Annotated in this window: 127 protein-coding genes, 2 pseudogenes, 4 riboswitches and 1 other annotated feature (2 of these 134 cut by a window edge); of the genes and pseudogenes, 96 read left to right on the forward strand and 33 right to left on the reverse strand. The window is 44.6% G+C overall.

Annotation, left to right across the window (positions count from 1 at the left end):
- On the reverse strand, nt 1-31 hold the 5' portion of the coding sequence (locus CW370_RS01920; protein ID WP_024571375.1) for an ABC transporter ATP-binding protein. The gene continues 722 nt to the left of window position 1, outside the view; only the first 31 of its 753 coding nucleotides appear in the window; it begins with the start codon at nt 29-31; its stop codon lies beyond the left edge, outside the window.
- Nucleotides 32-150: 119 nt separating this feature from the next.
- A pseudogene (locus tag CW370_RS01925) lies at nt 151-1,123 on the reverse strand (DMT family transporter).
- A gap of 126 nt (nt 1,124-1,249) precedes the next feature.
- Between CW370_RS01925 and CW370_RS01930 the strand changes: the two are divergent.
- The 13 genes from CW370_RS01930 to CW370_RS01990 all read left to right on the forward strand — a co-directional run bounded on the left by CW370_RS01930 (nt 1,250) and on the right by CW370_RS01990 (nt 16,333).
- Nucleotides 1,250-1,747, forward strand: a complete 498-nt coding sequence (locus tag CW370_RS01930; RefSeq protein WP_024571374.1) for a cupin domain-containing protein — start codon at nt 1,250-1,252, stop codon at nt 1,745-1,747.
- Nucleotides 1,748-2,135: 388 nt separating this feature from the next.
- Nucleotides 2,136-2,558, forward strand: a complete 423-nt coding sequence (locus tag CW370_RS01935) for a DUF1641 domain-containing protein (protein ID WP_003220510.1) — start codon at nt 2,136-2,138, stop codon at nt 2,556-2,558.
- 39 nt (nt 2,559-2,597) lie between these two features.
- Nucleotides 2,598-3,776 (forward strand): NAD(P)/FAD-dependent oxidoreductase, encoded by a 1,179-nt coding sequence (locus CW370_RS01940; protein ID WP_003232765.1) that lies wholly within the window; start codon nt 2,598-2,600, stop codon nt 3,774-3,776.
- A 196-nt stretch (nt 3,777-3,972) separates the two neighbouring features.
- The gene (gene uxaC, locus CW370_RS01945) at nt 3,973-5,394 is read left to right on the forward strand and encodes a glucuronate isomerase (protein ID WP_024571372.1); all 1,422 of its coding nucleotides are present in this window, start codon (nt 3,973-3,975) and stop codon (nt 5,392-5,394) included.
- A gap of 67 nt (nt 5,395-5,461) precedes the next feature.
- A complete protein-coding gene (locus CW370_RS01950) occupies nt 5,462-6,841 on the forward strand; it encodes an MFS transporter (protein ID WP_024571371.1) in 1,380 nt (459 codons plus the stop codon).
- Nucleotides 6,842-6,945: 104 nt separating this feature from the next.
- Nucleotides 6,946-7,959, forward strand: a complete 1,014-nt coding sequence (allD, locus tag CW370_RS01955) for an ureidoglycolate dehydrogenase (protein WP_024571370.1) — start codon at nt 6,946-6,948, stop codon at nt 7,957-7,959.
- A gap of 5 nt (nt 7,960-7,964) precedes the next feature.
- Nucleotides 7,965-8,984 (forward strand): zinc-binding alcohol dehydrogenase family protein, encoded by a 1,020-nt coding sequence (locus tag CW370_RS01960; protein WP_024571369.1) that lies wholly within the window; start codon nt 7,965-7,967, stop codon nt 8,982-8,984.
- A 24-nt stretch (nt 8,985-9,008) separates the two neighbouring features.
- Nucleotides 9,009-10,088, forward strand: coding sequence for a mannonate dehydratase (gene uxuA, locus CW370_RS01965; protein WP_029946348.1), 1,080 nt, complete (start codon nt 9,009-9,011; stop codon nt 10,086-10,088).
- Nucleotides 10,085-10,921 (forward strand): SDR family oxidoreductase, encoded by an 837-nt coding sequence (locus CW370_RS01970; protein ID WP_029946347.1) that lies wholly within the window; start codon nt 10,085-10,087, stop codon nt 10,919-10,921. Before uxuA ends, CW370_RS01970 begins: the two co-directional genes overlap by 4 nt.
- 47 nt (nt 10,922-10,968) lie before the next feature.
- Complete coding sequence (locus CW370_RS01975; RefSeq protein ID WP_029946346.1) at nt 10,969-12,237, forward strand: MFS transporter; 1,269 nt, start codon at nt 10,969-10,971, stop codon at nt 12,235-12,237.
- Nucleotides 12,238-12,324: 87 nt separating this feature from the next.
- On the forward strand, nt 12,325-13,326 hold the full coding sequence (locus CW370_RS01980) for a LacI family DNA-binding transcriptional regulator (RefSeq protein WP_015383414.1): 1,002 nt from the start codon (nt 12,325-12,327) through the stop codon (nt 13,324-13,326).
- 74 nt (nt 13,327-13,400) lie between these two features.
- Nucleotides 13,401-14,843, forward strand: a complete 1,443-nt coding sequence (locus tag CW370_RS01985) for a tagaturonate reductase (protein ID WP_029946344.1) — start codon at nt 13,401-13,403, stop codon at nt 14,841-14,843.
- Complete coding sequence (locus CW370_RS01990) at nt 14,840-16,333, forward strand: UxaA family hydrolase (RefSeq protein WP_029946343.1); 1,494 nt, start codon at nt 14,840-14,842, stop codon at nt 16,331-16,333. The genes CW370_RS01985 and CW370_RS01990 overlap by 4 nt, the downstream gene beginning before the upstream one ends.
- Before the next feature lie 40 nt (nt 16,334-16,373).
- Here CW370_RS01990 and CW370_RS01995 read toward each other — a convergent pair whose 3' ends face one another.
- Together CW370_RS01995 and CW370_RS02000 are read right to left on the reverse strand one after the other, a co-directional pair.
- Entirely contained in the window at nt 16,374-17,138 is a 765-nt protein-coding gene (locus CW370_RS01995) for a sulfite exporter TauE/SafE family protein (RefSeq protein WP_014476525.1), read from the reverse strand.
- Nucleotides 17,139-17,362: 224 nt separating this feature from the next.
- A complete protein-coding gene (locus tag CW370_RS02000) occupies nt 17,363-17,827 on the reverse strand; it encodes a DinB family protein (RefSeq protein ID WP_014479541.1) in 465 nt (154 codons plus the stop codon).
- Between the two features lie 148 nt (nt 17,828-17,975).
- Between CW370_RS02000 and yjoB the strand changes: the two genes are divergently transcribed.
- From yjoB to phrA, 3 genes are all read left to right on the forward strand, one after another.
- The gene (gene yjoB, locus CW370_RS02005; RefSeq protein ID WP_003245490.1) at nt 17,976-19,247 is read left to right on the forward strand and encodes an ATPase YjoB; all 1,272 of its coding nucleotides are present in this window, start codon (nt 17,976-17,978) and stop codon (nt 19,245-19,247) included.
- Between the two features lie 145 nt (nt 19,248-19,392).
- Complete coding sequence (gene rapA / locus CW370_RS02010) at nt 19,393-20,529, forward strand: response regulator aspartate phosphatase RapA (RefSeq protein WP_101169463.1); 1,137 nt, start codon at nt 19,393-19,395, stop codon at nt 20,527-20,529.
- Nucleotides 20,519-20,653 (forward strand): phosphatase RapA inhibitor PhrA, encoded by a 135-nt coding sequence (gene phrA, locus CW370_RS02015; protein ID WP_003245487.1) that lies wholly within the window; start codon nt 20,519-20,521, stop codon nt 20,651-20,653. The genes rapA and phrA overlap by 11 nt, the downstream gene beginning before the upstream one ends.
- A gap of 29 nt (nt 20,654-20,682) precedes the next feature.
- On the opposite strand, the gene CW370_RS02020 is transcribed toward phrA, so the two are convergent.
- Nucleotides 20,683-20,940, reverse strand: coding sequence for a YciI family protein (locus CW370_RS02020; protein ID WP_024572656.1), 258 nt, complete (start codon nt 20,938-20,940; stop codon nt 20,683-20,685).
- 120 nt (nt 20,941-21,060) lie between these two features.
- Between CW370_RS02020 and CW370_RS02025 the strand changes: the two genes are divergently transcribed.
- Nucleotides 21,061-22,014, forward strand: coding sequence for an N-acetylmuramoyl-L-alanine amidase (locus tag CW370_RS02025; RefSeq protein WP_029946413.1), 954 nt, complete (start codon nt 21,061-21,063; stop codon nt 22,012-22,014).
- A gap of 39 nt (nt 22,015-22,053) precedes the next feature.
- On the opposite strand, the gene CW370_RS02030 is transcribed toward CW370_RS02025, so the two are convergent.
- The gene (locus CW370_RS02030; RefSeq protein WP_014476529.1) at nt 22,054-22,431 is read right to left on the reverse strand and encodes a PH domain-containing protein; all 378 of its coding nucleotides are present in this window, start codon (nt 22,429-22,431) and stop codon (nt 22,054-22,056) included.
- A gap of 104 nt (nt 22,432-22,535) precedes the next feature.
- Here CW370_RS02030 and CW370_RS02035 point away from each other — a divergent pair, with 104 nt between their 5' ends.
- Nucleotides 22,536-23,138: a poly-gamma-glutamate hydrolase family protein gene (locus tag CW370_RS02035; RefSeq protein ID WP_015252289.1), complete on the forward strand. Its 603-nt coding sequence runs from the start codon at nt 22,536-22,538 to the stop codon at nt 23,136-23,138.
- 75 nt (nt 23,139-23,213) lie between these two features.
- Nucleotides 23,214-24,050, forward strand: coding sequence for a manganese catalase family protein (locus tag CW370_RS02040; protein WP_024572597.1), 837 nt, complete (start codon nt 23,214-23,216; stop codon nt 24,048-24,050).
- A 43-nt stretch (nt 24,051-24,093) separates the two neighbouring features.
- On the opposite strand, the gene CW370_RS02045 is transcribed toward CW370_RS02040, so the two are convergent.
- A complete protein-coding gene (locus tag CW370_RS02045; protein WP_024572596.1) occupies nt 24,094-24,690 on the reverse strand; it encodes an ImmA/IrrE family metallo-endopeptidase in 597 nt (198 codons plus the stop codon).
- Between the two features lie 162 nt (nt 24,691-24,852).
- The gene (gene xre / locus CW370_RS02050) at nt 24,853-25,194 is read right to left on the reverse strand and encodes an HTH-type transcriptional regulator Xre (RefSeq protein ID WP_003232719.1); all 342 of its coding nucleotides are present in this window, start codon (nt 25,192-25,194) and stop codon (nt 24,853-24,855) included.
- A gap of 178 nt (nt 25,195-25,372) precedes the next feature.
- On the opposite strand from xre, the gene CW370_RS02055 reads away from it, so the two are divergent.
- The 37 genes from CW370_RS02055 to CW370_RS02235 all read left to right on the forward strand — a co-directional run bounded on the left by CW370_RS02055 (nt 25,373) and on the right by CW370_RS02235 (nt 53,234).
- On the forward strand, nt 25,373-25,552 hold the full coding sequence (locus CW370_RS02055) for a hypothetical protein (protein WP_019712457.1): 180 nt from the start codon (nt 25,373-25,375) through the stop codon (nt 25,550-25,552).
- Nucleotides 25,539-26,375 (forward strand): phage-like element PBSX protein XkdB, encoded by an 837-nt coding sequence (locus CW370_RS02060; RefSeq protein WP_003245799.1) that lies wholly within the window; start codon nt 25,539-25,541, stop codon nt 26,373-26,375. The genes CW370_RS02055 and CW370_RS02060 overlap by 14 nt, the downstream gene beginning before the upstream one ends.
- On the forward strand, nt 26,275-27,075 hold the full coding sequence (locus tag CW370_RS02065) for an ATP-binding protein (RefSeq protein WP_080009791.1): 801 nt from the start codon (nt 26,275-26,277) through the stop codon (nt 27,073-27,075). Before CW370_RS02060 ends, CW370_RS02065 begins: the two co-directional genes overlap by 101 nt.
- Nucleotides 27,075-27,242, forward strand: a complete 168-nt coding sequence (locus CW370_RS02070) for a hypothetical protein (protein ID WP_003245588.1) — start codon at nt 27,075-27,077, stop codon at nt 27,240-27,242. Before CW370_RS02065 ends, CW370_RS02070 begins: the two co-directional genes overlap by 1 nt.
- A gap of 84 nt (nt 27,243-27,326) precedes the next feature.
- Complete coding sequence (gene xkdD / locus CW370_RS02075; RefSeq protein WP_021479479.1) at nt 27,327-27,677, forward strand: phage-like element PBSX protein XkdD; 351 nt, start codon at nt 27,327-27,329, stop codon at nt 27,675-27,677.
- Nucleotides 27,674-27,880, forward strand: a complete 207-nt coding sequence (xtrA, locus tag CW370_RS02080) for a phage-like element PBSX protein XtrA (RefSeq protein ID WP_003244900.1) — start codon at nt 27,674-27,676, stop codon at nt 27,878-27,880. The genes xkdD and xtrA overlap by 4 nt, the downstream gene beginning before the upstream one ends.
- A gap of 115 nt (nt 27,881-27,995) precedes the next feature.
- Nucleotides 27,996-28,505 (forward strand): sigma-70 family RNA polymerase sigma factor, encoded by a 510-nt coding sequence (locus tag CW370_RS02085; RefSeq protein WP_024572595.1) that lies wholly within the window; start codon nt 27,996-27,998, stop codon nt 28,503-28,505.
- Between the two features lie 114 nt (nt 28,506-28,619).
- Nucleotides 28,620-29,417: a phage terminase small subunit gene (xtmA, locus tag CW370_RS02090; RefSeq protein WP_015383428.1), complete on the forward strand. Its 798-nt coding sequence runs from the start codon at nt 28,620-28,622 to the stop codon at nt 29,415-29,417.
- The gene (locus CW370_RS02095; protein WP_024572594.1) at nt 29,414-30,715 is read left to right on the forward strand and encodes a PBSX family phage terminase large subunit; all 1,302 of its coding nucleotides are present in this window, start codon (nt 29,414-29,416) and stop codon (nt 30,713-30,715) included. The genes xtmA and CW370_RS02095 overlap by 4 nt, the downstream gene beginning before the upstream one ends.
- A 3-nt stretch (nt 30,716-30,718) precedes the next feature.
- Nucleotides 30,719-32,206 carry a phage portal protein gene (locus CW370_RS02100; RefSeq protein ID WP_024572593.1) on the forward strand — a complete coding sequence of 496 codons (1,488 nt, stop codon included), beginning with the start codon at nt 30,719-30,721 and terminating at the stop codon, nt 32,204-32,206.
- A gap of 19 nt (nt 32,207-32,225) precedes the next feature.
- Nucleotides 32,226-33,053: an XkdF-like putative serine protease domain-containing protein gene (locus tag CW370_RS02105; RefSeq protein WP_024572592.1), complete on the forward strand. Its 828-nt coding sequence runs from the start codon at nt 32,226-32,228 to the stop codon at nt 33,051-33,053.
- A gap of 25 nt (nt 33,054-33,078) precedes the next feature.
- Nucleotides 33,079-34,014, forward strand: a complete 936-nt coding sequence (locus CW370_RS02110; protein ID WP_024572591.1) for a phage major capsid protein — start codon at nt 33,079-33,081, stop codon at nt 34,012-34,014.
- A 21-nt stretch (nt 34,015-34,035) separates the two neighbouring features.
- On the forward strand, nt 34,036-34,419 hold the full coding sequence (gene yqbG / locus CW370_RS02115; protein WP_029946530.1) for a protein YqbG: 384 nt from the start codon (nt 34,036-34,038) through the stop codon (nt 34,417-34,419).
- Nucleotides 34,416-34,772, forward strand: a complete 357-nt coding sequence (locus tag CW370_RS02120) for a YqbH/XkdH family protein (protein WP_024572796.1) — start codon at nt 34,416-34,418, stop codon at nt 34,770-34,772. Before yqbG ends, CW370_RS02120 begins: the two co-directional genes overlap by 4 nt.
- On the forward strand, nt 34,769-35,254 hold the full coding sequence (locus CW370_RS02125) for an HK97 gp10 family phage protein (RefSeq protein WP_024572797.1): 486 nt from the start codon (nt 34,769-34,771) through the stop codon (nt 35,252-35,254). Before CW370_RS02120 ends, CW370_RS02125 begins: the two co-directional genes overlap by 4 nt.
- Nucleotides 35,255-35,266: 12 nt before the next feature.
- Nucleotides 35,267-35,707: a hypothetical protein gene (locus CW370_RS02130; protein ID WP_024572798.1), complete on the forward strand. Its 441-nt coding sequence runs from the start codon at nt 35,267-35,269 to the stop codon at nt 35,705-35,707.
- Nucleotides 35,708-35,710: 3 nt separating this feature from the next.
- Nucleotides 35,711-35,929 (forward strand): hypothetical protein, encoded by a 219-nt coding sequence (locus tag CW370_RS02135; protein WP_003232679.1) that lies wholly within the window; start codon nt 35,711-35,713, stop codon nt 35,927-35,929.
- Entirely contained in the window at nt 35,926-37,326 is a 1,401-nt protein-coding gene (locus CW370_RS02140) for a phage tail sheath family protein (RefSeq protein WP_003245369.1), read from the forward strand. Before CW370_RS02135 ends, CW370_RS02140 begins: the two co-directional genes overlap by 4 nt.
- Nucleotide 37,327: 1 nt before the next feature.
- On the forward strand, nt 37,328-37,771 hold the full coding sequence (locus CW370_RS02145) for a phage tail tube protein (RefSeq protein ID WP_003232677.1): 444 nt from the start codon (nt 37,328-37,330) through the stop codon (nt 37,769-37,771).
- A 90-nt stretch (nt 37,772-37,861) separates the two neighbouring features.
- Nucleotides 37,862-38,308 (forward strand): phage tail assembly chaperone, encoded by a 447-nt coding sequence (locus tag CW370_RS02150; RefSeq protein ID WP_015715734.1) that lies wholly within the window; start codon nt 37,862-37,864, stop codon nt 38,306-38,308.
- 41 nt (nt 38,309-38,349) lie between these two features.
- Nucleotides 38,350-38,487 (forward strand): hypothetical protein, encoded by a 138-nt coding sequence (locus CW370_RS02155; protein ID WP_072566146.1) that lies wholly within the window; start codon nt 38,350-38,352, stop codon nt 38,485-38,487.
- A gap of 10 nt (nt 38,488-38,497) precedes the next feature.
- Nucleotides 38,498-42,796, forward strand: a complete 4,299-nt coding sequence (locus CW370_RS02160) for a transglycosylase SLT domain-containing protein (RefSeq protein WP_101169464.1) — start codon at nt 38,498-38,500, stop codon at nt 42,794-42,796.
- The gene (locus CW370_RS02165; RefSeq protein WP_024572673.1) at nt 42,789-43,448 is read left to right on the forward strand and encodes a LysM peptidoglycan-binding domain-containing protein; all 660 of its coding nucleotides are present in this window, start codon (nt 42,789-42,791) and stop codon (nt 43,446-43,448) included. The genes CW370_RS02160 and CW370_RS02165 overlap by 8 nt, the downstream gene beginning before the upstream one ends.
- A 15-nt stretch (nt 43,449-43,463) precedes the next feature.
- A complete protein-coding gene (locus tag CW370_RS02170; protein WP_003245730.1) occupies nt 43,464-44,441 on the forward strand; it encodes a phage-like element PBSX protein XkdQ in 978 nt (325 codons plus the stop codon).
- Nucleotides 44,441-44,707: a DUF2577 family protein gene (locus CW370_RS02175; protein WP_003244812.1), complete on the forward strand. Its 267-nt coding sequence runs from the start codon at nt 44,441-44,443 to the stop codon at nt 44,705-44,707. Before CW370_RS02170 ends, CW370_RS02175 begins: the two co-directional genes overlap by 1 nt.
- Nucleotides 44,708-44,764: 57 nt before the next feature.
- Entirely contained in the window at nt 44,765-45,190 is a 426-nt protein-coding gene (locus tag CW370_RS02180) for a DUF2634 domain-containing protein (RefSeq protein WP_024573154.1), read from the forward strand.
- Nucleotides 45,183-46,229: a baseplate J/gp47 family protein gene (locus CW370_RS02185; protein WP_024573155.1), complete on the forward strand. Its 1,047-nt coding sequence runs from the start codon at nt 45,183-45,185 to the stop codon at nt 46,227-46,229. Before CW370_RS02180 ends, CW370_RS02185 begins: the two co-directional genes overlap by 8 nt.
- On the forward strand, nt 46,213-46,791 hold the full coding sequence (locus tag CW370_RS02190; RefSeq protein WP_024573156.1) for a YmfQ family protein: 579 nt from the start codon (nt 46,213-46,215) through the stop codon (nt 46,789-46,791). The genes CW370_RS02185 and CW370_RS02190 overlap by 17 nt, the downstream gene beginning before the upstream one ends.
- Nucleotides 46,788-47,060, forward strand: coding sequence for a hypothetical protein (locus CW370_RS02195; protein ID WP_015715738.1), 273 nt, complete (start codon nt 46,788-46,790; stop codon nt 47,058-47,060). Before CW370_RS02190 ends, CW370_RS02195 begins: the two co-directional genes overlap by 4 nt.
- Before the next feature lie 2 nt (nt 47,061-47,062).
- Nucleotides 47,063-49,174: a terminase gene (locus tag CW370_RS21795; RefSeq protein WP_024573157.1), complete on the forward strand. Its 2,112-nt coding sequence runs from the start codon at nt 47,063-47,065 to the stop codon at nt 49,172-49,174.
- An 11-nt stretch (nt 49,175-49,185) separates the two neighbouring features.
- Nucleotides 49,186-49,515 carry an XkdW family protein gene (locus CW370_RS02205; protein WP_024573158.1) on the forward strand — a complete coding sequence of 110 codons (330 nt, stop codon included), beginning with the start codon at nt 49,186-49,188 and terminating at the stop codon, nt 49,513-49,515.
- The gene (locus CW370_RS02210) at nt 49,512-49,676 is read left to right on the forward strand and encodes an XkdX family protein (protein WP_024573159.1); all 165 of its coding nucleotides are present in this window, start codon (nt 49,512-49,514) and stop codon (nt 49,674-49,676) included. Before CW370_RS02205 ends, CW370_RS02210 begins: the two co-directional genes overlap by 4 nt.
- Before the next feature lie 43 nt (nt 49,677-49,719).
- Nucleotides 49,720-50,559, forward strand: a complete 840-nt coding sequence (gene xepA / locus CW370_RS02215) for a phage-like element PBSX protein XepA (protein WP_024573160.1) — start codon at nt 49,720-49,722, stop codon at nt 50,557-50,559.
- Between the two features lie 52 nt (nt 50,560-50,611).
- Nucleotides 50,612-50,881, forward strand: a complete 270-nt coding sequence (locus CW370_RS02220) for a hemolysin XhlA family protein (protein ID WP_003232655.1) — start codon at nt 50,612-50,614, stop codon at nt 50,879-50,881.
- A 12-nt stretch (nt 50,882-50,893) separates the two neighbouring features.
- Nucleotides 50,894-51,157, forward strand: a complete 264-nt coding sequence (locus CW370_RS02225; RefSeq protein ID WP_003232653.1) for a phage holin — start codon at nt 50,894-50,896, stop codon at nt 51,155-51,157.
- A gap of 12 nt (nt 51,158-51,169) precedes the next feature.
- Nucleotides 51,170-52,066 (forward strand): N-acetylmuramoyl-L-alanine amidase, encoded by an 897-nt coding sequence (locus CW370_RS02230; protein WP_101169465.1) that lies wholly within the window; start codon nt 51,170-51,172, stop codon nt 52,064-52,066.
- Between the two features lie 76 nt (nt 52,067-52,142).
- Nucleotides 52,143-53,234, forward strand: coding sequence for an acyltransferase family protein (locus CW370_RS02235; protein ID WP_024571643.1), 1,092 nt, complete (start codon nt 52,143-52,145; stop codon nt 53,232-53,234).
- Here CW370_RS02235 and spoIISC read toward each other — a convergent pair.
- The 6 genes from spoIISC to steT form a co-directional block, all read right to left on the reverse strand.
- Complete coding sequence (spoIISC, locus tag CW370_RS21150; protein WP_131228329.1) at nt 53,231-53,383, reverse strand: three component toxin-antitoxin-antitoxin system antitoxin SpoIISC; 153 nt, start codon at nt 53,381-53,383, stop codon at nt 53,231-53,233. The two genes, CW370_RS02235 and spoIISC, sit on opposite strands and share 4 nt — an antisense overlap.
- A gap of 85 nt (nt 53,384-53,468) precedes the next feature.
- Nucleotides 53,469-53,639, reverse strand: coding sequence for a three component toxin-antitoxin-antitoxin system antitoxin SpoIISB (gene spoIISB, locus CW370_RS02240; protein WP_003232646.1), 171 nt, complete (start codon nt 53,637-53,639; stop codon nt 53,469-53,471).
- On the reverse strand, nt 53,639-54,385 hold the full coding sequence (gene spoIISA / locus CW370_RS02245) for a toxin-antitoxin-antitoxin system toxin SpoIISA (RefSeq protein WP_017695117.1): 747 nt from the start codon (nt 54,383-54,385) through the stop codon (nt 53,639-53,641). The genes spoIISB and spoIISA overlap by 1 nt, the downstream gene beginning before the upstream one ends.
- Nucleotides 54,386-54,494: 109 nt before the next feature.
- Nucleotides 54,495-55,496: an inorganic phosphate transporter gene (locus CW370_RS02250; protein ID WP_029946430.1), complete on the reverse strand. Its 1,002-nt coding sequence runs from the start codon at nt 55,494-55,496 to the stop codon at nt 54,495-54,497.
- A 12-nt stretch (nt 55,497-55,508) separates the two neighbouring features.
- A complete protein-coding gene (locus tag CW370_RS02255; RefSeq protein ID WP_003218470.1) occupies nt 55,509-56,126 on the reverse strand; it encodes a DUF47 domain-containing protein in 618 nt (205 codons plus the stop codon).
- Nucleotides 56,127-56,401: 275 nt separating this feature from the next.
- Nucleotides 56,402-57,718: a serine/threonine exchanger gene (gene steT, locus CW370_RS02260; protein WP_024573024.1), complete on the reverse strand. Its 1,317-nt coding sequence runs from the start codon at nt 57,716-57,718 to the stop codon at nt 56,402-56,404.
- A 387-nt stretch (nt 57,719-58,105) separates the two neighbouring features.
- Here steT and CW370_RS02265 point away from each other — a divergent pair, with 387 nt between their 5' ends.
- The 4 genes from CW370_RS02265 (at nt 58,106) to CW370_RS02275 (ending at nt 62,444) form a co-directional block, all read left to right on the forward strand.
- On the forward strand, nt 58,106-59,056 hold the full coding sequence (locus CW370_RS02265) for a ring-cleaving dioxygenase (protein WP_024573023.1): 951 nt from the start codon (nt 58,106-58,108) through the stop codon (nt 59,054-59,056).
- A 100-nt stretch (nt 59,057-59,156) separates the two neighbouring features.
- Nucleotides 59,157-59,303: a hypothetical protein gene (locus CW370_RS21155; RefSeq protein ID WP_122894618.1), complete on the forward strand. Its 147-nt coding sequence runs from the start codon at nt 59,157-59,159 to the stop codon at nt 59,301-59,303.
- Between the two features lie 7 nt (nt 59,304-59,310).
- The gene (locus tag CW370_RS02270) at nt 59,311-61,461 is read left to right on the forward strand and encodes a glycosyltransferase family 39 protein (RefSeq protein ID WP_029946431.1); all 2,151 of its coding nucleotides are present in this window, start codon (nt 59,311-59,313) and stop codon (nt 61,459-61,461) included.
- Nucleotides 61,462-61,472: 11 nt separating this feature from the next.
- A complete protein-coding gene (locus tag CW370_RS02275) occupies nt 61,473-62,444 on the forward strand; it encodes a glycosyltransferase family 2 protein (RefSeq protein WP_015715747.1) in 972 nt (323 codons plus the stop codon).
- 183 nt (nt 62,445-62,627) lie between these two features.
- On the opposite strand, the gene CW370_RS21400 is transcribed toward CW370_RS02275, so the two are convergent.
- Nucleotides 62,628-62,804: a hypothetical protein gene (locus CW370_RS21400; protein ID WP_032680700.1), complete on the reverse strand. Its 177-nt coding sequence runs from the start codon at nt 62,802-62,804 to the stop codon at nt 62,628-62,630.
- A 157-nt stretch (nt 62,805-62,961) separates the two neighbouring features.
- Nucleotides 62,962-64,320: a serine protease HtrA gene (gene htrA / locus CW370_RS02280; RefSeq protein ID WP_041344803.1), complete on the reverse strand. Its 1,359-nt coding sequence runs from the start codon at nt 64,318-64,320 to the stop codon at nt 62,962-62,964.
- 168 nt (nt 64,321-64,488) lie between these two features.
- Between htrA and proG the strand changes: the two genes are divergently transcribed.
- The 10 genes from proG to CW370_RS02330 all read left to right on the forward strand — a co-directional run bounded on the left by proG (nt 64,489) and on the right by CW370_RS02330 (nt 74,868).
- A complete protein-coding gene (gene proG, locus CW370_RS02285) occupies nt 64,489-65,307 on the forward strand; it encodes a pyrroline-5-carboxylate reductase ProG (RefSeq protein ID WP_029946432.1) in 819 nt (272 codons plus the stop codon).
- A 128-nt stretch (nt 65,308-65,435) separates the two neighbouring features.
- Complete coding sequence (gene dppA / locus CW370_RS02290; RefSeq protein WP_014479576.1) at nt 65,436-66,260, forward strand: D-aminopeptidase DppA; 825 nt, start codon at nt 65,436-65,438, stop codon at nt 66,258-66,260.
- Nucleotides 66,261-66,276: 16 nt separating this feature from the next.
- A complete protein-coding gene (dppB, locus tag CW370_RS02295) occupies nt 66,277-67,203 on the forward strand; it encodes a dipeptide ABC transporter permease DppB (RefSeq protein WP_003245446.1) in 927 nt (308 codons plus the stop codon).
- Between the two features lie 5 nt (nt 67,204-67,208).
- Nucleotides 67,209-68,171 (forward strand): dipeptide ABC transporter permease DppC, encoded by a 963-nt coding sequence (gene dppC / locus CW370_RS02300; protein ID WP_024572321.1) that lies wholly within the window; start codon nt 67,209-67,211, stop codon nt 68,169-68,171.
- A 4-nt stretch (nt 68,172-68,175) separates the two neighbouring features.
- The gene (gene dppD, locus CW370_RS02305; RefSeq protein WP_024572320.1) at nt 68,176-69,183 is read left to right on the forward strand and encodes a dipeptide ABC transporter ATP-binding subunit DppD; all 1,008 of its coding nucleotides are present in this window, start codon (nt 68,176-68,178) and stop codon (nt 69,181-69,183) included.
- 2 nt (nt 69,184-69,185) lie between these two features.
- Nucleotides 69,186-70,835, forward strand: a complete 1,650-nt coding sequence (gene dppE / locus CW370_RS02310; RefSeq protein WP_080263064.1) for a dipeptide ABC transporter substrate-binding protein DppE — start codon at nt 69,186-69,188, stop codon at nt 70,833-70,835.
- A gap of 87 nt (nt 70,836-70,922) precedes the next feature.
- On the forward strand, nt 70,923-71,882 hold the full coding sequence (locus tag CW370_RS02315) for a S66 peptidase family protein (protein WP_003232606.1): 960 nt from the start codon (nt 70,923-70,925) through the stop codon (nt 71,880-71,882).
- Complete coding sequence (gene ykfB, locus CW370_RS02320) at nt 71,879-72,979, forward strand: L-Ala-D/L-Glu epimerase (protein ID WP_029946644.1); 1,101 nt, start codon at nt 71,879-71,881, stop codon at nt 72,977-72,979. The genes CW370_RS02315 and ykfB overlap by 4 nt, the downstream gene beginning before the upstream one ends.
- Nucleotides 72,976-73,866: a gamma-D-glutamyl-L-lysine dipeptidyl-peptidase gene (gene eepC / locus CW370_RS02325; protein ID WP_024573562.1), complete on the forward strand. Its 891-nt coding sequence runs from the start codon at nt 72,976-72,978 to the stop codon at nt 73,864-73,866. The genes ykfB and eepC overlap by 4 nt, the downstream gene beginning before the upstream one ends.
- 12 nt (nt 73,867-73,878) lie before the next feature.
- A complete protein-coding gene (locus CW370_RS02330) occupies nt 73,879-74,868 on the forward strand; it encodes an ABC transporter ATP-binding protein (RefSeq protein ID WP_024573561.1) in 990 nt (329 codons plus the stop codon).
- A gap of 42 nt (nt 74,869-74,910) precedes the next feature.
- Here CW370_RS02330 and pgl read toward each other — a convergent pair whose 3' ends face one another.
- Both pgl and CW370_RS02340 read right to left on the reverse strand, forming a co-directional pair.
- Nucleotides 74,911-75,960 carry a 6-phosphogluconolactonase gene (gene pgl, locus CW370_RS02335; protein ID WP_024573560.1) on the reverse strand — a complete coding sequence of 350 codons (1,050 nt, stop codon included), beginning with the start codon at nt 75,958-75,960 and terminating at the stop codon, nt 74,911-74,913.
- 89 nt (nt 75,961-76,049) lie between these two features.
- Nucleotides 76,050-76,910 carry a dimethylarginine dimethylaminohydrolase family protein gene (locus tag CW370_RS02340; protein ID WP_024573559.1) on the reverse strand — a complete coding sequence of 287 codons (861 nt, stop codon included), beginning with the start codon at nt 76,908-76,910 and terminating at the stop codon, nt 76,050-76,052.
- 159 nt (nt 76,911-77,069) lie between these two features.
- Here CW370_RS02340 and CW370_RS02345 point away from each other — a divergent pair, with 159 nt between their 5' ends.
- Both CW370_RS02345 and hmpA read left to right on the forward strand, forming a co-directional pair.
- Nucleotides 77,070-77,588 carry an acyl-CoA thioesterase gene (locus CW370_RS02345; protein ID WP_003232595.1) on the forward strand — a complete coding sequence of 173 codons (519 nt, stop codon included), beginning with the start codon at nt 77,070-77,072 and terminating at the stop codon, nt 77,586-77,588.
- A gap of 225 nt (nt 77,589-77,813) precedes the next feature.
- Nucleotides 77,814-79,025, forward strand: a complete 1,212-nt coding sequence (gene hmpA, locus CW370_RS02350; RefSeq protein ID WP_324777674.1) for an NO-inducible flavohemoprotein — start codon at nt 77,814-77,816, stop codon at nt 79,023-79,025.
- Between the two features lie 76 nt (nt 79,026-79,101).
- Here hmpA and CW370_RS02355 read toward each other — a convergent pair whose 3' ends face one another.
- Nucleotides 79,102-79,326 (reverse strand): hypothetical protein, encoded by a 225-nt coding sequence (locus CW370_RS02355; protein WP_029946312.1) that lies wholly within the window; start codon nt 79,324-79,326, stop codon nt 79,102-79,104.
- A 148-nt stretch (nt 79,327-79,474) separates the two neighbouring features.
- On the opposite strand from CW370_RS02355, the gene CW370_RS02360 reads away from it, so the two are divergent.
- The 9 genes from CW370_RS02360 to CW370_RS02400 all read left to right on the forward strand — a co-directional run bounded on the left by CW370_RS02360 (nt 79,475) and on the right by CW370_RS02400 (nt 86,440).
- Complete coding sequence (locus CW370_RS02360; RefSeq protein ID WP_017695102.1) at nt 79,475-80,206, forward strand: DUF421 domain-containing protein; 732 nt, start codon at nt 79,475-79,477, stop codon at nt 80,204-80,206.
- Between the two features lie 90 nt (nt 80,207-80,296).
- Nucleotides 80,297-80,824 carry a DinB family protein gene (locus CW370_RS02365; protein ID WP_017695101.1) on the forward strand — a complete coding sequence of 176 codons (528 nt, stop codon included), beginning with the start codon at nt 80,297-80,299 and terminating at the stop codon, nt 80,822-80,824.
- Nucleotides 80,814-81,332 (forward strand): GNAT family N-acetyltransferase, encoded by a 519-nt coding sequence (locus CW370_RS02370; protein ID WP_101169466.1) that lies wholly within the window; start codon nt 80,814-80,816, stop codon nt 81,330-81,332. Before CW370_RS02365 ends, CW370_RS02370 begins: the two co-directional genes overlap by 11 nt.
- 32 nt (nt 81,333-81,364) lie before the next feature.
- A riboswitch (guanidine-I (ykkC/yxkD leader) is annotated at nt 81,365-81,476 on the forward strand.
- A gap of 77 nt (nt 81,477-81,553) precedes the next feature.
- The gene (gene ykkC / locus CW370_RS02375; protein WP_024572769.1) at nt 81,554-81,892 is read left to right on the forward strand and encodes a multidrug efflux SMR transporter subunit YkkC; all 339 of its coding nucleotides are present in this window, start codon (nt 81,554-81,556) and stop codon (nt 81,890-81,892) included.
- A complete protein-coding gene (gene ykkD, locus CW370_RS02380) occupies nt 81,892-82,209 on the forward strand; it encodes a multidrug efflux SMR transporter subunit YkkD (protein ID WP_014476583.1) in 318 nt (105 codons plus the stop codon). Before ykkC ends, ykkD begins: the two co-directional genes overlap by 1 nt.
- 70 nt (nt 82,210-82,279) lie before the next feature.
- Nucleotides 82,280-83,182 (forward strand): formyltetrahydrofolate deformylase, encoded by a 903-nt coding sequence (gene purU, locus CW370_RS02385; protein ID WP_014479590.1) that lies wholly within the window; start codon nt 82,280-82,282, stop codon nt 83,180-83,182.
- Nucleotides 83,183-83,269: 87 nt separating this feature from the next.
- Nucleotides 83,270-83,480, forward strand: a binding site (T-box leader).
- Between the two features lie 52 nt (nt 83,481-83,532).
- A complete protein-coding gene (gene proB, locus CW370_RS02390; RefSeq protein WP_024572768.1) occupies nt 83,533-84,630 on the forward strand; it encodes a glutamate 5-kinase in 1,098 nt (365 codons plus the stop codon).
- 11 nt (nt 84,631-84,641) lie between these two features.
- On the forward strand, nt 84,642-85,889 hold the full coding sequence (gene proA, locus CW370_RS02395; protein ID WP_017695097.1) for a glutamate-5-semialdehyde dehydrogenase: 1,248 nt from the start codon (nt 84,642-84,644) through the stop codon (nt 85,887-85,889).
- A gap of 125 nt (nt 85,890-86,014) precedes the next feature.
- A complete protein-coding gene (locus tag CW370_RS02400) occupies nt 86,015-86,440 on the forward strand; it encodes an organic hydroperoxide resistance protein (protein WP_024572767.1) in 426 nt (141 codons plus the stop codon).
- Between the two features lie 31 nt (nt 86,441-86,471).
- On the opposite strand, the gene ohrR is transcribed toward CW370_RS02400, so the two are convergent.
- Nucleotides 86,472-86,915, reverse strand: a complete 444-nt coding sequence (ohrR, locus tag CW370_RS02405) for an organic hydroperoxide resistance transcriptional regulator OhrR (protein WP_024572766.1) — start codon at nt 86,913-86,915, stop codon at nt 86,472-86,474.
- Between the two features lie 141 nt (nt 86,916-87,056).
- Here ohrR and CW370_RS02410 point away from each other — a divergent pair, with 141 nt between their 5' ends.
- Nucleotides 87,057-87,467, forward strand: coding sequence for an organic hydroperoxide resistance protein (locus CW370_RS02410; protein ID WP_003232570.1), 411 nt, complete (start codon nt 87,057-87,059; stop codon nt 87,465-87,467).
- 329 nt (nt 87,468-87,796) lie between these two features.
- Here the strand turns inward: CW370_RS02410 and guaD are convergent, their stop codons facing one another.
- From guaD to isp, 3 genes are all read right to left on the reverse strand, one after another.
- Nucleotides 87,797-88,267, reverse strand: a complete 471-nt coding sequence (gene guaD, locus CW370_RS02415; RefSeq protein WP_003245084.1) for a guanine deaminase — start codon at nt 88,265-88,267, stop codon at nt 87,797-87,799.
- Nucleotides 88,268-88,440: 173 nt separating this feature from the next.
- Nucleotides 88,441-90,729, reverse strand: a complete 2,289-nt coding sequence (gene metE / locus CW370_RS02420) for a 5-methyltetrahydropteroyltriglutamate--homocysteine S-methyltransferase (RefSeq protein ID WP_101169467.1) — start codon at nt 90,727-90,729, stop codon at nt 88,441-88,443.
- A gap of 127 nt (nt 90,730-90,856) precedes the next feature.
- Nucleotides 90,857-91,012, reverse strand: a riboswitch (SAM riboswitch).
- A gap of 132 nt (nt 91,013-91,144) precedes the next feature.
- Nucleotides 91,145-92,104: a serine protease Isp gene (isp, locus tag CW370_RS02425; RefSeq protein ID WP_029946400.1), complete on the reverse strand. Its 960-nt coding sequence runs from the start codon at nt 92,102-92,104 to the stop codon at nt 91,145-91,147.
- A 222-nt stretch (nt 92,105-92,326) separates the two neighbouring features.
- On the opposite strand from isp, the gene rsbRB reads away from it, so the two are divergent.
- Nucleotides 92,327-93,160, forward strand: a complete 834-nt coding sequence (rsbRB, locus tag CW370_RS02430; protein WP_003232560.1) for an RsbT co-antagonist RsbRB — start codon at nt 92,327-92,329, stop codon at nt 93,158-93,160.
- Nucleotides 93,161-93,190: 30 nt separating this feature from the next.
- On the opposite strand, the gene thiX is transcribed toward rsbRB, so the two are convergent.
- The 4 genes from thiX to thiU are packed head-to-tail and all read right to left on the reverse strand — an operon-like array spanning nt 93,191 to nt 96,763.
- Entirely contained in the window at nt 93,191-93,955 is a 765-nt protein-coding gene (gene thiX / locus CW370_RS02435) for an HMP/thiamine ABC transporter permease ThiX (RefSeq protein ID WP_024572085.1), read from the reverse strand.
- The gene (locus CW370_RS02440; RefSeq protein WP_101169468.1) at nt 93,930-95,573 is read right to left on the reverse strand and encodes an ABC transporter ATP-binding protein; all 1,644 of its coding nucleotides are present in this window, start codon (nt 95,571-95,573) and stop codon (nt 93,930-93,932) included. The genes thiX and CW370_RS02440 overlap by 26 nt, the downstream gene beginning before the upstream one ends.
- Nucleotides 95,560-96,159, reverse strand: coding sequence for an ECF transporter S component (locus CW370_RS02445; protein WP_003232554.1), 600 nt, complete (start codon nt 96,157-96,159; stop codon nt 95,560-95,562). Before CW370_RS02445 ends, CW370_RS02440 begins: the two co-directional genes overlap by 14 nt.
- A gap of 1 nt (nt 96,160) precedes the next feature.
- On the reverse strand, nt 96,161-96,763 hold the full coding sequence (gene thiU, locus CW370_RS02450) for an HMP/thiamine ABC transporter substrate-binding protein ThiU (RefSeq protein ID WP_014479602.1): 603 nt from the start codon (nt 96,761-96,763) through the stop codon (nt 96,161-96,163).
- Nucleotides 96,764-96,859: 96 nt separating this feature from the next.
- Nucleotides 96,860-96,972, reverse strand: a riboswitch (TPP riboswitch).
- Nucleotides 96,973-97,073: 101 nt separating this feature from the next.
- Here thiU and ykoG point away from each other — a divergent pair.
- The 7 genes from ykoG (at nt 97,074) to mgtE (ending at nt 102,489) form a co-directional block, all read left to right on the forward strand.
- Nucleotides 97,074-97,760 (forward strand): two-component system response regulator YkoG, encoded by a 687-nt coding sequence (gene ykoG / locus CW370_RS02455; protein WP_101169469.1) that lies wholly within the window; start codon nt 97,074-97,076, stop codon nt 97,758-97,760.
- Between the two features lie 3 nt (nt 97,761-97,763).
- A complete protein-coding gene (gene ykoH / locus CW370_RS02460) occupies nt 97,764-99,128 on the forward strand; it encodes a two-component system sensor histidine kinase YkoH (protein ID WP_101169470.1) in 1,365 nt (454 codons plus the stop codon).
- Nucleotides 99,125-99,805 (forward strand): PepSY domain-containing protein, encoded by a 681-nt coding sequence (locus CW370_RS02465; protein ID WP_101169471.1) that lies wholly within the window; start codon nt 99,125-99,127, stop codon nt 99,803-99,805. Before ykoH ends, CW370_RS02465 begins: the two co-directional genes overlap by 4 nt.
- 91 nt (nt 99,806-99,896) lie before the next feature.
- Entirely contained in the window at nt 99,897-100,409 is a 513-nt protein-coding gene (locus CW370_RS02470) for a PepSY domain-containing protein (RefSeq protein WP_101169472.1), read from the forward strand.
- Between the two features lie 82 nt (nt 100,410-100,491).
- Nucleotides 100,492-100,629, forward strand: coding sequence for a transcriptional regulator SplA domain-containing protein (locus tag CW370_RS02475; protein WP_003218541.1), 138 nt, complete (start codon nt 100,492-100,494; stop codon nt 100,627-100,629).
- Between the two features lie 107 nt (nt 100,630-100,736).
- Nucleotides 100,737-100,902, forward strand: a riboswitch (M-box (ykoK) riboswitch).
- 91 nt (nt 100,903-100,993) lie between these two features.
- A complete protein-coding gene (locus tag CW370_RS21690; protein ID WP_009967087.1) occupies nt 100,994-101,116 on the forward strand; it encodes a hypothetical protein in 123 nt (40 codons plus the stop codon).
- A gap of 17 nt (nt 101,117-101,133) precedes the next feature.
- Nucleotides 101,134-102,489 (forward strand): magnesium transporter, encoded by a 1,356-nt coding sequence (gene mgtE / locus CW370_RS02485; RefSeq protein ID WP_003232543.1) that lies wholly within the window; start codon nt 101,134-101,136, stop codon nt 102,487-102,489.
- 42 nt (nt 102,490-102,531) lie between these two features.
- Here the strand turns inward: mgtE and tnrA are convergent, their stop codons facing one another.
- Nucleotides 102,532-102,864 carry a MerR family transcriptional regulator TnrA gene (tnrA, locus tag CW370_RS02490; RefSeq protein ID WP_003232541.1) on the reverse strand — a complete coding sequence of 111 codons (333 nt, stop codon included), beginning with the start codon at nt 102,862-102,864 and terminating at the stop codon, nt 102,532-102,534.
- A 194-nt stretch (nt 102,865-103,058) separates the two neighbouring features.
- Here tnrA and CW370_RS02495 point away from each other — a divergent pair, with 194 nt between their 5' ends.
- From CW370_RS02495 to CW370_RS02505, 3 genes are all read left to right on the forward strand, one after another.
- Complete coding sequence (locus tag CW370_RS02495; protein WP_003232538.1) at nt 103,059-103,214, forward strand: hypothetical protein; 156 nt, start codon at nt 103,059-103,061, stop codon at nt 103,212-103,214.
- Between the two features lie 87 nt (nt 103,215-103,301).
- On the forward strand, nt 103,302-103,484 hold the full coding sequence (gene ykoL / locus CW370_RS02500) for a stress response protein YkoL (RefSeq protein ID WP_003245766.1): 183 nt from the start codon (nt 103,302-103,304) through the stop codon (nt 103,482-103,484).
- Nucleotides 103,485-103,616: 132 nt separating this feature from the next.
- Nucleotides 103,617-104,081: a MarR family winged helix-turn-helix transcriptional regulator gene (locus CW370_RS02505; RefSeq protein WP_003232536.1), complete on the forward strand. Its 465-nt coding sequence runs from the start codon at nt 103,617-103,619 to the stop codon at nt 104,079-104,081.
- A gap of 5 nt (nt 104,082-104,086) precedes the next feature.
- Here CW370_RS02505 and CW370_RS02510 read toward each other — a convergent pair.
- Nucleotides 104,087-105,216, reverse strand: a pseudogene (locus CW370_RS02510) (MGDG synthase family glycosyltransferase).
- A gap of 91 nt (nt 105,217-105,307) precedes the next feature.
- On the opposite strand from CW370_RS02510, the gene CW370_RS02515 reads away from it, so the two are divergent.
- On the forward strand, nt 105,308-105,859 hold the full coding sequence (locus CW370_RS02515; protein ID WP_024572091.1) for a YkoP family protein: 552 nt from the start codon (nt 105,308-105,310) through the stop codon (nt 105,857-105,859).
- Nucleotides 105,860-105,886: 27 nt separating this feature from the next.
- On the opposite strand, the gene CW370_RS02520 is transcribed toward CW370_RS02515, so the two are convergent.
- The gene (locus tag CW370_RS02520) at nt 105,887-106,699 is read right to left on the reverse strand and encodes a metallophosphoesterase (protein ID WP_015715771.1); all 813 of its coding nucleotides are present in this window, start codon (nt 106,697-106,699) and stop codon (nt 105,887-105,889) included.
- A 192-nt stretch (nt 106,700-106,891) separates the two neighbouring features.
- Here CW370_RS02520 and CW370_RS02525 point away from each other — a divergent pair, with 192 nt between their 5' ends.
- Nucleotides 106,892-108,586 (forward strand): DUF6044 family protein, encoded by a 1,695-nt coding sequence (locus CW370_RS02525; protein WP_029946398.1) that lies wholly within the window; start codon nt 106,892-106,894, stop codon nt 108,584-108,586.
- Between the two features lie 12 nt (nt 108,587-108,598).
- Complete coding sequence (locus CW370_RS02530; RefSeq protein ID WP_024572503.1) at nt 108,599-109,612, forward strand: glycosyltransferase family 2 protein; 1,014 nt, start codon at nt 108,599-108,601, stop codon at nt 109,610-109,612.
- Nucleotides 109,613-109,635: 23 nt separating this feature from the next.
- Here the strand turns inward: CW370_RS02530 and CW370_RS02535 are convergent, their stop codons facing one another.
- The 3 genes from CW370_RS02535 to CW370_RS02545 all read right to left on the reverse strand — a co-directional run.
- Complete coding sequence (locus CW370_RS02535) at nt 109,636-111,471, reverse strand: DNA ligase D (RefSeq protein ID WP_024572504.1); 1,836 nt, start codon at nt 111,469-111,471, stop codon at nt 109,636-109,638.
- 3 nt (nt 111,472-111,474) lie between these two features.
- Nucleotides 111,475-112,359: a non-homologous end joining protein Ku gene (gene ku / locus CW370_RS02540; RefSeq protein ID WP_024572505.1), complete on the reverse strand. Its 885-nt coding sequence runs from the start codon at nt 112,357-112,359 to the stop codon at nt 111,475-111,477.
- Between the two features lie 87 nt (nt 112,360-112,446).
- Nucleotides 112,447-112,825 carry the 3' end of an EAL domain-containing protein gene (locus CW370_RS02545; RefSeq protein WP_024572506.1) on the reverse strand. It continues 2,024 nt past the right edge of the window, so the window shows 379 of its 2,403 coding nt (coding positions 2,025-2,403); its start codon lies off the right edge, out of view; its stop codon occupies nt 112,447-112,449.

Consider the following 112,825-nt stretch of genomic DNA (forward strand, 5'->3'; position numbering starts at 1 on the left):
GTATGTTTTGTGTTTGATCGTTTGCTTCCATTACAATAATCACCTTTCAATATAAGTAGGCTGACATTATATTTAACTATAACGTGAAACAGATCCCTTTTGGTAGCACAAATAAAGGAGAACAGGCTTTCACCCATTCTCCTGCAGATGCTACGCAGTCAGATTTGACTGTGCTTTCTTTTTCGGTTTTTCTCGGCTGTGAAGCGAAGGTATGTAACATCATCCCTGCTATTATAATGAATAAACCGGCAAATGATAAAAGAGATGGGAAAACGCCTGACAGCAGAACAATTTCACCAAGCAGCGCGAAAATCACTTCACCGGATTGAGCGGCTTCAACAGCTGCGAGTTTTTGAGGATTGTCTCTTACCATATCAGTGGCCCAGAAAAATAAAACCGTCGCAATGATGCCTGAGCTGATGGCAACGATAAGGATTGAACGGTTTGACTTGCTGTGGAAGGCCATCTGACCACCAGCCGTAAGCTGCTAATATAAGCCAGAATGGAAGGCTTGCCAATGTCATTCCAAGCACGCGCTGAAATGTATCAAGCCGGCCTCCGTATTCTTCGAGCATTCTTCGGTTTCCTAACGGATAGGCAAAAGCCGCAATGACAACCGGCAGCACACTGAAAAGCAGCATCCTCCCAGAAAGCGCTTCTGCATGCTGAAGCTGAATCAGAGCCGCTCCAATCAGGATGATCATAGAAGTGCCAAGTGAAACCAGGGAATCTTTTGCCGAACGAGCTGCGGACCGCCCGGCATATCTTGTTTGACATAAAACAAAGGAGATAAGAGCACCCCAGCTACAATTGTAATTTGCCAGGTTCCGGCTATGAGCCACCCCGGACCGTATGCAGCCGCAAATGTAATCGGCGCGTAAAAAAGCACGAAGCCGACGAAGCTCCATTTGATCCAATAAAACGGCTTTTTCCTCATCTCTAGTAAGAGAGGCGTGAATGTCCCTCTCATGATGACAATCAAACATAAAAACGGCACCATAAAAATAAAGCGCAGCGAAGAGCTCCAAAGCCAGCTGCCTCCGGATAACTCCATCGCTCTGTTTAATATAAAGGTAACGGCGAAAAAGAGTGAAGCCAATATTCCAATAACGATAGCTTTCATGATATCCCTCATTCTGGCATTATTTTTTTATACTATTCGGTATCATGCAGATCAATGGAATCATGAGAAAAACATCATGTTTTGCGAACCGCAATGTGTGGAAGACAAAAAAGGGAGGTGAAATTGATGGAAAGAGAGACACAGACATACTTATTTTCGGATGACGGCAGGATTCCGAATCACCCTGATTTTCCGCTCGTGGTGTATCAAAACGCGCTTAAGGACACCGGACTGGCAGAGCGGATCGTCACCCGGCATGGCTGGTCAAACAGCTGGTCAGGGAGTGTTTTTCCATACCATCATTATCACAGCAATACGCATGAAGTCCTGATTGCCCTTAGGGGAGAAGCTGTGATTCAGTTTGGGGGAGAAAAAGGGGCTGCCATCCCTTTTAAATCAGGCGACGCAGTCGTGATTCCAGCCGGAGTCGGACATAAAAAGCTCAGCTCAAGCCCCGATTTTACTGTCCTTGGCGCCTATCCCGGAGGCGTTGAGTATGATATGAAGACGGGGAAGCCGAATGAGCGGGAGGAAGCGGTCAAACAGATTAAGCAGGCGGCGTTGCCGGCGAATGATCCGATCACAGGAAAAAGAGAGCCTCTATTGGAAATATGGGTAAAGTGAAGGGGAGAAATTGATGGATTGTCAATAACTAGTGCCGCAGAAACGTTATGACATGAGCTCCATATAAATTAATTTCATAATCGAAGCAATTCACGTTCAAATTTTGTTCAAAAAGTGTTATCATATAGAAGGTAATCGAATTGGAGTTTTTTGTGTTTGCTATTTTCAGAGAGAGTAAAGGATTTTGACTTATTCAATTGTTTATTTTTAGATAAAAATAATACTGAATATGGCAAGATGAAAAACTGGGTAGTAAACATTTATTTTTGTAAATGATTGTGCACGAATTCACAATCCTTATTCTTATGCCTTAAAAGCGTGAGACAGGGAGAGGCACTACCCTTTCCAAAAAAATCAGCAAACTGCTTATAGTAAAGGAGAATTGGATATGCCAGAAACAATCGATCAAACAAATGCGTCTGTCAGCCAAAGCCAGCAAGATCTTATTGATCAGCTATTAAAGCCAGAAGTTCAAGAATCATTGACTGTTTTAGTTGACCAGCTTCCGAAGCTGACTGAGTTAGTGAATATTTTAACGAAGTCTTATGATTTCGCTCAGTCTGTAGCGACTGACGAAGTGTTAAAGAGCGACACAGTCGGTGCGATCACTGAAATTCTCGAGCCTGTAAAAGAAACAGCGAAAGAAGTAGCTGCGACTGCGATTGAAGCAAAAGACCGCGCGGAAGCAAGCAACGAAACAATTGGACTTTTCGGCCTTCTTCGCATGCTGAAAGATCCTCAAGCTCAAAAGCTGTTCCGTTTTGCTAACAGCTACCTTGAAGTCATGAACGAACGCGAAAACCAAAAATAATCTCAGATTCAAATTGATATAAAGGACGGAGGATATACGATGTCAAAACATATTGTCATTCTAGGCGCTGGTTATGGCGGAGTTCTTTCTGCTCTAACAGTTCGCAAACATTACACAAAAGAACAAGCACGCGTGACAGTGGTAAACAAATACCCAACTCACCAAATCATTACGGAATTACACCGCCTTGCTGCAGGCAACGTGTCTGAAAAAGCGGTTGCAATGCCATTAGAAAAACTTTTCAAAGGCAAAGACATTGATCTTAAAATTGCGGAAGTAAGCTCTTTCTCTGTTGATAAAAAAGAAGTTGCGCTTGCTGACGGTTCTACATTAACTTACGATGCGCTTGTTGTAGGTCTCGGTTCTGTAACGGCTTACTTCGGCATCCCAGGTCTTGAAGAAAACAGCATGGTATTGAAATCTGCTGCTGATGCAAACAAAGTCTTCCAACATGTTGAAGATCGTGTGCGCGAGTACTCTAAAACGAAAAACGAAGCAGATGCAACAATCCTTATCGGCGGCGGCGGCTTAACAGGTGTTGAGCTTGTTGGTGAGCTTGCTGACATCATGCCGAACCTTGCGAAAAAATACGGCGTAGACCATAAAGAAATCAAATTGAAACTTGTTGAAGCAGGTCCGAAAATTCTTCCTGTTCTTCCGGATGATCTTATCGAGCGTGCGACTGCAAGCCTTGAAAAACGCGGCGTTGAGTTCTTAACAGGTCTTCCTGTTACAAATGTAGAAGGAAACGTAATTGATCTGAAAGACGGATCTAAAGTTGTTGCCAACACATTTGTTTGGACTGGCGGCGTACAAGGTAACCCATTAGTCGGTGAATCAGGTCTAGAAGTGAACCGCGGACGCGCGACTGTAAATGACTTCCTGCAATCTACATCTCATGAAGATGTATTCGTTGCTGGAGACAGCGCAGTTTATTTCGGTCCAGACGGCCGTCCATACCCGCCAACTGCACAAATCGCATGGCAAATGGGTGAGCTGATCGGTTACAACCTATTCGCTTACCTGGAAGGCAAAACGCTTGAAACATTCAAGCCAGTAAACTCTGGTACACTTGCAAGCCTTGGACGCAAAGACGCGGTTGCCATCATTGGTGCAAATTCTACACCGCTTAAAGGTCTTCCTGCTTCCTTGATGAAAGAAGCAAGTAACGTACGCTACTTAACACACATTAAAGGACTTTTCAGCCTGGCTTACTAATCCTTTTTATGAATCTGACATTGCCAAAAGCGCTCCTTTCTGAGTGCTTTCTGGCAATGTTTTTTTTTGTTTATATGCCAACGTTAACATTTCATTTTTAAAAAGAGATTGATCCCAGAGGAATATAAAGGTAAAATAGATACAAATCAAAATGTTAACGTTAACATTTTGAAATAGAATGAAAGACGGTGAGGACATGGACCCCTTCATGGGCGAAAACTTTTTATTGAAAAATGAAACCGCTGTCAGCCTCTATCACAATTATGCGAAAGACATGCCAATTATTGATTACCACTGCCACTTAAGTCCGAAAGAAATCTATGAAAATAAGACATTTCAAAACATCACGGAAGCCTGGCTGTATGGTGACCATTATAAATGGCGCATCATGAGAGCCAATGGAATTGAGGAGACATACATCACCGGAGATGCGCCTGATGAGGAGAAATTTATGGCTTGGGCGAAAACTGTACCGATGGCGATCGGTAATCCGCTCTACAACTGGACTCACTTAGAATTGCAGCGTTTTTTTGGCATTTATGAGATTTTAAACGAGAAGTCCGGGCCGGCTATATGGAAACGGACAAATGAACTGCTCAAAGGGGAAGGCTTCGGGGCAAGGGATTTAATCGTGAAATCAAATGTAAAGGTCGTGTGTACAACAGATGACCCTGTCGATTCTCTTGAATACCATTTATTGTTAAAAGAAGACAAAGACTTTCCTGTCAGCGTGCTGCCTGGATTTCGGCCGGATAAAGGACTTGAGATCAATCGTGAAGGCTTTCCTGAGTGGGTGCAGGCGCTTGAAGATGCCGCGGCCATATCCATTACAACCTATGATGCGTTTTTAAAGGCGTTGGAAAAACGAGTGCGATTCTTCCACTCAGCCGGCGGCAGAGTTTCTGATCACGCGATAGATTCAATGGTATTTGCCGAAACAACAAAAGAAGAAGCTGGACGGATTTTTTCTGACAGATTACAAGGAACAGAGATTTCTGCTGAAGATGAGAAGAAATTTAAGACATATACGCTTCAGTTTCTTTGCGGTTTGTATGCGGAGCTCGATTGGGCGATGCAGTTTCATATCAACGCTTTAAGAAACACGAATACAAAAATGATGAAGAGGCTCGGACCTGATACAGGCTATGATTCTATGAACGATGAAGAAATTGCGAAGCCTTTATACAAGCTGCTGAACTCAGTTGAGATGAAGAACCAGCTGCCGAAAACGATTTTATATTCACTGAATCCAAACGATAACTATGTCATCGCCAGCATGATCAACAGTTTTCAGGACGGTATTACCCCGGGAAAAATACAATTCGGCACAGCCTGGTGGTTTAACGATACTAAAGACGGGATGCTCGACCAAATGAAAGCGTTATCAAACGTTGGCCTTTTCAGCCGTTTTATCGGCATGCTCACCGATTCCAGAAGCTTTCTTTCGTATACGCGCCACGAATATTTCAGGCGGATCGTCTGCAATTTGATTGGAGAATGGGTGGAAAACGGCGAAGTGCCGCGCGATATGGAGCTTCTGGGAAGCATCGTTCAGGGGATTTGCTATGACAATGCGAAACACTACTTTCAATTTCAAGAAGAGAAAGCAAACGTGTAACAAAGTGTCCGCTCAGTATCGCTGAGCGGATCACTATCCGAAAATTCTTAAGACACAGAGGTGGAACATGCGAACTGAACTGGCAAATAAGGTTGTGTCGGTCGAAACGGAAAAAAGGCTTTCATTAAAAGAGAAAATTTCCTATGGTTTTGGTGATTTTGGCAACGGTTTTATGTTTGATCTCGGCCAGATTTATTTATTGAAGTATTTCACTGATGTAGCGGGAATCCCGGCTGCGATGGCCGGCGGCATTTTTTTAGTCAGTAAGCTGTTTGCGGCGATAACAGATCCAATTGTCGGCTCATCAATCGATTATCGCAAAAACATCGGCAAACAGGGGAAATTCAGGCCTTATCTATTAATTGGCAGCATCGTGCTAGCAGTGCTTACTGTTCTTATTTTTCTGTCTCCCAATGTATCAACGACAGGAAAACTGATTTATGCATATGCATCCTATATGATTTGGGGCATCGGCTATTCGTTTGTGAATATTCCGTACGGCTCATTAGGGGCAGCGATGACTCAAAATTCTGAGGACCGGACCTCCATTTCGACGTTCCGCCAAATCGGATCACTTGGCGCCTTGTTTATCACAAGTGTGGCCGTGATGCCGCTGCTCGTCAAGTTTGATAATCCGAAGGTCGGCTACCCGGTGGTCATGGGCTTGTTCGCCGCACTCGGTGTGATTTGGTTTTATATTTGCTATCGCAACTGCAAAGAGCGCATTGTCATATCGGAAGCACCCAAAGAAAAATTAACACTCTCATCTGTCGTCAAAACATTTATTACAAATAAACCGCTGTTAACCCTTGTCCTGATGACGATTTTTTCAATTTCCGCATACAACATTAAATCCGCCATGCTAGTCTATTTCGCACAATATAACCTGGGCAATGTTGAATTAATGGCTTATATGAACTTCATAATTATCGGTTCTTCCTTTTTGGGCGTCGTATTCCTTCCAAAGCTCGTCAAGATGTTTGGAAAGAAACGAACGGCAATGATCGGCTTCGGCATCAGTGTGGCCGCGGATCTGATCAACTTTATGCTTCCATCGAACGTTTATGTGTTTACAATTCTCGCCAGTATCGCCTTTATCGGAATCAGTATCCCAAATGGCATCACGTGGGCTCTTGTCTCCGATATTATCGACTATGGCGAATGGAAATCCGGTGAAAGGAAGGAAGCAACGACATATTCACTTTTCAATTTCTCAAGAAAGCTTGCTCAATCTTTGTCTGGTTTTCTCTCGGGGATCGGTTTGGGGATTATCGGCTATGTGCCGAATGCAGTCCAGACAGCACAGGCGCTGATTGGCATCAAAGCGCTGCTTCTTCTGTATCCGGCCATTGCTTTGGCATTAGCGATGATCATTATCGGCTTTCTTTATAAACTCACAGACCAGCAGCATGCTCAGATCGTTCAGGATCTTCATCAAAAGAGCTGACAATATAATATAAAGAATATTTAAAATAATTTGTAAATAAAATATGTTTGTAGGGGTTTCGCTAGGGAAGTGCCCAAAAAAATGAAAAGGAAGGAGGCACTTGGTTGAAAACGATAACAATTGCAGCTGAAGAAGCAAAGGGACTCGTTCGGAAAAAGCTGGCGGGTGCCGGTTTGAATGAACGAGATGCTGAAAAAGTAGCAGATGTTCTCGTGCACGCTGATTTGCGCAATGTACATTCGCATGGCGTGCTGCGCACAGAACACTATGTGAACAGGCTTTTAGCGGGAGGGATCAATCCTGAGGCACAGCCGGTTTTTAAAGAGACGGGGCCTGTGACCGGGGTGCTTGACGGAGACGATGGTTTCGGTCATGTGAATTGCGACATGGCGATGGACCATGCAATTGACATGGCGAAGAAAAACGGAGTCGGCATGGTCACGGCTGTAAACAGCAGCCATTGCGGAGCGCTAAGCTATATTGTGCAAAAAGCGGCTGACGAAAAGCTGATCGGAATGGCAATGGCGCATACAGACAGTATCGTTGTCCCGTTTGGGGGGAGGACTCCTTTTTTAGGGACAAATCCGATTGCTTACGGTGTTCCGGCTAAGCATAAAAAACCGTTTATTCTAGATATGGCGACATCCAAAGTGGCTTTTGGGAAGATTCTGCAGGCCCGTGAAGAGGGCAAAGACATTCCTGAAGGATGGGGAGTCGATGAAAACGGAGAAGCAGTAACTGATCCTGACAAGGTCGTCTCACTTTCAACATTCGGCGGCCCGAAAGGCTATGGACTATCGATTGTGGTGGATGTATTTTCTGGATTGCTGGCGGGCGCCGCCTTTGGCCCCCATATTGCCAAAATGTACAGCGGCCTAGATCAAAAAAGAAAGCTGGGGCATTACATTTCCGCGATCAATCCAGCCTTTTTTACTGACTTGGATACGTTTTTAGAGCAGATGGATGCCATGATCGATGAACTGCAGCAATCACCGCCGGCTGTTGGATTCGAAAGAGTGCATGTACCCGGCGAGATCGAGCAGCTGCATGAAGAAAGAAATAAGAAAAACGGAATTTCTATCGCCCGGAGCGTGTATGAATTCTTAAAAAGCAGGTGAGTAAAATGAAAGCGGTTCAAGTGCGAAAAGCGTATGATCTGGTGACAGCGGAGGTGAAGAAGCCAGTTCTTTCAAAGGATGATGAAGTGCTCGTGAAAGTCAAGCGAGTCGGCATTTGCGGGTCAGACATGCACATTTATCATGGAACGAATCCGCTTGCTACCCTCCCTAGAGTCATCGGACACGAGGTAACGGGACAAGTGGAGGAAGTTGGTGCGAAAGTTCAGAACCTAAAACCCGGTGACCATGTGGTGATTGAGCCGATTTCTTATTGCGGCACATGTTACGCCTGCCGCAAAGGGCGGCCGAATGTTTGCGTCAAGCTTTCTGTATTTGGCGTACATGAGGACGGAGGCATGCGGGAATATATTGTGCTTCCGGAAAGGCAGCTTCACGCGGTCTCAAAGGACTTGCCTTGGGAGGAAGCAGTCATGGCCGAGCCTTATACGATAGGCGCCCAGGCAGTGTGGAGAGGTCAGGTGGAAAAAGGTGATACCGTTCTGATCCAGGGAGCGGGGCCCATCGGAATCTGTGTGTTGAAAATGGCAAAGCTGGCGGGCGCTGCTGTCATGATGACTGACTTGAACAACGAGCGGCTGGCATTTGCGAAAGAAAACGGCGCCGATGCTGTTGTAAATGTCCAAGCAGAACATGTTGCCAAGCGGGTCCTTGAATGGACTGGGAATGAAGGAGCAAACGTGGTCATTGATGCTGTTTGCCTGCCGGAGACTTTTGCACTTTCAATTGAGGCTGTGTCACCGGCGGGACATGTGGTTGTGCTTGGATTTGATGAAAGAGAGGCTCAGATTTCTCAGCTGCCAATTACAAAAAAAGAAGTCACGATAACCGGATCGCGATTGCAGACCAATCAGTTTCCAAAAGTGGTAGAGCTTTTGAATGGAGGCCGGTTAGTGCATAACGGGCTGGTGACCCATACATTTTCAGTTGATGACGTTCATCATGCATTTCAGTTTATTAAGGAGCATCCAGATCAGGTGCGAAAAGCCGTCATCACGTTTGATTAAATGACTGAATCCGGAGGTGCGAGCATGAATATGACATTCCGATGGTATGGAAGAGGCAACGATACAGTCACACTTGAACACGTGAAGCAAATTCCCGGTGTCAAAGGCATCGTTTGGGCTCTCCATCAAAAGCCTGTCGGCGACGTGTGGGAAAAAGAAGAAATCAGAGCCGAGACCGAATATATTCAATCCTATGGTTTTCATGCTGAAGTTGTAGAAAGCGTGAATGTTCACGAAGCAATTAAACTTGGGAACGAAGAACGCGGCCGGTATATTGAAAACTACAAGCAAACGATCCGCAACCTTGCCGGATTTGGCGTGAAAGTGATCTGCTATAATTTTATGCCGGTTTTTGACTGGACACGCACGGACATGTTCCGGCCGCTAGAAGATGGATCGACCGCTCTGTTTTTTGAAAAGACCAAGGTGGAAAGCCTTGATCCTCAAGAGCTGATTCGGACGGTGGAGGATGCATCTGACATGACACTGCCGGGGTGGGAGCCCGAAAAATTGGCTCGGATCAAAGAGCTTTTTGCTGCCTACAGAACGGTCGATGAAGAAAAGCTATGGGACAATTTATCATTCTTTTTGCAGGAAATTCTTCCTGTTGCTGAGGCCTATGGTGTTCAAATGGCCATTCATCCGGATGACCCGCCGTGGCCGATTTTCGGACTGCCGCGCATTATCACAGGAGAGGCAAGCTATAAGAAACTGCGGGCGATATCAGATTCACCGTCTAATTGTATCACCCTTTGTACAGGTTCAATGGGAGCCAATCCCGCTAACGACATGGTGGAGATCGCTAAAACGTATGCCGGCATCGCTCCATTTTCACATATTCGCAATGTGAAAATTTATGAGAATGGCGATTTTATTGAAACATCTCATTTAACAAAGGATGGTTCGATCAACATTCAAGGCGTGATGGAAGAACTGCATAAGCAGGATTACGAAGGATATGTCAGACCGGATCATGGGCGCCATCTTTGGGGCGAGCAATGCCGCCCAGGATATGGCTTATACGATCGGGCACTTGGCATCATGTATTTGAACGGGCTGTGGGACGCCTATGAAGCAATGGCAAAAAAAGAGGTGGGCGTATGATCCCACTGCATGAGAACCTGGCAGGTAAAACGGCTGTCATCACTGGCGGCAGCGGCGTGCTTTGCTCTGCGATGGCACGGGAGCTAGCCCGTCATGGCATGAAGGTGGCGATATTGAATCGGACGGCTGAAAAAGGCCAAGCGGTCGAGAAGGAGATAACGGCGGCTGGCGGCACAGCGTGCGCTGTTGCTGCGGATGTGCTGGACAGGATGTCACTGGAGCGGGCAAAGGAAGACATCCTTGGCCAATTTGGCGCTGTTGATCTGTTAATTAACGGGGCTGGCGGCAATCATCCTGACGCGATAACCGATGTGGAGACATATGAAGAAGCGGGAGAAGGCCAATCCTTTTTTGATATGGATGAGAGGGGCTTTCTAACTGTATTCTCCACCAATTTCACCGGTGCGTTTCTGGCCTCTCAAGTGTTTGGAAAAGAGCTGCTTAAGGCTGATTCACCGGCGATTATCAATCTATCTTCGATGAGTGCTTATTCACCTATGACGAAGGTTCCGGCATACAGTGCCGCGAAAGCATCCATTAATAATTTTACGATGTGGATGGCTGTTCATTTTGCCGAAACCGGGCTGCGGGTCAATGCGATTGCCCCAGGCTTCTTTCTGACAAAACAAAATCATGATCTGCTGATCAACCAAGATGGAACGTTCACCAGCCGATCTCACAAAATTATTGCGGGAACACCGATGAAGCGCTTCGGAAAACCCGAGGATTTGCTCGGTACGCTTCTTTGGCTGGCGGATGAATCCTATTCGGGTTTTGTCACTGGGATCACCGTTCCTGTCGATGGAGGATTTATGGCTTATTCAGGTGTGTAACGAAAGCGGTGCAACAGAAACTGAACCAACATAGGGGTGAGGTTGAGATGTTTTCAAAAGATAAGCTTCCCGTTATCCTTTTTTTGTTCCTGGCAGGGGTGATTAATTACCTGGATCGCTCGGCGCTTTCCATTGCAGCTCCTTTTATTCAGGATGATCTCACATTGTCTGCCACGCAAATGGGCTTGATTTTCAGCAGTTTTTCGATTGGTTATGCGATTTTTAACTTTCTTGGGGGCGTGGCATCCGACCGCTATGGGGCAAAGCTGACCTTGTTTGTCGCGATGGTTGTTTGGTCGCTGTTTAGCGGAGCAGTCGCCCTCGCTTTTGGCTTTGTCAGCCTGCTGATTATACGCATTCTCTTCGGAATGGGAGAAGGCCCGCTTTCGGCGACCATCAACAAGATGGTGAACAACTGGTTCCCGCCGACCCAGCGGGCGTCTGTTATCGGTGTAACCAACAGCGGCACGCCGCTCGGGGGAGCCATTTCCGGCCCGATAGTCGGCATGATCGCAGTGGCGTTCAGCTGGAAGGTATCCTTCGTTCTCATTATGATTATTGGATTGATATGGGCAGTGCTCTGGTTCAAGTTTGTCAAAGAAAAGCCGCAAGAGACCATCAAGGAAGCACCGGCAATAAAAGCAGAAACGTCTCCCGGAGAAAAAATTCCGCTCACCTTTTACCTGAAGCAAAAAACGGTCCTGTTCACGGCGTTCGCTTTTTTCGCTTACAACTACATCCTCTTCTTCTTTTTGACGTGGTTTCCGAGCTATCTTGTCGACGAGCGGGGATTAAGTGTTGAATCGATGAGTGTCATCACGGTCATACCGTGGATTTTAGGATTTATCGGGCTGGCTGCAGGGGGATTTGTTTCTGACTATGTGTACAAAAAAACGGCCCGAAAAGGTGTGCTGTTCTCGCGCAAGGTTGTGCTTGTCACGTGTTTGTTTTCATCAGCTGTCCTGATTGGTTTTGCCGGGCTTGTGGCAACGACTGCGGGGGCTGTCACTCTTGTCGCTCTGTCAGTGTTCTTTCTTTATTTGACCGGTGCTATCTATTGGGCTGTCATTCAAGATGTGGTTGATCAAAACAATGTCGGTTCTGTTGGCGGCTTCATGCATTTCCTCGCCAACACGGCAGGAATTATCGGCCCGGCTTTAACCGGATTTATTGTTGACCAAACAGGCACGTTTTCTGGAGCATTTTTGCTTGCCGGAGGGCTGGCTGTCTTCGCTTCACTTGCTGTGATTCGTTTTGTCCGTCCAATCATCGGCAAGACAGCGGGAACAGAAGCGGAAAACCCTGTGTCTTATTAATCTGGAAATACAGTGGGAGAGGCGGTATGTTTGATGATACAATATACAGTAAATAATCGCAGCCGGTATGATAAGGAAGGGAATTAGATGGTAACCATAAAAGATATCGCAAAACTCGCAAACGTATCCCACACTACCGTTTCCAGAGCACTCAACAACAGCCCTTACATCAAAGAACATACGAAGAAAAAAATATTAGAGCTAGCAGAGCAGCTCAACTATACACCAAATGTAAATGCGAAAAGTCTGGCGATGCAAAAGTCGCATACGATCGGGCTTTTCTTTACAAGCATTACAAACGGAACCTCACACAGCTTCTTTGCAGACACAATTAAAGGCGTCAATCAAGCCATAAGTGAGGATTACAATCTGTATGTGCGCGGCATTGATGATCTGAAAAACTATGACTCCGTTACACCGATGAGATATGACGGCATCATTTTAATGAGCCAAAGTGACATTGATAATTCCTTTATTTACCATATTCGCGAAAAAAACATTCCGCTTGTCGTGCTGAATCGTGATATTGATGATCGCACCATCACGAATATTTTGTCCAATGACAAGGAAGGCTCTCAAGAAGCTGTAGAATACTTCATTCAGTCCGGACATCAAGACATCGCCATCATCGAGGGGATCGAAGGCTTTAAATCCTCTCAGCAGCGAAAGGAAGGCTACTTATCTGCACTGATTCAACATCATATTCCGATCAAGCATGAATACAGTGTCAAAGGACAGTACGATATGGAAAGCGGCTTTCAAGCGATGGAGCGGCTGCTGGCACTGCCGAATCCTCCAACCGCTGTTTTTTGTTCGAATGATGACATGGCAATCGGAGCGATGAATGCGATATTCGCAAAGGGCCTGCGCGTCCCTGATGATATTTCGGTGATCGGGTTTGATGATATTGGGTTTTCACAGTACATCACGCCAAGGCTTTCAACAGTAAAGCGCCCAGTGGAGAAAATCAGCGTGCTTGGCGCGCAAAAACTCTTGTCTCTGATCAGCAAGCCCGAAACAAAAGCAGAAAAAATCTTGGAAAACACAGAATTTATGGTGCGTGATTCAGTCAGACGATTGACGACGTGATGTCCCGTTTTTCAGCGGGCATTCTTTATACAGAAAAATGTTAACGTGTGCATAAAAAGAGGGAGGCAATAAGGGTGCAGAAGCTGAATAAAAATGTGTACGATCACTATACTCAGTATCCAGAAAAAATTCTCCAATTCGGAGAAGGAAACTTTCTTCGGGGATTTATCGATTGGCAGATTGATCAATTGAATCAACACACTGATTTTAATGGGAGTGTGGCGGTTGTTCAGCCAAGGGGTTCAGAAAAAATCAAACGATTAAATGAGCAAGATGGATTATATACGCTTTTTTTACAAGGAATGAAAGACGGAGAAGCGGTAAACGAGCATATGATTATCAACTCAATCAGCCGGGGAATTGACCTGTTTTCTGATTATGAAGCATACAAAGAATTGGCATCAAGCGAAGAGCTTCGGTTTATCATCTCCAACACCACTGAGGCTGGGATTGTATGTGATGAAAAAGATCGTTTAGAGGATAGGCCGCAAAAAACATTCCCTGGGAAATTAACTGCATTTCTCTACTTCCGCTATCAGGCTTTTAAAGGAGATCAGACAAAAGGGTGTGTCCTAATCCCATGTGAGCTGATTGAGAACAACGGTGAAAAGCTGAAGGAAACGGTTCTTCATTATGCAGGTCTGTGGAAGCTGGAGGAAGGATTTACACAGTGGATTCATGAGGCCAATACGTTTTGTAATAGTTTAGTAGACCGGATTGTTCCGGGTTTTCCCGTCGACAGCATTGATGAGATCACGGCAGATCTTGGCTATCAGGATGATTTGATAGTTGTGGGAGAGCAATATTATTTATGGGTTATCGAGGGGCCTGATTGGATTGGAAAAGAACTTCCCTTTGCGGCTGCAGGGCTGCATACAAAGATCGTCAGCGACCTCACCCCATACCGGACTAAAAAAGTAAGAATTTTAAATGGCGCTCATACAGCAATGACGCCAGTGGCTTTATTATACGGCTTGAAGACTGTTAGGGATGCAGTCGAGCATCCGGAAGTGGGGCGATTTATAAGAGAGCTGATTGATGACGAAATTCTTCCTGTTTTAAAAATGGAAGGTCTTTCTCAGTATGCTGACGATGTGCTGAACCGTTTTAAAAACCCGTATATTAAGCATTACCTGGAAAGCATTGCATTGAACTCCGTTTCCAAATTCAAAACGAGAAATCTGCCGACTCTTAAGGAATATGCTGAACAAAAGGGACAGCTTCCTGAACGCTTGGTGTTTTCTTTCAGCGCTCTTCTGTATTTTTATCATGATAATGAGACATTGCAGGATGATCCGGCAGTGCTTCAATTTTTCAAAGAGGTTTGGTGTCAGGAGGATGGCGACATGCTTCGGATTGCATCAAGAGTGTTAGGCGAACAGCGGCTGTGGGGGGCAGATCTCAATGAGATACCGAGGCTGACTGATAGAGTCGCTGTTTACTTGAATCATATTCATGAGCTGGGCATGCAGAGGGCTCTTGAACAATACTGCATACAAGGGGGAGAGGTACGTTGAAGTCGTTTATAAAGATTCATAAGCAAGATAATGTCCTTCTTGCTCTGCGGGATATCCAAAAGGGAGAGAGGCTGCATGCGGACGGCGTGTCGCTTGAAGTAAAGGATGATATAAAAAGAGGCCACAAGATTGCATTGCAGCCTATTAAAAAAAATGACAGCATCATCAAGTACGGGTTTCCAATCGGTCATGCATCACAAGATATATCGATCGGAGAGCATATTCATGTCCATAATACGAAAACAAACCTGTCTGATATCCAATCATACAGCTATACACCGAGATTTGATGAAAATCCGTATTCTAATGAGAACCGGACGTTTAAAGGTTTTAGAAGAGAAAACGGAGATGCGGGTGTACGGAATGAATTGTGGATTGTCCCAACTGTCGGCTGTGTCAATGGAATAGCAGAAAAAATGCTGCAGCGTTTTGTCAGAGAATCAGGGGATATCGCTCCATTTGATAACGTACTGGTGTTAAAGCATCAATACGGATGCTCGCAGCTTGGCGACGATCATGAAAATACGAAGCAAATCCTGCTGAATGCCATTCGCCATCCAAATGCCGGCGGCGTCTTGGTGTTAGGGCTTGGCTGTGAAAACAATGAGCTGGCAAGAATGAAGGAAGCACTGCAAGATGTGAACCTGGAGCGGGTGAAGTTTCTGGAATCCCAGTCGGTGACCGACGAAATGGAGGCAGGTGTTGCTTTGCTGAAGGAAATTCATGAAGCGGCCAAAGGAGATAAGAGAGAAGACATTCCGCTGTCTGAACTGAAGATCGGGCTGAAATGCGGAGGTTCGGACGGTTTTTCCGGCATAACCGCAAACCCGCTGCTTGGACGTTTTTCAGATTATCTCATTGCACAGGGAGGGAGTACTGTGCTGACGGAAGTACCGGAAATGTTCGGCGCAGAAACCATCCTGATGCAGCGGGCTGCCAATGAAGAAGTGTTTCATAAGATAGTCGATTTAATCAATGATTTCAAACAATACTTTATTAAACATGATCAGCCGGTGTACGAAAATCCTTCACCGGGCAACAAAGCGGGCGGCATTTCTACACTTGAGGATAAATCGCTGGGCTGTACGCAAAAAGCGGGGATTTCTCCTGTCACGGATGTCTTGAAATACGGGGAAGTGCTCAAGACAAAAGGACTGACGCTTTTGAGCGCACCGGGCAATGATTTGATCGCCTCCTCCGCATTGGCGGCTGCCGGCTGCCAAATTGTCCTCTTTACAACGGGAAGAGGCACGCCGTTTGGCACCTTTGTCCCGACGGTGAAAGTAGCGACAAACACCGAGCTGTATGAGGCGAAGCCGCATTGGATTGATTTTAACGCAGGCCTTTTAGCAGAGGATGATGTTCATGAGGAATATGTGCTGCGTGAGTTTATCCACTATATGATAGAGGTGGCAAGCGGCCAGCTTGTGAACCATGAAAAAAATGATTTCAGAGAACTCGCCATTTTTAAATCGGGTGTGACGCTATAATAAGAAAAGGCTATCCTTCAAGCGCGGATAGCCTTCTTCATTAAATCAATTTTAAACCGCTGACTAAAATAATGGACGCCATAATAAATTGCAGTGGACGCGGGGAGAATCGAGGCGAAAGATGGCTTCCGATCAGCACGCCGGGAATTGAACCAATGAGCAGATTAGCTGCCAGCATGTAATCCACGCTTCCGAAGCTTGCGTTCAAAATGCCTGCTGCCGTAACAAGAAGAAATGCATGCGCGATATCGGTTCCGACAATCTGTGACGCTTTCATGTTAAATAAGTAAATCATGGCGATTGCAAATAATGAGCCGGAACCGATTGATGTTAATCCGACGATAAACCCAAACACCACACCAATAAGAATTGTCAGCGCCCTCTTATTTTCAAGCGGCATCAGCTGCCAGCGGTTGGGGCGAAGTTTTCTATCCAAAAACAAACGAACGATGATTGAAATGGCAACCAGCGTTAACACATATCCTAGAGCATGCTTAATAATTTCTTCCTGATGCTGGTGAAAGGCGGGGAACAAATGCAAGATGCCAATGGCTAGCGAAGCACTCGGAATACTGCCGATGGCTAAGTATTTTACCAATTTAAAGTTAATCGTTTTCTGCCGCCAATGGGAGGCAACGCCAAACAGCTTTGTGATCGAGTTATATACAAGATCTGTACCGACCGCGATGGAAGGATTAATTCCAAGCACAATTAAAAGGGGAGTTAATAAGGCCGCTCCACCTACTCCCGTCAATCCGACTAAGGCTCCGACAAACAAACCCATCAATATGATGCTTACACTCATGATAAAGGCCTCCTGAAAACCCGACTATTTTTATCAGATTATATATGATTAGGACGCGTTAATCAATTAAATTTTTTGAATTTTTGCACGTCAGCTGCTTGAAATTTTGGTATGCTCAATATCTCTATTCATTTGCCCTATAATGAGTGTCTGGATGAAATCGAGAAGTACTAAAGGCGCAAAAAAAAGATACCTCTTAACAGGTATCTTTTTTCTTGTTTACGCTACATGCGCTGCTGATAGAAAGGAAGCTCAGTGTGGCCCATTTCCCGCACATACACGAACAGGTTGCCTTTATGGTGAATTTCATGCTCCATTGCAAGCTGAAGCAGCGCGCGGCCTGTGACTTTTCTGCCGAAAGCGGATGTCAGATCAATTTCTCTGTCCAGCTGCTCTTCAGTCAGCTGTTCAAGGATAGCGGCCGTTTTTTCTGTATATGTTTTTGCCAGAACATTGAGATCTGTTTCTGTTTCTTCCTGCTTGTTTTGAAATGGTGAGGCATTGCCTTCCTTAATGACATTTGCGAACAAGTGGAAAGACGTAAGAATGTGTTTGACCAGCTCTTCTGCTGACATTGATGTTTCTGCCGGTTTGTAGCTGTAATGGTCTTTGCTGATTTTTTCGGCAAGCTCATTGGTCACGTTTCGATGGGATAAAAAATGGCTGACAATTTGATTGGATTGGCTCATTATGATCTCCTCCATATGTAAAAATAAATGGTGCAATGAAATCCTATATCAACGGTTATGAATTCACAAGTAATATGCTGTGGGATGAAACAAAATGCTATGTCAATCGTATATATAACGTTCACAAAACATGAAATGGAGTATAAACATGACTAACATACCTTTCATTTATCAGTACGAAGAAAAAGAGAATGAAAGAGCTGCGGCGGGCTACGGCACTTTCGGTTACCTTATCACACGGATTGAAGAAACGCTTTATGATCAATACGGTGTATTCTATGAGCTCTATGCCAGTGATGATCCAAATACGGAATACTGGGAGCTTCTTGTAGAAGATGTCCGCAGCGGTTCATTGGAGCCTGAGCATGTGGCATATATATTTGAAAAGCTTGAAAAGAAAACCTTTGCTTACGATGAAGATGAGAAAGAACCGGATTATACCGTCCATAAGTCTATAAGAAACAGTGTATACGCGTATCCTGAAAAGGGAGTTGCTTTTGCCAGAATTCCATATTTTCAAGATGGGAGCATTATGAGTTTTGATTGTCTGTTTGCGGTTAACGATGAAAAGATGCGTGCATTTCTGGAGGGAGTCAGACCGCGTCTTTGGGAAAAAAGCAAGCGAAAAGTGACCGTGTTTACGGATGGAGATGGAGGGACTTCAAGAGAGCAGGAAGCCATTGTCAGAGAGGTTCAGCGGAGTCAAGTCATCATGAATCCGCTATTGAAAAAAGAGATATACAGATCAATTGATCAGTTTTTTCATAGTGATAAATCGTTTTATCAAACATATGACATCCCTTACAAGCGCGGTATTCTGTTATATGGACCTCCTGGAAACGGAAAGACGACGTTAGTGAAGTCGATCGCAGGCAGTATCGATGCACCTGTTGCTTATTGGCAAATTACTGAATTTACGTCGAGTGAGACAATAGAAGAAGTCTTTCAGGCAGCGAGACGCCTCGCTCCTGCAGTTCTGGTCATCGAGGATATAGATTCGATGCCGGAAGATGTGCGGTCCTTTTTTCTCAATACGCTGGACGGCGCGACATCAAAAGAGGGGCTATTTCTCATCGGTACGACAAACTATCCCGAAGAGATCGATCCAGGTTTGATGAATCGTGCAGGGCGATTTGACCGTGCCTATGAAATCGGGCTTCCGGATGAAGAGCTGCGGCTGGAATATATGAAAATGAGAGGCTTTGGCATCTTTTTGAGTGAAGGAGAAATAAAAAACGCCGCAAAACTTACAGAAGGCTTTTCCTTTGCACAGCTGGGAGAATTATATGTATCTTCAGCCCTTCAATGGCACCAAGAAGGGAATCACCATATTGAAACCATGGTGAAAGACATGACAGGAGAGCAAAGAAAAAGCCAGCGGGGAAGCTGGATGGAAAGAAACAAAGTCGGTTTTCACTAAAAGAAAGCACGGGTGTTTGAAAAACCCGTGCTTTTTTGTTGCGGTTAGCCGAAATTCGACAATTGCGGTTATTTTGCGTTCTTCTTTTTCTTGCAAATATGATAAAATATTACATATCTCGGGTAATTCAAAAAGGGGGGATTAATTGAGGATGAAGCAGACGATTCCGTCCTCTTATGTCGGGCTTAAAATTAATGAATGGTATACTCATATCCGGCAGTTCCACGTCGCTGAAGCCGAACGGGTCAAGCTCGAAGTAGAAAGAGAAATTGAGGATATGGAAGAAGACCAAGATTTGCTGCTGTATTATTCTTTAATGGAGTTCAGGCACCGTGTCATGCTGGATTACATTAAGCCTTTTGGAGAGGACACGTCGCAGCTAGAGTTTTCAGAATTATTAGAAGACATCGAAGGGAATCAGTACAAGCTGACAGGGCTTCTCGAATATTACTTTAACTTTTTTCGAGGAATGTATGAATTTAAGCAGAAGATGTTTGTCAGTGCCATGATGTATTATAAACGGGCAGAAAAGAATCTTGCCCTCGTCTCGGATGATATTGAGAAAGCAGAGTTTGCTTTTAAAATGGCTGAGATTTTTTACAATTTAAAACAAACCTATGTTTCGATGAGCTACACCGTTCAGGCATTAGAAACATACCAAATGTATGAAACGTACACCGTCCGCAGAATCCAATGTGAATTCGTTATTGCAGGTAATTATGATGATATGCAGTATCCAGAAAGAGCATTGCCCCACTTAGAACTGGCTTTAGATCTTGCAAAGAAAGAAGGCAATCCCCGCCTGATCAGTTCCGCCCTATATAATCTCGGAAACTGCTATGAGAAAATGGGTGAACTGCAAAAGGCAGCCGAATACTTTGAGAAATCTGTTTCTATTTGCAAGTCGGAAAAGTTCGATAATCTTCCGCATTCTATCTACTCTTTAACACAAGTTCTGTATAAACAAAAAAATGACGCCGAAGCGCAAAAAAAGTATCGTGAAGGATTGGAAATCGCCCGTCAATACAGTGATGAATTATTTGTGGAGCTTTTTCAATTTTTACATGCGTTATACGGAAAAAACATTGACACAGAATCGGTCTCACACACCTTTCAATTTCTTGAAGAACATATGCTGTATCCTTATATTGAAGAGCTGGCGCATGATGCTGCCCAATTCTATATAGAAAACGGACAGCCCGAAAAAGCACTTTCATTTTATGAGAAAATGGTGCACGCACAAAAACAAATCCAGAGAGGAGATTGTTTATATGAAATCTAAATGGATGTCAGGTTTGTTGCTCGTTGCGGTCGGGTTCAGCTTTACTCAGGTGATGGTTCATGCAGGTGAAACAGCAAACACAGAAGGGAAAACATTTCATATTGCGGCACGCAATCAAACATGATGCATAAAAAAGACCCTTAAGGGTCTTTTTTATTTCTTCAGCTTCCATTCTTTTATCGTCAGCTCAGAAGATCCACTTGCCACCAGCGGATCCGCATGCCCGATTTCCGCTGCCTCTTCCAGTGAACCTGCTTCGATGACATACGCTCCGCCTGTGGCGTCGCTGAATGGCCCAAACATTTTTAAACGCTTTTCTGCCTGTAAACGATCCAGAAATTCATAGTGCCCAGCCACATGCTCCTGATTAAATTTCTCCGTTCTCATTGTCAGCATTAAATATGTATACATATTCAGACCCTCCATGAACTTCAGTTTAACACATTTATCCATATTACGGTGATAGATGATATGAGCTTTTCGTCCTACGAATGCCACCTATTTATGAAAAAAGAAAAGGAGAGATGATAGGTGAGCATTCCAGTAAAGAAAAATTTGGTTTCTGAGGCGAAATACGCGTTGAAGTGTCCTAATGCAATGTCCGCTGAATACATTACCATTCACAACACGGCAAACGATGCGTCAGCGGCCAATGAAATCAGCTATATGATCGGGAACACAAGCTCGACAAGCTTTCATTTTGCAGTCGATGATAAAGAGGTGATTCAAGGTCTGCCGCTTAACCGAAACGCCTGGCACACAGGTGACGGCACAAACGGTCCGGGAAACCGCAAATCAATCGGCGTTGAGATTTGCTACAGCAAATCGGGAGGCCCGAAGTATGAGGCAGCTGAAGCCTTGGCGATTTCATTTGTTGCACAGCTGTTGAAGGAGCGCGGCTGGGGCATCGATCGGGTGAGAAAGCATCAGGACTGGAGCGGAAAGTATTGCCCGCACCGCATTTTATCAGAGGGGCGCTGGGATCAAGTGAAGGCGGCGATTGAAAAGGAATTAAACGGGAGCGTATCAGCGAAAAAAGCTGCAGTCTCTTCTTCGGCGTCTGAATATCATGTAAAAAAAGGCGACACACTGTCAGGGATTGCCGCATCACACGGGGCCAGTGTGAAAACGCTGCAAAGCATAAATCATATCACTGACCCGAACCACATCAAAATCGGACAGGTGATCAAACTGCCTCAGACGGCATCTGCTTCTAAAAGCCATGCCGCATCCTCATATCCGCTCCCATCCGGCGTGATCAAAGTGACAAGCCCGCTGACGAAAGGGACAAAAGTAAAGCAGGTGCAGACTGCTTTAGCCGCTCTTTATTTTTATCCTGATAAAGGAGCGAAAAATCACGGCGTTGACGGCGTTTATGGCCCGAAAACAGCAAATGCAGTGAAACGTTTTCAGTCTGTCAGCGGTTTAACGGCTGATGGGATTTACGGTCCGAAAACGAAAGCGAAGATGGAGGAAAAGCTGTAAATGAAAAGACGGAAGCTGTGAAGCTTCCGTCTTTTCGCCTTACATACAAACTGCGGCAAGCACCTTTTGAATATCATAAATGCTTTCATCTTTTTTAAACTGCTTTGAGACAGCGGGAAGTTCCGCGCCGGAGATCCAAATTTTCAGCTCTGAATCAAGGTCAAAGCGGCCGGCAGTTTCCACGCTGAATCTGGAAATGCTTTTGTACGGAATCGATTGAAATTCCGTTTTCTTGCCTGTGATTCCCTGTTTATCTACAAGGATAAGCCGCTTGTCAGTAAAGACAATCAAATCGCGAACCAGCTTAAACGCGGCTTCAACATTCTCACCCTCAAGTAAAATATGGGCAAGCTCTTCTTTCACAGCAGCCGTTGACAGTGTTGACGCATTGCCGAGTAATCCATCAATAAACCCCATCATATACCTCCTCTGCGTATTCTATCAAATCATACTATAAAAAAGGTTTTCATTCATAGATGAGTAGAGTAAACTGGTGCTGACTGGTAAAGGGGGCGTTCAAAATGGAAGATATGTATGACAGCTTTGCAGCCCTTTCTGCTTCTGAGTCGGAGTACCGGATTATTTATGAGGAGAAAAACGGAAGTGAGCTTATCGTCCTCGGTCCTCACGGCGGCAGAATTGAGCCTGGCGTCAGTGAACTGGTGCGGGCATTTTCGGATCGATGTTCCATCTATTTGTTTGAGGGTCTAAAGCAGCGAAACAACCGTTCCTTGCATCTCACTAGCATTCGTTTTGATGAGCCGCTGGCTTTAGAAAAAGTGAATGACCACCATTACGCATTAGCGTTTCACGGGTATTATGATCCGAAAATCCCGCATACATTGGTCGGGGGGGCGGATCGTAAAAAAGCCAAGCTCATTTGTGAGCGTCTGAATGAAGCGGGTTTTAGCGCCGAGCTCACTAATGAGAAAGACCGCCTGGCAGGTGTACACCCAAACAATATTGTCAATCGGACGAAAAGAGAAATGGGACTGCAATTGGAGGTAAGCACGGCACAGCGAAACGCGCTATTCCGCAATTTTGGGTGCCGTGATAAAAGCTACATACAAAACGATTTGTTTGATCGATATGTGGAAGCCGTCAAGCTTGGCTTTTATAAATAAAACTAGACGGGACCTGCACGGTCGGCCTATTCCTTCATACGCTGGGGTTGTGCGAAAGTGTAGGAGGAATGATTCATGTTTTATCATATAAAAGAGCTTCAATATCAAGCAAAGCCAGCTCATCCCGATCCGGTTTATGCGAAAAAACTTCAAGAGGTGCTCGGCGGCCAATTCGGTGAAATTAGCGTCATGATGCAGTATTTGTTTCAAGGGTTTAACTGCAGGGCGGATGCTAAGTATAAAGATTTGTTATATGATGTGGGGACCGAAGAGATTGGGCACGTAGAAATGCTGGCAACGATGATTTCCAGACTTCTGGACAATGCACCCGCGGATGTACAGGAGGATGCTTATAAAAGCAATCCCGCTATTGCAGCAGTCATGTCAGGGATGAATCCTCAGCACGCGATTGTGTCCGGATTGGGGGCGATGGCATCAGATAGTGAGGGCTATCCGTGGAATGCAAAATACATTATCTCAAGCGGAAACCTGCTGGCCGATTTTCGCGCTAACTTAAATGCGGAGGCCCAAGGACGCCTTCAGGTGACACGGCTTTATGCCATGACCGATGATCCAGGGGTAAGAGATATGCTGTCATTTTTGATTGCAAGGGATACCTATCATCAAAATATGTGGTACGCGGCCATTAAAGAGCTGGAGGAAAGAGAACGGGATATTGTCGTCCCGACGACGTTTCCGCGTGAGCTCGAAAAGCAGGAAGTCTCCTATGACCTGTTTAACTTTTCCAAGGGGGATGAAAGCTCACAAGGAAGATGGGCACATGGGGAAGCCTTTGACGGCCGGGGTGAATTCAGGTATATCCCGGCTCCGATTGCGTTCGCATCTGCGCCTCATCTTAAACCGGCGCCCATGTGGCTGCATAATACAGTTCCCCCAATGTCGAAATGTTAGGTTCTCTTCTGGGCTGAGGAATATATCCTCAGCCCTTATTTGATCAGATGTTTTTGCCAATATGATATAACGCTTTTTCCTCAGCGACCTGCAAGTGCTGCTGATCGCCTTCCTCGTACGCATGTGGCCGCTTGTGAGATAATAAATAAGCGAGCCGCTTCTGAAATTGAATACCTGCTTTACGCCGTTCAAACATGTCAAGCCTTTTATCAGCAAATTCCTTTGTTACCCGGAATACCGCCGAAATTGTGGCGAGTGCCTGGCTTCTCCATTGCGGCAGTTCCATCTGCAACAGCATAAAGGTTGGCACACAGAAGTGGTACATAAATTGATTTGCCTGGAATTCCTGAAGCTCTCTGAAGAGCTTGTTCATCTGAAAATGATTGCCTGCATGCTTTAACACGTGGCACAGCTCATGGCCAAAATCCTCCCATTGCTCTTCCCGTGACTTTTTTTGGTTCAATACGATACTGTACATGCCGTCGTATTTCACCATCATGCTCCCCATATCCTCAAAATGCACCCAAATATCCAGATCCTTTGCGATTTTCAGCATGTCAATGTGATGAGGGGATGTGATGCCCAGCCGGCCGTATAAATTTTTAACGTATTCCTCCAGATGTGATAAGTAATCGCCCAATTGAATACTCCCTTTCGAACATTTGTTCTGTTTTTAGCGAGAAAGAAAAGCCCGTATAGGACTGGAAAGTAGTGTAGAAATCTTTCCCTTTTCTTTAAAAAATAAACACTTTTTTCTTTATATCGGTCTACTTTTTATATGTTTTAGAGAACAGAGAACGATTTATTTATTTTTCGGTTTGCGGTTTTTCTCTTTTTCTTTTAAATAGTTGATAAATTCGATGGCCTGCTGTTTGCTTTCTGGGGAAAAATCCTGCATATCGCGGTATGCAAGCTGCAGGTCCGGATCTGAGAACATATCGTCATCGGATTTTTTGTCTTTTCCCGTTAATAAGTAATCAGTCGTTACTTGAAAGTAATCAGCCAGCTTTTGGAGTGTGTCGTAATCAGGTTCGCTTCGCCCATTTTCATAGTGGGAATATCGTGCCCGTGACACACCGATGTGTGATGCGATTTCTTCCTGTGTCCTTTTCCCTCTGAGACTCTTCAATCTGCCGCCTATCATACTATGACCTCTCTTTTTTAAACTCCCTAAGTTACTTATGATTATAGATACAATATGTATCAAAATAAAGTTATGATAAAAAAAGTATCAAAAATAACTTGATGATACATAATGTATCGTTTATACTTGGTAACAGCTGATACAAAATGTATCAAAAAAAGATCAGGAGAGTGATCACATGTATCCGATCCAAATCGTTTTTAGTGAAAGTCCCATAGATCAGCGCCATCTCGGACAATCCGGCGGCACCATTTCGTTTACCGCATGCGGCCTTCCGGTGTTTCACTTTGAAACGCAGGAACAGTTTCAAGCATACATGATGTTAAAAGGAGAAGCGGCGTCCAATGAAAAACGATAAAAGCTATCCTTTTCCGACGTATTCAGGGCTATTGAATTCAGAACATTATGACAAAATTGGCCCGGCGCTATGGCTGTTTCTCTGGTTTATCAGCTCAACAACAAAAGAAATCGAAAAAGACGGCGTAAGCTGGGGCATCGTACTCGGCCATAAGCCGTTAAAAGCGAGAGAAATGGCGGCAGTCTTCGGCGTAAGTGAAAAAACCGTCAGAAGATGGCTGGAGCTTCTCGAAAACCATGATTACATAAAGGCCGTCCGTGCGCCATACGGACTGATGATTTCGGTCAAGCATTCCAAAAAATTCAGCTTCAGATCGGACAATACTGTACACGGGAGTCTAAAAGAACGGCCATTTTCGCCGCAGACACCGGACACAAACGACCGTACAGATATAGATAAAACAAACAAATATACTGCTGCTGATGATGCAGTGGATCACATTGCGAAGCGGTTTACACAATTACGGTCGGCTCAAGAAGGACGCACCGTGTATCCTTCCTCAAGAGATTATCAAGCCATCGCCCGCATTGTTGCCATCGGCGTTCCTGTCACGCAAACAATCAAATGGCTTGAAGAATGCTTTCAGGCTTTTGAAAACCGGCGGACCGCCGCTTCTGAAACAATCAAGGCTTTTCGCTACTGCTCGAAATTCATTGAAGATCGATTTTTCGCGCAGCAAGCCAAAAAGAATGCCGCAATTCAGCATGAGAGGATGAAAAAACATGACAAAACGAACAATCGAACAGATTTTGGACGAGCTGAGAAGAGGGAGACGTCCATTACTGGCGGACAAACCGGCCGAATCAGACGCAAGCAGGTATGATTGCCTGCGCTGCAAGGATCAGGGAGGTTATCTCGTCAGGCAGAATGGCCTGGAAGTCTGGACGATGTGCAGCTGCATAGCAGAACGGAAAGTGAAGCGGCTGCTGGGTGCAAGTGAGATTACCCACGCTTTCAGACAACTCGGCTTCAAGGAATTCCGCACGGAGGGAAAGCCGCAGGCTATAAAAGACGCATTTGAGTGTACAAAAGAGTATGTTGCCGATTATGAACAAATCAAGGATTGCCGAAAAAACAGCATTGCCCTTTTAGGACAGCCCGGATCAGGGAAAACACACCTTTTGACTGCCGCTGCCAACGAATTAATGAGAACATGCTATGTGCCTGTCATTTATTTTCCGTTCGTGGAAGGCTTTACTGATCTGAAAAATGATTTTGCCCTATTAGAAGCGAAGCTGAACCGGATGAAGCAGGCGGATGTGCTGTTCATTGATGATCTGTTTAAACCGGTTAACGGCAAACCCCGCGCTACAGATTGGCAATTAGAGCAAATGTATTCGGTACTCAACTATCGCTACTTAAATCATAAACCGATTTTGCTTTCGAGCGAGCTGACAATTGAAGCACTTGTACGGGTCGATGAAGCGCTCGGCACGAGAATCTATGAGATGTGCAGTGACTATTTAGTGATTATCAAAGGAGCAGCCTACGAGCTTAACCATAGATTGGAGGGCGTCAGATAATGTGCAAGCTTTGTCAAACAAAGAAAGTCATTGTGGAACATACCGGTATTGGGGTCGTTTTTCATCCATGTCCGAACTGCCGGTCCGGCACTGACTTAACGCCTGTCATTCAAAAGCTGGAGCAAATGCTGACAGCGGGAAAAGCGAGGCTGAATATCTATGATTAAACAGCTGACTGCTCTAATCACTTTGCTGTTTCGGGCAAAGCGAACAGAAAAAAACATTGAACAATGGTATAAGGACGACGGGAAGTGAAAGTGTTGGCAAAGACAAAACAGGCAGAGAAAAGCCCTGCGCCGTGGCGTGCTGTCCCGTGCGGGGATACGAAACCGATCTATATTTATTCAGCTTACAGTGAAGAAGAAAAAGAAAGATTCCCATATTCAAACGGACGGCTGATTGCCGCTGTATTTGACCTTAGCTCTTATTCGCAAAAAAGCAATGCCGCTTTGATGGCCGCTGCGCCTGAATTGCTGGAAGCGTCTAAAGCAGCGCTTGATTTTCTGAAAGGGAATTCTGTTCATTCAAAGGAGCGCATCATTCAGCTATTAGAAAAAGCTGAAGCAAGCGCTGCACCGAAAAGGGGAGGAAATAAAACATGATTCATCCTAAAAAACTGCTGCATATCGATTCCGTCACGCTTAAGAGCCAGCTGGAGGACGGGAAAATCCGTGTCATTATTGTGGATGGCATCAAGCAAGAAGCATGGATCACAGAAGCGCCCGAGCATGGAAAAACGCTCGTCGAAACAAGAAAGGGCGACCTTGCCCGAGTGGAATTTGAAATCGGCTACAAATTAAATTAAAGCGAAAACAGAATACGTCCAAGACGGAAAGCCTGCGGACACTGATCAACTGCACAGCATTTGTGCGTTGATTGGTGTCCGTTTTTTATTTGCCAAAAATGAGGAGGATCATAGAATGCAAGACTTACTATTTGAATATAAACGAACGCTCAAACAAACAAGAAACCAATATAAACCGCTCGCTGAGGCAGATGAATCCGTGCTCTCAGCTGAAGAGCTGAAGGATAAAAAAATCATTAGAAATATGATTACTGATCTTGAATATGTAACAGAGTGGCTTGAAAAAGGAAGGCAGCCCGGCATCAGACGGGCGATTGACCGGCGTGATGCCTACCAGCGGCTGATGATCAAGGACCCGAGAATCATCGAATCATTTTCCAGCGCTATGATGTTTGAGCCGGACGGACAGGTATCAGAAGAGGACAGAGAGAGAATTCGAGAAGCATTAGCCCTGTTAACGGACAGAGAAAAGGAAATGTTTTTGCTGCATAAGGTAGAATGTTTTTCTTATGAACGGATCGCCGATCTTCTCGGCGTGAAAAAATCGACAGTGCAAACGACGATCAAACGTGCAATCGTAAAGATGCAAAGACAGCAGGAAGAAATGAATCGATCACTTGCATGAAAGCTTGTCATACGTTTGCCACCTATAAGTGAATAGCATGACACATAAGCGGCTGGCTGATCAGCCGCTTTTATGAATAAACAACCATGCTGGAGGTGGCGGTGATGCCGTAGCATGAAAACACAACAGCGCGAACAAGCATTAGCAATCTATCAACAACATCAAGGAAAGATCACAAATCGGGCGATTGCGGACACAATCGGTGTTTCCGCAAAAACAATCGGCATCTGGAAAAAACAAGACAAATGGAAAGAGGCCCTGTTTTCTGCGTCCAAAAACGAACAAAAACAGCGCCCTATAGACAACGATGAATTAAATGAACGCCAGCGGCTGTTTTGCCTGTATTACGTCAAAAGCTTCAATGCCACACAGTCAGCAATCAAAGCGGGCTATTCTCCGGACAGCGCTCATGTGACGGGCAGCCGGCTCTTAAAAAACGAAAAGGTCGCTGCTGAAATCAGACGCATAAAAAAAGAAATGGTCAATGAGATGTTTATTGAAGCGATGGATGTGCTGCAGGTTTATATCAAGATCGCGTTTGCGGATATTACGGACTATGTGACCTTTGGAAAAAAAGAGGTCCAGGCTGTCGGGAAATCGGGTCCGCTGTTTGATGAAGATGATAACCCGATTATGAAGGAAATCAGCTTTGTCGATGTCAAAGACTCCGGGCTCGTTGACGGCACCATTGTAACGGAAGCAAAGCTTGGCAAAGAAGGCATTGCCATCAAGCTTGCAGATAAAATGAAGGCGCTTGAGAAGCTATCCTTATATTTTGATTTGTTTCCAGATCAATTTAAACAAAAAATAGAAAATGAGAAATTGAAGCTTGCCAAACAAAAAGCGGAGAAAACAGATGACAGCCAAGAGCCGATTGAAATTATGATCAAACGAAAAGAGCGCAAGTCATGATTGTAAAAGAAATCAACCCACATTTCGAAGATTACGTGTTCAATTGGGAGCAGACGTACCAGTTTCTTGTCGGCGGCTACGGCTCATCCAAAAGCTATCATACCGCATTGAAAATCGTGCTAAAGCTGCTGAAGGAAAAACGGACGGCCCTTGTGATCCGGGAGGTGTTCGATACCCATCGGGATTCGACCTTCGCCTTGTTTCAAGAGGTGATCGAAGAGCTCGGTCTCACAAAGGCTGTGGCATCTCTTTCTTCCCCGCTGCAGCTGCGATTTCACAATGGCAGCCGGATCATGTTCAAAGGAATGGACAATCCGGCAAAATTAAAATCGGTTCATAACATTTCATTAATATGGATTGAAGAGTGCTCAGAGGTGAAGTATGAGGGGTTCAAGGAGTTAATCGGACGTCTTCGCCATCCTGAGCTGAAGCTTCATATGATCTGTACCACCAATCCCGTCGGCACCTCCAATTGGACGTATAGGCATTTTTTTCGGGATGAACGCAAGAAACGGTTTGTGCTGGATGACAGCGAACTTTACGAAAAGCGGACGATTGTAAAGGGAGATACGTATTACCATCATTCCACCGCTAACGACAATCTTTTTCTCCCGGAAAGCTATCTGAAACAGCTTGACGGACTCAAAGAGTATGATCCCGACCTGTACCGGATTGCCCGCAAAGGACGATTCGGCGTCAACGGGATCAGGGTGCTGCCGCAGTTCGAGGTACTCCCGCATGATCAAGTGAAAAAATGTATCGCAGCCATCAGCAAGCCAATCTTTCGTACAGGCATGGATTTTGGATTCGAGGAATCCTATAATGCCGTCGTCCGGCTTGCTGTAGATCCTGAAAAAAAATACCTCTACATTTATTGGGAGTATTATCAAAATAAAATGACAGATGATAGGACGGCTGAGGAGCTGCGTGAGTTTATTGAGACACAGGAATTGATCAAAGCCGACTCGGCTGAGCCGAAAAGCATCCAATATTTCCGCCAGCAGGGCTTTTGGATGGTTGGAGCCAGAAAGTTTCCCGGCTCCAGGCTTCAATATACCAAAAAGGTAAAACGGTTCAAAAAAATCTTCTGTTCGGACCGCTGTGAAAATGTCATCTATGAGCTCAAGACACTTACGTATGCCAAAGATAAAAACGGAGCTCTGATTGAGGATGAATTCACGATTGACCCGCATACGCTTTCTGCCATTTGGTATGCGCTTGATGATTATGAGGTTGCTGATATGAAAGAGACAGCACACAAACGAATCCGGCCGAACCGAGAAAGGAGGAGGTCATAAATCATGCACAATCAAACAGTCAGAGCAACTGTATTTAAAGCCAATGCCGCGGCTCCTCAGACAAAGCAAATCTATGAAGATGACTTTTCTGAGCTGTACGGAGAGGACATTATCGCTCCGCCCTACAATATCATCGAGCTCAAAACCATTGCCGAATACTCGACCATTCTTCAGCAATGCATTGATGCGTACAGAGTGAATATTACAGGCTTTGGATTCGATGTTGAGTACACATTTGATGTCAACGCAAGTGATGTCGATCAGGCAAAAAAGAAAAGAGCGGAAAAAGACTGGGCCAGACTCGAAGCCTTTTATAAATGTCTTCACTTTGATGAATCAGCTGAAATGATTTTAGGCTATGCCATCGAAGACAGAGAAAAAACAGGCAACGGATTTATGGAAGTGCTTCGCGACGGGGCGGGAAAACCTGCCGGCATCGAATATTTAGATGTGAAATATATGCGTGTATGCGGAGCTGGCGAGCCTGTTGAGGTCTCATTTATATATGAAGAAAACGGGAAAATGAAAAGGATCAAAAGGCAAAAACGCTTCCGAAAATATGTGCAGATGATCAATGGAAAGAAAGTATTTTTTAAAGAATACGGCGATCCGCGAAAAATGGATATGCGTACAGGTGAATATGTAAACACATTGGCAGAGAAGTATCAAGCAAATGAAGCCATTCACCTCAAAATCGGAAGCGGCGTATACGGTGTCCCCCGCTGGATCGGCAATATTGTCAATTTATACGGAGCCCGAAAAGCAGAAGAGCTCAATTTTATGTATTTTAAGCAGGGGCGTCACGTCCCCGCTGCGATTACAGTGGAAAACGGGATGCTGTCTGAAGCTTCTTACCGGGAACTGCAGGAATACATGAATGATCTTGAAGGCGTGGAAAACGCCCATAAATTTCTCCTGATCGAAGCGGAAGGAATCGCAAAAGAAAAGGATCTCCACGGAGGCGAGGATATTACGCCGGTTTCCGTGGAAATCAAATCCTTGGCGGAAATTCTCCAAAACGACGCCCTGTTTCTTGAATACGATGAAAAAAGCAGAAATAAGCTGCGTTCCGCGTTCCGTCTCCCGCCGCTGTATACAGGCGAGGCCCAGGAATATAACAGGGCGACAGCTGATACTGCTAGAAAAATTACGGAGGAGCAGGTCTTTCAGCCGGAGCGAAAAACGCTCGTAAATAAACTGAACACGCTGCTTTTGCCGGAGCTGAATATCCATGACGTCAGGCTGACATTAAAAGGACCGGACTTTCGTGATCCGCTTGAGATTGCGAAGGTGCTCGGTCCTTTTATTACAGCCGGAGCAGTCTCGCCGAATGATTTACGCGACCTTGCCGGACGGGTGCTTGGCAAAACACTTGAGGAGTGGCCGGAGGACATTTATAAACGGCCTGCAGGACAGGATGCGGAAAAGACAAACCTGGCTGCGCTCATGCAGGAGTTGAAAGAAAGCATCGAAGATATCAAAACGTCCTGAAGGGAGGTGAATCAAGCAGGTGGCGCGAGAATTAAGAAATGCCAAAATCAGCTTTGTCAGTTATGTGGACAAGGCGGCTAACCAGACAGAATTTTTCTTTACGAAGTCAGCCGAACCTCCGTCATTTGAAAAAAAGGTTCGGCTGTTTACAAAAAGTGAGCAGGATGAACAAAAGCTCGTGTACGGAATCGTGTATGAGCCTGATGTTCCTGATGCCCACGGCGATTTTATGACCGCCGAGGAAATTGAAAAAGCGGCGCACGGTTTTCTCGCGGAGGCACGGGAGATTGATATCAATCACAGCTTTGAGGGGGGAACCGGCGTCGTGGTCGAGTCCTATGTGGCGCCCGATGATTTTATGATCGGATCAAAGCGGATTACAAAGGGCTCATGGGTGCTCGTGACAAGAGCGTCTGACGAGGTGTGGGAACAGATTAAGGCTGGAATCATCACCGGCTACAGCATGGCTGGCACTGCAGATGTGTATGAAGAAGAACCGGTCGAAAAAGTAGGGTTCTTTAGTGTATTCAAGCAAATGCTTGCTGACAAAACAGGGAAGGAGACTGAAGAAATGAGAAAAGAAGACATGAGAGAATCATTCGAGCATGCGCTTTACCCTCTGCTCAAACGGCTTGAGCGGATTGAAAAAAACACAGACACGGAGGAAAAGCCGGAGCAGACGGGTGATGACGAGCGTCTGAAAAAGCTCGTTGAAGACATGCTTGCCCCGCTGATCGAACGCATCGAGGCTTTGGAAAAAGCGCGAGGCGCGTCTAAGCAGACAGCGGACGATACGGGCGGCAATACAGAGCAAGTCAAAAAATCAATATGGAGCGGACTGCTGTAAAACCAGTCAAGGAGGAGGAAATCAATTGAGAAATCAAGAGATCATTCGGAAAGCGGAAATGTCGCTTTCTGCTTTAAAAAGCGGCGGGCTTATGAACCCTTCGCAAGCATCGGCTTTTATCCGCATGGTGCAAAACACGCCGACCATTTTCAGTGAATCCCGCGTGATTCAAATGGAAAACGATTCGCAAAAATTTGAAAAAATCGGCTTCGGCCAGCGTATTCTGCGGGCTGCGCAAGAAGGAAAAGCATTGTCAAACGACGAGCTGACAGTTCCGACGACAAGCACGGTCCAGCTGAACACGAAGGAAGTCATTGCGGAAATCAACATTACGTATGACACACTTGAAAACAATATTGAAAAAGACGGCTTGCAGCAGACGATCATGCAAATTTTAGCAGAGCGCGCAGCAGTTGATATTGAAGAGCTGATCGTTAACGGCGATACAGCATCAGCTGATCCGTATCTGGCGCAGCTGGACGGCATCCGCAAACAGGCGGTTTCCCATATCGTTGACATGAACGGTGAAGAACTGTCCAGAGCGACATTCAAGAAAGGCTTAAAGGCAGTTCCGCCAAAATATTTGCGCATCCCTCAGGAATTCAGATTCTATACGTCTCACGGCCTAGAAGTTGAATGGAAGGACCGCGTGGCGGACCGCCAGACAAACCTTGGGGACCAGGCTGTTCAGGGCGGCTTGTCAACAGCATTCGGCGTACCGGTCAAAGGGGTATCCAATATTCAGCCATACACAGTCGGTGAGGGAGACGCGCAATATGACGCTTCTGATATCATTCTCACACATCCAAAAAATATCATTCTCGGCTTCTCCCGCAATATCCGAATTGAAGTCGACAAAGACATCCGCTCCCGTAAATTCATTATTGTCTTAACGGCCAAGCTGGACAGCAAGTTCGAGGAAGAGGATGCCTGCGCGAAATTAATTAACGTAAAAGAATAATAGAAACGAGGTGGTCAGCTCATGCTCATTGAACCGACTGACGTAGCCTCCTATTCGGTCTATGATCGGGTGAAAAACAGGCCGGAAGAGCTGCTGGCGCAGGATATCATCGAGGCGGAGGCAGAAGCGGCTCTCATCACAGGCCACCGCTTTGAAGACAGCTTGTATGATCCGCTGCCCGGTAAGGTGAAGTTGGCTTTGCTTAAGCTTGCCCAGTATTTTGCGCTTGTCAACAGCGATGAATCTGCCTCATCAAGCTATCAGTCTGAGAAAATGGGGGATTATTCCTACACGGTTTCCGGAGAAGGCGGGATTCAGCGGCCTGAGGTGTATCATTTGCTCGAAGAGTTTATCAAGCCGGGCTACGTCCCTGAATCCTCCAGACTGAAGGTGAGATCTTTATGAGCTACAAGCAGATGCTCATTCACCGTTGCGACATTTATCATGAAGCAGTGCAAGCGCCGTCTGCAGGCCGATTTGGGATTCCGGCAGACAGGCTGCAGCCGGTGATTTCATATCCGGAGACACCCGATGAACAAGATGTCCCTTGTTATTTTACCGAAAAAACGCAGCAGCTGATTCAGGAGGAGCCGGATCAAACTGTATATCATAGCTTTCTCGTCCATTTTCCGTTGTCAGCGGACATCCGCGTGAACGATAAAATCATTTGGGAGAATCATAAATATATACTAAAGCTGCCGAAAAGGATCAGACATCATCATTGGGAGGTCATCGCAGTCAGGGATGAAAGCTTATGAAAATAGCGGGATTGAAACAGCTGAACACGGCATTAAAAGAAGCGGCTTCAGGCGGTTTTTCCAGACAGGCGTCCCGGTGGCTTGAGGAGTGCGGGCAAGATTTTCTGGAGATCGTCCAATCTGAACTCATCAGCGCACAAACGATTGATACAGAAAAACTGCTCAGTTCCTTTGAGAAAGGCGCAGAGGACAATCTCTGGATTGTGCAAAGCGGCGGGCTTTCGCTTGAGGTGGGGACACAGCTTGATTACGCCTCATTTCTTAATGACGGCCATTGGACGTCAAAACAAGATGTGAGATGGGTGCCGGGGCGTTTTCAAGGCTCACGGTTTATTTATGATCCAGCGGCTTCAACGGGAATGGCGCTCAAGAGAAAATGGATACCGGGCACGAGCTACTGGGATCATGCACTGCTTTTATATGAACAGCTGTTTGAAAAATCGCTGGAAAGCAAACTGCGCCAGTGGCTGAAGAAGCTGTAAAGGAGGAGCAGGATGAACAGTGAAACAGGATCGATCATGGCGTTTTTGTACAGCCGGTGGTCTGTTCCCATTTATGAACGCGAGCTTCCTGATCACTTTCAGGTGCCGTCGTTATACGTCCCGCCACCATCTGTTTTCGAGGAAACAGATACGGTCTCCACATTTAAAAAAACCTACAGTCTCAATGTAAAACTGTTTCATCTGGACTCCGTTCAGGCGCTGGATGAAGCGGACAGGCTCGCGGATGCCATAAGAGAAGCGAGAAATATGATTCCGCTGCTGAGTGAATCCGGCGAGAAGACGGGGGATATGGTTCGCATCTCCCAAATCGAGACAAGGGTAGGAGACAGGGGCGAGGCGGCCATGGTGATCAGGTGGAGCAGCCGATATTATTATCACAAAATAGAACAGCCTGTCTTACAGGATATCGACATGAACAGCGGGGTGAAATAAACGGTGTCAAAGGACAAACAACAGAAGAAGGCTGTACATACAAAGAGCCGGGAAGCTCTATTTGATACAGCGGATTTGATTAAGCACGCGAAGGAACTGTTCGGCGTTAAGCCGGATATTCTTCAGGGGGCTTTATTTGGCGTGGATCAACCACGTATGACGAAATCAGAAGCCAACCAATTGATTCAAACATTTCTAACCAAGGAGGTCATGTCATCATGAATGGCGGAACATTTACAACAGGCAAAGAAAAAGAACGTGCAGGCATTTATTTTAACTTTAAAACGACGGCACAGGAGCGGGTATCACTCAGTGAACGGGGAACAGTCGCACTTCCGGTCGCATCAAGCTGGGGCGAAGCGAAAACGTTCGTCTCCATTTCCAGCGTTGAAGACCTGAACAAAAAAGTGGGTCTCAGCATTGATGACCCGTCTTTATTGCTGCTGCGTGAAGCGAAGAAAAATGCGAAAACGGTATTGATGTACCGTCTAACCGAAGGTGTCCGAGCGTCTGCTGATATTGCTGAAGGCGTCAAAGCAACTGCAGTATATGGCGGAACAAAAGGAAATGACATTATCATCCGCATCAATCAAAATGTGCTGGATGCTAATTCTTTCGATGTGACAACATATATGGACGAATCAGAGGTTGATAAACAGACTGTCAAAAAGGCTGAAGAATTAACAGCTAACGGCTATGTCACTTTTACCGGAACAGGCGATCTTTCTTCAACGATTCCTCTCACTGGATCAGAAGGAGACACTGCAGCTGAGACGCTGAATGCATCCGCGGGAATCCGTTTATCTGGCGGTACGGATAAAGCCCCTGTCAACTCTGACTATACAGATTTCTTAGCCGCGGCTGAAACGGAGAGCTTTGATGTGATTGCACTGCCTGTTGCAGAAGGTGACCAGTTGAAGGCGACGTTTGCTGCTTTCATTAAACGCCTTCGCGACGGCCAAGGACAAAAAGTGCAAGGCGTCACAGCCAATTATGCCGGTGATTATGAAGGCATCATCAACGTAACTGAGGGTGTGCTGCTTGAAGATGGCACGGAAGTTACACCGGACAAAGCAACAGCTTGGGTAGCTGGAGCGAGTGCAGGAGCAACCTTTAACCAATCACTCACATTTGTAGAGTACGAAGGCGCCGTTGATGTGTTACACCGCCTTGACCACGATACGATTGTTGAACGTCTGGGCAAAGGTGAATTTTTATTCACATTCGACGCCCGTGACAAATCCGTCAGCGTAGAAAAGGACATTAACTCACTCGTGACGTTCACAGCTGAGAAAAACAAGAAATTTGCGAAGAACAAAATCGTTCGTGTCCTGGATGCTGTGAATAATGATTTAACACGCGAGCTGAAAGCCTTAATTAAATCAAGAAAAGGCAGCGGAAGCGATATCCCGGCATCTGAAGACGGACTGCAGTATGTAAAAACGATGATCACGCAATACATGACAACACTTCAGGATGCAGGCGGCATCACTGGCTTTGATTCCGATGAAGATATCACAATTTCAATGAATGAAGATCGTGACGGCTTCTTGATTGACCTGGCTGTACAGCCTGTCGATGCAGCAGAAAAATTCTACTTTAATGTGGAGGTAAACTAATATGGCATTAAAAGCACAAAACACAATCTCAGGAAAAGAAGGCCGCTTATTTCTCGATGGTGAGGAAATGGCGCACATCAAAACATTTGAAGCAAACGTTGAGAAAAACAAATCCGAAGTCAACATTATGGGCCGCCGCATGACAGGCCATAAAACAACAGGGGCAAATGGAACAGGGACCGCAACGTTCTACAAAGTCACATCAAAATTCGTGCTATTGATGATGGACTATGTCAAAAAAGGCAGCGATCCTTATTTCACACTCCAAGCCGTGCTGGATGATCAATCCTCAGGCCGGGGCACAGAGCGAGTCACGCTGTACGACGTCAACTTTGACTCTGCCAAAATCGCAAGCCTTGATGTCGATTCAGAAGCGTTAGAGGAAGAAGTTCCATTTACATTCGAAGACTTCGACGTCCCTGAAAAGCTATCTGACACGTTTTAATCAAAGCTGAATCAGCACATACGCAGACCTTTCTCAGAAAGGTCTGTTTTTTAAAGATGAAACCAAACAATAGACAAGGGAGTTTTTTACATGAGCGAGAAGAACGAAAACGTATATGATCTTTCCTTTTTTATGCCGGGAAAAACAATTGAAGCTGAGGAAATCAAGGTGCCGATCTCAAAGCGTTTTGTTGATAAAAAAGGGAACATCGTACCATTTATTTTTAAAGCGATCACGACGGAGCGCATTGATGAATTGGAGAAAGAAACAACAACGTATAAAAATGTCAAAGGCAGAGGCCGTGTAAAAGATTTAGACAGCCAACGCTTTTATGCCCGAATCGCAGTTGAATCAACCGTTTATCCGGACTTCCGTTCAAAAGAGCTTCGAGAAGCTTACAAAACGGCTGACCCGGTAGAAGTTGCGAAACGCGTGCTCTCAGTTGGAGGCGAGTATGCGAACTGGTTAAACAAAGCGATTGAGATTAATGGATTTGAAGATGAATTAGAGGATCTGGAAGAAGAAGCAAAAAACTAATCAAGGATGGGCATAAAGAAGCCGTGTATCTCTACTATGCGATGCACGAGCTTCATTATTCTCCATCAGATTTATTAGAACTGTATGAAGCGCCTCGAAACTTCAAGGCGCTGTTGTATGGACTGATTGGATATAAGCTTGAATTAATGGAAAAAGAATCGAGGAAAGGAGGTACATAATATCGCTAAATTGACAGCTCGTTTTGACCTGGAAGATAAAGTTTCTAAAAAGTTAAAACGAATTCATAAAGGGTTTCAAATGGTCGAAAAAAAGGTGAAAACCATTAATCGACAAATCAAAATCAGTATTAAGGCAGAGGATCAAGCCTTTTACAGATTGAGAAAGATCAATGACTATATTGTTTTGAAATTCGCAAAATCACTTGAAGTTAAAGTGGTTCTTGATGATCAGGCTACTGCCGGACTTAATGTTATTGAGCATAAGCTGAAACGGCTCCCAATAGAAAGAAATATTACTGTAAGTCTAATTGAACATGTAACAGATGCTTATAAAAAAATAAGAAAAATGTTGAGCGGAAATCAGTTTTCAGTCGGTTTTTTCGTCAATGATCAAATCACCCCAGCTACAAAACGAATATTGGGATATTTGCAAAAGAACCTTAAAAATGGATATTCAGTTAAATTAAAAGTGATTGATGAAATAACAAAAACTGTTAATCGAATTACAGCCCTTTTAGGAGATTTTGAAAAAACATATATAGTTAAATTAAAAGTGATTGATGAAATAACAAAAACCGTTAATCGAATTACAGCACTTTTAAGAGATTTTGAAAAAACATATACAGTTAATATTATCGCTAAAGAAAAATTAGCTGCTGATAAGATCAACGAGAAGAAACCGGAAGAAAAAAAGAATTGGTTTATGCAAACATTAGAAGACTTCGGAACAGCTTTTAAAGATAAAGTGATAGAAACGATTCTTGACTCGTTATTTGAAAAAATTCCTGGATTGAAAAAAAATGATAATGAAGCAAATACTGCGCCTGGGAATACGCAGAGTAATGAGAAAGTTAATAAACGCAACACCGGGCAGAGATGCTGTTGCTGCTGCTGTGGGTGCGGAGGTAATAGCTCTGGAAGCAAAGTCAACAAAAGATATAAAAAAAGAAAAAGTCCGACAAGTGCAAGGACTAAAGGACGAACACTGAGAGTTCCAGGCGAGGTATTACGAAGACGTCAGAGCGGTACATCAGGAGAAAATGCCACAAGCGGAAGAAATTCTGGTTCTAAGTTCAGAAACTGGTTCGGAGGTATGAGGTCCGCTGCCACCGACTCATCAAAATGGGGGAAAGTTTTAACGCCTTTAAAAGGTTTGGGGAAATTTGCGAAAGGTATCCCTCTTTTGGGAACTGCATTAGCGGCAACCGACTTACTCGGGATGAACAAAGAAAATGCAGGTGAGAAAGTTGGTTCCTTTGCCGGGAATCTTGGCGGAGCTGCTGCAGGAGGAGCCGCGGGTGCAGCCATTGGTTCTGTCGTCCCCGTTGTTGGCACTGCTGTCGGCGGCGTTGTCGGTAGTATTGCAGGCGGCATCGGGGGTTCAGATTTAGGATCATCCATTGGCAAATGGTTTGATGATGGCGGCGCTTCTAAAGCATGGGATGGAATTCAGGACGGTGCAGGAAAAGCCGTTGATTGGATCGAGGATACTTGGTCTGATTTCTCAGATTGGTTTATGGATAATGTCTGGACCCCTGTTAGTGATTGGGCCGGCGATAAGATTGATAAGATCACTGACAAATTCGAGGATGCTAAGAAATGGCTGACTGATACCTGGAATGACGTATCATCCTGGTTTGTGGATAACGTGTGGACACCTATTTATAACACGGCAGTTCCGATTATAAATTTAGTAGTAGGTGCCTTTCTATTTGCTTGGGATGGTATCCAAGCACTCTGGAAGATTGTCTCAACTTGGTTCATGGATAATGTCTGGAATCCATTAGTTGACGGTGTCACCGATGCTGCTGATTGGATTTGGACAAAAATAAATGATGCTTGGACTTGGATCTCAGATACATGGTCCACTGTCTCAACCTGGTTCATGGATAATGTCTGGAATCCAATTAGTAACGCAGTGGCAACTGTGGCTGGCTGGATCCAAGCACATATTGATTATGCACGAATCTGGATCCAATTAAAATGGCTTCAGGTGGCAACTTGGTTTTATGACAACGTTTGGAATCCGATCAGTACCGCAGTTAGTAACGTAGCAAATTGGATTTGGACGAAGATCAACGAAGCATGGACATTTATTTCGGATTTATGGTCTACAGTCTCCACTTGGTTTATGGAAAATGTGTGGACGCCGGTAAGTGATGCTGTCACTAATGTGGCAAACTGGATCTGGACAAAGCTTAACGAAGCATGGACGTGGATATCTGATAAATGGAGTGCTGTTTCGGCTTGGTTCAGTGAAAATGTTTGGAATCCAATTGTTTCAAAAGTGGAGGATGCCAAAAAATCCATTTCGGAAAAATTTGAATCGGCAAAAACCGCAGTGACAGACGCATGGAAAGACGTTGAAACTTGGTTCCGTGAAAATGTTGGTGATCCATTAGGTGATATTGCTGACGGAATTAAGAGGAAGTTTGAAAAGACCTTCTGGTGGGTCATTAAGCTAAAAGGACTAGCTGACGCTGGAGGGGAGATCATAGGCAATATCATAGGGAGAGGCGAGGAAGCTACGGGATTGACAACAAAGAAATCCGGTAAGTCTTCATCTGGTAAAAATACTAGCGGTGGTGGAGGAATTGCTGGTCTTGTTCAGTCGCAATCATCAGGGCCAACAAGTGTTTTTCCTAAACAAAAAAGCGTCCTTGAAAGGAAAGCGACGGGCGGCTATATTACGAAACCAACCATTTCATGGATTGGTGAAGCGGGCAAGGAGTTTGTGATCCCTGTTGATAACAACAAGGGTCGCGGTAAAATGCTTCTTTCTCAGGCCGCTTCTAAACTAGGGATGAGCGTTGTTGATGACATGGCTTCTGCTTCATCTGCAGGTGGAGAAGCTGCTGTTTCTCCATTAGCCGGCGGATCAACAGTTTCTGCTACAGTATCTCCTACCGTTGACACCTCGAGCCTTAATGAACAGGCTGCTTCTTTTGGTCAAAAGTTCACGCAGGGCTTTGATCAAGGTATTGGGGATAATGTCGTTTCTATGGACGCTTGGAAACAGAAAAATGTTGGACAGCCTATGAAAAACTTGATCTCTTACTCTCCGAATTACGGAAAACAAGTGGTCAATGGTTATGCTAACGGCCAGAACAGTACGGCAACCGGAACAGATGGCTTCTTGCAGACGAAAGTCAAAACACCATTCCAGAACACTGTAAATAAATCCTCTTCATGGGGAACTGGTACGATCAAAGGGTTTGCTTCCGGTCAAAATAGTTCACAAACTGGCACTGATCAGTATGTAAATACTCATGTGAATAAGCCGTTTTTAAAGTCTAAAGAATCATCAAACGGTTGGGGAACCGGAATGATCGGGAATTTTGTTTCAGGCATGACTTCAAAAGCAAGTGAAGTTCATGAAGCTGCCAAGGAACTAGCAAAAAAAGTCGAGAAAGCTTTCCGTGAGGAGCTAGATATCCATTCACCTTCTCGTGTCATGATGAGCTTAGGGCGTTTTGCCTCCGTTGGTGTTGTAAAAGGTCTGGATTCTGTCGATGTGAAAAAATATGCTGAAAAGCAAGCTAGATCACTGGCAGCTGCTTATTCCGGAATGGGTGCAGTAGGTGGAAATGTGAAGCAGTGGCTTATGGCTGCAATGATGGCCACAAAAACACCATTAAGCTGGCTTCCGGGATTGATGACAATTGCAAAGTTTGAATCAGGAGGCAACCCTAACGCCATTAACCTGTGGGATAGTAACGCGAAGGCAGGCAATCCATCCCAAGGGCTCATGCAGACAGTACCAACCACTTTTAACGCACACAAAGCGCCAGGCATGGGTAACATTAGAAACCCGATTCATAACGCTGCTGCCGCAATCGGCTACATCAAAAGCAGATACGGCTCTATTGACAATGTGCCGGGTATTAAAAGCCTGAATCATGGCGGACCGTATGTCGGTTACGCGAACGGCGGGCTGATTACAAAAGAACAAATTGCCCGTGTCGGAGAAGGAAACAAGCGGGAATGGATCATTCCGGAGGAGCGAGGTATCCGCGGCCGCTACCTCCTTCAGAGAGCTGCGCAAGCTCTGGGAATGGAAGTGACAGATCCGTCTCAATCTCAGCAGTCTGAGCTTTCTTCAGGACAAGTTTCCGCTGTTACATCCGGTACACGGCAAACGATACAAACAGCCGGAACGAAAGAAATAAAGATTGAGTTTAACGGAGACCAGCACTTCCATAATGGACAGGACGCTGAAAGCCTTGCAGCGAAAATCAAGCAGGCGCTTATAGATGAACTACAAAAGGATATCAATATTGGAACGAAGGGAGTCGTTGCATTTGACTAAATCCGTATATGAATTTTGGATTTCACAAGGGAAGGACAAGTTGCGGCTCCCCGTTCTTCCCGACCAGCTGAATATTTCAAATACGGTTCAGAATGAGACGGTTAAAGTAGCCAAGTTCGGTGACCTTACATTTATTGACGAACAGGGAGCGAAAGAAATTTCGTTTTCTTCGTTTTTTCCGAAGAAATACAGTCCGATAGCTGAATATCAAAACTTCCCGTCGCCGGAAAATGCGATAACAAAAATTGAGAAATGGATGAAGGCAAAAAAACCGGTCCAGTTTTTGATTACGGGAACTAAAGTGAATCTGACTTGCAGCATTGAAGGTTTTTCCTATAGCGAAGGCCAGCAGGATATAGGTGATCGCACCTTTGATATTCAATTAAAAGAATACAAAACCGCTTCCCCGCGGAAAATCAAGCAGAAGAAAAAAACAAAGGCAAAACGTCCGTCGAAGTCTGCGCCGAAGACGTACACAGTGAAAAAGGGAGACACGCTATGGGATATTGCAGGCAGATTTTACGGGAACAGCACTCAATGGCGCAAAATTTGGAACGCCAATAAAACATCAATGATCAAACGAAGCAAACGGAACATCAGGCAGCCGGGTCACTGGATTTTTCCCGGCCAAAAATTAAAGATACCGCAATGAAACAGGTGATGTATGATGATAGAACTGTTCGTCATTAAAGACACAGAGTGGCTTGAGCTGGTTGCTGAAAGCGTATCGCTTGAGGGCCATCGTTATCAGGCGCCGCGCTCCATTGAAGCGACCATCGTCACCAAACAGGGCGACCAGACGTATTACAGTGTCTCAGAAGGAGATACGGTCTTGTTTAAATGGAAGGGAAAAGAGCTGTTTCGGGGCATTGTTTTTGCAAGAACCCCGGACGAGCATACGCTTGCCTTCAGCGCTTATGACATGCTTCAGTACCTGGTCAAAAACCAGGATATGTACGTGTTTTCCAATCAGCGGGCTGACCAGATCATCAGAAGGATTGCTAGTGACTTCCAGATACCGACAACCTCGATCGCAAACACAGGCCATACGATCAAAAGTCTTGTCATTAAAAATGATACGACATTGTATGACATCATATTAAAAGCGCTGAAACAGACGAAAAGCCAGACAGGACGACATTACCAGCTGTATTCGGAAAAAGGAAAGCTCGGTCTGCGCGCTTGGCCAGATCCGTCAGAGGTATGGGTGCTTGAAACGGGCGTCAATATCACGGGCTACCAATACAGCACTTCTATAAACGACACTGCTACTCGGGTGGTGCTTCGCCGGCAGAAGGACAATAAGACATATAAAGCCTCTGCCAAGGACAGTTCAGGCTTAAATAAATACGGTGTGCTTCAATATACGGAAACGGTCACAGATGACATCAACCAGGCACAGCTTCAGCAGCGGGCAGATGTACGTCTTGCTGAAAAAAAGGGCGTGAAAAAAGAACTGAAAAATATTCAGGCAGTGGGCATCCCGGAAGTGCAGAGCGGCTTGCCTGTATATATTTCGATTCCGGAGGCCGGCATCAAGAAAACCTATTGGGTAGATACGGACCGGCATGAATTTAAAGGAACGAAACATACGATGACTATCGATGTTGTCGAAAAGAATACGATGCCGGAAGGAGTTTCCTGATGAGATTAAGTGAGGCTATAAAACATTTGGCAGTCGGCGCAGTTGACGCTGAGTCTCCGGTAGAACTGCTCCCGGCTGAAGTCGTTTCGGTTTCTCCTGTGGAAATCAAATTAAAAGAAAACAGCAAACTGATCATACCGGAAGACGCCATCATTATCCCAAAACGAATGCAGTCCGGAGGAGACGATGCACTCGAACCGGGGGATCGCCTCATGACCGCGGCTCTGACTGGCGGGCAATCGTTTTTTATTTTAGATAAGGTATAGACAAAACCGCTTCAGTACGAAGGGGTTTTTATTTAGCATGTAAAAGGAGTGGGCATCATGGCCCTGACACCAGAAGTGGAGTTTGAAGATATTGAAGATGAGAGCGAAGTCATTGAAACCTCGCAAACGTACAAAATAGATTTTGAAAACGGAAGAATTACGAATGAGCTGATTACCGGGCTTGAAGCGATCAGGCAGTTCGTGTATATCGCCTTACAGACAGAACGCTATGCATATTCCATATACAGCCATAATGTCGGAAACGAGCTTCAGGACGTGCTGACAGATCATGAGACGACTGATGCGTATAAAAAGATGGAGATTCCGAGACTGATAGAAGAGGCGCTGGTTTATGATGACCGGATATCGGCTGTAACAGATTTTGAGATTGAAAAACAAGGCGACGCGTTTCATGTGTCCTTCGTGGTGGAGACGGATGAAGGAACGCTTGAGATTGAGGAGGTGATTGGCGAAGATGTTTGAAGATCAGACTTTTGAAGCGATTATGGAGCGTATGCTGAACAGCATTTCCGCAGATATTGACACAAGAGAAGGCAGCGTCATTTATAATGCATTAGCCCCGGCGGCGGCCGAGCTTGCGAAGTCTTATATATGGCTGGATACTGTGCTTGAGCTAGTTTTTTCTGATACCGCACAAGGCGAATTTTTAGACAGGCGTGCAGCGGAAGCGGGAATTGAACGGACAGCCGCGACAAAGGCGGTCAGAGCGGGAGAGTTTACATCTGGAGTTACTATTCCTGTCGGCTCCCGCTTTTACGTGGATAATCTTTATTTTCAATATACGGCAGACGGGACGCTCATCTGTGAAACACCTGGTGAAGCGGGAAACGCCAATCTGACCGGACGCAATTTACTGTCATTGGATACCATTCCCGGTTTAGAAACGGCCATTGTCAAAGAAATCCTGATTCCGGGGCGCGAGGAAGAGGGAGATGACAGCTTGCGAGAACGGTATTTTACAAGGGTTCGGCGTGAGGCCGTCAGTGCCAATAAAATGCATTATAAAGAGTGGGCTGAGGAAGTGGACGGTGTGGGAAAGGCAAAGATCTTCCCGCTTTGGAACGGTGAAGGCACGGTCAAAATTGTCGTCACCAATGCGAATCTTGAGCCCGCTTCTCCTATTTTAATTCAAAAAGTGAAAGATTATATCGACCCTGAACCAGGACAGGGAGAGGGACAGGCGCCAATCGGAGCCGTTGTCACGGTGGAAAGCGCGGTCTGGAAGGAAGTTGAGATTTCTGCCGAAGTGCTGCCTGAGATCAATCACTCAATTGATGAAGTGAAGTCGGAAATTGAGGAAGGCGTTTTAAACCTCTTTAAAAAAATGGCGTTTGAAGACAACGTTATCCGCCTTTCTCAAATTAACAATATCGTCTATAATTCACCATCAGTCAGTGACTACTCCAATATTCAAATCAACGGCACGTCTGAAAATCTGGTGCTGAGCAACGTGGAAATTCCTAAGCTTGGGCAGGTGAAGATTATTGAGCAAACAAGATGACATGACAGCTTATCTGCCGCCGTTTCTCACCAGCCTTAAAGAAATGGCTGAGCTGCTGAAAGCGGAAGCGCCTGAGTTTGATAAACAAAATGACAGCATATTTGATCTGACGGATCAGTTATTCGTACCGACGGCGACTTGGGGACTCAGCCGCTGGGAAAAAATTTTAAACGTCCCGCGGGAATCAGGCGACACTGATGAGATCAGACGATTGCGGCTCATTTCCAAAATGTCGAACATCCCGCCAATCACATACAGGGCCATTGAGCAGGCGGTAAACCGTTTCTTGAAAAAACCGTCTGCACAGGTCCGCCTGCTTCCCGGCGAATACCGATTTAACGTCGATATCAATGTTGATGACCTCCAGCACATGAATGAGCTGATCGAAGCCATAGAAAACATGAAACCCGCTCATTTGGCGTATACGCTCAGAGGCGGATTGAATGAGACGCTGCAAATCAAAGATACAGTCATCCTGAATCACCGCAGATACCGAACGGCCAGTGAACTCAAGGTCGGTTATTCTGTCACTCTTAACAACAATGAGGTGGTTTTAACTTGATTTCAACCATATACAGAGAACGTACAGCGGCTGATCTAAAAAGCAGAATCGATCACGTGCTGCTCAACGGCCAAAAAACAGAAATAGTAGAGCTCGCCATTGACGGTGCGACCGTCACCGTTCTGACAAAACGTGAGGAAGACATTAAGCATATCGAAACGGTACAAATTTTTGACGAGCTGGGCAACATCATCACAGAGAGAAAGACTGACCTGGACGTCAGCGAAAACAGAACACTTGATTTCAGATTTACTTTTGAGGTGGTGTAAACATGGCATACGAAGAAAAAACAGACTGGCTTCCGGACGACCCCATCAACGAAGATGACGTCAACCGCTGGGAAAAAGGCATAAAAGACGCCCACACAGACATGGCTGCCCACAAAAACGACATGAACAACCCCCACAACACAACAAAGGCGCAAATCGGGCTGGGGAATGTGGACAATGTGCAACAGGCGGCGAAGAAGGATTTTGACAAGCATGAGCAAGATCAGGTGCGGCATGTTACAGAGGAAGAGCGAGAGAAATGGAACAAAGGTCAATTATCTAAGATTACAAAAGATGATGGACAGCCTATGTTCAATATCACGAGTGATTTCCATACGGAACTGTTGAACTATCCTACATTGACTTATTTTTCTTATACTGGCATGCCTCTAAATTCACCAGGCGGCTCAGGAAGAGGATTTTGGACTTGCAGCGACAGCAAATTAAATGGTCATGTAATTGTGGTGACAAATGATAATAAAACTTTTCGTAAAACTCTCTTAAACGGTATCTGGTCAAATTGGGTTGAATTGGAGACGACAGAGGGCGCTCAAACAAAAGTGAACGCTCATGCAGACATTTCAGACATACATGTCACACAAGCAGAAAAAGACAAGTGGAATAACAGCCAGCTTTTTAAAATTACTGCAGACAACGGTCAAGGAAAACTATACTTAAGCGAAACAGATGATTTTCATAAAATTGTTCCACAGAACACTGGATTGGTTCATTTTGCTTCTGCACCAAATACACTAAACGGCCCCGGCACTTCAGTCAGGGGCATATGGACAATTAATGCGACTGGAAATTACGGGCAAATTATCGCTTTTGACAATACAAATAAAACGTATCGAAAGACGATCTCAGGAGGAGCCTGGTCAGATTGGGTTGAATTAGAGACAACTGCTGGGGCAGAGGAAAAGGTATCTAATCATGCTAAGGACTCAGCAATACACATTACATCTGTTGAGAGAAGTAAATGGAATGGAGCTCAGCTTACTAAAATAACAAGTGATATAGGAGGGGTGTCCATTGCAGCAAACGAAGGAGAGGACATTCTTCAAAAAATAATTGATCAAGGTAGAGGTATGGGCACATTTTATGCACATGGAAAAGCTGTAAACGCTCCATCCCCATTTTCAATAAGAGGAGTATTTCATTTGACTAGCCAATCAACTGAGGGGAAAGGTATGTTTGGTTGGGTCTTAGCTACCGATTACAGAAACAACGTTTTTACGAATTATTATGATGGAAGTACTGTTGCATGGCAAGGATGGAACAAGGTTGAAACTGAAACCAGCGCTCAGGCTAAAGCAGATAAAGCATTAGCTGATGCTAAAAACTATGTTGACTCTAATTATACGAATAATAAATTAACAGTTCTTACAGGATCCAATGCAATTCAAGACGCTAGAACAAGCGGTAATGAGTATCCAGCTGGGCTGACTTTTATGGATATAGGAGCAAATAATACAACAGGATACCCGCTTACCTATGGAATTGTAAAAAATGAAAAACACAGTAATTATAGATTTTCTCAATATTTTTATGGAACTGGAAATGAATCTAGCTCCTATTTTAACACAGGTTCTTGGATCCGCCATTGGTGGGCAGATTCAGGATGGACGGCATGGCAGAAAATTTCTGGATTTGCTCACGCGAATATTGGTACTACTGGAAAACAGTTGTTAATAAAAGGCGAGTCTCAAAAAGTTAATTATAATAGGAAAATAAAAGACAGCCATAATTGCTTCGACCCTACAAACAACCGTTTTATTGCACCAAATGACGGAATGTATTTAGTCAATGCTGGTATATATATAGAAAATTATCTAGAATATGCAAACTATGAAACTTCTATATATGTAAATGGGAGTAGATATAAAAACATCGCGCATTATAGAATAAGCCCTTCGAATCCCGAAGATAATACAAACATTAATATAGGTATATATGGTGCAGCAACAGTATCTGTCAACAAGGGAGACTATATTGAGATTTATTTATATGTCGGATATAACGGGCAGACACAACGCTATATCACAGATAGTTTAGGCTGGTATAACTATTTTGATATAACAGAAATTGGCGGCCGAAATTATCCTGCACGGTAGGAGGTGCAAAAATGATATTATACGACGCAATCATGTACAAATACCCTGACGCTGTGCCAAGAAAGGATTTTGAGCTGCGCAATGACGGCAATGGTTCTTACATTGAAAAATGGAACCTGCGCGCCCCAATCCCAACACAAAAAGAACTCGAAACCTGGTGGGAAGAGCTGCAAAAAAATCCGCCGTACGAGCCGCCTGATCAGGTGGAGCTTCTCGCTCAAGAATTGTCACAAGAAAAGCTGGCACGCAAGCAGCTTGAAGAGCTGAACAAAACTTTGGGAAGCGAGTTGTCAGATATAAAGCTATCATTACTTTCCTTGAAAGGAGATCTTGCCGAATGAATTATTGGGTGCTAGCCCTTTATTATGAGTGGGCGACAGCAGATATGGTAAAACAAGCATTAGCATATAAAGACTGTTCAATTGAGGATCTGGCAGAGGGTGTGAACAAAAAGATGATCACAGCTGACCAGTATAAAGAAATTACCGGTAAAGCCATGTAAGGCTTTTTTATTTTGCCTGTTTTTAGATCAAAGGAGGATGAAGATGGTGAAGTATCAATATGAATTTCCTCTCGATATGGCTGGAAAAGCCGGCGCTGTAAAGCCCTATCGAGGAGGAAAAAATGATTTTGTGACACCTGTTTCGAATTTGTCAGGCGTAGCGGAGATTTTAACAAATGCTGCTTTAAAGGCGACTGAGGCATACAGTCAGCTCGGGCAGGACAGGCTTGGCGCAGTTCTGATTTCGAAAGTGAAGGGCTGGGCGTATGCAGATCGTGAAGGTACGCTCTTTATAGAAGAAAGCGACAACAACAATGTTTGGACAACGACAGCAGCAGTTAATGTCGCAGCAGGCGTCCTGACAGCGACGGACTGGGTATATCTTTCTAAACGCTATTACCGTTTCCGCTATGTGAACGGGAATCTTCAGCAATCTGAGTTTGTATTATACCAATCAGTCGGTGCGGGTGAGATGGATGTGCGTGTCAATGAAAAAACGCCTTTACAGATTGACTTTGCGGAGAATCAAACACACGATGGACGGCTGAAAGTCGAGGCTCGCAAAACATTTGACTTTGTCTTTCATGAAAATGCAGAGTCCGCCGGCGAGGGGGCTGCTTTACCTGTTGACGGTGCCGCGCATTTACTCGTTGAAGTCTACGGCACAGCAGAAATGAGCGAAGTCAAATTTTGGGGCAAATCGGTGTCAGGACAGAAACTGCCGATCAGAGGCGTGAAAACTGATGATGCTACCACTGCCTCCAGTACATTAGGAAAAGCTGAGGCATGGGCCTTTGATATTAAAGGGTTTAAGGAGATCATCATGGAGATTATCAGTATCACCGGCGGTACTCTTTCGGTAAAAGGGACCGCGGTTTCATAATAGTCTCGGCCCTCGGAAGGGAGGTGATCTGCATGTGAAGGAGGAGTGAGAGATGCAGCAAGAGGCAGACGTGAATGTGTTTCAGCAGGATTTAGCAGACATGAAAGGCGAGCACAAAGCACTTGAGCAGAGGGTTTCCGCATTAGAACGCGTGTCTGACCGGCAAGACCAGCAAATCATGACGCTGAACGAAAAATTAAACAAAATTGAAGAAAACACCACGTGGATTAAACGCACCATCACAGGTGCCATCATTACAGCAGTGTCTACAGGCATCATTGGCGGAGCCATCGCCATTATGTACAGCCTGCTGCAGCATTAAAGGGGGATTTTTATGAACACGTTTGACAAGGGCACGGTCATCAGGACGGTGCTTCTTTTAATTGCTTTAATCAACCAGACCATGCTGATGCTCGGCAAATCACCATTGGACATTCAGGAGGAGCAGGTCAATCAGCTCGCTGACGCTCTTTATTCAGCCGGTTCCATCGCATTTACAATTGGAACGACACTTGCCGCTTGGTTTAAAAACAACTATGTAACAGAAAAAGGGAAAAAACAGCGCGACTTGTTAAGGGACAATAATCTGACGAAATAAGGAGAGATGAAAATGGTTAACATTATTCAAGACTTTATTCCGGTTGGCGCAAATAACCGTCCAGGCTACGCAATGACGCCGCTTTACATTACGGTGCACAACACAGCGAATACCGCAGTAGGAGCAGATGCTGCAGCGCATGCCCGCTATTTGAAAAATCCTGATACGACGACAAGCTGGCATTTTACAGTTGATGATACAGAAATTTATCAGCATCTGCCTTTAAATGAAAACGGCTGGCATGCGGGAGACGGAAATGGCAGCGGCAACCGGGCTTCTATTGGAATTGAAATTTGCGAAAATGCCGATGGCGATTTTGCAAAAGCAACAGCAAATGCCCAGTGGCTCATCAAAACATTAATGGCTCAACATAATATCAGTCTCGCCAATGTCGTCCCTCATAAGTATTGGTCAGGGAAGGAATGTCCGCGAAAATTGTTAGATACGTGGGATTCGTTCAAAGCAGGAATTGGGGGAGGCGGCAGCCAAACTTACGTCGTGAAACAGGGCGACACGCTTACATCCATAGCGAGAGCATTTGGTGTTACGGTTGCTCAGCTGCAAGAGTGGAACAATATCGAAGACCCGAATCTTATTCGCGTTGGTCAAGTATTAATTGTAAGTGCTCCATCGGCTGCTGAAAAACCCGAGCTCTATCCGCTCCCTGATGGTATCATTCAATTGACAACACCTTATACATCAGGAGAACACGTCTTTCAGGTGCAACGAGCACTTGCGGCTCTGTATTTTTACCCTGATAAAGGCGCTGTTAACAACGGAATTGACGGCGTTTACGGACCGAAAACAGCTGACGCAGTTGCCCGTTTTCAGTCTGTTAACGGTTTAACTGCTGACGGTATCTACGGGCCTCCGACTAGGGAGAAAATCCGTGCCTTATTAGTTATGTAGAAAGAAAACATTGACATCTTCAGCTAGTAAAACCATACTGAAAATGACGAATTTTGTATTTATGGGTGGTCTTACTGTGCAAAAAGATATTAAATTAAATAATGTCAAAGGTGTATTGATATTTCTGGTTGTATTTGCCCATTTGCTGGGTGTTAGTAAAAGCGGGCTGGAAAATATGATTGAATTCATTTATTCATTCCATATGCCTGCTTTTATTTTTTTAAATGGTTATTTTTCCAAAAGGCCATCAATCAAAAAAGTTATTAATCTCATTCTGTTATACGTTATTTTTCAAACCTTTTACTGTGTGTACCGTTACTACGCAGGTAACTTTTCTGTTATTCAATTTACTTACGGAAGACCGCATACTCATTTGTGGTATATTGTCAGTCTCTGCAGCTGGTATGCATTAGCTATCATTCTCAAGAAAATAAACGGCAGAAATGTCATAAAATCGACATTGTTGATTTTATTGCTGGTTGCAAGCTTTTTTTCCAGGTTTTACGCAGATGAGATAATAGAATTTATCAAAATATACTATAGCAATATGCATACACAAACGCTTTCTATATTAAGGACTTTTGTTTTTCTTCCATTTTTCTTGGCTGGTTTTTATTGTTCAAGTGGTCTGATGAGTAAAATATATAGTTTATTAGACAAATTTAAGTTTAAATTGTTTTCCACTTTAGCTGTCTCTGCATTGATATTCATCATATTAGACTTTCATCATGATAAATTTGATCAGCTGTTTTTTGGTTTTCTTGGCTATCAAAAATTCCATATAGAGAATCACAGTTATACTGCTATTGTATTCTTTCATTATTCTTTAGCAGTGTTAGGCATTTTCTTATTATTAAATGCAGTTGGTGCTGGCAAAAACAAATTAACCCAATGGGGAGAACACTCACTAGCGATCTTTTTATTTCATATGATCTTTGTCTTCCCGTTATTTACGCATAACAGCTGGTTAAATGAGCAAAACCCTGATACTCGATTAGTATTATGTTTTACGATGGCATTAGGAGTAACGTCTATTTTGGGATCGCGAGCATTTAACAGAATTGTGAAATATATAATCCATCCAATGAAGTATTTAGAAATCATGTACGCAAGGCTTTTTAATGAAACAGATAAAAATGATGAATATAAAAAGCGACATATTGTTTAATTGTCGCTTTTTTTTGTTCGTTTTTTTAGCTGTTTCATTACCATGGCACTGCGCTCCCTCACCCGAAGCGAGTACCCGGAAAGCCCAAACCTTCCGTAATCAACAAACTTCACACGCCTCACCAATTTTTTCACTGTATCACCTGACATTATCCTCTGTTTGTATTTATTATATGTCACCCTTTAAGAAAAGGAATAAGGACAAGAGCTGTTTTCCCTTGTCCTTTTAGTGTGATCATGCTTTTTTTCGTTTATACTCGTCAATCAGCCGTTCGTTTTCTTTGAAGATTCTTGCTGTATGCGGACTGACTTGATAGCTTGCGACACTGGTAGTTGAACGTTTTTTCAGGATTTTAAACGGCTTCGCCGCTCTGGGCTCGCATCTGTTTTGAAACGCACGTTCCATTATCCTTCACCTTCCTCCTCAATTGGCAGCACCAAATCATATATGCTCGTTAATGACGTAAATAGCAAATAATCAAATTCCGTGACAATGCTGTCAGACGTCAGCTTGATGACATAGTTCTGTGTCTCGATGGTAAAAGGGATGAGAACCACTTTTCCGTATTGGTCGTAATAAACATCCTTTCGATCGAGCCGTGTTTGTACATCTGCCGGATCATCCATATGCTCGGTTAACCGGTCTTTATCAGCCTGTGTCGAATAGTGGCAAAGAGAAGCCGTTAAGTTCATTTTATCAGCATAGGTTTTCAGCAGTTTATCAATACCTTCAGCATAAGCATCTATACTTCCATAATAAACATGGATCGGTTCGTTTTTCAATAGGTATTGGTATGTTTTCAGCCGATTGAGATACATGTGGAGCATTTCGTTGTTTTCTTCAAGAATTTCTCTTGTGTCTGTTTCAAGCTCGCTGCCGGCCAGTTTTTTGACGTATGCACTTAAGAAGATAAAAGCATCAATCAAAGCAAAACTGACTGCGACAATGAGATACCGTTTCCAGTGGGTAAATAGGGAAGTGGGCTCATATGTCCAGTATACCATAGCGCCCAGAACAAACAGCAAATACCAAGTTTTCCGGATGGCGGACATTTTTTCTTTGACCTTCGCTTCGAAACGCCACGTGGCATATACGTATAACCCCAGTCCGGCCACGATGCACCAGACCATGATCTGAAAGAATAAAACCATATTCGAATCCCTCACATCTGAAATAGGTTCTGCTTATTGTATTCGAGAGATCCGGATGGTTTTCCTGTTCCATCAAAAAAACCGCTCCTTTGACAGAAGCGGTGTGACATTAAAATATCATATTTAAAATAAAGTAGGCGATGGCACCAAGTGTCGCTGAAATCGGAAGCGTGATGACCCATGTAATGAGCATTCGCTTGGCCGTACCCCAGTTTACGCCTTTTACGCGGTGGGACGCACCGACGCCAAGAATTGATGAAGAAATGACGTGGGTTGTACTGACCGGCAAATGAATAAACGTGGCGCCGAAAATAATGGCTGCTCCGGTTAAGTCAGCGGAAACACCGTTTACCGGACGGATTTTCATGATCTTTCCGCCAACGGTTTTGATGATTTTCCAGCCGCCGATTGATGTTCCGAGACCCATGGCTGTCGCGCAGGCGAATTGCACCCAGGTAGGAATATCATTAGCAGAAGTATGTAAATTCGCTGTGATGAGAGCCATTGTGATAATTCCCATTGCTTTTTGCGCATCGTTTGTTCCGTGTGTATACGATTGCAGGGCAGCTGTTATAATCTGCACTCTGCGGAATTGCTTATTCGTTTTCGCCAAGTTGCTGTCTTTGAAAATCAGCTTAACGATGCTATAAAGAATAAAACCAAGGACAAAGGCAATAATTGGTGATAGAATCAGTGCTTCAATGATTTTAATGAAGCCCTTATAGTTTAACGCTGCAAATCCGGCTGCCGCAATGGCTGCACCGGCAATAGCGCCGATGATGGCATGGGATGAGCTGCTTGGGATACCGTAGTACCATGTGATAAGGTTCCAGGCAATTGCAGCGAGTAGCGCAGCCAAAATGACAACAGAGCCATTTTCCAGCGTATAAGGATCTACGATGTCTTTCGTAATGGTTTTGGCAACACCTGTAAACGTCATTGCTCCGACAAAGTTCATCACAGCAGCCAATATAATGGCATGGCGTGGTTTTAACGCTTTTGTTGATACCGAAGTCGCAATTGCGTTTGCCGTATCATGAAACCCGTTGATGAAATCAAACGCCAGAGCACAAATGACTATTAGTATCGTTAATATTAATAGAATATCCATTTTTACCCCTCGTTACGCGTTTTTCATAATGATGGTTTCAAGATTATTGGCAACACTTTGACAAGAGTCGGCGATTTCTTCAAGCGTTTCGTATATTTCACGATATTGAATGACTTTGATTGGATCTGTTTCATTTCCGAAAAGATTCTTTAATGATTTTCTGTGCAAGTTGTCACAACTGTGCTCATACTCTTTAATTTTGATTGCGTGAGGCTGAATATCCTTTAAGCGATTTTCTGCCAGCAGCTCGATCGTAATCAAAATCTCTTTCGCGCATTCTCTGATATATCCGCTGAATTTATCAATATGCTCGTCTGATGAAGTAATTGAGAAAATCTCCATCATGGCAGAGAAATGTTCGATTCCGTCAAGCACATCATCCAAGCTGTTTGTCAGCTGAAGGATATCTTCGCGCTCAATAGGAGTGATGAACGCTTTGTTAAGCTCTTTAATCATGACATGAACATGATTGTCACCTTTTGTTTCATATTCCTTTAACGTATCTGCAAATTCTTTAAGAGTCGTTTGGTTAGTGACCTTAAAATTCACAAAATATTCTGCAGTTTCGTCTATGTTCTTTGCAATTTCTGTTAAAAGGAGTGAGAACTTATCTTTTTTTCTTCTTATCATTAAAAACCCTCCATAGTTTGAATGAACAATGCACACATCAAATTATTATATAGCCTTTTGTCGAAAAAAAACAGGTAAAGTCGAAAAAAACGTATCTTGACTTTTTTGATAAATCGTGTCTCCTTATTTTGACCTACTTCGCTTTAAAAAAACGACCCAAGTTTGCAAAAACTTTCTGCTTAACGTAAAAAGTATATCAAAAGTTGTGTTTTTCCTGTCAACTTTTATCTTCTGTTTCACCAAAAAACGGTTCCCTAAACAAGGGAACCGTTTTATCAGCTTGCTTTTCGTTTTTTCATCCCGTAATAGACAGGCAGTCCGGCAAGGCCGATGAGGATGGATAATCCGCAGCTCATTGTATCTGTAATGAGTGTGCTGCCTAACACAAAGAAGGAGCCCGCGATTGCCAGAATTGGCATAAATGGATAAAGCGGAACACTGTAGACGCGCTTTTCTCCCTTTGCTCGCTTGCGGAGAATAAACACTGCAAAAAAGGCCATCACATAAAAAATGTAGATCATGAAAATGGAGATTTCTGAGAGCTTATCAGGGTTGCTGATCAGCATCATAATCAAAGCCAAAGCAATTTGAAAAGAAATCGCAATCCATGGTGTGCGGAACGACGGGTGTACATGTGACAGTTTTTCAGCAAATGGAAGCTGTTTGCGTTCCGCCATTGCAAATGAAACACGCGGGAAAGAAAGCACCTTTCCATTTAAGCACCCAAAGATGCTGACGATAATCCCTACACTGATCAGCTTTCCGCCAATTGAACCGAACAGCATGGTTGCAGCGGTGCTTGTCGCATTTTCACCAAGCGTGACAATTTCGTTCGCTGACAGGATGTGAAGCAATGCAAAATTAATGAAAATATAGATCGCCGTTACAATTAATAATCCGCCCGTCATAGCGCGTGGCAGCAGCTTTTCGGGATTTTTCATTTCTCCGCCGAGAGCGGCAAGGAGAATCCATCCGTCATAAGCAAACAACGTAGCTAAAATAGCCGCCCCGAAGTTCATATCAGAAATGCTTTCGTTTACTACTGTGAAGATGTGCTGATCGCCTTTCCAAAGGCCAAAGATGATGATGCAGGCAATCGGAATCAGTTTTCCGATCGTTGTCAGCGTTTGGACAAAACCGCCGTATTTTGTACCGATAATATTAATGACGCATAAAAAGAGAACTGCTATAATTCCAATGACTTTTGATAGTCCAGATCCCCAGCCGAAAAGATTCGCCATTAAAGATCCAAAATATAAACCCAGCGCGCCGATAATCGCCGGGCCGTAAATGATAATCTGCACCCAGCCGCACAAAAATCCCCAAAACTCGCCGTACACTTCTTCAAGGTACGTATAAAGCCCGCCGGTTTTTGGAATCTGCGTTCCGATTTCCGCGATTGTCAAACCGCCCGCCAGTGTTAAAATACCGCCTAACAGCCAGGCGAAAAGCGCCGTTTTTGAATCACCTGAATAAGCAAGCACAGCGCCGGGCTTCATAAAAACACCAGAACCGATAATGGTTCCGATGACAAGAGTAAGGGCAAACAAGAGGCCTATCTCTTTTTTCAAACCGTTGTCTTCAGTATGCATGTCCTTAACCTCCTATGATGTTGAAGCTTCATGTTGAAGAATCTATTTTTTCATATTGTAAACCCTATTTTAGAAAAGTGAAATAAAATAAATTTTCTGATTTTCGAAATTTGCTTTGTGTACAGCAAATAAAACTGTAAAAACGCCTGTTTTAACAATCTATAAACGAATAAACTTCGTGATTTTTATTTGTAAAGTTCGTGTTTTATGTATTAGGATTTTAGCCGGTACAGAGGGGAGGTGAGAATTCAGAAAATGAACGAACCTTCGGTGAAGCTGATATGTTGACTTTCTCATGCGAATAAAATACTTTGTTATTAGAACAATAAATATACAATTATGATATGATATCTCGAAATCGAGATAAAATAACCTGGAGGGACACATATGAAAGTTAACGGCATTCACCACGTATCGGCATTAACGGCCGACGCACAAAAAAACTTGGATTTCTATAAGAAAGTATTAGGATTAAAGCTCGTGAAAAAATCCGTCAATCAGGATGATCCGACAATGTACCATCTGTTCTACGGAGATGAAGTGGCAAACCCGGGAACTGAGCTGACGTTTTTCGAGATTCCCCGCATTGCACCGTTTCATGCAGGAACAAACAGTATTTCTTCTATTGGATTGCGCGTTCCAAGCACAGAAGCCCTGCATTACTGGAAAGAACGTTTTGAAGCGCAGCAAGTAACGCACAGCGGTATCTCCAAAAGAGCTGGACGTGACATATTGGCATTTCAAGATCATGAAGGGCAGCGACTTGTGCTGACTGCTGATGAGGAAGGAAAAGGATATGGCCTGCCTGTTAAACAGAGCGGCATTCCGGAAGAATTTTCGTTTCGCGGGTTAGGGCCGATTGAACTGACTGTGCCATATGCTGAACCAACCTTACACGTATTGACGAATATTCTTGGATTTACAGAAATCAGCCGTGAACCAGTCGAAGGGCAAGGAACCGCCGTTATTCTGGAATCAGGAGAAGGCGGTGCTGCAACGGAAATCCATTTAATAGAAAGAAACGATCTTCCGCGCGAGCGTCAAGGCAAAGGGAGTGTTCACCACGTTGCATTTCGGGTAAGAGATGAAGAAGAACTTGCCGGGTGGCACCGGATCATTAGCCGGGAAGGCTTTAGCAATTCCGGCATTGTGGAGCGCTACTATTTCAAGGCGCTGTATTTCAGAGAACCGAACGGCATTTTGTTCGAGTTATCAACAGACGGACCGGGCTTTATGGTAGATGAAAATCTTGATGAGCTTGGCCAAACGATCGCTCTTCCGCCGTATCTTGAGCATCGAAGAGCTGAAATTGAAGCGAAATTGAAACCGATCCAATAAATTGTGATTCATTTGCCTTCCGGCGCCGCCGGAGGGCTTTTTTTATTACCATAATTAATTTTGACCTAAACAGCATGCCTTATTAGGGAGGAAATATCAGATGCTGATTGGGAGAAATGGCTTAAAACCCTTTGCAAATATGGGTGATTGGTATGGAATGGCCTCGGCAAAAATATTGTCTTTGTTTATTAATAGTTTATTCATATTTGCTTGTTACACTATTCCCAAGTTAGACAAAAAGGAGTGAAAAATAAGTGGAAAAGAAAAAACGCGAGCTGGATATTTTCCTCATCCTCATTTTGCTCGCATCTGCATTCTTAAATATCTATAACATCTGGAATGATGATACGGTGAATCCTTATTACACCGCTGCAGTCACAAGTATGATGCAAAGCTTTCATAATTTTTTCTATGCCTCATTCGACGCGGCGGGGTTTATAACGGTTGATAAACCGCCCATTACATTCCAGATACAAACCATCAGCGCACTTATATTCGGTATGCACGGCTGGAGCGTCATCCTGCCTCAGGCACTTGCTGGTGTAGGTTCTGTCCTTTTAATGTATCTGTTAATAAAATCGACATTCGGTAAGACAGCAGCAAGAATTGCCTCTTTCATTATGGCATGTACACCGATTGCTGTAGCTGTAGCACGTACAAACAATGTTGATGCATTACTGGTATTTTTCTTATTGCTTGCTACATGGCTTCTCTTTAAAGCGATCAGAAAAGGAAAGCTGATCTGGCTGTTAGCAGCATTTTTCGTTGTTGGAGTAGGTTTTAATACAAAAATGCTGCAGGCTTACATGATTTTACCGGCTTTCTTATTGTTCTATCTGATTGCGGCAAACGCCACAATCAAGAAAAAAATCGTTTCATTGGTAAGTGCGTTAGCCGTATTAGCAGCCGTTTCGTTATCGTGGCCGCTCATTGTCGACAATATCCCTGCAAGCAAGCGGCCTTATATCGGAAGCAGTCAGACCAACTCTGTTTTGGAATTGGCTTTCGGATATAACGGGATTCAGCGGCTGACAGGCCAAAATTCCGGCGGCGGCCAGGGTGCGCCAAACAAAGACGCTTCAAAAGAAATGTCTTCTTCTGATAACACTCAAGCACCGCCTAATCAGTCATCAGGCAGCAGCTCATCAAGCGATGGTAAATCCTCAAATGGCAATATGACGGTACCTCCATCCAATGGCCAAATGCCAAGCGGCGGTCAAGGAAGCCCTCCAAGCGGCGGAGATGGCGGCCAAGGCGGACCTGGCGGAGACGAAGGGAAAGGCGGTACAGGAACCGGTTCGAAAATGCAATCAGGTTCAGGGATGTTTGGAACGGGAACACCTGGTCCACTGCGGCTTTTCCAAACAGAGTTATCTGATCAAATCAGCTGGCTTCTGCCATTTGCGATATTTGGAATCGCAGGCTTACTGATCGCAGGCGCGAGAGAAAGAAGAAGATTATCTGCAGAGCAGAAGGAAACGGTGTTCTGGGTTGCGTGGCTTGTACCGATTGCCGGATTCTTCAGTGTCGCAGAATTTTTCCATCATTATTATCTCATCATGCTGGCACCGCCGATTGCGGCTCTTGTTGGTGCGGGATGGGTTGCCCTTGTTCATCTGTATCGCAATCAGACAGGCTGGAAAGCATGGCTTTTGCCAGGAGCAATTATTGCGACAACTGGATTTGAATTGTTTATTCTCAGAAACTACAACGATCAAATCGGTGTTGGATGGAGTATCGGGGTAGGTGTTATCGGCGTGTTGTCAGCGATTGCTTTGCTGCTGTTTAAACAGCGCCAAAAACCGTTCAGTTATTATGTTTCACTTGCAGCTCTCCTCGCATTGCTGGTGATGCCGATTTATTGGGCAAGTACGCCACTTCTGTACGGAGGCAACAGCTCACTGCCTGAAACAGGCCCTCAGCTCGCATCAATGAGCGGAAAAGGCATGGGAATGTCTGATGCGACTGTAAATGAAAAACTGATCAAATATCTAGAGGAGAATAACTCCGGAGCTGAATACCTATTCGCCACAACCGATTCGAACACAGCGGCACCATATATCATTAAAACGAAAAAAGCTGTCATGGCTATTGGCGGATACAGCGGTTCTGACCCGGCAATCACACTGACTCAATTCAAAAAACTTGTAAAAGAAGGAAAAGTGAAATACTTCTTGGCTTCTGGAATGGGAAGAGGCGGAAACAATGACATTGTTGAATGGGTTGAGAAAAATGGAAAAGAAGTAGCATCAGAAAAATGGCAATCAAGTTCTGATCAAAAAACAGAAAATACTGATTCAGCTGATACATCAAGCAGCAAGGCTTCAGGTGAAAACGGCAAAATGGGCGGACCTGGCGGAATGAATCAGTCAGCAACATTATACGAACTACATGCTGATGAATAGGAGGCAAAAACATGAGCAGACATATTCAATATTCAATTGTTGTACCTGTGTATAACGAAGAGCTTGTCATTCATGAAACCTATCAGCGCTTAAAAGAGGTCATGGATCAAACGAAGGAAAACTACGAGCTGCTTTTTGTCAACGATGGCAGCAAAGACCGCAGTATTGAGATTTTAAGAGAGCACAGCCTGATCGATCCGAGAGTGAAAATTATTGATTTTTCAAGGAATTTTGGACACCAGATCGCCATTACGGCGGGTATGGATTATGCACAGGGGAATGCAATCGTCGTCATTGACGCCGATTTGCAGGACCCTCCTGAACTGATTTTAGATATGATTGAAAAGTGGAAGGAAGGCTATGAGGTCGTGTACGCCGTGCGGACTAAACGAAAAGGGGAAACCTTTTTCAAAAAACAAACCGCGGCTATGTTTTACCGGCTTCTCAGCGGTATGACAGATATTGATATCCCGATTGATACGGGGGATTTTCGCCTCATGGACAGAAAAGTCTGTGATGAAATGAAGAGATTAAAAGAAAAAAATCCATTTGTAAGAGGGCTAGTCAGCTGGGTGGGCTTTAAACAGACAGCGGTCGAGTATGTACGTGATGAAAGGCTTGCCGGAGAAACAAAGTACCCGCTCAAGAAAATGCTGAAGCTGTCAATGGACGGCATCACGACATTTTCACATAAACCGCTGAAGCTGGCAAGCTATGCGGGGATTTTAATGTCAGGTGCTGGATTTCTGTATATGTTTATCGTGCTGTATCTGAAGCTATTCACAGACAGCACGATTACCGGCTGGTCATCACTTATTGTGATCCAGCTCCTGTTCAGCGGCATTGTCCTTCTGATTTTGGGCGTGATCGGCGAATATATCGGCAGAATCTACGATGAAGCCAAAGACAGGCCGCTTTACATCGTCCAAAAATCGTATGGAATTGAAAATAAAAGACTCTATAGAGACCAGCATATGTCATAACCTCAAACCCCCTGTCCGTTACGGACAGGGGGTTTTTATGTTCTGAGCACGATCTAAAGCAAAAGATGTTGATAGATATATGGAAATTGGGTAAAGAAGAGATTGTGAGCTTGTACTGCGGTTCAGTCATGCTGAAATAAAAACAGCAAAACTTAAAGATTTCGTCCTCGGCTTTGCTGCATGTCAGCTGTTATATTGGGGGGCTTTTAAGAAACGCATGATTAGAGCCGTACCAGTTATGTTTAATAGAATACTGGTACCCAATACAATTCCCCACGTCAACGTCGATTCAGAGAGAAGAAAGCTCAGCAAAAGAAAAGCCAATCCTGCGCAGATCATACTCAGTCCCACGGTTTTCATGTTCATGCCTCCTAGCAAACGATGTTTCTAGCATCTGATGAGAATGATGTCAATCTGTATGATATACGGATATCTCGTCAGAAAGTTTCATAGAGCAATTAGGTCTTTTATCTAATAAAAAGCCTCAGACCGCTTTTGCGGCCTGAGGCATTATGTCTTACGAAGTTTTCTCTTCTTTTTGATCCAGTTTAATTTTTTTCGTCATTTCTTTGCCGTTTCGGAGAATTTTCACTTCAACGGTATCACCGATCTTTGCGTCTTTATATAAGATATTGCGCAATTCACTGCCTGTATCAATTTCTTTACCTTTTAGGCCGATGATAATATCCTCCGCTTTTAATCCGGCCTTTTCAGCAGGAGAGCCTGAAGCGACCTCACGGATGTAAACACCTTTATTCAGCTGGCTGCCGAACAGGCCGAGTGTGCCTTCTTGGTAATTTTGCGGCACTTGTTCTAGATCAAGCATGCTGACACCGATATATGGACGTTCAATTTGTCCTTTAGACAGCAATTCTTCAGCAATCGGTTTTACGTCATTGCTTGGAATGGCGAATCCGATACCCTCAACATCATCCTCACTGATTTTCATACTGTTAATGCCGACAATTTTGCCGTCTGTATTTAACAAAGGACCGCCGCTGTTACCTGGATTAATTGCTGCGTCTGTCTGAATGACGTTAATGCTCGTTTCGCCGGCTGATGTAGACATTGAAACCGTTCTGTCCACGCCGCTTACAATTCCTTGTGTTACTGTGCGGGACAGATCTTTTCCAAGCGGATCCCCAATCGCAATAACGGTCTCGCCTGTTCTGAGATCAGATGAATCACCGAAGTTTGCCACTTTTGTGACGTGGTCATCACTGATTTGGAGGACGGCTAAATCAGTTAACGAGTCACTGCCTACCAGCTTTGCAGTAACCTCAGTGCCGTCATATAAAGATACCTTCAGTGATGATGCCCCTTCCACGACGTGGTTATTTGTAATGATATAAGCCTTGCCATTCTCTTTTTTGAAAATGACACCTGACCCTGAACCGCTTTCTGTATCTTCGCTGGAATCAGAAGAACTAGAGCCGAACAAAGAGCTGTTTGATTGTGCCTGAAGATTTGTAATACCGACAATCGCTGGTGAAAGGTCTTCTACCATATCTGAGATTTTAGAAGAGTCCTCGCTCTTGAATGCAGATGAGCTGCTTGAGCTTGATGAGCTTTTTTTAGATTCAGAGGAGGTGCTTGTTGCTGTAACAGATTGCGTTTGCTGCTGGCTGGATGATTGTTTTGCAGTGTCCTGAGAATCATGGTCGCCAAGCGGTGTAAACGTGTAAATGCCAAGGGCGAGACTGCCGCCGATCACTCCGCCAAGCAACGGTCTGAACCATCCGAATCCTCGTTTTTTCTTCTCCTGATCATGAATGACATTGCGGGCCGAGTAGGAGGCGCTCTGATCGTTCTCTTTCGTTAAAAAGACCTCATTCTCATTACCTTTCGTTCTGTTTTCATCACGATAGTTATCCATCATGTTCACTCCGTTTCTCTATTTTCACATGTCTATTTATATTGATAGGTTTATGACTTGAGTTTATCATAAACAAAAACTGTGGGATAAAAATGAAAAGATTATGGGAAATTGTGAAAAAGTGCGGAAAACGGTACACTTCATATTGTATATGAAAGGACTGAGTCGATGGAACAGATTGGATTGATTGGATATGGCAGCATGGCGGATATGATCGCCAGACAGCTGTTGAAACATGAACAAATAAAAGAGAATGAGCTATTTATTGAGACGAGAACGAAGGGGGAGCGGCTGCGGGCACTCATGTCAGATTATCCAAACGTATCGGCTGATCCGTTGGAGAATTGGGCAAATACGTGCCAATTGATTTTGATATGCGTCCCGCCGCTCCATGTCATCGAAACAATGCGCCGTCTGCACCCGTATGTGAACAGAAATACTCACATCGTATCCATAGCTGCCGGTGTGCCGCTACGTCTTTTGGAGGCAGAAACAGAAGCGGGTATCTCACGTGTTATTCCTGCCATTACGTCCGAAGCAGAAGCCGGCATCTCACTTGTCGTTCACAGTGAAGCACTGGCTGCAGAGAAAAAAGAACGTCTGAATGAATTGTTATCGGTTTTCAGCCGTGTACGGGAAATCAAAGAATCGAATGTTGATGCGGCCAGCAATTTAACGAGCTCGGCACCGGGATTCATAGCTGCAATCTTTGAAGAGCTGGCACTGTCTGCCGTCAGAAACAGCAGCCTGTCCAAAGAAGAAGCCTTTGATTTTCTGATTCATTCGCTATACGGAACTGGCAAGATGCTGATCGAAAAAAATATGTCTTTCGAGGAGACGCTGGAACGTGTTGCAACCAAAGGCGGAATAACGGGAGAGGGAGCTGAGGTGATACACGCCTCTGTGCCGGACGTTTTTGATGAGGTGTTTGAAAGAACCCTGAAAAAATATGAACTGCTTACAGAACAGGTTGGTAAACAAACATGAATCCTTGAAAGAGGATTCTTTTTTTATCACTGAATGATTGAGATTTTTCCCAGTTATATTGCATTTTTCCTCTTTTTTTAATATAATTTGTTAGAATATTCATAATTTAGTAAAAAAGGAGGAGCGTTATGAAATTGTACATGTCAGTAGATATGGAAGGTATTTCGGGTCTTCCGGACGATACCTTTGTGGATTCCGGCAAGCGGAATTATGAACGCGGACGGCTTATCATGACTGAAGAAGCAAACTACTGTATTGCTGAAGCGTTTAACAGCGGGTGTACCGAGGTGCTGGTCAATGACAGTCATTCGAAGATGAATAATCTGATGGTTGAAAAGCTTCACCCTGAAGCAGACTTGATTTCTGGTGACGTCAAACCATTTTCAATGGTGGAGGGACTGGATGATACGTTTACAGGCGCTTTGTTTCTCGGTTATCATGCGAGAGCCTCGACTCCCGGTGTCATGTCACACAGCATGATTTTCGGTGTCCGTCATTTTTACATAAACGATCGGCCTGTCGGTGAGCTTGGATTAAATGCATACGTTGCCGGTTATTATGATGTCCCGGTATTAATGGTAGCCGGGGATGACCGGGCGGCAAAGGAAGCGGAAGAGCTTATCCCGAACGTGACGACAGCCGCAGTCAAACAAACCATTTCAAGATCCGCAGTGAAGTGCTTGTCGCCTGCGAAAGCCGGACGGCTGTTGACAGAAAAAACCGCATTTGCCCTGCAAAACAAGGACAAAGTCAAGCCGCTCACACCGCCTGACAGGCCGGTTCTGAGCATTGAATTCGCCAATTATGGCCAAGCAGAATGGGCGAATCTGATGCCGGGAACGGAAATCAAGACGGGAACTACAACCGTTCAATTTCAGGCGAAGGACATGCTTGAAGCCTATCAGGCAATGCTTGTCATGACTGAGCTTGCGATGCGGACATCATTCTGCTAAAGGGGTGTTTTAGGCTTTGGCGCGATACATGATAAAGCGTTTTTGGGCAATGGCAGCTACGATTTTGGTGATTACCACCCTGACTTTTGTTCTCATGAAGGTCATTCCCGGATCTCCTTTTAACGAGGAGAGAGGCACAAATGAAGCCGTTCAAAAAAATCTCGAAGCCTACTATCACTTAGACGATCCTCTCATTTTCCAATACATTTTCTACTTAAAATCCATCATTACATTCGATTTCGGACCTTCAATTAAAAAACCGTCGGACAGCGTAAATGATATGCTGGAACGCGGATTTCCCGTTTCCTTTGAGCTTGGGATGACAGCGATTGTCATTGCTGTGATTTCTGGGCTGGTGCTGGGCGTAATTGCTGCACTCCGCCGCAATGGCTTTTTGGACTACGCCGCGATGAGTCTTGCAGTACTCGGCATCTCCATCCCGAATTTTATTCTGGCAACATTGCTCATTCAGCAATTTGCTGTCAATCTCAAACTATTTCCCGCTGCGACATGGACGAGCCCGATTCATATGGTGCTTCCGACCGCAGCGCTTGCTGTAGGGCCAATGGCGATCATTGCCAGGCTGACACGGTCGAGCATGGTCGAAGTTCTGACACAGGATTATATCCGCACAGCAAAAGCAAAAGGGCTTTCTCCGTTCAAAATTATCGTAAAACACGCACTCAGAAATGCACTCATGCCCGTCATTACCGTCCTGGGCACACTCGTCGCCAGCATCTTAACAGGAAGCTTTGTCATTGAAAAAATCTTTGCCATTCCGGGAATGGGAAAATATTTTGTTGAAAGCATTAATCAGCGGGACTACCCCGTGATTATGGGAACGACCGTTTTTTACAGCGTCATTCTGATTATCATGCTGTTTTTGGTCGATTTGGCCTACGGTCTCTTAGACCCGCGCATTAAACTGCATAAGAAAGGGTGAAGCGTGTGAATCTCCCTGTACAAACGGATAAACGTCAGCCAGAACAGCACAATCAGGTGCCTGATGAGTGGTTTGTCTCGAATCAGGAAAAAAATCGGGAAGCCGATTCGGTCAAGCGGCCGAGTTTGTCATACACGCAGGATGCCTGGAGGAGGCTGAAAAAAAATAAATTAGCGATGGCCGGACTCTTTATTCTTTTATTTCTTTTTGTCATGGCAGTTATCGGGCCCTTTTTATCGCCCCATAGTGTCGTACGCCAATCGCTGACAGAACAAAATCTTCCGCCCTCAGCCGATCATTGGTTCGGCACCGATGAACTCGGCCGGGATGTGTTTACCCGGACATGGTATGGCGCGAGAATCTCGTTGTTTGTCGGCGTGATGGCAGCACTGATTGATTTTTTGATCGGTGTCATTTACGGAGGCGTTGCCGGCTATAAAGGCGGCAGGATTGACAGCATTATGATGCGGATTATCGAAGTGCTGTACGGACTGCCGTATCTGCTTGTTGTCATTTTGCTGATGGTGCTCATGGGACCGGGACTGGGCACGATTATTGTGGCGCTTACTGTGACCGGGTGGGTCGGCATGGCGAGAATTGTAAGAGGCCAGGTGCTTCAGATTAAAAATTATGAATATGTACTCGCCTCGAAAACCTTTGGCGCGAAAACCTTTCGCATCATCCGGAAGAATTTGCTGCCGAATACTATGGGAGCGATCATCGTACAAATGACATTAACCGTACCTGCCGCCATATTCGCAGAATCATTTTTAAGCTTTCTCGGCCTCGGCATACAGGCTCCGTTTGCAAGTTGGGGCGTGATGGCGAATGACGGCCTGCCTACGATTTTATCTGGGCATTGGTGGCGCCTGTTTTTTCCGGCCTTTTTCATATCTCTGACGATGTACGCGTTTAATGTGCTGGGGGACGGATTGCAGGATGCGCTTGACCCTAAGCTGAGGAGGTAGCTGTATGAAAAAAGTTCTGTCAGTCCAAAATCTGCACGTGTCTTTTACGACTTACGGCGGGACGGTTCAGGCGGTCAGAGGGGTGAGCTTTGATTTGTATAAAGGAGAAACCTTTGCGATCGTCGGCGAATCCGGCTGCGGCAAAAGCGTTACCTCCCAAAGCATCATGGGCCTGCTTCCGCCTTATTCGGCGAAGGTGACAGACGGCAGCATTCTATTTAAAAACAAAGACCTTTGCCGTCTCTCTGACAAAGAAATGAGAGGTATAAGGGGAGCCGACATTTCTATGATTTTTCAAGACCCGATGACGGCGTTAAACCCTACGCTGACTGTCGGCGACCAGCTGGGGGAAGCGCTATTGCGCCACAAAAAAATGAGCAAAAAAGCGGCACGGAAAGAGGTGCTTTCCATGCTGTCATTGGTTGGTATTCCAGATCCCGGAGAGCGCCTAAAGCAATATCCCCACCAATTCAGCGGCGGTATGAGACAGCGGATTGTCATTGCGATGGCGCTGATTTGTGAGCCTGATATCTTAATTGCGGATGAACCGACCACCGCCCTGGATGTAACCATTCAGGCACAGATTTTAGAGCTGTTTAAAGAGATTCAGAGAAAAACGAATGTGTCTGTCATTCTGATTACGCACGATTTAGGGGTTGTTGCCCAGGTAGCTGACAGAGTCGCAGTCATGTATGCCGGGAAAATGGCGGAAATCGGCACAAGAAAAGATATTTTTTATCAGCCGCAGCATCCATATACAAAAGGCCTGCTGGGCTCTGTCCCGCGGCTGGATTTAGATGGCGCTGAGCTGACCCCGATTGACGGAACGCCGCCGGATTTATTTTCGCCTCCGCCGGGCTGCCCGTTTGCCGCTCGCTGTCCGAACAGGATGGTTGTGTGTGACAGGGTGTACCCGGGCCAGACGATCAGATCTGACTCGCACACCGTCAACTGCTGGCTGCAGGATCAACGAGCAGAGCATGCGGTGCTGTCAGGAGATGCGAAGGATTGAACATGAAAAGGGGGAAGAGGATGAAACGAGTGAAAAAGCTATGGGGCATGGGTCTTGCATTAGGACTTTCGTTTGCGCTGATGGGGTGCACAGCAAATGAACAGGCCGGAAAAGAAGGCAGTCATGATAAGGCAAAAACCAGCGGAGAAAAGGTGCTGTATGTAAATAATGAAAATGAACCGACTTCATTCGATCCGCCGATCGGCTTTAATAATGTGTCATGGCAGCCGTTAAATAACATCATGGAGGGGCTGACGCGTCTTGGCAAAGATCATGAGCCCGAGCCGGCAATGGCGGAGAAATGGTCTGTTTCGAAAGATAATAAAACTTACACATTTACGATTCGGGAAAATGCGAAATGGACAAACGGAGATCCTGTAACAGCCGGAGACTTCGAATACGCGTGGAAGCGGATGCTTGATCCGAAAAAAGGCGCTTCATCGGCATTCCTAGGTTATTTTATTGAAGGCGGCGAAGCATATAACAGCGGGAAAGGGAAAAAAGACGATGTGAAGGTGACGGCAAAGGATGATCGAACCCTTGAAGTTACATTGGAAGCACCGCAAAAATATTTTCTGAGCGTTGTGTCCAATCCTGCGTATTTTCCGGTAAATGAAAAGGTCGATAAAGACAATCCAAAGTGGTTTGCTGAGGCGGGTACATTTGTCGGAAACGGCCCGTTTAAGTTAACGGAATGGAAGCATGATGACAGCATCACAATGGAGAAAAGCGACACGTATTGGGATAAAGATACAGTGAAGCTTGATAAGGTGAAATGGGCGATGGTCAGTGACAGAAATACAGATTACCAGATGTTTCAATCAGGGGAACTTGATACCGCTTATGTCCCTGCTGAGCTGAGTGATCAGCTGCTTGATCAGGATAACGTCAATATTGTTGACCAGGCGGGTCTCTATTTCTATCGATTTAATGTCAACATGGAGCCGTTCCAAAATGAAAACATCAGAAAAGCCTTTGCGATGGCTGTGGATCAAGAGGAAATTGTAAAGTACGTCACGAAAAATAATGAAAAACCGGCGCACGCCTTTGTATCGCCTGGGTTTACGCAGCCTGACGGCAAAGATTTCCGTGAAGCAGGCGGAGACCTGATCAAGCCTAACGAAAGCAAAGCGAAGCAGCTGCTCGAAAAGGGCATGAAGGAAGAAAACTATAATAAGCTTCCTGCGATCACGCTTACTTACAGCACAAAGCCGGAGCATAAAAAGATTGCCGAAGCTATTCAGCAAAAATTGAAAAATAGCCTTGGAGTCGATGTGAAGCTGGCCAATATGGAATGGAACGTATTTTTAGAGGATCAAAAAGCGCTGAAATTCCAATTCTCTCAAAGCTCATTTTTGCCTGATTATGCAGACCCTATCAGTTTTCTGGAAGCCTTCCAAGCGGGAAATTCGATGAACCGCACAGGCTGGGCCAATAAAGAATACGATCAGCTGATCAAAAAGGCAAAAAATGAAGCCGGTGAAAAAACACGGTTCTCTCTTATGCATCGAGCTGAAAAGCTGCTCATCGATGAAGCGCCGGTCATTCCGGTTTATTTTTATAATCAGGTTCACCTGCAAAATGAACAAGTAAAAGGAATTGTCCGTCACCCTGTCGGCTATATCGATTTAAAATGGGCAGATAAAAACTGATGGAGGTGATTGAGGAAATACTGCTTCTTTATGCGAAGGAGCGGTATTTTTTCTCTTTCTTGCACGTATACGTAGGGTGCAGAGCAAATGAAAGGAGTGTTTTCGTTGAATTACAAGCCGAAAGCGCTGAAAAAGGGTGATACAGTCGGAGTGATCGCGCCTGCAAGTCCGCCGGATCCAAAAAAGCTTGACACCGCGCTTTTATTTTTAGAAGAGCTCGGTCTTCAGGTGAAGTTGGGCAAGGCACTGAAAAACCAGCACGGCTATTTAGCGGGACAGGATGATGAGCGGCTGGCGGATCTCCATGAGATGTTCAGAGACGATGAGGTAAAAGCAGTGTTGTGCGCATGCGGGGGTTTTGGGACAGGACGTATCGCCGCGGGCATTGATTTCAGCTTGATCCGCAAACACCCTAAAATCTTTTGGGGATACAGCGATATTACGTTTTTACATACTGCCATTCATCAAAACACAGGTCTTGTCACCTTCCATGGCCCGATGCTCAGCACGGATATTGGCCTTGACGACGTTCACCCGCTGACAAAAGCGTCATATAAGCAGCTCTTCCAGGAGACGGAATTCACCTATACAGAAGAGCTTTCTCCGCTGACCGAGCTTGTTCCTGGAAAAGCGGAAGGCGAGCTTGTCGGGGGAAATCTGTCTTTGCTGACGTCTACACTGGGCACGCCATTTGAAATTGATACGAGAGGAAAGCTTCTGTTTATTGAAGATATTGACGAGGAGCCTTATCAAATCGACCGAATGCTGAATCAGTTGAAAATGGCGGGGAAGCTGACGGAGGCGGCGGGAATTCTAGTTTGTGATTTTCACAATTGTGTCCCGGTGAAGCGAGAGAAGTCTCTCTCGCTTGAGCAGGTGCTGGAAGACTATATTATATCTGCGGGCAGGCCCGCTCTGAGAGGATTTAAAATCGGCCACTGCTCGCCAAGTATTGCCGTTCCGATCGGTGCGAAAGCTGCTATGAATACAGCAGAAAAAACAGTCGTAATAGAGGCGGGCGTTTCAGAAGGGGCGCTGAAGACATGAAAATCATTCGAATCGAAACAAGCCGAATCGCCGTTCCGCTGACAAAGCCGTTTAAAACCGCGCTTCGCACTGTGTATACGGCTGAATCAGTCATAGTAAGGATTACTTATGACAGCGGTGCAGTCGGATGGGGAGAAGCACCCCCGACGTTAGTGATTACAGGAGACAGCATGGATAGCATTGAAAGTGCCATTCACCATGTGTTGAAGCCGGCATTGCTTGGAAAAAGCCTGGCGGGCTGTGAGGCCGTTCTGCACGACATCCAGCATCTTCTTACAGGAAATATGAGCGCGAAGGCTGCTGTAGAAATGGCGCTATACGACGGCTGGGCGCAGATGTGCGGGCTGCCGCTTTATCAAATGCTTGGCGGATATCGAGATACGCTGGAAACAGATTATACCGTCAGTGTCAACTCACCTGAAGAGATGGCAGCTGATGCCGAGAATTATCTCAAACAAGGCTTTCAAACGCTGAAAATAAAGGTCGGAAAAGATGATATTGCAACAGATATCGCCCGTATCCAGGAAATCAGAAAACGTGTCGGATCAGCTGTGAAACTGCGTTTAGACGCTAATCAGGGGTGGAGGCCGAAGGAAGCGGTAACTGCCATTCGGAAAATGGAGGATGCGGGTCTAGGCATTGAGCTTGTCGAGCAGCCTGTCCATAAAGATGATCTCGCTGGGCTTAAAAAGGTGACAGATGCAACAGATACGCCGATTATGGCTGATGAAAGTGTTTTTACACCGCGCCAGGCGTTCGAAGTTCTGCAAACCCGGAGCGCAGACTTGATCAATATTAAATTGATGAAAGCGGGCGGCATTAGCGGAGCAGAGAAAATTAATGCCATGGCGGAGGCCTGCGGGGTGGAGTGTATGGTCGGCAGCATGATCGAAACGAAGCTGGGCATTACGGCCGCGGCGCATTTTGCGGCAAGCAAGAGAAACATCACGCGCTTTGATTTTGACGCGCCGCTGATGCTGAAAACAGATGTATTCAAAGGCGGCATAACATATAGCGGCAGCACGATTTCGATGCCTGGCAAACCGGGCCTCGGAATCATCGGGGCTGCGCTTTTGAAAGGGGAAAAAGAGCAATGATGCACACTGTCATATCAGCAGTGGCCAACATCTGGACAGCGCCTGATTCACCTCGTCCGTCTGATCAATTCATGCTTCAACCGACTGTAAGGATCAGAGACTGGCTGGAGCGCATGACGTATGATGAACGGCTTGGATTATGTACAGACAATGTAATCCAAACTCAGGTTCTCTTTGGCGAAAAGGTACTTGTGACGGCGGAACAGGGGGAATGGGTTTCTGTGATCGTGCCTAGCCAGCCATCCCGAAAGGATCCGCGCGGATACCCGGGCTGGATGAAAAAGTACCAGCTGGAAAAAACAAAGCCCATCCATACACAACACGATGTGATGATCAGCAAACCTGCTGCCTTTTTGTACAGAAGCAATGGGGAAAAGGAGATCGAATTAAGCTTTTTAACGGTTCTCCCCTTCATTGCAAAAGAAAACGGATATTTTAAGGTTTCGACCGTTTTTGGGGAAAGGTTTGTGAGGCAAAGTGATGCAGTGCCTGTCAGCCAACAGAAAGGGACTGCTGAAGACATCATTCAAACGGGTGCGTTTTTTCTTGGCCTTCCCTACCTGTGGGGAGGGATCAGCGGGTTTGGGTTTGATTGCTCCGGATTTATGTACAGTATATTTAAGGCGAATGGATATAGCATCCCCCGTGATGCGGGAGATCAGGCTAAGGCGGGGAAGGGTGTCCCGCTTGATGATATGAAGGCTGGTGACCTGCTGTTTTTTGCTTATGAGGAAGGAAAAGGAGCGATTCATCACGTCGGTCTGTATGTAGGCGGCGGGAAAATGCTGCATTCTCCAAAGACAGGGAAATCAATCGAAATCCTCACATTAAAAGAGACAATCTATGAAAAAGAATTATGTGCGGTGCGCCGCTGTTTTTCAGAATAAGGAGGGAGACAAATGACGCCACTGCCTTTGTTAGAGGTCAGCAAGCTAAAAATGCATTTTGACGCAGGGAAAAAGCGAACAGTTAAAGCCGTCGATGGGGTCACCTTCCAGATTCGTGAAGGAGAAACGTTCGGGCTAGTCGGGGAATCAGGGTGCGGGAAATCAACCTTGGGGAGAGTGCTGATGCGCCTTTATCAGCCGACAGAAGGAAGTGTGATATACAGAGGCACAAATCTTCATGCACTGAGTGAAAAAGAGCAGTTTGCCTTCAACCGCAAACTGCAGATGATTTTTCAGGACCCTTATGCTTCACTTAACCCGCGCATGACCGTTCGAGAAATTATTTTGGAGCCGATGGAGATTCATAATCTCTACAATACCCATAAAGCACGGCTTCTCGTCGTGGACGAGCTGCTTGAGGCAGTTGGGCTTCACCCCGATTTTGGCAGCCGTTATCCGCATGAATTTAGCGGCGGGCAAAGGCAGAGAATCGGGATTGCGAGAGCACTGTCGCTGAATCCTGAATTTATCGTGGCGGACGAACCGATTTCTGCACTTGATGTCTCTGTTCAAGCGCAGGTGGTCAACCTGCTGAAGCGGCTTCAAAAAGAGAAAGGGCTAACGTTTTTATTCATTGCCCATGATCTTTCGATGGTGAAGCATATCAGTGACAGGATCGGTGTCATGTACTTAGGGCACATGATGGAAATTACAGAGAGCGGCACCTTGTATCGTGAACCGCTCCATCCCTATACAAAGGCGCTTTTGTCCTCGATTCCGATTCCAGATCCTGAATTGGAGGACAAGCGTGAGCGTATTCTCTTAAAAGGAGAGCTGCCGAGCCCGGTCAATCCGCCAAGCGGCTGCGTGTTTCGGACCCGCTGTCCGGAGGCGATGCCTGAATGTGGGGAATCTCGTCCCCAGCTTCAAGAAATCGAACCCGGCCGTTTTGTCGCTTGCCATCTGTATCGAAATGCTGAAACGAAGGAAAAAGTGAGATAAATAAAAAGAGTGGCTCCTTTTTGCTAGAGCCACTCCATTTGTTTATACTTGATGTAAAAACTTTACACAAACCGGGTAAGGGACAGAAACCGTTGATGGGAGGAGTGTCAATCGGCCGGTTTCTTTGTCTCTTTCAAACAAGACAAGGTTGCCTGTTTCTTCATTTGAAGCAACGAGGAACCCTTCCGTTGGGTCAAATACAAAGTCACGAGGCCAGTTTCCTTCTGTCGACACTCTTTCTACGAAAGCCAGCTCTCCTGAATATTGATTCACTTCAAATACGGCGATACTGTCATGGCCGCGGTTTGCGACATAAACAAAACGTCCGTCCTGCGTGACATGAATTGCGCTTCCCTGGCTGTTATCTGTAAAATCATCAGGGATGGCAGAAACGACTTGGATTTCTCTAAATTCGCCGGCTGTCGGGTTGTATTCAAGCGCAATCACTTCATTGCTTAATTCTGTCATGACATAAGCGTATTTTTCTTTCGGATGAAAAGCGATATGGCGAGGTCCTGCACCGGGAGCGAAGGAATGGCTTCCGGATTCAGTCAATACGCCGTCTTTCATCTTATAGGTGTACAGCTTATCTATACCTAAATCAACCGCTACCACATAATTGTGTTCAGGTGTGAACCCCGCGTAGTGTGTATGCGGTTTTTCTTGTCTTTCGTGCGGCCCTCTTCCTGTGTGAGCGGCCTCTGAAACAGGTGATTGCAAACTGCCGTCTTCCTGAACCGGAAAAACGTGTACCTTCCCGCTGTGATAATTGGCAGTCAGTACGAATTGATTTTGATCATCAACGCTTACGTGGCATGGCGAAGGGCCATCAATTAACTGATGATTCAGAAATGTCAATTCGCCGCTGTTTTTATCGATTTGATAGGCAGCAACTCCGCCTTGGCCGTCTGCTTTTTCGATGGAGTAAAGGATGGTGTTGTTTTTATTCGGCGCCACATATGTCGGGTTGCCCAGCTTAGCGGCCAGCTTTGGCTCGCTCAATGCTTTTTTCTCAGTATCAAGCTCAAATGAATAAATTCCTTCGCTTCCGCCTTTTGTATATGTTCCCACATATCCTATGTATTTTGTCATGCGATTTCCCCCTTAAAAATGATGTCACCTCTATATTAACGTATCTTGCTAAAATAAGCTGTTCAAAACATGAAAAAGGGGAAGATTCTTCAATCGCCTCGAATCAGCGGCATTGTGCAGCACCTGAAGGAGCCGCCCGATTTAATAATTTCTGACAGGTCAATTTCGATAATGTGATAGCCTCTTTTCGATAGCTGTTGATTGACATGGCGGTTGCCAGGGAGACTGATGATCGTTTTTTTTCCGATTGAAAGGACGTTGGTGCCAAGCGTAAATTGTTCGTCCTCGGGCACCTCAATAAGATCATAACGTTTTGCCAGCATATCGGCTGCCTTTGGCTCTATGGCTTGTGGATAAATTAACGCTTCGCTTTCAGATACAATGTTAAATACGCAGTCCAAATGCAAAAATTTTTCATGCAGCTTCACTGGAACGATCGTGTATTCAGGAAGTGCCTCTTCCAGCTGGCCGATAGCCGAAATGTCGGTGCGCTGGCTGATTCCGACATAGACAATGTCATCATCGATAATGACGTCTCCGCCTTCAATACTCGTATCAAGCATGCGGGTGTAAGAGATACCTTGGCTGTGAAAAAAATCTTTTATAACGGCTTCTTCTCCTTGGCGAATCGGTTCAGTCATGCTCGATAGGAACGCTTTTTCTCCGATGACAAACCCTATATCCCTAGTGAAAACCTGTTCTGGGAGTCCGTCGCGAACGGGCAAAAGGACGACCTCAACGTTGTGTGACCTAAGTGCCTCCACTAAACGGCTGTGCTGGTCGTTGGCGGTTTTTACATGAATATTGTCATCTTCAAAATGTTTTTGTGTTTCGTTTATAACATCTTTTATGGTCATGTGCTCAGGTTTGCATAAGATCACTTTCTGAAGTGTGCCGTATTCCGTTCGGCATACTGTTTTGTGCTGAGATTTCGGGATGGATACGTCCATTTGTTTTTCCTCCTAAAGTGTGAAGAATACATTTATTATTCCCTCATCATGAAAATCATTAAACCATTTTAAATTTTAGACAAATGGAAGAGAATATTGTTTAATAGGAGAATATAAGTGCATTTAGCTAAAAGATCAGACATCAAAGGGGAGAAAGGTATGGAAACACCGGAAACAAGATTTTGTAAAGAGTCAAAGGTTGTAAAAACCAGCAGGGTGTTCCCGCTTGACACGAACAACCATAATACGCTGTTTGGCGGAAAATTAATGAGCTACATCGATGACATTGCCTCTATTTCCGCGGCGCGCCATTGCAGACGTGAAACCGTAACGGCTTCAATGGATTCTGTAGATTTTTTAAAGCCGATCGGGCAAAAGGATTCTGTCTGCCTAGAGTCATATGTGACATGGGTCGGCACATCTTCTATGGAAGTATTTGTGAAAGTCATTAAGGAGCATTTGATGACTGGCGAACGGGAACTCGCTGCCACATCCTTTTTGACATTTGTCGCATTAGATTCAAATGGCAAGCCGGTGCCTGTACCGAGAGTTGTACCGGAAACAGAAGAAGAAATCATGCTTCATAATACAGCAGTACAGCGCGCTAATGAACGAAAGAACCGCAAGAAACACAGCCAGGCGCTTGCAAATGCGCTCGGAACTGATAAACCTTGGTGACGTTAAACCCAAAACATAAGTTGTTTTGGGTTTTTTTGTACTTTTCAATGGTGATTATTACAATGGTTAGTCCGTTTTTGCTAGGGGATTCTATAAAAAAGTAACAAATGTCATGTTAAATTGATAATTTTGTGACAACTTTATTAAAGATTCATTTAAGATATATCTTTTATTCCTAAGATCATGTATTTTAAAGATATATTCTAAATACATCTTTTCGAAAGGATTGTTTATACAATGTTAGATAACAAAACAATCGAAATTATTAAAAGCACTGTACCCGTATTGCATCAGCATGGAGAAACAATCACTGGCCGTTTTTACGATCGGATGTTTCAAGACCATCCAGAGCTTTTGAACATTTTTAATCAAACAAACCAAAAGAAAAAAACACAGCGAACTGCACTGGCAAATGCTGTTATTGCAGCTGCGGCAAACATTGACCAATTAGGAAACATCATTCCGGTTGTCAAACAAATCGGCCACAAGCACCGCAGTATCGGAATTAAGCCTGAGCACTACCCAATCGTCGGTAAATATTTGCTGATTGCGATTAAAGATGTATTGGGAGACGCTGCAACCCCTGACATTATGCAGGCATGGGAGAAAGCGTACGGAGTCATTGCTGACGCGTTCATCGGAATTGAAAAAGACATGTATGAACAGGCGGAAGAGCAAGCCGGCGGCTGGAAAGAGTATAAGCCATTCGTTATCGCAAAAAAAGAGCGAGAAAGCAAAGAAATTACATCCTTCTATTTGAAAACGGAAGACGGCAAGCCGTTACCTGAATTCCAAGCAGGGCAATATATCAGCATCAAAGTGCGGATTCCTGATTCTGAATATACGCATATCCGCCAGTACAGCCTGTCTGATATGCCGCGAAAAGACTATTATCGAATTTCCGTGAAGAAGGATGGTGTCGTGTCTTCCTACTTACACGATGGGCTGCAGGAGGGAGATTCAATAGAGATCAGCGCACCGGCAGGGGACTTTATTTTAGATCCTGCATCACAAAAAGATCTCGTTTTGATCAGTGCCGGAGTTGGCATTACACCAATGATCAGCATGCTGAAAACATCTGTTTCCAAACAGCCTGAACGGCAAATTCTGTTCATTCATGCGGCGAAAAACAGTGAATATCATGCATTGCGCCATGAAGTAGAAGAGGCAGCGAAACATTCTGCTGTTAAAACAGCATTTGTGTATCGCGAGCCGACAGAGGAAGACCGTGCAGGTGATCTGCATTTTCATGAAGGACAGATTGATCAGCAATTCCTCAAAGAACTGATTGCCAACACAGATGCGGATTACTATATTTGCGGTTCACCGTCGTTTATTACGGCAATGCATAAGCTTGTATCAGAACTCGGATCAGCGCCGGAGTCTATCCATTACGAGTTATTCGGTCCGCAATTAAGTTTGGCGCAGTCCGTTTGAACACATACATGAAACTCTTCTCCTTTCAGAGAAGAGTTTTTTATTGAGATATAAGAAGGTAGACAAACGCCGGTTTCTACATCCGGACAATCACAGACCCGCCGCCATTTGTGCATACACGGTTTTGCTGTTCTTGCATTGTTCTCAGCAATTCATTGTTTACCTCAATCGCTCTAATTAGTTGCTCCATCCTTAGCTCCAAACCGGCCAGCCTGTCGATTGTTTGCTGCTGGTAGCCCGCGGGTTGGGGAGCCAATGGCAGATCAAAGGGCCAAAGGGTATTCGACTTCTGATTTTTCATATTGCGTATTGCGCCTCCAATCGGTGTCACTTTCTATTATGTTATGTTCAGGCGATGTGCACGTTCGCCTATTTAGACACTGATGCATAGAGGGCCTGCCAAGGGGCACAATAGGCTCAATATGACCAGCGGATGGAGGTAAAGATCGGTGTTATGGATGATATGGGTATTTTTACTGAAGCCAGTTATCGTATTTTCGATTGCATATATTTTATTTCGGCTTGCCGGTAAAAAAGCTGTGTCACAAATGAACAATTTTGATCTGCTTTTGACCTTCGCAATCGGAACTATTATCAGTGAGCCGATCCTTACATCCAAGCTGCCGATGTCAATTTATTATGCGGGTGCTTTTTTGGTGCTTTATCTTATCATGAGCAAGCTCTCTTTATCTAATAAATGGCGATGGCTCCTAGTCGTGAGCCCGACTGTCCTTATCCGGAACGGGGATATTGATGAACGCGGCCTTCGTAAAGAAAGGCTGACTGTTAATGAACTGCTCGGAAAGCTGAGGGAAAAGGGCTATGCCGACCCGGCTGACATTGATCTTGCTATCATTGAAGAAACGGGAGAAGTAAGCGTCATCCCGAAAGAGGAAGCGAGAGCGGTACAGGTGCGGGATTTGAATATGGAAGCTGAACGGAATTTTATCCCGATTCCGCTCATACTGGATGGCGAAATCCTTGATCATAATTTGAAATATCTCCAAAAAAACCGATCCTGGCTGTTTGAGAAGCTTGAGGAAAAAGGGTACAGCCCCAAACTGCTGTCTTCGATCACCTTAGGCACGATGAATGCGCGAGGTGATATATCCCTTGATTTAAATACCTCTAATGACCCGCAGCATGATCCTTACTTATATAAACCGGGAAATAACAACTAAGATGGCTCTCTCTTGTAATGAGAGCTTTTTTCTTTTTTAAAGGGAATTTTTGTTTGGTGTCAAATGTACCTGTTAGGAGGGGAACTGAACATGAAGGACTTATCCATAAGAAACGACATGGCGCCAACGGTCAGTCTGCTGTATTCCGCAGTGGAAGAAAACAGTCTCCGTCTGGCTTCTATCGTAAGCCATATGACACACAGTGAACTTTACTATAAGGGGCGCTGCCAAACAAAAAACAGCACGGCTCAGCTTTTGCACCATATCACAAATGTTGATATCAGATGGGTCTGGCGTATCAAGGAAAATCGGATACCGAACCATATTGAACAGGCATACGGCCCGATGACGGATGAAAGCGGACGGCTGCCTGAACCGGTGAATCAGCCAGGCTTAGATGAACTTCTGAAAAGACATCAGCATGTAGTAGACGAGCTGAAATCGGTATGCTTCACTTTAACTGAAAATGCTTTGAACCAGCCGCTTTCTTTCGAAGGTGACACCGCGACGATACGATGGGGAATTTGGCATATGGCAGATCATAACCGCTATCATCAGGCACATATTGAAGCTCTCAAAAAAGAATGGAAGCAGGATGTGGCGAAGTATGAACGCTAAAACGAAGCTTGTGACCGATCGAATTCGTTTGCGCTGTATGGAAGATCGGGATCAAGCCAATTTGTTTGGGCTGCTTTTTAATGATCCTGACGTCATGAAATATTATTCCGGTTTAAAAGATAAGAGGCAAACCCGCGAGTGGATCAATTGGAACCAACGAAATGAAAAAGGGTACGGCGTTAGTCTGTGGATCGCCGAAGATAAGCGGACAGGGGAGTTTTTGGGGCAATGCGGCATCGTTCCCCAGCAGATCGAAAATCAAACCGTAATGGAAATTGGCTATATGTTTGCCCGCCGCCACTGGGGGAACGGCTATGCGCAAGAAGCGGCTCGGGCCTGTCTGGACTATGGCTTTAACAAGCGGCAGTTCGGCAAAATGGCGGCTTTGATTGATCCGGGTAACAAAGCGTCCATACGGGTAGCGGAGAAAATCGGCATGCATTACAGCAAAACGATCAGAAAATGGAATAAACAGATCGCGGTATATGAAAGAAAATCTTACAATTGAAAGATAGAGCTGAGTTTAGTATCATGATATCATGTAAAGTTTTCTAGGGTTCCGCATGTCAATTGACATGGACTGGTCCGAGAGAAAACACATACGCGTAAATAGAAGCGCGTATGCACACGGAGGGAAAAAAGCCCGGGAGAGTCAATCTCATGTGAGACGACTGTCCGGGGTTTTTTTGTTTTCGGAGAATCCTAATAGATAGAAAGGAATGACTCAAAATGAAATGGGGATTGGTCGTGCTTGCCGCTGTTTTCGAGGTTGTTTGGGTGATAGGCTTAAAGCACGCTGACTCAGCCTTAACATGGAGCGGCACTGCCATCGGCATCATATTCAGCTTTTACCTTCTAATAAAGGCGACTCACAGTCTGCCTGTTGGTACCGTGTATGCCGTCTTTACCGGGCTCGGCACAGCGGGAACAGTACTTAGTGAAATCGTTCTGTTTCATGAACCGATTGGATGGCCGAAGCTATTGTTAATTGGCGTGCTCTTAATCGGTGTAATCGGGTTGAAGCTTGTGACACAGGATGAGACAGAGGAAAAAGGAGGCGAGGCATAATGCTGCACTGGATCAGTTTACTGTGCGCGGGCTGTTTAGAAATGGCCGGCGTGGCCCTTATGAATCAATATGCGAAAGAAAAAAGCGTGAAATGGGTGCTGTTGATCATTGTTGGTTTTGCCGCTTCATTTTCCTTGCTGTCGTACGCAATGGAAACCATTCCGATGGGAACGGCTTACGCGGTCTGGACAGGAATTGGCACCGCTGGCGGGGCGCTTGTCGGCATCCTCTTTTACAAGGAGCAGAAAGACGCCAAACGGATCTTCTTTATCGCGTTGATTTTATGCTCAGCGGTTGGTTTAAAAATTCTGTCATAAATTGATTTTTATCAAATCTTCAGTATAATGGATAAATAGTTTAGACTTACAAAGATAAGAGGGATTATTCATGAAATCATATATGACTCAGCGGTTGGACGAATACCGTGACGGAAATGAGGATAAAGGGCGGCTCTTGGTCAGCTGCCCCGATCAGCCGGGTATCGTCTCTGCAGTTTCTGCGTTTTTATTTGAACACGATGCCAATATTATAGAATCAAATCAATATACGACAGACCCTGAAGGCGGCCGGTTCTTCCTGAGAATCGAATTCGACTGCGCGGGCATTCGTGAGAAAAAAGCATCTCTTCAGGCGGCGTTTGCCTCTGTAGCGGAAAAATTCGACATGACATGGAGCTTAACTTTGGCAAGTGAATTGAAGCGTGTCGCCATTTTTGTTTCAAAGGAGCTTCATTGCCTGCATGAGCTGATTTGGGAATGGCAAACCGGCAACCTGATGGCGGAGATCGCTGTTGTCATCAGTAACCATGAGGAAGCGAGAGAGCTGGTTGAGCGCCTGAACATTCCATTCCACTATATGAAAGCGAACAAAGACATCAGAGCGGAAGTCGAAAAGAAGCAGCTTGAACTGCTGGAGCAGTACGATGTTGATGTCATCGTGCTTGCACGCTATATGCAGATTCTAACTCCTGATTTTGTTTCGGCTCATCCGAATCGCATCATCAATATCCACCATTCATTTCTGCCTGCTTTTATCGGTGCGAATCCGTACAAACGGGCTTACGAGCGCGGCGTGAAACTGATCGGTGCGACATCTCACTATGTGACAAACGATCTTGATGAAGGACCGATCATTGAACAGGATATTGAGCGCGTGGACCACCGCGATAATGCGGAAGCGCTGAAAAACATCGGAAGAACAATTGAACGCAGCGTGCTTGCCCGTGCTGTGAAATGGCATTTGGAAGACCGTGTCATCGTTCATGAAAATAAAACAATCGTCTTTAACTAGACTGCAAGAGGCCCGCGCAATGCGGGCTATTTTTGATGACAAAAAACCTTGACAAGTGTCTTTTTTCTTTGCATAATATAAAAAAATCATTGAGCGTTGAAGAGGATTAGTAAGCAGATCTTTCTGTGACAGAGAGCAAAATGAATCGCTGAAACATTTTGCCGCATGAAACCTGCCGAACCTGCCTTGGAGTCCTAGGGGGAAAACCTAGGCGCATAACCTGGCGTTACAGGAGAGCGGAGCGTGCACAAGCGCGTTCAATCAAGGTGGTACCACGGAAACCCATTTCGTCCTTATGAATCAGGATGAAATGGGTTTTTTTATTGTAGAAGAGCCGCGGAGGAGAATAAATGAAAAAACAAAGAATAGTAGTGAAAATAGGAAGCAGTTCGCTCACAAATAGCAAAAGAAGCATTGATGAGGCAAAAATCAGAGAGCATGTTCAGGCGATTTCCGTGTTAAAAAAAGCGGGGCATGAAATGATTCTGATTACCTCGGGTGCCGTAGCGGCGGGGTTTTCCAGCCTCGGATATCCGTCCCGTCCCGTTACCATCAAAGGAAAACAGGCGGCGGCCGCGGTCGGACAAACACTGTTAATGCAGCAATATATGAATCAATTTAAACAATACTCACTGACTCCGGGACAAATCCTTTTAACGAGAAATGATTTTTCGAAAAGAGAACGGTATCGAAACGCGTATGCTACGATAATGGAATTATTGGAACGCGGCGTCATTCCGATTATCAACGAGAACGATTCTACGTCTGTTGAAGAATTGACATTCGGAGATAATGATATGCTTTCTGCGTTAGTCAGCGGATTGATTCACGCGGACCAGCTCATGATTCTCACTGACATTAACGGACTGTATGATGCCAATCCAAATGAAAATCCTGAGGCGAAACGATTTGATTATTTGCCGGAGATCACGCCTGAATTGCTTGGATATGCAGGTTCAGCCGGATCAAAGGTCGGCACCGGCGGAATGAAATCAAAGCTGTTAGCCGCACAAACCGCGCTGTCTCTGGGAGTGAAAGTATTCATTGGAACTGGCAGCGGAGAGCAAAAACTTGCGGACATTTTGGACGGCAGGGGAGACGGCACTTATATCGGAGACAAAGAACTATCTTCGGTTAACAACACAAGGCAGTGGATTCAGTTCCACTCGCCGATATCGGGAGAAATTATCATTGATGCGGGTGCCGAGGAGGCGATGATCCATAATGGAAGCAGCCTTTTGCCCGCTGGCGTTGTGGGTGTGAACGGAAGCTTTCCGAAAGGGGCGGTTGTGGAAGTCAGGGGACCGGGCGGCGTGATCGGCAAAGGCCAAACCCATTACTCCTCTGAGGAGATTATGGAAGCCAAAGGCAAACGCAGTGACGAACTTGATTTTGAGAAAACGTTTGAGGTTATTCATAGGAATGACTGGGTCAATGTAAACGACTAGGAGGCGGAAAAATGAGTGAAGTTTCTGTAAAAGCGAAGCTGGCGAAAGAAGCAGCAGCCGAAATGATCATGAAAACAACAGCCGAGAAGGATGAGGCGCTCAGCCTCATTGCAAACGGACTCCGCAAAGAACTTGATTTTCTCTTGGCGGAGAATGCAAAAGACATTGAGAACGGAAAAGAGAATGGTTTAACACCGGACATCATTGACCGTCTCACATTGGATGAGAAACGGATACGCGATATCGCGGACGCGGTGGAGCTCTTAATCGACTTAGCGGACCCGGTCGGCGACTCTCTTGAAACGATCGAAAAAGAAAACGGCCTGTTTATTGAAAAAATCCGTGTGCCGCTCGGTGTCGTAGGAATGATTTATGAGGCGAGGCCAAACGTCACAGTTGATGCGGCTACCCTTTGCCTGAAGACAGGGAACGCGGTTGTTCTGCGGGGAAGCTCCTCAGCCATCCATAGCAACAAAGCGCTCGTCAGTGTCATTCACAGAGCACTTGAGCAATCAGCGCTTCCGATTCACGCTGTGCAGCTGATTGAGGATACGAGCAGAGAGACAGCAAAAGAGCTCTTTACGTTAAATGATGGTTTAGACGTATTGATTCCGCGCGGAGGCAAGAAACTGATTGATCTCGTTGTGAGAGAATCAACAGTTCCTGTACTAGAAACGGGAGCAGGAAACTGCCACATATTCATTGACGAAACAGCCAAACCGCAAATGGCAGAAAAGGTTGTTGTAAATGCCAAAACGCAGCGCCCTTCTGTATGCAACGCGATTGAATCATTGCTGATTCACAAGGCTTGGGCGAGACAGCACGGGAAAGAATTGCTGGACCAGCTGGAAAACGCGGGAGTTGAAATTCGCGGTGATGAATTGGTATGTGAACTTCATCCTTCAAGCAAACAAGCATCAAAAGAAGATTGGGAAACCGAATTTTTAGCGCCTGTCCTCAGCGTAAAGACGGTTGAAAACGTCCGAGAAGCTGTAAAGCATATCCAACAATACGGCACCAATCATTCTGAAGCGATTTTAACTGAAAATGACAAAAACGCGGCATATTTTCAAACGGCTGTCGATGCTGCCGCTGTCTATCATAACGCGTCAACCCGCTTTACCGACGGCTTTGAATTCGGCTACGGAGCCGAAATCGGCATCAGCACGCAAAAGCTTCATGCAAGAGGACCGATGGGGCTTCCTGCACTGACTTCTACAAAATACATCATTAAAGGAACTGGGCAAATCCGTGAATAGCGGGGCAATGTTCAATGAAAAAGCTTATCTCGTAATGAGATAAGCTTTTTTATACGTGAAAAATTGACATACCAAAATTAATTGTGTACAATTTAATTGTATAAAATATATTGGGGGAATGAAAAATGAGTCAGCCATTATTTACAGCAACTGTTTCAGCGGTAGGAGGAAGAGAAGGAAAGGTCATTTCATCAGACCGCGTTCTTGAGCTTGATGTCGCAATGCCGGGGACACCGAGAGCCAAGAAATTAGAAAAAGCGACAAATCCAGAGCAGCTGTTTGCAGCAGGTTATGCAGCTTGCTTTGACAGCGCCCTGCAGCTTGTCGCAAGAACAGAACGAGTAAAAGTAGAGACAGAGGTTACAGCGAATGTAAGCCTGTTAAAGGATGAAGCGGACCAGGGCTACAAGCTTGGTGTGACGCTGCAAGTAAAAGGAGAAGGAGTCAGTGCATCAGAATTGGAGGCGCTTGTGAAAAAAGCGCACGGCGTCTGCCCGTATTCAAAAGCAACCTCCGGAAATATTGATGTGACACTTGAGGTTACTGAATAAATAAAAAGAGGATGCCTTGTACAAGGCATCCTCAATTTTTTTGATGAAGTGTTTCCAGCAATGTATATAGAGCGGATTTTAACTGTTTGAGATCCTCTCCAGACTGCTTTGAGAGCCCCAGAATTGTCTCTGGGATGTCAACCGCTTTATCCTTTAATAACGCTCCGTCCTCTGTCAGGCTGATCAACACGGACCGCTCATCCTCTTCTGATCTTTTTCTCGTAATCAAACCCTGTTGTTCCATTCGTTTAAGCATAGGAGTGAGCGTTCCTGAATCTAAATACAGCTGTTCGCCCATTTTTTTGACAGTAAGCGTTTCGTGTTCCCATAACAAAAGCAAAGCCAAATATTGGGGGTATGTTATATTCAGCTTATCAAGCAGAGGCTTGTATTGCTTTGTCATTTCCCGCGAACTCGCATATAGCAAAAAACAAAGCTGATTCTCCAATTTCATATGATCAAATTTATTTTCCATTTTGTTCACCAACTCTTTTTGTCATTCGATTCTATTGTATCTGAAAAACTTCACTTTTCCTATTCTCGGCAAACATAGCATGTTTAAAAAGATCAGAAAGGGAAATATAACAACTAGATACAAATAAGGAGGTTGGAAAATATGGCATTATTTACAGCAAAAGTAACCGCGCGAGGCGGACGGGCAGGACATATTACATCAGATGACGGTGTTCTTGATTTTGATATTGTCATGCCAAATGCCAAAAAAGAAGGACAAACCGGCACAAATCCGGAACAGCTCTTTGCGGCAGGGTATGCTGCATGCTTTGGCGGCGCGCTCGAACACGTAGCCAAAGAGCAGAATATCGAAATTGATTCGGAGATTGAAGGGCAGGTCAGCCTCATGAAGGATGAGAGCGACGGCGGGTTTAAAATCGGTGTCACACTTGTTGTGAACACGAAAGATTTAGATCGGGAAAAGGCACAAGAGCTTGTCAACGCCGCTCATGAATTCTGTCCTTACTCAAAGGCAACCAGAGGAAATGTTGATGTAAAACTAGAATTAAAATAATGACCGGCATCCTGAGTGTTCTCAGGATGTTTTTTGGTGTCGGAGCGGGTGTGATCTTTTCGAAGTCTGAAACATTTCTTATAAATGGATTCAGACTTATATCCATTATGAATTGACGCGGAACGGGGTAGGGGTGGGCACAGAAATTTAAAACGTCAGAGAAGCGATCACAGCGTTTAAAGCCTGCAAAAGTTACAGATGAAGGGGGCGGCTGGCTCGGTGTCTGCCAAGCTGAATTCCGGCGCGCATAATTGCTGTTTTGTATTTGCATAGGGCATAGCGGCTACTTGGAGAAATAACAAGGATCAGGCCGCACATGCCTGATCCTTTTAATATTCTTTCTTATTGGCGAAGTTCCGCCATGCTTGAAAAGGGGATAAATGCTCTGTTAGTGTCACTTGATAAAAGGGGATCGTTCTTTCTTCAGCAGGTTTATCAATTTCTTTATAAATGAATGAATCATCAAACCCGGCTTCGGCAGCGTCTGTGTGCTCAGCTGCATAGAAAACGGCTTTAGGCCGGGCCCAGTAGATGGCGCCCAAGCACATTGGGCATGGTTCACAGCTCGTATACAAAATGCAGTCATCAAGCTGGTATGCTCCTAGCACCTTACAGGCTTTCCGAATAGCTGTGACTTCCGCGTGGGCAGTCGGATCATTGCTTGTTGTGACGTTGTTCTGTCCCTCTGCAATAATGGCTCCGTCTTTCACGATAACGGCTCCAAAAGGCCCGCCGATTCCTGCATTCACTCCTTCACATGCGAGAGTGACAGCCCGTTTTAAGAACGTTTCATGATTCATCCCAATCCCTCCTGTCAATAGAGTGTTATTAGTATAGCCGAAAAGAATGCAAAGAACATTCTTAAAAAAGTGCAAAATAAACAAAGTAATTGGGGGATTTGCTAAAATAAGAAACTGATTGTGGCTGTATTATAGAAAAAAACCATCTGCCAAATGCAGATGGTTTTTTCAAATTATACTAGCTGTGTCTGCTGTGCTCTTGCCTGTTTTGCGGCTTCAACCATGTTTTTCAATGCTGCAACCGTTTCTTCCTGCTGTCTTGTTTTCAATCCGCAGTCCGGATTTACCCAGAAGCGGTCAGTCGGACAGACGGCAAGCGCATCTACGATAATATTGTACATTTCTTCAGTTGACGGCACACGAGGGCTGTGAATGTCATATACACCAAGGCCAAGCCCTTTCAAATACGGGTGGTTTTTTAAGTAATCTAAAAATCCTCCATGGCTTCTGCTATGTTCGATTGTAATCACATCGGCATCAAGATCATTGATTGTATCAACGATATCTTCGAAGTTGCTGTAGCACATATGTGTATGAATTTGTGTCTCGTTTTTCACGGAAGAAGTGGTTAATCTGAATGCTTCTGCCGCCCAAGTCAAATACTCATCCCAATCGCGTGTTTTCAATGGAAGGCCTTCGCGCAGCGCTGGTTCATCAACTTGAATGATTTGAATGCCTGCGTCTTCAAGCGCTTTAACTTCTTTGCGAAGGGCAAGCCCGATTTGGAAGGCGATTTCTTTCCTCGAGATGTCGTTTCGAGGGAAAGACCAGTTTAAGATTGTAACCGGGCCCGTCAGCATTCCTTTCACATGCTTGGAAGTCAATGACTGTGCGTAGACTGTGTCTTTCACTGTCATCGGTTCAATAAATTCAACATCTCCGTAAATGACTGGCGGGCGGACACAGCGTGAGCCGTATGATTGAACCCAGGCATATTTAGTGAAGGCGAAACCGGCCAGCTTTTCACCGAAGTATTCGACCATGTCTGTCCGTTCAAATTCGCCGTGAACAAGGACATCAAGCTCCAATTCTTCCTGAATATCAATCCATCTTTTTGTTTCCGCATTGATAAAGTTTTGATACTGTTCATCGGACCACTCAGCTTTCCGCCATTTTTGGCGTGCGCTCCGCACTTCAGCAGACTGCGGGAAGCTGCCGATCGTTGTCGTCGGCAAAAGCGTAAGGCCGAGAGATTCATTTTGCAGGGCTAAACGTTCTTCAAACGGAATCGGGCGCTTGAAATCTTTATCAGTTAATTGCTCAAGCTCTTTCTTTTGTTCAGAATTGGCGCCTGTTGCAAACTGCTTAAGCGCCTGGATATCAGCCTTAGCCTGCTGAATCTCTTCGCTGATCGCCGCTTTTCCTGATACTAAGCCTTCTTTCAAAGCTGTCAGCTCGGCCAGCTTTTCTTTTGCGTAGGATAATCCGTTCAATAGGTCTTTTTCCAAATGCTCATCAGGGTGTTTCGCTACTGGAACATGCAGCAGGCTGCTGGAAGGCTGAATCCACAGTTCATCAACTTTTGCAATGCTGAGAATATCAAGAACGGCATCGAGACGCTCTTCAAGGTCCGCTTTCCAAATGTTGCGTCCGTCGATAACGCCGGCTGCCAGCACTTTGTCTGTCGGAAAGCCATGTGTTTTAAGCTGTTCCAGGTTTCTGCCTTTGTCGTGAACGAAATCAAGGCCAATTCCCTGAACCGGGTAAGAGATCAGCTCTTCATAAGCATCAACAGAATCAAAATACGTCTGCAAAAGCACATTCAAGGATGAAAGCTCACTTGTAATGCTTTCAAATAATTCTTTTGCACCGCGGACATCTTCACTAGAGGCGGTAACGAGCGCCGGCTCATCGATTTGAACCCATTTTACGCCTTCTTCTTCAAGCTCTTTCAAAAGCTGTACATATAATGGCACAAGGCGTTTTTGGATCGCTTTTGCTTCAGACGGTTCATAGCCTTTAGCAAGCGTAACGAACGTATAAGGGCCGACAATCACAGGCTTTGTTTCCACACCGTATTCCTGTTTGATCCGGCGATAATCTTCGAGTTGTTTGTTTCTTGTCAGACGGAACTCAATGCTCTCGTCATATTCCGGAACGATGTAATGGTAATTTGTATTAAACCATTTTGTCATTTCACTAGATACGGCGTCTTTGATTCCGCGGGCGATAGCGAAGTATGTATCGGTAGCGTCAGTCAAATGTCTGAAACGTTTCGGGATCCAGTTGAAGCTGACTGCTGTGTCGAGTACATGGTCATACTGTGTGAAATCAGAAACAGGCACAACATCAATCTGCTGGTCAATTTGTGTTTTTACTGCAGATAAAAATAGTTCGTCGATTTGCTTCAAAAACGTATCTTTATCAGTACTGCCTTTCCAATACGCTTCAAGTGCTTTTTTCCATTCCCGGTTCAGTCCGATTCTCGGAAATCCTAAATTCGATGTTTTGATGGTTGTCATTGTTTCTCCTCCTTTATATGTAAAACACTCTCGTTAACCCGCGGATACAGGCTGCTAAGAGGTTTTCTCACAACAAAAAGCCTCTTTCCCATGAGAGAAAGAGGCTTTTCTGCGTAAAACACTGCCTCTCTCATCTCTCAGATTCAATCTGATGGAATTAGCACCGTGCCTTATGAGACATCAGTCTCGGCGCGAAAAGCAGTGCGCCCCATTTCACAATGGTATTACGGTCGGTTGCTGTTGGGGTCAAAAGGCCAATCCCTCGCCCAACTCTCGATAAGAGAAAATGTTATTAATTTTTTGAAAAGTTGAATCATTTGTTGGTAATCTTAACAGTAATTCAAATTCATTGTCAACATAGAATTTGAAATTTTTATTTATATAATGTGGTGTATATTATATAAGAAAAATAATCTTATAGGGTCAACAAATGTGATTGCTCTGCTTTTTCTGCGAGTTCATCAGGAGCTGTTAAATACAGGAATCCATTGCCTGCCAGCGTTTTTGCAATATCAAGAGGAAGTGTCCTGCGGATTAGCTGTGCGAAAACCTCAGATTCAGAAAGCTTTCTTTGAAATGATTCTTCTTCATAGCTTTTGATTAAAGCAAGCGCACCGCTGACATGAGGGGCAGCCATTGAAGTGCCGGTCAGCTTACCGTACTTCTTGTTGGGAAGGGTGGATAAGATATTTTCTCCTGGTGCCACAAGGTCAATCTCTTTATTTGCGTTAGAAAATTCTGATAATTCTCGTGCTACTGAAACAGATCCAACTGCAATGACTTCGTTATAAGCTGCGGGGTAGGAAAGCTCTTCTGTGCGTTCGTCGCCGTCACCCTCATTTCCCGCTGCACAAACGACAAGCACTCCGTTTTTGACTGCGTTTTTCACTGCTTCTTCCAGCTCTGGCACATCGCTTGGCCCTCCAAGGGACATTGAGATGATGTCGACTTTCTGTTCCACCGCGTAGTTGATGCCGTTGATTATCCATTCGTATTGTCCGCTGCCGTTCTCGCCGCCAAGAACCTTCACAATCAATAGGCTTGCCTCAGGCGCGACTCCGGCAATGCCTCCGTTTGAATCATTAGCTGCAATCGTTCCGGCGACGTGTGTGCCGTGTCCGTTGTAGTCGGAAATCGCATCTTCCTTGCCGCCGTCGTCATCCGTGAAGTTCTTTCCGCCGATGATTTGATTTTTTAAATCAGGGTGGCTTGTGTCGCAGCCCGTGTCTAATACAGCAACTTTAATATTTTTGCCTTTTACCCCTTTTGCCCACATTTCTGGCGCCTTAATCACTTTAATGCCCTCAGGAAGCTCGTTTACATCCATGATCTTCTCATTCGTCACATACGGGATCAAGCGGATTTCACCATTCATAAAAAAGCCCTCCTTTTTTATGCTTTCAAGTGGATTCAAGGGTGTTGCCTCATATTATATGAAAAAAGCAAGCGCTCGGACAGAGCCATTTGAAGCATTTTGAAAAAATAGGATACACACCAAAGAATTAGTAATCTTCAAAATATTGGATGGCTTCGGCGTGTATGACTGGGATTCAACTGTAAGTCAAGTTATAATAGTGTTGGGGAAAGGAGCAGTGTCATGAAACTGAATGAAAAATTATATGCATTTTTTTCAGAGCATGTGGAACAAATGGCCGAGGAATGGATTGAAACGATGGAGGAAAGTGATCCGAATTCGCTTTACGCCCTACATAATGCAACAGTAACGGAAGAATTGAAAGAGCAGGACAGAGAATTTTACCGGCATCTGAATTACATGTATGTTTTACCGGAAAAACAATTTCTCGAAGAGTTTCAAGAGTGGGTCATTGAGCTGACCAACGATCAAAAACATCTCGACACACCGGTTCAGTATGTCATTCGGGAGTTTATGAGAAACAGGAGATTATATACGAAGTATTTTGAGAAGTTCGCAGAAGAAAATGAGTCAGCGTTTGAACCAGGAGAGAAGCAAAAATGGGCAGATTTGATTGTAAAAGTATTTGATTTCACCATTTATACATTCGTTGATCACGCTGAAATGAATGCCAAGCAGCAATTAAACGCCCAAAGAGAAATGATATTGGAACTAAGCTCACCTGTCATTACCCTGAGCAAATCAACAGCTCTGCTGCCGCTTGTCGGTGACATTGATACCGAACGGGCGAAGTTTATTTTGGAAAACACGCTTCAAGCTTGTGCGAAAAGACGTGTGGAGCATCTGTTAATCGATCTGTCAGGTGTTGTTGTGGTGGATACGATGGTGGCGCACCAGATCTTTAAATTGATTGAGGCGCTTAATCTGATCGGTGTCCGGTCAACCCTGTCAGGAATCAGGCCTGAAATTGCGCAAACTGCTGTACAGCTGGGGATTGACTTTTCGAATATTACCATTAAAACCAACCTTGCCCAAGCATTAAACTATCATCAATAAAAAAATCCGCTATCTGTGATAGCGGATTTTTTATGATGCGAAACATAAAGATACGAGAAAGGATCCCGCGAATAATAAGAGGACGAGGAAAAAGAACACCCAGTCGCACCGATTCACGCTCAATGTCCTGTAGTATGTCCGGTTTCTGCTTCCTGTAAAACCTTTCGATTCCATTGCAAGCGCTGTCCGTTCCGCTTTTCTGATGGCGCTTGCCAATAGGGGTATGGTATATCGTTTTAACGCACTGATTTTATTAATGATGCCGCTCTCCGCCGCTCCTCCTCTGATTTTATGAGCCTGCTGAATCAGCTGGACCTCATCCTTTAACAGCGGAAGAAAGCGAAAGCCTGCAATGACACCGTACGCGAGCTTTGGTGAGAGCCTGCACTGCTGGACAAGGCTCAGCATAAATAAAATCGGATCGGTTGTAAAAACAAACATCATCGATAAGGCGGAAAAGCATAAAATACGAAACCCAAGGGAGATGCCGACAGACACATTATCGCTGTTAATTGAGATAGGGCCTGCTTGAAACAAAAAATTATCCGGTGTTGTCGGCACCTTTCCAAAAACTGCGGCTGTCCACACGCACCCGAATGCTAAAATCAAAAACGGAATCGTAAACAACAACCATTTTTTCAATGGGATTCCGGCCGCCAGTAGAACGCCCGCAACGATGATGATATAAAAACATGCCGGAGTGTAAGGGTTGTAAATAAACGACAGCATGACGACACAACAAAAAACCGCCGCCGCTTTCACAGTCGGATTAATGAGATGTAACGGCTGCTTCATCACGCACCTCCTCTTGATATGCCATCCATTCATATAGAAGGGGAAGGGTGAGCTTTGCTTTTTGGACAAGCCCTGTTTCTTGAGAAAACAACTGCGCTGGAGATCCGTCAAAGGCCAGGCCCGTATCGTGAAGCACAAGCACGCTGTCAGCATACGAAGAGACTAGCTCCATATCGTGTGTAACCATAAGGACAGCGGTTCCCTCTGCCTTGATACGCTGAATCATTTCCATGCATTCAGCCGCCGTGCGGGCATCCTGGCCAAAGGTTGGTTCGTCTAATAATAAAACCTTTACGTCATGCATGAGCATAGTAGCTACGCTCAGTCGCCGTTTTTGCCCTTGGCTGATCGCAAACGGATGATGATCAGCCAAATGCGCAAGACCAAAACGCTGCAGCAGGTGTTGCGCTTTTTTCTCAGTTTCAGCATTTGCTTTCTGGCCGAACAGAAGCTCGTCATACACCGTATCGGTGACGAATTGATGCTCAGGGTTTTGAAAAACAAATCCCATCCGTTTACGCAATTCTTTTTCTTTATATTTCTGCAGCGGCTGGTCATAAAGAAGGATTTTGCCGCTTTGCGGTTTCATGAGACGGGCCAGAACTGATAAGAGCGTCGATTTTCCAGTGCCGTTCGGACCGACAAGCGCCGTTAAAGAGCCTCCGCGCAACGAAAAGCTGATGTCTTTGAAAATCGTCTGCTGTCCTCTCGCGAACGAAAGGCTGCTGACTTCAAGCACACTCTCCCCAGAAGGAGCTTCCTTCTTTTTGGCATGCCCGGCGGGAATAGGCTCTTTGAACAGCATTTCTTTTGATAAAGTAAACGGCATACTCAGCTTTTCCTGCAGATGACAGACCTTTGGAATGGCGATGCCCAATTTCTTTAGTGTCTCCGCTTCGTGTTGAAATAGATTTTTCGTCAGGCCATCCAGCGCTTTTTTGCCTGATTTGTCAAGCGCGATCGTTCTCTCAATCCAAGGCGCCCATTCATCAAGCTGGTGCTCAATGACGAGGAGGCTGAAACCTTTTTCCCGCTGAAGATCCTTCATCAGATGAACGAACTCCCGCGCTGAGAAAGGGTCTAAAAGAGAGGTCGGCTCATCTAAAATAATAAGCTCAGGCTCCATCGCCAAAATACAGGCGAGAGCCACTTTCTGCTTTTGTCCTCCTGAAAGGGTTGAGATCGTTTTTTCTTTTAAATGGGTAATGCGTAATTTTTCTAATACGGCGTTGATTTTCTCTGTCATTGCTTCTTTTGGAATTTGCAGATTTTCCAGCCCGAACGCAATTTCATCCTCTACCGTCAGCATGCAGAACTGCTGATCAGGATCCTGAAAAACGACCCCGGCATACTGAGCAATCGTTTCGGAGGTTTCAGCATCTGTGACCGGCTTTTGAAATAGAAAGACATGTCCGGACTGAATGCCGTCGCAAGCCTCCGGATATAGACCGTTTAAACAAAGGGCGAGCGAGCTTTTACCGCATCCGCTCGGTCCTAATAATAAAACACATTCTCCTTTTTGAAGCTCAAACGAAATGTCTTGAAAAGCCGGTTTCTCGTCTTCTTCATAAGAGAAGCTGAGCTGCTCAACCGTCAGAAGCTCATCAAAGGCTTGCATGTTCTGACGCCCGCTTCCGTTTCTTTTTCAGTTCCTTTCCGAGTGCCATTCCGTTTAACACACCTGTATAAGCGAGAGAGTCGCTGACAGCTTTTCCGAGAAGCCCCGCCAAAAGCGCGCCGGAAATGAGGCGGATCACAAGCATAATGAGCAGATAACCTGGTGAATAGGCTGCATAGCCAGAAACAAAGAGATCATAGATAAAGCTGGCTACTGAAGACCCCATACCGGCCAGCATAAGGACAGGGAGAGAGTATGCTTTCCAGCGTGTTGCAAGAAATACAGCCTCAGCCCCGAGCCCTTGAACAATGCCAATGACGATGACCATCGGGCCAGACGGATTTCCCAGCAGGCACTCAACGAGAGCGGCAATGATTTCAGAAACGAGCGCCGCACCCGGTTTTCGAATCATGTACGCGGCGATCACAGAAACGATAAACCAAATGCCGTAAATCGGTTCATAGGCGATTGGCCCAAACATACCTGCAAGTACGTTTCCGAAATGTGTAAATAATAAATAAACAACGGCAAATACGATACTGATAACGGACATGATGACAATTTCTTTTACTTTCCAGCTTTTCATGTTATCCCTGCTTTCTGTTTTTTCTTGATGGACTGTTAGCCGAAAGATTCACAGTCATGGTGATGTGGTTTGTTTGCTGCTCAGCCATGCGGAAAACGGCCTCCAATGTGCTGAATACGTCATGCGCATCCCCGTCAAGCTCGCTCGCGTAATGGACACCCTGTACGAAAGTGCCTTGGGCTTTTGCAATGTCGACAGCCTTCATAATCAATCCCATATAATCCGGCTCGTTCATTGGATAAAGGGCAAATTGGCACGGCGCTTCCGCCTTCAAGCCTCGGACAGCATCTTCATTGACACGCTTATCACCTTTGGAAAGATATGTATCCCCCTGTGTGTCACCCGGGCATCCAATGGAAAACGTGCCGTTCATGACGATGTGTTTTTCGCTGTTTGCTGCATGAAGGTAAATGGCTTTTGCAGCATCGAATACATGATCAATCGATCCGCGTAACACCGTGCTGATATGGTCGGTTTTCGTCCATACCTTGGATGTGTCTGTTTTTTTCAGCGCAGACTTGATCACACTGATAAAATCATCCGTCATCGGATATAAAGAGAAGCGAAAACCGGCGATTCTGCTTGTACCGCAAATATGCTCCATTTCTCCGACCTCCTGTTTTTTTGGTAAAATAAAAAACTGCATATCCTAAGGGAATATGCAGTCATAGATCGATTAAGCGCACAAAAAAATACACCATTCGGTCAACCTGCACTTCCCCACGCTGGTATTATCCAGATCGGGTCATAAGGGATCAAAGCGCGTTTCTTCCGCGCTTTATCTCAGCCAAAACAGCACCCCTAGTGCTTTCCGTATACAATTTTTTATTTTGACATCATAATAGATGATAAGAATCATTTTGTAAACAACGAAATCATTTTTTTCATATAGGGACGGGAGAGGATGATCAAATTTGGAAAAAGGAAACATATTAATTGTGGAAGATGAAGAAAAAATCGCCAGGGTTCTTCAGCTTGAATTGGAATATGAAGGATACAGCGTCACCATCAAACACAATGGCACAGAAGGTCTGGATGCGGCAGCGAAAGGCGGGTATTCCTTGGTGCTTCTTGATGTCATGCTTCCGGGGCTTAGCGGACTGGAAGTGCTGCGCCGCTTGAGAAAAACGGATCCGCAGACACCGGTCATATTATTAACGGCGCGAGACAGTATTCCTGATAAGGTAACAGGTCTGGACATCGGTGCGAATGACTATGTCACCAAGCCGTTTGAAATCGAGGAATTGCTTGCGAGAATCAGGGCGGCGCTGCGGCAAAATGGAACAAAAACGGAAGATATCGGCACCTTTCTTACATATGACGATTTGCGGGTGAACGAAAAAACCCGTGAAGTGAGACGCGGAGACAAAGAGGTGGAATTAACGCCGCGGGAATTTGATCTACTCGTCTATATGCTAAAGCATCCGCAGCAAGTGCTGACACGGGAGCAAATTCTAAGCTCGGTATGGGGATTTGATTATATCGGTGATACAAATGTCGTGGACGTCTACATAAGATACATCAGAAAAAAACTGGACTATCCTTACGAAAAACAGCTGATCCATACGATTCGCGGGGTCGGCTATGCCATTAAGGGGTAAACGATGAAGCTGAAGACCAAGATTCATCTATACACATCAATATCACTGTTGATTTTATTAATTTTGGTTCATACCGCAGTATATCTCATTTTTTCGTCTGCGCTGACATCAAAGGATGCGGTCCGGCTTGCTGATGAGACGGATAACATGGCTGAAGCGCTGCGTGCCGCTGAAACAGAAGGAGTGGCTTTGCAGGATATGCTGCAGGCCTATCTTCCGGCAAATGGCATGGTGCGTGTAGTGAATGGTGAGCAAAAAGCCGTTATGACGATCACAAAAGAAAAAGCCTATAAAGGTTTTCCTCTCTCTTTTCATAGCGGAGAAACGGCAGATGTGAGGAAACATGACGGCAAGCTGTTTGCCGAGGCTGCTGTTCCGGTGATTTGGACCGATGGACAAGTGGTTTCTCTTCAGCTGGTTGAAAGGCTTGAGAACACAGAAGAGAGTCTGTTTCTGCTGAAAATCATCTTAATCGCTGCAAGTGCTGCTGTCTGCATTGCTTCTTTTTTTGCAGGCAGCTTGCTAGCCCGCCGAATCATCAATCCGATCAGACGATTAATGATCACAATGAAAGACATACAGCGAGACAAAGAATTTAAAACGATTTCTTTAGAAGGACAGTCCAACGATGAATTGTATCAAATGGGGCTGACATTTAATGAAATGGCAATGATGCTGAAGGAGCACTATGATAAACAGCAGCAATTTGTTCAAGATGCTTCACACGAATTGAAAACGCCGCTCACCATTATAGAAAGCTACAGCAGCCTGATGAAGCGGTGGGGGGCAAAAAAGCCGGAGGTGCTTGAGGAGTCGATAGAAGCCATTCACTCAGAAGCGGTGCATATGAAAAAACTGACCAATCAGCTTTTGGCGCTGGCCAAAAGTCATCAAGAGCTTGAGCTTGATCTGAAAACAATCGATCTGATTGAAGCGGCGCGCGCGGTTATGCAAACGCTCCAGTCTGTTTATCAGCGTGACATATTGCTTGAAACAGATAAAGAGAGCCTGCTTGTAAAGGCTGATGAAGAACGCATCAAGCAGCTGTTGACCATTTTGCTTGATAATGCAATAAAGTATAGTGAAAAGCCTATTGAGATGTCAGCTGGAACGAGGAATGGACGGCCATTTTTATCAGTGAGGGATGAAGGCATCGGAATACCTGAGGAGCATATCCCGCATTTGTTCGAACGGTTCTACCGGGCAGATGAAGCACGAAACAGAAAAACAGGCGGAACGGGTTTAGGCCTTTCCATTGCCAAGCAAATCGCCGATGAGCATGGCATTGAGCTGTCTGTCAAAAGCAAGCCGGGACAAGGAACAGCTGTCACCATGCAATTCAGCGAACAGAATGGGGGAGGCCGATGACTAAAACAATAAAAACAGTATCTTTTGCTGCAGCAGCCATTTTAGTTGTCATCATCTGTACGTTTCTCATCATTCGGCAAACCCATGAGAACGTATTGTCAAAGGAGACTGTCGTAAAAAAAGTCGAAGCCTCTTATGAAGGCAAGGTCACGAAAGCAACACAATCAAAGGATAAAAAAACATATGATATAACGCTTGAAAATCAAAAGGGAACTTACTTTGTAAAAGCAGACGCAATATCGGCTGACATTCTTTCAATGAATAGAGTAAAAGCAGTGAATCCATCTGCCATGACAGAAAAAGAAGCCGAGCAACTCGCGCTTGAGCGGGTGCCGGGAACGGTCAAAAAACAAACACGACAAAGTCGAGTTGCCACTTATACCATACAAAAAGAAGATGGGAAAACATACGAAGTGAAGGTAGACATGCAGGCAAAAACAGTCTTGTCTGCCGATCAAATCAGCAGCAAAGATCAACAAAAAACGCCGATTACGAAAAAAGAAGCCAAAACAATTGCTGAGCGAGAAACGGGAGGAACAGCGGATGACGCAGATCTCGAAGAAAGTGAGGGCACTCTCATCTTTGAAGTAGACATTGATCTTCCTGATAATAAGGAAGCGACAGTGAAAATCAATGCCTACACAGGAAAGGTAGCTAACATTGTGTATGAAGACTGACGGTTTCTCATCAAATTCTCATCTTGCTCTCGTTTTCCTTTCATGTTGAGTGTGTAAACTGTACTCATACAAAACAAAGGAGGACTCACAAATGCTCAAGAAAAAATGGATGGTCGGTCTTTTAGCAGGGTGCCTAGCGGCCGGAGGATTCAGCTACAACGCGTTTGCCAAAGAAAACAATGAAAACAGACAGGCTTCTTCTAAGACGGATGCACTCACTGAACAAGAAGCAGAAGCAATTGCTAAAACAGTTGTTGACGGCACAGTAGAAGACATTGACAGAGACCTTTACAACGGTAAAGAAGTCTTTGAAGTGGAGATTGAAAAAGAAGGTGAAGACTACGACGTTTATGTAGATATTCATACAAAACAAGCGCTTAATGACCCGCTAAAGGAGAAAGCAGAACAAGTCGCCATAACCAAAGAAGAAGCTGAAGAAATTGCTTTAAAGCAAACAGGTGGAACCGTAACAGAAAGTAAGCTTGACGAAGATGACGGTGCTTACATCTATGAAATGGAAATCCAAACGAAGCAAGGAACTGAGACAGAATTTGAAATTTCCGCAAAAGATGGACGCATTATCAAACAGGAGATAGATGACTAATCAAAACCCCCGCTGCAGCGGGGGTTTTTCATGATAAGAAACCTTCTTTTGGACAATCTAAGTAGAAAAGGAGGCGAAACGCATGGAAAAGAAAGAGGAGCAATACATCAATCAGGCTGAATATGTCCCTCATCCGACGAAGGAAGGAGAGTATGCCTTATTTCTTCATGAAACGTATCATTTGCTTTCTGAAGATGACGAGACACAAACAACAGAATAAGGGCTTTGGCCCTTGTTTTGTTCCGTAATTGTGATGTAAGCGCATTTATTACTTTTTTGAGTTGACACAGCTTGTTTTTTTCTGTAATCTCAGTGTGTCAATTCAATTAGGAACTTCGTTAGGTGAGGCTCCTGTATGGAGATACGCTGCTGCCCAAAAATGTCCAAAGACGCCAATGGGTCAACAGAAATCATCGACATAAGGTGATTTTTAATGCAGCTGGATGCTTGTCCTATGCCATACAGTGCTAAAGCTCTACGATTGAAGGCGCCCGCACGCTTTTTTTGCCGTGCTTCTTTCACCTTCAATCCCGAAGGCTTTTTTTATGCCTTTAAAACGAAACCAATCAAAGGAGGTGCGGAGTATGGATTCTCCCCATTCGAGTCAATCTGAAGAAGTACCCATATACTATGACAGCAAGACAATTGATTACACGATGAGGAGACGAACTGCCGCACCTTCTGGCGAGGCCGGCACGTCTCCGTAGAGGAGGTACGAGTCCCGATGGTTCAAAACATGACCTATGACGAACTCATTTTACGCATCATTATTTTACTGCGAGACGGGAAAATCAGGGATTTCAGAAGTGTTATTGATGAGCTTCAGCCCTATGACATGGCATTTATTTTTAAAGAAATGCCGGAAAAACACCGCGCCCGCTATTTATCTTATTTAACTGTAGACGATATCACTGATATGATCGGGGAGCTGGAACGCGAATTTCAGCTTGTCGTCTTAAATAAAGTCGGAAAAACAAAAGCAACACTGGCGATGAACAAAATGGACAACGATGACCTCGCTCAATTGCTTGAAGAAATGGACGAAGAACTGAAGGAACAGCTTTTGTCCAGCATGGAAGCGTCAGAATCAAAAGCTGTACAGCTCTTGATGAATTACCCGGCTGATTCAGCGGGACGCATGATGACAAACCGGTATGTGTGGATTCCTCAGCATTACACGGTAAAAGACGCGGTCGTCAAACTGAAAAGCTTCGCTGAAATAGCTGAATCGATCAACTACTTATATGTTATTAATGAAAGCAAACAGCTGGTTGGGGTTCTTTCCTACCGCGATTTGATTCTGGGTGAACCTGAAGAAAAGGTGCAGGATTTAATGTTTACCCGCGTCATATCAGCAGATGCTCTTCAGGACCAGGAAGAAGTTGCCCGCCTGATTGAACGTTACGATTTTTTGGCAATACCGGTTGTAGAAGAAAACAACGTGCTTGTCGGCATTGTGACGGTCGATGATATTATCGACGTCGTTATTCGGGAAGCTGATGAGGATTACGAAAAATTTGCCGCTTCCGGTAAAGACATCACCTTTGACACAAAAGCTTACGTGGCGGCATACCGGCGCCTGCCATGGCTGATTTTACTCTTGTTTATCGGACTGATTTCAGGAAGCATTATCAGCTATTTTGAAGATGCGCTGAAGCAGGTTGTCGCGCTTGCGTTTTTCATGCCGATGGTGTCAGGGATGACAGGAAATACGGGAACACAATCTCTCGCGGTTGTCATCAGAGGTTTGTCTAAAGAAGAAATGAACAAAAAAACGATTGTGCGCCTGATCTTCCGGGAGTTCAGAACAAGCATTTTTATCGGAGCGGTTTGTTCTGTGCTGATTGCGATTGTCTCCATCATATGGCAGGGGAATGCGCTTTTGGGATTTGTTGTCGCCTCTTCACTGTTCTTAACCTTAATCATCGGCACGATGTCAGGAACGATTATCCCTATTATTTTGCACAAACTGAAAGTAGACCCGGCGATTGCTTCTGGACCGCTGATTACAACGTTAAACGATATTTTATCTTTATTAATCTACTTTGGCATTGCCACTGCATTCATTCACTCATTATAAACGTAAAAAGTCCGTCTCAACTGCGAGCCGGACTTTTATTATTTAACGGTTTTTGTACCGAAAGTGAGCATTAAGCTGCCCCTCCAGCATTTTTTTCCGCACTTGCGGATCGTTTTTTAACATCTGTTCTTTTTTGCGCATATCCTTTAAAATCTCTGCCGTCTGTACGCCGTCTTCACGTTTATTGGCGATATCCATCAGCCGCTCTACATCAGCAAAGGAGTATTTTCTTGTCCCCCTTGAAGAACGCTGCGGGTAAATGAGCTTTCGTTCCTCATAATACCTGATCTGTCTTACGGACAATCCTGTCAATTCACTCACAATTCCGATTGAAATCACTTTTTTGTCTTTATAAGAATGATCTTCTGTGGTCATTTTTCCACCCCTGGATGTCTTTTGATAATAGTATATAAAAAACAAAGAGAAAAAACCTGACGCTTGTCATATTTTCTAACATCAAATAGAAGATTTTTGAAAAAATACGGAAGAAAAATTAACAAGAATAATGCGTAACACCCAAGCGCGTTTTATCCTTTATGTAACGAATCAAACGAGGAGGAAGGATAATCATGGAGGAAGAAAAAGCGGTCTCACTGGCAAAAGAAATTATAGAGTTGGATATCAAGCGTGATGAAATGCTGGAGACGTTTATGCAGCTTGCCGGAGAACAGGCTTTTCAATTATTAAGATCGGTTCAAAACGGACAATACCGAAAATCTTCGTAAACATAAATTCTTTACATTAGATTCATACCACGTTCATTTAAAAAGAGTATCTTTTGTATAGGATACCTCAAAATGAAGGAGGACGCTATGAGTAATTTATTGAAATCCGCTTTAGAAAAAGAACGACGCCATTATTCTGAAAAACTCTATCAGATAGGGGTTTATAATAAAGAGGTCATGAACAAAATGACGATTTCTGAGCTTCGGAAAGAATATGCTTATTTCTTTCGAAGCATTACAAATCATAAAAATTATCCTTATACAAGATAATGTATAAGGATTTTTTTGCTTTTAGAAGGAATTTCTCGAATTATAGCGAATACGTATAGTAAGGGACTGAACTCTTATTATATGTAAGGGTTTTCATTATTTTTTTATAAAAATCCTATATACGAGGTAGATATGATGAGATTATCGTTTAACGAAGAAGAAGTTGAGCGTGCGATGAATTTGTACAGAGTTTTTGCAAGGGCTTTCAAAAGTGTGTCCGAACATAGTATCCGTGATAGCAAAGAGCACGGTTTTAATCCCACTGAATTTGCTGTACTGGAACTCCTGTACACAAGAGGCCCGCAAAAATTACAGCAAATTGGGTCGAGACTTCTGCTTGTAAGCGGAAACGTCACATATGTTATTGACAAACTAGAAAGAAACGGGTTTTTAGTAAGGGAGCAGGACCCGAAAGATAAACGCTCTGTTTACGCACATTTAACTGACAAGGGAAATGAGTATTTGGATAAAATTTATCCGATTCATGCACTGCGTATTGCGAGAGCGTTTTCAGGCCTTTCGCCTGATGAACAGGACCAGCTGATCGTCCTGCTCAAGAAAGCAGGCATACACAGCCAGCATTTGCTGTTTCGTTAACTATTCTACACTCTCTGTTTCAGGAGAGTGTTTTTTTGTTTCATAAGATTCTTTTTAAAACATCTTCAATCTTCCTATCAGACATTTCGCCAAGGTATCCATTGACGTGTTTTTTATACTCTTTCATCTGTTCGTTCGATTGAAAAAATGCCGCGATATACTCTTCTGCTTTCTTCATGTCCCAGTTTCTCATATCTGTGACGAGTTTCCTTTCATGTAGAAGGTTTAAATTCATTTCCTCCTGTCCCGGCAGTGCATGATAAATAAATACCGGAAGCCGTTTCTGTAAGCATTCACTGATGGTCACGCCTCCGGGTTTAGTCATGATGCCTGTCGACTGTTCGTACAAATGGTTCATCTCTGCTTTGCTGTGAAGGTAAGGAATCGCCTCAATCAAGGGGTGGTGTAAACTTTTGACATAGGAGTAGAGCTTTTCGTTTCTGCCGCATAATATTTTGTATAAGATCTTTCCGCCTGGCGACAGTTCCTGCACCCATTTTAAAATCCCGCCGACCCCCATACTGCCCCCTGTGATGATGATGGTATATGGCGGGTGGTGCTGCAAGGTATCTGCTGATTCCATTTCAAAATTTCGGTGAACTGGAATACCGGTCAAGTATATGTTGTTCTGATCGATCCCCTCTGATATTAGCTGCTTCTTTACTTCCGTGCTCGGAACAAAATGGTAATCAATGTTCTTCCTTCCCCATAATTGATTTACGAAAAAATCAGTGTATACATTCACAACCGTCAGATTCGGATATTCAGGCTTTAATCGGTTCAGCAGATAAGAAGGCAGCGCATGTGTGCAGAAGGCGATATCAGGCTGTTTTTCTTGGAGAATGTGCCTCATTTGCTGTGTGAACAGCCATTCGTACATGAAATAGCGTTTGTCATGCTGAAATTCTCCGCAGGCGAGGAGCCTGTAAATGCCGCTGTACGTTTTCGGGAAATATTGAATCCATTTTAAATAAGCCACGGAGGACAATTTTTCTAACCGCCTATACGCATGTGAAAAGATATCAATCTTTTCTGATGCCAGCCCTTGAGACTCTAATTCAGCCTGCAATGCATCAGCCACATGATGATGCCCGGTGGAAATGCTTAAAAAAGGAAAAATGAGAATGTTTTTCATGACAGTCCTCCTTAAAAAATATGGCAACTATATTTTGAGGAGAACGTTCACAAAATATAAGGGTGTTTTTGATCACAAGGAAGGTGAAAAGATGAAAACCTGTTTCCTTTCCATTTGGAGAATGGTTGATCCGATTTATTTCTTTTTTTCAAGGCTAAGCTTGATTGACAACGATCAAAAAAGCGTTTTTCGAGTCAGGCTGACGAAGTATAAAGGACATCATGTCGTACTGAGCGATGGAACGCATATTAGAAAAAATGATGTGCTCGTTAAAATTCATCTGCACAATATTAAGCTGATAAGAGAACTGCAAAGCATTGAGAGCGCGGTCAGAAAAGGAATCATTATTTATCAGAAAGTATATCAATCGATGCCGCTTCTTCTTGACTATATCAACAATCATAAAAAAAGCGAGAAAATTAAAGGAATCATTGGGATTACAATGCTTGACAAAGGTGTGGAAAGGCTCGGCTTTGATGTGATCACCCCGGTGAACCCTTTTTACAGATGCTTTAAAAAAGTGTCCCATGTGCCGATTTTATATTTGACTTCAAAGCCTGTGAGCTTGCGGCATTTACCGAATTCATCCTATTTGTTTATCTCAAAAGAAAAGCTGCAGAAAACATATCAAAAAAAAGACTGATGCCTCGGTCAGCACAGTCTTTTTTGATTAAATCTGATGAAATGTTACTTCAGGGCGGCTTCCGACACGGATATTTACGCCGGTTTGTCCCAAGCCCTCGCTGATATAAAATGGTTTATCGTGATGATAATGAAGGCCTTTAATCATGTTCATTCGCACGAGCTTTCCCATTTTCACCAAATGATACGGTTTTGGCCAGTGAATTTGCCCGCCGTGAAAATGCCCTGACAGCAGGTAATCATAATGAACATCTTTCATATCCAGAATAATATTTGGGTCATGTGTTAAGACAAGATGATAGCCATTTTCCAGACTTTGATAAGAGCCGGTGATATTACTCCGATTCGTACTGTAATCATCAATGCCGATAATATTGACTGGCCCTGCAGCCGTCTCGATTCGAACATGTTCATTTTGCAGCGTAATACAGCCGTTTTCCTCTAAAACTCGCTTCAATCTCCGAAAGTCCTCTTCTTTCAATACATAATCGTGGTTACCGAACACCGCGTACATTCCATATGCAGGCTTTAGCTTTTGCAAGGCGTTCAAGTAACCTGCCAGTTTCGGAATATTACGTTTCCGATCAAGAAAATCCCCGGTAAGAGCAATGATGTCCACAGGCTGATCTTTTGTTAAATGATACAGCTCCTCAGGTGAGACTGAAATGTTTTCCAAGTGAAGATCAGATAAATGAAGGATATTTAATTTTTTTCTGGCTGGAAGGCCGTCTTTTTGGTCGATTGAAATGGTGTTGACTTTCACATCTTTTGTATTGCGGTTCGCTTTATATAGAAATGGCACAAATACGAGTATGGCCAATGAAAGTAAGATTGTAAACAAAATATATCCCCTCCCTTCTATCAGTATAGTAAGTGATCAAGCCCTATGGATAGCGGGAATTAATGGGTAGAGACAGGCTGAAAAACGGATTGTCATATGATGAATGATTTGGAAGGGAAAAGGGATAATAAATTTTGACACATGAGGCAGAACATGCCGACGGAGTCAGAATAACAAATGGATGTGTAAGCAATGTTACGATTGATGAGACAACAAAAAAAAGAAACATATTATCTCTGGATCGCATTATTTCTTCTTTTATTGTATGTATCCCCGCTTTTTATTTTAAAGGAAGATGCCCATATCCGGGTCCACGATAATTTAGATTCCAACATCGCTTGGTACAAGGTTCTGGCCGATAGCGGAGAAATCGTCGGCAAGGTTGACGCTGCCATTCCGCAAATCATTAACGGGCTGCCCCGGGATGCCTTTGGCACCGAGTGGAGCGGAATTGTTTGGCTCCATGCTTTCTTTTCTTCCATGACCGCCTATGCAATAAGCCAGACGGTTACAAGAGTTGTCGCTTTTTTTGGAATGTATGTGCTGCTGAAGAAACATATAATCCCGGAACCAAAAGCGGCTTTCATCCGAATTGGCGTATCGCTTGCATTTGCCTTAACACCGTTCTGGCCTTCGGGAATGCTGAGTACGCTTGGGTACCCTTTGGCACTGTGGGCTTTTTTAAATATCCGAAAAGGGGATATCTCATGGAGAGAGTGGCTGACGCTGGGCTTGCTCCCTCTATACTCAAGCTTTGTTCTAGGCTTCTTCTTTTTCCTGACAGGGATGGCGTGTTTTTGGCTGTATGATGCCATTACAAAAAGAAGATGGAATTTGATGTTCTTAGGCAGTATTGCATTTATGACGAGTATTTATCTTTTCGTTGAATATCGGCTTGTCTATTCGATGCTGTTTGAGCACGCACCGATGCATCGTATCGAATTTATCTCATCCAGGCATGACGTTTGGCATTCTCTTCGGCTATCCGTAAAAAACTTTGTCTATGGTCATAATCATGTGATGACCGTTCATACCGTTGTCATCCTCCCGATCCTGCTGGTCGTATTTGCTGCTCTTCTGTTCAAACGAAATCGGACAAAGCCAGAAAATGTGTATCTGTTTTTATGTGTGCTTAATTACGGATTGTCATTATGGTATGCGTTTTGGTTCAACAAAATTTGGGCTGTTCCAAAGCAGAAATTTGCCTTTTTAGCAGAATTTAATTTTGCCCGTTTTCATTTTCTTCGGCCGCTTGTTATATACGTGAGCTTTGCACTTGCTTTATATCTCATTTGGCGGATGGGGAAAGGATGGAAATGGCTTGTGTACGCCGCAGTCGCTGCACAGCTGATGGTGTTGGCGCCTTTTAATGAAGAATATACGTATGGCGTTCATTACAACGCGCCGACATTCAAGGAGTTTTATGCATCGGAGCAATTCAAAGAGATTAAGGAATATATCGGACGTCCGCAGGATTCGTACAGGGTGGCGAGCATCGGACTGCATCCGTCTATCGCCCAATATAACGGGTTTTATACGTTAGATACGTATAACAATCTGTATCCGCTTTCATATAAATATGAATTTAGGAAAATCATCGAAAAAGAGCTGGAAAAAAATTCTCGGCTGAAACAATACTTTGATGAATGGGGCAGCCGCTGCTACCTTTTTGTCGATGAACTCGGTAAACGATATGATTTCAAAAAGAACTCGAAGAAAACGATCAACAACCTTCAATTAAATACAGATGTATTTAAAAAAATGGGCGGACGGTACATTTTTTCTTCAGTTCCGATCATGAATGCTGAACAAAACCATCTCGCGCTCGTTAAGACGTTTGACCATAAAGATTCCGCCTGGCGCATTTATTTATATGAAACAAGATAAGGAGGATATCGATTGAAACAGTCACAGCCAGTATTAACCATCGTCGTTCCGTGTTTCAATGAAGAGGAAGTGTTTCAAGAAACAAGCCGTCAGCTGACAGAGGTTGTAGATGATTTAATTGAAGAAAAATTAATTGCTGAAGACAGTAAAATTCTGTTTGTCGATGATGGCAGCAAAGACCGCACTTGGGCTTTGATTGCTATGGAGAGCATTAGAAACAAGAAGATTACCGGCTTAAAATTAGCCTGCAATGTCGGCCACCAAAAAGCGCTTTTAGCCGGACTGCATAAAGCGAAGAATAAGTCAGACTGCGTCATTTCGATCGACGCTGATCTTCAGGACGATATCTCTGTGATCCGGGATTTTATGCTGAAATATCATGAGGGCTGCGAGATCGTTTACGGTGTACGCCGGAGCAGAAAAACCGATACCTTTTTCAAGCGCACGACCGCGTTAGGGTTTTATCGTCTCATGAATAAGCTTGGGATTAAATTAATTTATAATCATGCTGATTTTCGTTTAATGAATAAAAGGTCCCTCGAAGAGCTTGAGCGTTATCCGGAAGCGAATCTGTTTTTAAGAGGTATTGTCCCTATGATCGGCTTTAAATCGGCCGAAGTTTTGTATGACCGCAAGGAACGCTTTGCTGGCAAAACGAAATATCCGCTGAAAAAGATGCTATCCTTCGCTTTTAACGGGATTACTTCATTCAGTGTCGCACCAATTCGATTCTTTACGCTTTTAGGGTTTGTTTTGTTTTTCCTCAGCGCTGTGGCAGGGGTTGGCGCGTTTATTCAAAAGCTGCTCGGCCATACGAATGCAGGCTGGGCGTCTCTCATCATATCCATTTGGTTTTTGGGCGGGCTGCAATTGATGGGAATTGGCATCATCGGAGAGTATATTGGAACGATTTTTTCTGAAGTGAAAAGACGGCCGAAATACGCGATTGATATTGATTTGTATAATGAGCAGCTGAGCCCGCTCCAGCGCCAGGAAAAAGAGCGGTTAGAAAAAAAGTACAGTTAAACGGAAAGAGCTGACTAATGAAGTCAGCTCTTTTTCTTTAACTGATGCAATATGGCGCTAAGCGGTTCGTCTTGCGGGTTGCGGTAAAAATTAAAAAATGGGCAGCCCTGCTTCTTAATTCGATCGATGACCGTATCAATTGTAAACAGAGCGGGTGTTAAAGATGATTGCACCTCATGCCAGTAGAGCGGGGCTGCAACAGTCCCAAGCTCATTTCCTCTCGTCGAATAGGGGCAGATAATCGTTTTTCCTTCTGCATGCTGCAAATAATCAAGATACAATTTGCCGTGTCTGTTTTTAATCAAGCGTTCAGTGGTAAAGAGCTCGGGAAATGCATTGGTGCAGTACTCTGCGATCAGCTGCGTAAAGTGGCGTGTTTCTTCATACGTAAATGCCTCGGGAGACAAGGGAATATAAAGCTGGATGCCTTTGTTGCCGGACAGCTTCGGGTACGATGTGATGCCAAAGGAATCCAACAGCCGCTTCAGTTCATTTGCGGCCTGCACGGCCATAAGAAAGTCATCTCGCGAAGGCGGGTCTAAATCAATGACAATCTCAGCGGGACGCCTGCTTTTAATGGTTTGAAAAGGAACGTGAAACTCCAAAGCAAGCTGGTTGCAAAGCCATAGCAATGTAGACATATCCTCACAGACAATATGTTCATGGCTTCCATCATAGAAGGACTGAACAAAATCCGGCGCATAGTCTGGCTTGTTTTTTTGGAAAAATGATTCGCTCCTAGATCCATGCGGATAGCGGATGACGGTGACAGCACGGTTTTTCAGAAATGGGAGCAGGTAGTCACTGACTTCAATCATATACTGAATAAAATCTTCTTTTGTTTTTTTATTCTTTTCAAATATGATTTTATCCAGGCTTGTGAACTGGAGCTTTGGGTGAACCGGTTTGGAGTATCGTATGACTTGCGCATACGTGCATTCGGTCCAGTCCATTTGGAATTCGAAACCGATAAACGATGCCTCTCTTAATGTACCTTGGAGAATTGTTAAGTATTGAACAGCTGCACAAATCGAAGGTTCAAGCGTAAACTCGCCTGAGGGTGTTTGATGTCCATGCTGTTCCATAATCTTGCGTATAGCGCTTTTTTCCTCATCGCGCATTCCGTGCGAGACAGAGGCAATCGGTGTCATTATTCCGTTTTTTAATACCGATACCGTCAGAAACCCGTTATTAGGGTTGAATCCTGTTATGCAAACATAAGCTTGTTTAAAGTTTTTATATTTGAGCCAATCGGACGACCGCTTCTTTTCAAGCCATTTGCTGTTTGTTTTCTTCGCTACAATTCCTTCTCCGTCATATTTTATTACCATCTCCCAGAGTTGATCAAAATGATCATAACAGGGAATGGATTGAATGGTTTCTTTTGCGTAAGGATTTGGAGATGCAGGAAGCTTTGCTGCGGATATGAGATCATGCAGCGATTTTTTGCGGTCCAAATACGAAAGAAGCGTTACATCTTTTCCGCTTCGCTCTAACAAATCAAAGGCGAGAAAGCAGCACGGCCGCGCGTTTGCCGATTCCTGAATCTTGTCTGGCCTTTTCAAACGCCCCCGCACTTGAAGGTGTTCAAAATCTGCACGACAAGGATTCACCAAACATACGATTTCACCATCAAGTGTCAGCGGAAGCTCTTTTTCCATGTGCTGAAAGGCAGTTTTGGCGAATTGTGTGATTTCAGGGAAGATGCTGCTGAGCTCCACACCATTTCTGCTGGTTAAGGTCACACCTGAAGAATGGATGCGGAGAATACAGCGGTACCCATCATATTTTACTTCGTAACGCCATTCTGCTCCGATTGGCGGTGACGAAGTTAAGACCGGCTGCATGGTAAACGCCATGGGCTATGACGTGCCGGAGGCTTTTTTTCTAGTTGTTTTTTGTTTTTTATCTCCGGCTCCTTTCGGTTCAGCGGCTTGTGCAGGTGCGGCAGCCGGTGTCTCCCGGTTCGGCCTTCTGGTTCTGTCAATGCTGGCTTGCAGAGCGCTTACCAGGTCAATGACATCTTCACGAGGTGGCGCTTTATCAGGAGTGACGGCCGTTTCTTTATTTTCTAGCTTGTCGTTGACTCTTTGCAGCAGCGCCTGTCGGTACGTGTCTTCATATTTCTCAGGCTCAAACTCAGCAGTCAGTTCATCTATTAATGTGATAGCAGTTTGCAGTTCCTTATCGTTTACATTCGATTGATCAGGTACACCTGGGACATGAGCGGCGCTTCTGACCTCATCGGGATAATGGATAGACTCCATGACGATACAATTTTCATAAACGCGGAGAATCGCCAGCTGCTGCTTTGACCTGATTGTCATATTGGCGATACCGATCTTTCCGGTTGAGCGCAGCGCCTCACGCAGCAGGGTATAGGCCTTCGTCCCATTATCCCCGGGGCCGACAAAGTAGGAGCGGTTAAAATAAATCGGATCAATTTCCTGAAGCTGAACAAAGTCAACAATCTCAACTGCTTTCTCCTCATGCTCCTGTTTTAAGCTTTTTAAATCTTCGTCCGTCAGCACTACATATTTGCCTTTTACATATTCATATCCCTTCACAATTTCATCAGGACTAAGAGTTTTTTCGCAATTTGTGCAAACTTTCTCGTATTTGATTGGTGCGTGATCCTCTTTATGGAGGCTGCGCAGTTTAATATCTTTATCTTCTGTGGCCGCATATAGCTTGATGGGGATGTTTACTAATCCAAAGCTGATCGATCCCTTCCACATTGTATGCATATCGATAAACCCCTTTTTTTCTTTAGTGTGAAGAGAAGGAGTACGATTCATGTGTAGTAACTTATGGGTGAAAAAAAGCCGGCGCTGTTATTGCGACGGCTGTTCAATAATGAATTGTTCGAATTGTTCCGGAGGTATTGGCCTGCTGAAAAAGAAGCCCTGCAAATGGTCGCAGCCTTTTTCAAAAAGAAGCTGCTTTTGAGCTGCATTTTCCACACCTTCGGCAATCACCTGCAAAGACAGCTGATGCCCCATGGCAATAATAGCTCCGGTAATTTGCTCTGATTTAGGATGGGTCTGAATATCGTCAATAAATGATTTGTCAATCTTCAGCCTGTGAATCGGGAAGTCCTTCAAATAGCTAAGAGAGCTGTGACCAGTACCGAAATCGTCAATACTGATTCTGATTCCTAATTCTGTTAGGGATGATAAAACCTTTTTGGAGTGATCGAGATTGTCCATTGTC

The sequence above is a fragment of the Bacillus sp. SN32 genome (assembly GCF_002837495.1).
GTDB lineage: Bacteria > Bacillota > Bacilli > Bacillales > Bacillaceae > Bacillus > Bacillus subtilis.

Excerpts from the sequence above, each read along its gene's own strand:
- CW370_RS21155 (WP_122894618.1), top strand. The coding sequence starts at position 59,157 with ATGCTGATTGGGAGAAATGGCTTAAAACCCTTTGCAAATATGGGTGAT.
- spoIISB (WP_003232646.1), bottom strand. The coding sequence starts at position 53,639 with ATGGAACGTGCGTTTCAAAACAGATGCGAGCCCAGAGCGGCGAAGCCG.
- CW370_RS02440 (WP_101169468.1), bottom strand. The coding sequence starts at position 95,573 with ATGCAAGCCTTTGATGAGCTTCTGACGGTTGAGCAGCTCAGCTTCTCT.
- uxaC (WP_024571372.1), top strand. The coding sequence starts at position 3,973 with ATGGACCCCTTCATGGGCGAAAACTTTTTATTGAAAAATGAAACCGCT.
- CW370_RS01960 (WP_024571369.1), top strand. The coding sequence starts at position 7,965 with ATGAAAGCGGTTCAAGTGCGAAAAGCGTATGATCTGGTGACAGCGGAG.
- dppA (WP_014479576.1), top strand. The coding sequence starts at position 65,436 with ATGAAATTGTACATGTCAGTAGATATGGAAGGTATTTCGGGTCTTCCG.
- proG (WP_029946432.1), top strand. The coding sequence starts at position 64,489 with ATGGAACAGATTGGATTGATTGGATATGGCAGCATGGCGGATATGATC.
- CW370_RS02445 (WP_003232554.1), bottom strand. The coding sequence starts at position 96,159 with ATGAAAAGCTGGAAAGTAAAAGAAATTGTCATCATGTCCGTTATCAGT.
- CW370_RS02060 (WP_003245799.1), top strand. The coding sequence starts at position 25,539 with ATGAAAAACGATAAAAGCTATCCTTTTCCGACGTATTCAGGGCTATTG.
- CW370_RS02145 (WP_003232677.1), top strand. The coding sequence starts at position 37,328 with ATGGCATTAAAAGCACAAAACACAATCTCAGGAAAAGAAGGCCGCTTA.
- CW370_RS02515 (WP_024572091.1), top strand. The coding sequence starts at position 105,308 with ATGAAAACCTGTTTCCTTTCCATTTGGAGAATGGTTGATCCGATTTAT.
- CW370_RS02475 (WP_003218541.1), top strand. The coding sequence starts at position 100,492 with ATGGAAAAGAAAGAGGAGCAATACATCAATCAGGCTGAATATGTCCCT.
- CW370_RS02470 (WP_101169472.1), top strand. The coding sequence starts at position 99,897 with ATGCTCAAGAAAAAATGGATGGTCGGTCTTTTAGCAGGGTGCCTAGCG.
- CW370_RS21690 (WP_009967087.1), top strand. The coding sequence starts at position 100,994 with ATGGATTCTCCCCATTCGAGTCAATCTGAAGAAGTACCCATATACTAT.
- yjoB (WP_003245490.1), top strand. The coding sequence starts at position 17,976 with ATGACTAACATACCTTTCATTTATCAGTACGAAGAAAAAGAGAATGAA.
- metE (WP_101169467.1), bottom strand. The coding sequence starts at position 90,729 with ATGACAACCATCAAAACATCGAATTTAGGATTTCCGAGAATCGGACTG.
- ykkD (WP_014476583.1), top strand. The coding sequence starts at position 81,892 with ATGCTGCACTGGATCAGTTTACTGTGCGCGGGCTGTTTAGAAATGGCC.
- CW370_RS02495 (WP_003232538.1), top strand. The coding sequence starts at position 103,059 with ATGGAGGAAGAAAAAGCGGTCTCACTGGCAAAAGAAATTATAGAGTTG.
- uxuA (WP_029946348.1), top strand. The coding sequence starts at position 9,009 with ATGAATATGACATTCCGATGGTATGGAAGAGGCAACGATACAGTCACA.
- CW370_RS02120 (WP_024572796.1), top strand. The coding sequence starts at position 34,416 with ATGAGCTACAAGCAGATGCTCATTCACCGTTGCGACATTTATCATGAA.
- dppE (WP_080263064.1), top strand. The coding sequence starts at position 69,186 with ATGAAAAGGGGGAAGAGGATGAAACGAGTGAAAAAGCTATGGGGCATG.
- ykkC (WP_024572769.1), top strand. The coding sequence starts at position 81,554 with ATGAAATGGGGATTGGTCGTGCTTGCCGCTGTTTTCGAGGTTGTTTGG.
- CW370_RS02365 (WP_017695101.1), top strand. The coding sequence starts at position 80,297 with ATGAAGGACTTATCCATAAGAAACGACATGGCGCCAACGGTCAGTCTG.
- CW370_RS01940 (WP_003232765.1), top strand. The coding sequence starts at position 2,598 with ATGTCAAAACATATTGTCATTCTAGGCGCTGGTTATGGCGGAGTTCTT.
- CW370_RS02205 (WP_024573158.1), top strand. The coding sequence starts at position 49,186 with ATGATATTATACGACGCAATCATGTACAAATACCCTGACGCTGTGCCA.
- eepC (WP_024573562.1), top strand. The coding sequence starts at position 72,976 with ATGATGCACACTGTCATATCAGCAGTGGCCAACATCTGGACAGCGCCT.
- CW370_RS02220 (WP_003232655.1), top strand. The coding sequence starts at position 50,612 with ATGCAGCAAGAGGCAGACGTGAATGTGTTTCAGCAGGATTTAGCAGAC.
- CW370_RS02030 (WP_014476529.1), bottom strand. The coding sequence starts at position 22,431 with ATGGGGTTTATTGATGGATTACTCGGCAATGCGTCAACACTGTCAACG.
- tnrA (WP_003232541.1), bottom strand. The coding sequence starts at position 102,864 with ATGACCACAGAAGATCATTCTTATAAAGACAAAAAAGTGATTTCAATC.
- CW370_RS01995 (WP_014476525.1), bottom strand. The coding sequence starts at position 17,138 with ATGAGTGTAAGCATCATATTGATGGGTTTGTTTGTCGGAGCCTTAGTC.
- CW370_RS01930 (WP_024571374.1), top strand. The coding sequence starts at position 1,250 with ATGGAAAGAGAGACACAGACATACTTATTTTCGGATGACGGCAGGATT.
- xtrA (WP_003244900.1), top strand. The coding sequence starts at position 27,674 with ATGATTCATCCTAAAAAACTGCTGCATATCGATTCCGTCACGCTTAAG.
- CW370_RS02265 (WP_024573023.1), top strand. The coding sequence starts at position 58,106 with ATGAAAGTTAACGGCATTCACCACGTATCGGCATTAACGGCCGACGCA.
- CW370_RS02330 (WP_024573561.1), top strand. The coding sequence starts at position 73,879 with ATGACGCCACTGCCTTTGTTAGAGGTCAGCAAGCTAAAAATGCATTTT.
- CW370_RS02155 (WP_072566146.1), top strand. The coding sequence starts at position 38,350 with ATGCACGAGCTTCATTATTCTCCATCAGATTTATTAGAACTGTATGAA.
- CW370_RS02020 (WP_024572656.1), bottom strand. The coding sequence starts at position 20,940 with ATGTATACATATTTAATGCTGACAATGAGAACGGAGAAATTTAATCAG.
- CW370_RS02525 (WP_029946398.1), top strand. The coding sequence starts at position 106,892 with ATGTTACGATTGATGAGACAACAAAAAAAAGAAACATATTATCTCTGG.
- xre (WP_003232719.1), bottom strand. The coding sequence starts at position 25,194 with ATGATAGGCGGCAGATTGAAGAGTCTCAGAGGGAAAAGGACACAGGAA.
- steT (WP_024573024.1), bottom strand. The coding sequence starts at position 57,718 with ATGCATACTGAAGACAACGGTTTGAAAAAAGAGATAGGCCTCTTGTTT.
- ykoH (WP_101169470.1), top strand. The coding sequence starts at position 97,764 with ATGAAGCTGAAGACCAAGATTCATCTATACACATCAATATCACTGTTG.
- CW370_RS21400 (WP_032680700.1), bottom strand. The coding sequence starts at position 62,804 with ATGAAAACCGTGGGACTGAGTATGATCTGCGCAGGATTGGCTTTTCTT.
- ku (WP_024572505.1), bottom strand. The coding sequence starts at position 112,359 with ATGCATACAATGTGGAAGGGATCGATCAGCTTTGGATTAGTAAACATC.
- CW370_RS02345 (WP_003232595.1), top strand. The coding sequence starts at position 77,070 with ATGGAAACACCGGAAACAAGATTTTGTAAAGAGTCAAAGGTTGTAAAA.
- thiX (WP_024572085.1), bottom strand. The coding sequence starts at position 93,955 with ATGAAGCAGCCGTTACATCTCATTAATCCGACTGTGAAAGCGGCGGCG.
- pgl (WP_024573560.1), bottom strand. The coding sequence starts at position 75,960 with ATGACAAAATACATAGGATATGTGGGAACATATACAAAAGGCGGAAGC.
- CW370_RS02315 (WP_003232606.1), top strand. The coding sequence starts at position 70,923 with ATGAAAGGAGTGTTTTCGTTGAATTACAAGCCGAAAGCGCTGAAAAAG.
- CW370_RS21795 (WP_024573157.1), top strand. The coding sequence starts at position 47,063 with ATGGCATACGAAGAAAAAACAGACTGGCTTCCGGACGACCCCATCAAC.
- CW370_RS01975 (WP_029946346.1), top strand. The coding sequence starts at position 10,969 with ATGTTTTCAAAAGATAAGCTTCCCGTTATCCTTTTTTTGTTCCTGGCA.
- CW370_RS02340 (WP_024573559.1), bottom strand. The coding sequence starts at position 76,910 with ATGGACGTATCCATCCCGAAATCTCAGCACAAAACAGTATGCCGAACG.
- CW370_RS02095 (WP_024572594.1), top strand. The coding sequence starts at position 29,414 with ATGATTGTAAAAGAAATCAACCCACATTTCGAAGATTACGTGTTCAAT.
- ohrR (WP_024572766.1), bottom strand. The coding sequence starts at position 86,915 with ATGGAAAATAAATTTGATCATATGAAATTGGAGAATCAGCTTTGTTTT.
- CW370_RS02535 (WP_024572504.1), bottom strand. The coding sequence starts at position 111,471 with ATGGCGTTTACCATGCAGCCGGTCTTAACTTCGTCACCGCCAATCGGA.
- mgtE (WP_003232543.1), top strand. The coding sequence starts at position 101,134 with ATGGTTCAAAACATGACCTATGACGAACTCATTTTACGCATCATTATT.
- spoIISC (WP_131228329.1), bottom strand. The coding sequence starts at position 53,383 with ATGTCAGGTGATACAGTGAAAAAATTGGTGAGGCGTGTGAAGTTTGTT.
- yqbG (WP_029946530.1), top strand. The coding sequence starts at position 34,036 with ATGCTCATTGAACCGACTGACGTAGCCTCCTATTCGGTCTATGATCGG.
- CW370_RS02355 (WP_029946312.1), bottom strand. The coding sequence starts at position 79,326 with ATGAAAAATCAGAAGTCGAATACCCTTTGGCCCTTTGATCTGCCATTG.
- CW370_RS02230 (WP_101169465.1), top strand. The coding sequence starts at position 51,170 with ATGGTTAACATTATTCAAGACTTTATTCCGGTTGGCGCAAATAACCGT.
- CW370_RS02065 (WP_080009791.1), top strand. The coding sequence starts at position 26,275 with ATGACAAAACGAACAATCGAACAGATTTTGGACGAGCTGAGAAGAGGG.
- CW370_RS02175 (WP_003244812.1), top strand. The coding sequence starts at position 44,441 with ATGAGATTAAGTGAGGCTATAAAACATTTGGCAGTCGGCGCAGTTGAC.
- CW370_RS02100 (WP_024572593.1), top strand. The coding sequence starts at position 30,719 with ATGCACAATCAAACAGTCAGAGCAACTGTATTTAAAGCCAATGCCGCG.
- CW370_RS02000 (WP_014479541.1), bottom strand. The coding sequence starts at position 17,827 with ATGAGCCAATCCAATCAAATTGTCAGCCATTTTTTATCCCATCGAAAC.
- CW370_RS02410 (WP_003232570.1), top strand. The coding sequence starts at position 87,057 with ATGGCATTATTTACAGCAAAAGTAACCGCGCGAGGCGGACGGGCAGGA.
- guaD (WP_003245084.1), bottom strand. The coding sequence starts at position 88,267 with ATGAATCATGAAACGTTCTTAAAACGGGCTGTCACTCTCGCATGTGAA.
- rsbRB (WP_003232560.1), top strand. The coding sequence starts at position 92,327 with ATGAAACTGAATGAAAAATTATATGCATTTTTTTCAGAGCATGTGGAA.
- CW370_RS02400 (WP_024572767.1), top strand. The coding sequence starts at position 86,015 with ATGAGTCAGCCATTATTTACAGCAACTGTTTCAGCGGTAGGAGGAAGA.
- CW370_RS02180 (WP_024573154.1), top strand. The coding sequence starts at position 44,765 with ATGGCCCTGACACCAGAAGTGGAGTTTGAAGATATTGAAGATGAGAGC.
- htrA (WP_041344803.1), bottom strand. The coding sequence starts at position 64,320 with ATGGATAACTATCGTGATGAAAACAGAACGAAAGGTAATGAGAATGAG.
- CW370_RS02250 (WP_029946430.1), bottom strand. The coding sequence starts at position 55,496 with ATGGATATTCTATTAATATTAACGATACTAATAGTCATTTGTGCTCTG.
- dppD (WP_024572320.1), top strand. The coding sequence starts at position 68,176 with ATGAAAAAAGTTCTGTCAGTCCAAAATCTGCACGTGTCTTTTACGACT.
- CW370_RS02505 (WP_003232536.1), top strand. The coding sequence starts at position 103,617 with ATGATGAGATTATCGTTTAACGAAGAAGAAGTTGAGCGTGCGATGAAT.
- CW370_RS02465 (WP_101169471.1), top strand. The coding sequence starts at position 99,125 with ATGACTAAAACAATAAAAACAGTATCTTTTGCTGCAGCAGCCATTTTA.
- thiU (WP_014479602.1), bottom strand. The coding sequence starts at position 96,763 with ATGGAGCATATTTGCGGTACAAGCAGAATCGCCGGTTTTCGCTTCTCT.
- CW370_RS01970 (WP_029946347.1), top strand. The coding sequence starts at position 10,085 with ATGATCCCACTGCATGAGAACCTGGCAGGTAAAACGGCTGTCATCACT.
- CW370_RS02255 (WP_003218470.1), bottom strand. The coding sequence starts at position 56,126 with ATGATAAGAAGAAAAAAAGATAAGTTCTCACTCCTTTTAACAGAAATT.
- xtmA (WP_015383428.1), top strand. The coding sequence starts at position 28,620 with ATGAAAACACAACAGCGCGAACAAGCATTAGCAATCTATCAACAACAT.
- CW370_RS02370 (WP_101169466.1), top strand. The coding sequence starts at position 80,814 with ATGAACGCTAAAACGAAGCTTGTGACCGATCGAATTCGTTTGCGCTGT.
- CW370_RS02055 (WP_019712457.1), top strand. The coding sequence starts at position 25,373 with ATGTATCCGATCCAAATCGTTTTTAGTGAAAGTCCCATAGATCAGCGC.
- CW370_RS02070 (WP_003245588.1), top strand. The coding sequence starts at position 27,075 with ATGTGCAAGCTTTGTCAAACAAAGAAAGTCATTGTGGAACATACCGGT.
- ykoL (WP_003245766.1), top strand. The coding sequence starts at position 103,302 with ATGAGTAATTTATTGAAATCCGCTTTAGAAAAAGAACGACGCCATTAT.
- CW370_RS02130 (WP_024572798.1), top strand. The coding sequence starts at position 35,267 with ATGAACAGTGAAACAGGATCGATCATGGCGTTTTTGTACAGCCGGTGG.
- CW370_RS02275 (WP_015715747.1), top strand. The coding sequence starts at position 61,473 with ATGAGCAGACATATTCAATATTCAATTGTTGTACCTGTGTATAACGAA.
- purU (WP_014479590.1), top strand. The coding sequence starts at position 82,280 with ATGAAATCATATATGACTCAGCGGTTGGACGAATACCGTGACGGAAAT.
- isp (WP_029946400.1), bottom strand. The coding sequence starts at position 92,104 with ATGAATGGTGAAATCCGCTTGATCCCGTATGTGACGAATGAGAAGATC.
- xepA (WP_024573160.1), top strand. The coding sequence starts at position 49,720 with ATGGTGAAGTATCAATATGAATTTCCTCTCGATATGGCTGGAAAAGCC.
- CW370_RS02085 (WP_024572595.1), top strand. The coding sequence starts at position 27,996 with ATGCAAGACTTACTATTTGAATATAAACGAACGCTCAAACAAACAAGA.
- CW370_RS02040 (WP_024572597.1), top strand. The coding sequence starts at position 23,214 with ATGTTTTATCATATAAAAGAGCTTCAATATCAAGCAAAGCCAGCTCAT.
- phrA (WP_003245487.1), top strand. The coding sequence starts at position 20,519 with ATGAAATCTAAATGGATGTCAGGTTTGTTGCTCGTTGCGGTCGGGTTC.
- ykfB (WP_029946644.1), top strand. The coding sequence starts at position 71,879 with ATGAAAATCATTCGAATCGAAACAAGCCGAATCGCCGTTCCGCTGACA.
- CW370_RS01980 (WP_015383414.1), top strand. The coding sequence starts at position 12,325 with ATGGTAACCATAAAAGATATCGCAAAACTCGCAAACGTATCCCACACT.
- CW370_RS02125 (WP_024572797.1), top strand. The coding sequence starts at position 34,769 with ATGAAAATAGCGGGATTGAAACAGCTGAACACGGCATTAAAAGAAGCG.
- CW370_RS02150 (WP_015715734.1), top strand. The coding sequence starts at position 37,862 with ATGAGCGAGAAGAACGAAAACGTATATGATCTTTCCTTTTTTATGCCG.
- CW370_RS02210 (WP_024573159.1), top strand. The coding sequence starts at position 49,512 with ATGAATTATTGGGTGCTAGCCCTTTATTATGAGTGGGCGACAGCAGAT.
- CW370_RS02035 (WP_015252289.1), top strand. The coding sequence starts at position 22,536 with ATGGAAGATATGTATGACAGCTTTGCAGCCCTTTCTGCTTCTGAGTCG.
- CW370_RS01935 (WP_003220510.1), top strand. The coding sequence starts at position 2,136 with ATGCCAGAAACAATCGATCAAACAAATGCGTCTGTCAGCCAAAGCCAG.
- CW370_RS02140 (WP_003245369.1), top strand. The coding sequence starts at position 35,926 with ATGAATGGCGGAACATTTACAACAGGCAAAGAAAAAGAACGTGCAGGC.
- CW370_RS02225 (WP_003232653.1), top strand. The coding sequence starts at position 50,894 with ATGAACACGTTTGACAAGGGCACGGTCATCAGGACGGTGCTTCTTTTA.
- proA (WP_017695097.1), top strand. The coding sequence starts at position 84,642 with ATGAGTGAAGTTTCTGTAAAAGCGAAGCTGGCGAAAGAAGCAGCAGCC.
- CW370_RS02185 (WP_024573155.1), top strand. The coding sequence starts at position 45,183 with ATGTTTGAAGATCAGACTTTTGAAGCGATTATGGAGCGTATGCTGAAC.
- CW370_RS01950 (WP_024571371.1), top strand. The coding sequence starts at position 5,462 with ATGCGAACTGAACTGGCAAATAAGGTTGTGTCGGTCGAAACGGAAAAA.
- proB (WP_024572768.1), top strand. The coding sequence starts at position 83,533 with ATGAAAAAACAAAGAATAGTAGTGAAAATAGGAAGCAGTTCGCTCACA.
- spoIISA (WP_017695117.1), bottom strand. The coding sequence starts at position 54,385 with ATGGTTTTATTCTTTCAGATCATGGTCTGGTGCATCGTGGCCGGACTG.
- CW370_RS02170 (WP_003245730.1), top strand. The coding sequence starts at position 43,464 with ATGATAGAACTGTTCGTCATTAAAGACACAGAGTGGCTTGAGCTGGTT.